Origin of the sequence: Piscinibacter defluvii, from assembly GCF_004011805.1 — a bacterium.
Taxonomy (GTDB): Bacteria; Pseudomonadota; Gammaproteobacteria; order Burkholderiales; family Burkholderiaceae_C; genus Piscinibacter; species Piscinibacter defluvii.
The window spans coordinates 1-111,412 of the sequence record NZ_ML137198.1 but is presented as its reverse complement, the minus strand read 5'-3'; the positions used below and the strand labels follow the sequence as shown (position 1 = coordinate 111,412).

General features: G+C 71.6%; 102 protein-coding genes, 2 tRNA genes and 1 pseudogene (1 of these 105 cut by a window edge). 77 read left to right on the top strand and 28 right to left on the bottom strand.

Going from position 1 to position 111,412, the window contains the following annotated elements; genetic code table 11:
* On the bottom strand, positions 1–944 hold the 5' portion of the coding sequence (locus D9C15_RS05990; RefSeq protein ID WP_127996531.1) for a LysR family transcriptional regulator. 34 nt of this gene lie to the left of the window's left edge; the window shows 944 of its 978 coding nt (coding positions 1–944); it begins with the start codon at positions 942–944; its stop codon lies beyond the left edge, outside the window.
* 111 nt (positions 945–1,055) lie between these two features.
* On the opposite strand from D9C15_RS05990, the gene D9C15_RS05985 reads away from it, so the two are divergent.
* From D9C15_RS05985 to fba, 10 genes are all read left to right on the top strand, one after another.
* On the top strand, positions 1,056–2,522 hold the full coding sequence (locus D9C15_RS05985; RefSeq protein WP_127996530.1) for a form I ribulose bisphosphate carboxylase large subunit: 1,467 nt from the start codon (positions 1,056–1,058) through the stop codon (positions 2,520–2,522).
* A gap of 11 nt (positions 2,523–2,533) precedes the next feature.
* Entirely contained in the window at positions 2,534–2,953 is a 420-nt protein-coding gene (locus D9C15_RS05980) for a ribulose bisphosphate carboxylase small subunit (protein ID WP_127996529.1), read from the top strand.
* 57 nt (positions 2,954–3,010) lie between these two features.
* Positions 3,011–3,889: a CbbX protein gene (gene cbbX / locus D9C15_RS05975; protein ID WP_127996528.1), complete on the top strand. Its 879-nt coding sequence runs from the start codon at positions 3,011–3,013 to the stop codon at positions 3,887–3,889.
* Between the two features lie 103 nt (positions 3,890–3,992).
* Positions 3,993–4,805 carry an HAD-IA family hydrolase gene (locus tag D9C15_RS05970; RefSeq protein ID WP_127996527.1) on the top strand — a complete coding sequence of 271 codons (813 nt, stop codon included), beginning with the start codon at positions 3,993–3,995 and terminating at the stop codon, positions 4,803–4,805.
* Positions 4,802–5,512 carry a ribulose-phosphate 3-epimerase gene (gene rpe / locus D9C15_RS05965; protein WP_127996526.1) on the top strand — a complete coding sequence of 237 codons (711 nt, stop codon included), beginning with the start codon at positions 4,802–4,804 and terminating at the stop codon, positions 5,510–5,512. Before D9C15_RS05970 ends, rpe begins: the two co-directional genes overlap by 4 nt.
* Positions 5,509–6,204, top strand: coding sequence for an HAD-IA family hydrolase (locus D9C15_RS05960; protein WP_127996525.1), 696 nt, complete (start codon positions 5,509–5,511; stop codon positions 6,202–6,204). The genes rpe and D9C15_RS05960 overlap by 4 nt, the downstream gene beginning before the upstream one ends.
* A 16-nt stretch (positions 6,205–6,220) precedes the next feature.
* On the top strand, positions 6,221–7,297 hold the full coding sequence (locus D9C15_RS05955; RefSeq protein ID WP_127996524.1) for a class 1 fructose-bisphosphatase: 1,077 nt from the start codon (positions 6,221–6,223) through the stop codon (positions 7,295–7,297).
* 29 nt (positions 7,298–7,326) lie between these two features.
* Positions 7,327–8,205, top strand: coding sequence for a phosphoribulokinase (locus tag D9C15_RS05950; RefSeq protein WP_127996523.1), 879 nt, complete (start codon positions 7,327–7,329; stop codon positions 8,203–8,205).
* Between the two features lie 12 nt (positions 8,206–8,217).
* Positions 8,218–10,275, top strand: a complete 2,058-nt coding sequence (gene tkt / locus D9C15_RS05945) for a transketolase (protein WP_127996522.1) — start codon at positions 8,218–8,220, stop codon at positions 10,273–10,275.
* Positions 10,276–10,294: 19 nt separating this feature from the next.
* Positions 10,295–11,332, top strand: a complete 1,038-nt coding sequence (gene fba / locus D9C15_RS05940; RefSeq protein ID WP_127996521.1) for a class II fructose-bisphosphate aldolase — start codon at positions 10,295–10,297, stop codon at positions 11,330–11,332.
* Positions 11,333–11,484: 152 nt separating this feature from the next.
* On the opposite strand, the gene D9C15_RS05935 is transcribed toward fba, so the two are convergent.
* Positions 11,485–11,829 (bottom strand): hypothetical protein, encoded by a 345-nt coding sequence (locus D9C15_RS05935; protein ID WP_127996520.1) that lies wholly within the window; start codon positions 11,827–11,829, stop codon positions 11,485–11,487.
* Between the two features lie 182 nt (positions 11,830–12,011).
* Here D9C15_RS05935 and D9C15_RS05930 point away from each other — a divergent pair, with 182 nt between their 5' ends.
* Entirely contained in the window at positions 12,012–12,302 is a 291-nt protein-coding gene (locus tag D9C15_RS05930) for a hypothetical protein (protein WP_164886660.1), read from the top strand.
* Between the two features lie 28 nt (positions 12,303–12,330).
* The gene (locus D9C15_RS05925; protein ID WP_127996518.1) at positions 12,331–12,594 is read left to right on the top strand and encodes a DUF4148 domain-containing protein; all 264 of its coding nucleotides are present in this window, start codon (positions 12,331–12,333) and stop codon (positions 12,592–12,594) included.
* Positions 12,595–12,688: 94 nt separating this feature from the next.
* On the opposite strand, the gene D9C15_RS05920 is transcribed toward D9C15_RS05925, so the two are convergent.
* A complete protein-coding gene (locus tag D9C15_RS05920) occupies positions 12,689–13,447 on the bottom strand; it encodes a GNAT family N-acetyltransferase (protein ID WP_127996517.1) in 759 nt (252 codons plus the stop codon).
* 121 nt (positions 13,448–13,568) lie between these two features.
* On the opposite strand from D9C15_RS05920, the gene D9C15_RS05915 reads away from it, so the two are divergent.
* The 9 genes from D9C15_RS05915 (at position 13,569) to D9C15_RS05875 (ending at position 20,552) form a co-directional block, all read left to right on the top strand.
* Positions 13,569–14,033 carry a YHS domain-containing (seleno)protein gene (locus D9C15_RS05915; protein ID WP_127996516.1) on the top strand — a complete coding sequence of 155 codons (465 nt, stop codon included), beginning with the start codon at positions 13,569–13,571 and terminating at the stop codon, positions 14,031–14,033.
* Between the two features lie 10 nt (positions 14,034–14,043).
* On the top strand, positions 14,044–14,538 hold the full coding sequence (locus D9C15_RS05910) for a hypothetical protein (protein ID WP_127996515.1): 495 nt from the start codon (positions 14,044–14,046) through the stop codon (positions 14,536–14,538).
* Between the two features lie 17 nt (positions 14,539–14,555).
* On the top strand, positions 14,556–15,767 hold the full coding sequence (locus D9C15_RS05905) for a tetratricopeptide repeat protein (protein WP_127996514.1): 1,212 nt from the start codon (positions 14,556–14,558) through the stop codon (positions 15,765–15,767).
* On the top strand, positions 15,764–16,576 hold the full coding sequence (locus D9C15_RS05900) for an alpha/beta fold hydrolase (RefSeq protein ID WP_127996513.1): 813 nt from the start codon (positions 15,764–15,766) through the stop codon (positions 16,574–16,576). Before D9C15_RS05905 ends, D9C15_RS05900 begins: the two co-directional genes overlap by 4 nt.
* The gene (locus D9C15_RS05895) at positions 16,570–17,166 is read left to right on the top strand and encodes a VTT domain-containing protein (RefSeq protein WP_127996512.1); all 597 of its coding nucleotides are present in this window, start codon (positions 16,570–16,572) and stop codon (positions 17,164–17,166) included. Before D9C15_RS05900 ends, D9C15_RS05895 begins: the two co-directional genes overlap by 7 nt.
* Entirely contained in the window at positions 17,163–18,338 is a 1,176-nt protein-coding gene (locus D9C15_RS05890) for a hypothetical protein (protein WP_205854733.1), read from the top strand. The genes D9C15_RS05895 and D9C15_RS05890 overlap by 4 nt, the downstream gene beginning before the upstream one ends.
* A 74-nt stretch (positions 18,339–18,412) precedes the next feature.
* A complete protein-coding gene (locus D9C15_RS05885) occupies positions 18,413–18,700 on the top strand; it encodes a hypothetical protein (protein ID WP_127996511.1) in 288 nt (95 codons plus the stop codon).
* A gap of 13 nt (positions 18,701–18,713) precedes the next feature.
* Positions 18,714–19,160 (top strand): DUF1810 domain-containing protein, encoded by a 447-nt coding sequence (locus D9C15_RS05880; RefSeq protein ID WP_310734460.1) that lies wholly within the window; start codon positions 18,714–18,716, stop codon positions 19,158–19,160.
* 84 nt (positions 19,161–19,244) lie between these two features.
* Positions 19,245–20,552 (top strand): DUF805 domain-containing protein, encoded by a 1,308-nt coding sequence (locus tag D9C15_RS05875; protein ID WP_127996510.1) that lies wholly within the window; start codon positions 19,245–19,247, stop codon positions 20,550–20,552.
* Here D9C15_RS05875 and D9C15_RS05870 read toward each other — a convergent pair.
* The 9 genes from D9C15_RS05870 to D9C15_RS05830 are packed head-to-tail and all read right to left on the bottom strand — an operon-like array spanning position 20,545 to position 28,781.
* Positions 20,545–21,627: a PAS domain-containing protein gene (locus tag D9C15_RS05870; RefSeq protein ID WP_127996509.1), complete on the bottom strand. Its 1,083-nt coding sequence runs from the start codon at positions 21,625–21,627 to the stop codon at positions 20,545–20,547. The genes D9C15_RS05875 and D9C15_RS05870 overlap by 8 nt on opposite strands.
* Complete coding sequence (locus tag D9C15_RS05865) at positions 21,624–22,529, bottom strand: sensor histidine kinase (RefSeq protein ID WP_127996508.1); 906 nt, start codon at positions 22,527–22,529, stop codon at positions 21,624–21,626. The genes D9C15_RS05870 and D9C15_RS05865 overlap by 4 nt, the downstream gene beginning before the upstream one ends.
* 1 nt (position 22,530) lies before the next feature.
* On the bottom strand, positions 22,531–23,241 hold the full coding sequence (locus tag D9C15_RS05860) for a response regulator transcription factor (RefSeq protein WP_127996507.1): 711 nt from the start codon (positions 23,239–23,241) through the stop codon (positions 22,531–22,533).
* A gap of 10 nt (positions 23,242–23,251) precedes the next feature.
* Positions 23,252–24,226, bottom strand: a complete 975-nt coding sequence (locus tag D9C15_RS05855) for a YeeE/YedE thiosulfate transporter family protein (protein WP_127996506.1) — start codon at positions 24,224–24,226, stop codon at positions 23,252–23,254.
* Positions 24,223–24,867 carry a carbonic anhydrase gene (locus D9C15_RS05850; protein ID WP_164886659.1) on the bottom strand — a complete coding sequence of 215 codons (645 nt, stop codon included), beginning with the start codon at positions 24,865–24,867 and terminating at the stop codon, positions 24,223–24,225. The genes D9C15_RS05855 and D9C15_RS05850 overlap by 4 nt, the downstream gene beginning before the upstream one ends.
* A gap of 22 nt (positions 24,868–24,889) precedes the next feature.
* On the bottom strand, positions 24,890–26,020 hold the full coding sequence (locus tag D9C15_RS05845) for a patatin-like phospholipase family protein (protein WP_205854732.1): 1,131 nt from the start codon (positions 26,018–26,020) through the stop codon (positions 24,890–24,892).
* 8 nt (positions 26,021–26,028) lie between these two features.
* The gene (locus D9C15_RS05840; protein WP_240668301.1) at positions 26,029–26,604 is read right to left on the bottom strand and encodes a sigma-70 family RNA polymerase sigma factor; all 576 of its coding nucleotides are present in this window, start codon (positions 26,602–26,604) and stop codon (positions 26,029–26,031) included.
* A 13-nt stretch (positions 26,605–26,617) separates the two neighbouring features.
* On the bottom strand, positions 26,618–27,400 hold the full coding sequence (locus tag D9C15_RS05835) for a 3-hydroxybutyrate dehydrogenase (protein ID WP_127996504.1): 783 nt from the start codon (positions 27,398–27,400) through the stop codon (positions 26,618–26,620).
* A gap of 10 nt (positions 27,401–27,410) precedes the next feature.
* Complete coding sequence (locus D9C15_RS05830) at positions 27,411–28,781, bottom strand: NAD(P)/FAD-dependent oxidoreductase (protein ID WP_127996503.1); 1,371 nt, start codon at positions 28,779–28,781, stop codon at positions 27,411–27,413.
* An 88-nt stretch (positions 28,782–28,869) separates the two neighbouring features.
* Here D9C15_RS05830 and D9C15_RS05825 point away from each other — a divergent pair, with 88 nt between their 5' ends.
* Positions 28,870–29,163 (top strand): acylphosphatase, encoded by a 294-nt coding sequence (locus tag D9C15_RS05825; protein ID WP_127996502.1) that lies wholly within the window; start codon positions 28,870–28,872, stop codon positions 29,161–29,163.
* Here D9C15_RS05825 and D9C15_RS05820 read toward each other — a convergent pair.
* The gene (locus D9C15_RS05820; RefSeq protein WP_127996501.1) at positions 29,160–31,814 is read right to left on the bottom strand and encodes a CHAT domain-containing tetratricopeptide repeat protein; all 2,655 of its coding nucleotides are present in this window, start codon (positions 31,812–31,814) and stop codon (positions 29,160–29,162) included. The genes D9C15_RS05825 and D9C15_RS05820 overlap by 4 nt on opposite strands.
* 16 nt (positions 31,815–31,830) lie before the next feature.
* Positions 31,831–31,922: transfer RNA gene (locus D9C15_RS05815), tRNA-Leu, on the bottom strand.
* A 55-nt stretch (positions 31,923–31,977) separates the two neighbouring features.
* On the opposite strand from D9C15_RS05815, the gene D9C15_RS05810 reads away from it, so the two are divergent.
* Positions 31,978–33,288, top strand: a complete 1,311-nt coding sequence (locus D9C15_RS05810; RefSeq protein ID WP_127996500.1) for an MFS transporter — start codon at positions 31,978–31,980, stop codon at positions 33,286–33,288.
* A gap of 3 nt (positions 33,289–33,291) precedes the next feature.
* Here D9C15_RS05810 and D9C15_RS05805 read toward each other — a convergent pair whose 3' ends face one another.
* Positions 33,292–37,020 (bottom strand): beta strand repeat-containing protein, encoded by a 3,729-nt coding sequence (locus D9C15_RS05805; protein ID WP_164886658.1) that lies wholly within the window; start codon positions 37,018–37,020, stop codon positions 33,292–33,294.
* Positions 37,021–37,097: 77 nt separating this feature from the next.
* Here D9C15_RS05805 and D9C15_RS05800 point away from each other — a divergent pair, with 77 nt between their 5' ends.
* Positions 37,098–38,348, top strand: a complete 1,251-nt coding sequence (locus D9C15_RS05800; protein WP_127996498.1) for a glycosyltransferase — start codon at positions 37,098–37,100, stop codon at positions 38,346–38,348.
* 2 nt (positions 38,349–38,350) lie between these two features.
* Here D9C15_RS05800 and murI read toward each other — a convergent pair whose 3' ends face one another.
* The gene (gene murI / locus D9C15_RS05795) at positions 38,351–39,142 is read right to left on the bottom strand and encodes a glutamate racemase (protein WP_164886657.1); all 792 of its coding nucleotides are present in this window, start codon (positions 39,140–39,142) and stop codon (positions 38,351–38,353) included.
* 130 nt (positions 39,143–39,272) lie between these two features.
* Between murI and D9C15_RS05790 the strand changes: the two genes are divergently transcribed.
* The 4 genes from D9C15_RS05790 to D9C15_RS05775 all read left to right on the top strand — a co-directional run bounded on the left by D9C15_RS05790 (position 39,273) and on the right by D9C15_RS05775 (position 43,805).
* Positions 39,273–40,022, top strand: a complete 750-nt coding sequence (locus D9C15_RS05790; RefSeq protein WP_127996496.1) for an electron transfer flavoprotein subunit beta/FixA family protein — start codon at positions 39,273–39,275, stop codon at positions 40,020–40,022.
* Positions 40,023–40,952 carry an electron transfer flavoprotein subunit alpha/FixB family protein gene (locus D9C15_RS05785; RefSeq protein WP_127996495.1) on the top strand — a complete coding sequence of 310 codons (930 nt, stop codon included), beginning with the start codon at positions 40,023–40,025 and terminating at the stop codon, positions 40,950–40,952.
* An 85-nt stretch (positions 40,953–41,037) separates the two neighbouring features.
* Positions 41,038–42,831 (top strand): acyl-CoA dehydrogenase, encoded by a 1,794-nt coding sequence (locus D9C15_RS05780; RefSeq protein ID WP_127996494.1) that lies wholly within the window; start codon positions 41,038–41,040, stop codon positions 42,829–42,831.
* A gap of 14 nt (positions 42,832–42,845) precedes the next feature.
* The gene (locus D9C15_RS05775; protein ID WP_127996493.1) at positions 42,846–43,805 is read left to right on the top strand and encodes an NAD(P)H-dependent flavin oxidoreductase; all 960 of its coding nucleotides are present in this window, start codon (positions 42,846–42,848) and stop codon (positions 43,803–43,805) included.
* Here D9C15_RS05775 and D9C15_RS05770 read toward each other — a convergent pair.
* Entirely contained in the window at positions 43,795–44,070 is a 276-nt protein-coding gene (locus tag D9C15_RS05770; RefSeq protein WP_127996492.1) for a hypothetical protein, read from the bottom strand. The genes D9C15_RS05775 and D9C15_RS05770 overlap by 11 nt on opposite strands.
* A gap of 236 nt (positions 44,071–44,306) precedes the next feature.
* Between D9C15_RS05770 and D9C15_RS05765 the strand changes: the two genes are divergently transcribed.
* The 5 genes from D9C15_RS05765 (at position 44,307) to D9C15_RS05745 (ending at position 51,663) form a co-directional block, all read left to right on the top strand.
* The gene (locus D9C15_RS05765) at positions 44,307–47,165 is read left to right on the top strand and encodes a 2-oxoglutarate dehydrogenase E1 component (protein ID WP_127996491.1); all 2,859 of its coding nucleotides are present in this window, start codon (positions 44,307–44,309) and stop codon (positions 47,163–47,165) included.
* A gap of 90 nt (positions 47,166–47,255) precedes the next feature.
* Complete coding sequence (gene odhB / locus D9C15_RS05760) at positions 47,256–48,515, top strand: 2-oxoglutarate dehydrogenase complex dihydrolipoyllysine-residue succinyltransferase (RefSeq protein ID WP_127996490.1); 1,260 nt, start codon at positions 47,256–47,258, stop codon at positions 48,513–48,515.
* A 10-nt stretch (positions 48,516–48,525) separates the two neighbouring features.
* The gene (gene lpdA / locus D9C15_RS05755; RefSeq protein WP_127996489.1) at positions 48,526–49,956 is read left to right on the top strand and encodes a dihydrolipoyl dehydrogenase; all 1,431 of its coding nucleotides are present in this window, start codon (positions 48,526–48,528) and stop codon (positions 49,954–49,956) included.
* Positions 49,957–49,972: 16 nt separating this feature from the next.
* Positions 49,973–51,070 (top strand): cell division protein ZapE, encoded by a 1,098-nt coding sequence (zapE, locus tag D9C15_RS05750; RefSeq protein WP_127996488.1) that lies wholly within the window; start codon positions 49,973–49,975, stop codon positions 51,068–51,070.
* The gene (locus D9C15_RS05745) at positions 51,067–51,663 is read left to right on the top strand and encodes a hypothetical protein (protein WP_127996487.1); all 597 of its coding nucleotides are present in this window, start codon (positions 51,067–51,069) and stop codon (positions 51,661–51,663) included. The genes zapE and D9C15_RS05745 overlap by 4 nt, the downstream gene beginning before the upstream one ends.
* Before the next feature lie 19 nt (positions 51,664–51,682).
* Here D9C15_RS05745 and D9C15_RS05740 read toward each other — a convergent pair whose 3' ends face one another.
* Positions 51,683–52,450, bottom strand: coding sequence for a PP2C family protein-serine/threonine phosphatase (locus tag D9C15_RS05740; protein ID WP_127996486.1), 768 nt, complete (start codon positions 52,448–52,450; stop codon positions 51,683–51,685).
* 67 nt (positions 52,451–52,517) lie between these two features.
* On the opposite strand from D9C15_RS05740, the gene D9C15_RS05735 reads away from it, so the two are divergent.
* Together D9C15_RS05735 and yoaA are read left to right on the top strand one after the other, a co-directional pair.
* A complete protein-coding gene (locus D9C15_RS05735; protein ID WP_112191416.1) occupies positions 52,518–52,721 on the top strand; it encodes a YdcH family protein in 204 nt (67 codons plus the stop codon).
* Entirely contained in the window at positions 52,718–54,694 is a 1,977-nt protein-coding gene (gene yoaA, locus D9C15_RS05730; protein WP_127996485.1) for a DNA repair helicase YoaA, read from the top strand. The genes D9C15_RS05735 and yoaA overlap by 4 nt, the downstream gene beginning before the upstream one ends.
* Before the next feature lie 4 nt (positions 54,695–54,698).
* On the opposite strand, the gene D9C15_RS05725 is transcribed toward yoaA, so the two are convergent.
* Entirely contained in the window at positions 54,699–55,490 is a 792-nt protein-coding gene (locus D9C15_RS05725) for an outer membrane protein assembly factor BamD (protein ID WP_127996706.1), read from the bottom strand.
* 69 nt (positions 55,491–55,559) lie between these two features.
* Between D9C15_RS05725 and D9C15_RS05720 the strand changes: the two genes are divergently transcribed.
* From D9C15_RS05720 to D9C15_RS05625, 20 genes are all read left to right on the top strand, one after another.
* Positions 55,560–56,528 (top strand): RluA family pseudouridine synthase, encoded by a 969-nt coding sequence (locus tag D9C15_RS05720; RefSeq protein WP_127996484.1) that lies wholly within the window; start codon positions 55,560–55,562, stop codon positions 56,526–56,528.
* 250 nt (positions 56,529–56,778) lie between these two features.
* Positions 56,779–57,573 (top strand): SMC-Scp complex subunit ScpB, encoded by a 795-nt coding sequence (gene scpB, locus D9C15_RS05715; RefSeq protein ID WP_127996483.1) that lies wholly within the window; start codon positions 56,779–56,781, stop codon positions 57,571–57,573.
* Positions 57,570–59,489 (top strand): pseudouridine synthase, encoded by a 1,920-nt coding sequence (locus tag D9C15_RS05710; protein WP_127996482.1) that lies wholly within the window; start codon positions 57,570–57,572, stop codon positions 59,487–59,489. The genes scpB and D9C15_RS05710 overlap by 4 nt, the downstream gene beginning before the upstream one ends.
* A 95-nt stretch (positions 59,490–59,584) precedes the next feature.
* Positions 59,585–60,010, top strand: coding sequence for a nucleoside-diphosphate kinase (gene ndk / locus D9C15_RS05705; protein WP_112183665.1), 426 nt, complete (start codon positions 59,585–59,587; stop codon positions 60,008–60,010).
* A 7-nt stretch (positions 60,011–60,017) separates the two neighbouring features.
* On the top strand, positions 60,018–61,163 hold the full coding sequence (gene rlmN, locus D9C15_RS05700; RefSeq protein WP_127996481.1) for a dual-specificity RNA methyltransferase RlmN: 1,146 nt from the start codon (positions 60,018–60,020) through the stop codon (positions 61,161–61,163).
* On the top strand, positions 61,160–61,972 hold the full coding sequence (pilW, locus tag D9C15_RS05695) for a type IV pilus biogenesis/stability protein PilW (protein WP_127996480.1): 813 nt from the start codon (positions 61,160–61,162) through the stop codon (positions 61,970–61,972). Before rlmN ends, pilW begins: the two co-directional genes overlap by 4 nt.
* Complete coding sequence (locus tag D9C15_RS05690) at positions 61,965–62,867, top strand: helix-turn-helix domain-containing protein (RefSeq protein ID WP_127996479.1); 903 nt, start codon at positions 61,965–61,967, stop codon at positions 62,865–62,867. Before pilW ends, D9C15_RS05690 begins: the two co-directional genes overlap by 8 nt.
* 10 nt (positions 62,868–62,877) lie before the next feature.
* Positions 62,878–64,137 (top strand): flavodoxin-dependent (E)-4-hydroxy-3-methylbut-2-enyl-diphosphate synthase, encoded by a 1,260-nt coding sequence (ispG, locus tag D9C15_RS05685; RefSeq protein ID WP_127996478.1) that lies wholly within the window; start codon positions 62,878–62,880, stop codon positions 64,135–64,137.
* 36 nt (positions 64,138–64,173) lie between these two features.
* Positions 64,174–65,484 carry a histidine--tRNA ligase gene (hisS, locus tag D9C15_RS05680; protein ID WP_127996477.1) on the top strand — a complete coding sequence of 437 codons (1,311 nt, stop codon included), beginning with the start codon at positions 64,174–64,176 and terminating at the stop codon, positions 65,482–65,484.
* Positions 65,485–65,519: 35 nt separating this feature from the next.
* Positions 65,520–66,197 carry a YfgM family protein gene (locus D9C15_RS05675; RefSeq protein WP_127996476.1) on the top strand — a complete coding sequence of 226 codons (678 nt, stop codon included), beginning with the start codon at positions 65,520–65,522 and terminating at the stop codon, positions 66,195–66,197.
* Positions 66,194–67,312 carry an outer membrane protein assembly factor BamB gene (gene bamB / locus D9C15_RS05670; RefSeq protein WP_127996475.1) on the top strand — a complete coding sequence of 373 codons (1,119 nt, stop codon included), beginning with the start codon at positions 66,194–66,196 and terminating at the stop codon, positions 67,310–67,312. Before D9C15_RS05675 ends, bamB begins: the two co-directional genes overlap by 4 nt.
* Positions 67,313–67,322: 10 nt before the next feature.
* The gene (gene der / locus D9C15_RS05665) at positions 67,323–68,654 is read left to right on the top strand and encodes a ribosome biogenesis GTPase Der (RefSeq protein ID WP_127996474.1); all 1,332 of its coding nucleotides are present in this window, start codon (positions 67,323–67,325) and stop codon (positions 68,652–68,654) included.
* Positions 68,655–68,729: 75 nt separating this feature from the next.
* Positions 68,730–68,972 carry an RNA chaperone Hfq gene (gene hfq / locus D9C15_RS05660; RefSeq protein ID WP_112183683.1) on the top strand — a complete coding sequence of 81 codons (243 nt, stop codon included), beginning with the start codon at positions 68,730–68,732 and terminating at the stop codon, positions 68,970–68,972.
* On the top strand, positions 68,969–70,171 hold the full coding sequence (hflX, locus tag D9C15_RS05655; protein WP_240668300.1) for a GTPase HflX: 1,203 nt from the start codon (positions 68,969–68,971) through the stop codon (positions 70,169–70,171). The genes hfq and hflX overlap by 4 nt, the downstream gene beginning before the upstream one ends.
* Entirely contained in the window at positions 70,168–71,412 is a 1,245-nt protein-coding gene (gene hflK / locus D9C15_RS05650) for an FtsH protease activity modulator HflK (protein WP_127996473.1), read from the top strand. Before hflX ends, hflK begins: the two co-directional genes overlap by 4 nt.
* A 24-nt stretch (positions 71,413–71,436) precedes the next feature.
* Entirely contained in the window at positions 71,437–72,321 is an 885-nt protein-coding gene (gene hflC / locus D9C15_RS05645) for a protease modulator HflC (protein WP_127996472.1), read from the top strand.
* A gap of 9 nt (positions 72,322–72,330) precedes the next feature.
* A complete protein-coding gene (locus D9C15_RS05640; protein WP_112183690.1) occupies positions 72,331–72,525 on the top strand; it encodes a DUF2065 domain-containing protein in 195 nt (64 codons plus the stop codon).
* 64 nt (positions 72,526–72,589) lie between these two features.
* A complete protein-coding gene (locus tag D9C15_RS05635; RefSeq protein ID WP_127996471.1) occupies positions 72,590–73,747 on the top strand; it encodes an ATP phosphoribosyltransferase regulatory subunit in 1,158 nt (385 codons plus the stop codon).
* A gap of 24 nt (positions 73,748–73,771) precedes the next feature.
* Positions 73,772–75,112, top strand: a complete 1,341-nt coding sequence (locus D9C15_RS05630) for an adenylosuccinate synthase (protein ID WP_127996470.1) — start codon at positions 73,772–73,774, stop codon at positions 75,110–75,112.
* Between the two features lie 30 nt (positions 75,113–75,142).
* Entirely contained in the window at positions 75,143–75,664 is a 522-nt protein-coding gene (locus D9C15_RS05625; protein WP_127996469.1) for a phosphoribosyltransferase, read from the top strand.
* 52 nt (positions 75,665–75,716) lie between these two features.
* Here the strand turns inward: D9C15_RS05625 and D9C15_RS05620 are convergent.
* Positions 75,717–75,801, bottom strand: a tRNA-Leu gene (locus D9C15_RS05620).
* 58 nt (positions 75,802–75,859) lie between these two features.
* Here D9C15_RS05620 and rnr point away from each other — a divergent pair.
* A complete protein-coding gene (gene rnr, locus D9C15_RS05615) occupies positions 75,860–78,073 on the top strand; it encodes a ribonuclease R (RefSeq protein ID WP_240668314.1) in 2,214 nt (737 codons plus the stop codon).
* Here the strand turns inward: rnr and D9C15_RS05610 are convergent.
* From D9C15_RS05610 to D9C15_RS05600, 3 genes are read right to left on the bottom strand one after another with little or no spacing between them, the layout of a single operon-like run.
* Positions 78,070–79,569: an NAD(P)H-hydrate dehydratase gene (locus tag D9C15_RS05610; protein WP_127996467.1), complete on the bottom strand. Its 1,500-nt coding sequence runs from the start codon at positions 79,567–79,569 to the stop codon at positions 78,070–78,072. The genes rnr and D9C15_RS05610 overlap by 4 nt on opposite strands.
* 17 nt (positions 79,570–79,586) lie before the next feature.
* Positions 79,587–80,918 (bottom strand): D-amino acid dehydrogenase, encoded by a 1,332-nt coding sequence (locus D9C15_RS05605; protein WP_127996466.1) that lies wholly within the window; start codon positions 80,916–80,918, stop codon positions 79,587–79,589.
* Positions 80,919–80,920: 2 nt separating this feature from the next.
* Entirely contained in the window at positions 80,921–82,279 is a 1,359-nt protein-coding gene (locus D9C15_RS05600) for an amidase (protein WP_127996465.1), read from the bottom strand.
* A gap of 160 nt (positions 82,280–82,439) precedes the next feature.
* On the opposite strand from D9C15_RS05600, the gene rpsB reads away from it, so the two are divergent.
* From rpsB to D9C15_RS05510, 18 genes are all read left to right on the top strand, one after another.
* A complete protein-coding gene (rpsB, locus tag D9C15_RS05595; protein ID WP_127996464.1) occupies positions 82,440–83,186 on the top strand; it encodes a 30S ribosomal protein S2 in 747 nt (248 codons plus the stop codon).
* A 133-nt stretch (positions 83,187–83,319) separates the two neighbouring features.
* Positions 83,320–84,216, top strand: a complete 897-nt coding sequence (gene tsf / locus D9C15_RS05590) for a translation elongation factor Ts (protein WP_127996463.1) — start codon at positions 83,320–83,322, stop codon at positions 84,214–84,216.
* A gap of 84 nt (positions 84,217–84,300) precedes the next feature.
* Positions 84,301–85,011 (top strand): UMP kinase, encoded by a 711-nt coding sequence (gene pyrH / locus D9C15_RS05585; protein ID WP_127996462.1) that lies wholly within the window; start codon positions 84,301–84,303, stop codon positions 85,009–85,011.
* Positions 85,012–85,035: 24 nt separating this feature from the next.
* Positions 85,036–85,596 carry a ribosome recycling factor gene (gene frr / locus D9C15_RS05580; RefSeq protein ID WP_127996461.1) on the top strand — a complete coding sequence of 187 codons (561 nt, stop codon included), beginning with the start codon at positions 85,036–85,038 and terminating at the stop codon, positions 85,594–85,596.
* A 36-nt stretch (positions 85,597–85,632) separates the two neighbouring features.
* A complete protein-coding gene (uppS, locus tag D9C15_RS05575) occupies positions 85,633–86,361 on the top strand; it encodes a polyprenyl diphosphate synthase (protein ID WP_127996460.1) in 729 nt (242 codons plus the stop codon).
* A 12-nt stretch (positions 86,362–86,373) separates the two neighbouring features.
* A complete protein-coding gene (locus D9C15_RS05570) occupies positions 86,374–87,207 on the top strand; it encodes a phosphatidate cytidylyltransferase (protein WP_127996459.1) in 834 nt (277 codons plus the stop codon).
* A 10-nt stretch (positions 87,208–87,217) separates the two neighbouring features.
* Positions 87,218–88,414 (top strand): 1-deoxy-D-xylulose-5-phosphate reductoisomerase, encoded by a 1,197-nt coding sequence (gene dxr, locus D9C15_RS05565; protein ID WP_127996458.1) that lies wholly within the window; start codon positions 87,218–87,220, stop codon positions 88,412–88,414.
* Positions 88,411–89,778 (top strand): RIP metalloprotease RseP, encoded by a 1,368-nt coding sequence (gene rseP / locus D9C15_RS05560; RefSeq protein ID WP_127996457.1) that lies wholly within the window; start codon positions 88,411–88,413, stop codon positions 89,776–89,778. Before dxr ends, rseP begins: the two co-directional genes overlap by 4 nt.
* Before the next feature lie 16 nt (positions 89,779–89,794).
* Positions 89,795–92,098, top strand: a complete 2,304-nt coding sequence (bamA, locus tag D9C15_RS05555; protein WP_127996456.1) for an outer membrane protein assembly factor BamA — start codon at positions 89,795–89,797, stop codon at positions 92,096–92,098.
* Positions 92,098–92,613, top strand: a complete 516-nt coding sequence (locus tag D9C15_RS05550; protein ID WP_127996455.1) for an OmpH/Skp family outer membrane protein — start codon at positions 92,098–92,100, stop codon at positions 92,611–92,613. Before bamA ends, D9C15_RS05550 begins: the two co-directional genes overlap by 1 nt.
* Before the next feature lie 12 nt (positions 92,614–92,625).
* Entirely contained in the window at positions 92,626–93,618 is a 993-nt protein-coding gene (locus D9C15_RS05545) for a UDP-3-O-(3-hydroxymyristoyl)glucosamine N-acyltransferase (protein WP_375138752.1), read from the top strand.
* On the top strand, positions 93,615–94,067 hold the full coding sequence (gene fabZ, locus D9C15_RS05540) for a 3-hydroxyacyl-ACP dehydratase FabZ (protein WP_127996453.1): 453 nt from the start codon (positions 93,615–93,617) through the stop codon (positions 94,065–94,067). Before D9C15_RS05545 ends, fabZ begins: the two co-directional genes overlap by 4 nt.
* 13 nt (positions 94,068–94,080) lie before the next feature.
* On the top strand, positions 94,081–94,869 hold the full coding sequence (gene lpxA, locus D9C15_RS05535; protein ID WP_127996452.1) for an acyl-ACP--UDP-N-acetylglucosamine O-acyltransferase: 789 nt from the start codon (positions 94,081–94,083) through the stop codon (positions 94,867–94,869).
* A gap of 10 nt (positions 94,870–94,879) precedes the next feature.
* Positions 94,880–96,016: a lipid-A-disaccharide synthase gene (lpxB, locus tag D9C15_RS05530; protein WP_240668299.1), complete on the top strand. Its 1,137-nt coding sequence runs from the start codon at positions 94,880–94,882 to the stop codon at positions 96,014–96,016.
* Positions 95,988–96,614, top strand: a complete 627-nt coding sequence (gene rnhB, locus D9C15_RS05525) for a ribonuclease HII (RefSeq protein ID WP_127996451.1) — start codon at positions 95,988–95,990, stop codon at positions 96,612–96,614. Before lpxB ends, rnhB begins: the two co-directional genes overlap by 29 nt.
* Positions 96,611–97,405 carry a TrmH family RNA methyltransferase gene (locus tag D9C15_RS05520; RefSeq protein WP_127996450.1) on the top strand — a complete coding sequence of 265 codons (795 nt, stop codon included), beginning with the start codon at positions 96,611–96,613 and terminating at the stop codon, positions 97,403–97,405. The genes rnhB and D9C15_RS05520 overlap by 4 nt, the downstream gene beginning before the upstream one ends.
* 76 nt (positions 97,406–97,481) lie before the next feature.
* A complete protein-coding gene (locus tag D9C15_RS05515; RefSeq protein WP_127996449.1) occupies positions 97,482–99,662 on the top strand; it encodes a calcium-binding protein in 2,181 nt (726 codons plus the stop codon).
* A 130-nt stretch (positions 99,663–99,792) separates the two neighbouring features.
* The gene (locus tag D9C15_RS05510; RefSeq protein ID WP_127996448.1) at positions 99,793–102,798 is read left to right on the top strand and encodes a beta strand repeat-containing protein; all 3,006 of its coding nucleotides are present in this window, start codon (positions 99,793–99,795) and stop codon (positions 102,796–102,798) included.
* 18 nt (positions 102,799–102,816) lie between these two features.
* On the opposite strand, the gene ppsR is transcribed toward D9C15_RS05510, so the two are convergent.
* A complete protein-coding gene (gene ppsR, locus D9C15_RS05505) occupies positions 102,817–103,638 on the bottom strand; it encodes a posphoenolpyruvate synthetase regulatory kinase/phosphorylase PpsR (protein ID WP_127996447.1) in 822 nt (273 codons plus the stop codon).
* Between the two features lie 222 nt (positions 103,639–103,860).
* On the opposite strand from ppsR, the gene ppsA reads away from it, so the two are divergent.
* The gene (ppsA, locus tag D9C15_RS05500; protein WP_127996446.1) at positions 103,861–106,263 is read left to right on the top strand and encodes a phosphoenolpyruvate synthase; all 2,403 of its coding nucleotides are present in this window, start codon (positions 103,861–103,863) and stop codon (positions 106,261–106,263) included.
* Between the two features lie 4 nt (positions 106,264–106,267).
* Here ppsA and moeA read toward each other — a convergent pair whose 3' ends face one another.
* From moeA to D9C15_RS05480, 4 genes are all read right to left on the bottom strand, one after another.
* Positions 106,268–107,554: a molybdopterin molybdotransferase MoeA gene (gene moeA, locus D9C15_RS05495; protein ID WP_127996445.1), complete on the bottom strand. Its 1,287-nt coding sequence runs from the start codon at positions 107,552–107,554 to the stop codon at positions 106,268–106,270.
* The gene (gene mobA, locus D9C15_RS05490) at positions 107,547–108,152 is read right to left on the bottom strand and encodes a molybdenum cofactor guanylyltransferase MobA (protein WP_127996444.1); all 606 of its coding nucleotides are present in this window, start codon (positions 108,150–108,152) and stop codon (positions 107,547–107,549) included. The genes moeA and mobA overlap by 8 nt, the downstream gene beginning before the upstream one ends.
* A complete protein-coding gene (moaA, locus tag D9C15_RS05485) occupies positions 108,149–109,273 on the bottom strand; it encodes a GTP 3',8-cyclase MoaA (RefSeq protein ID WP_127996443.1) in 1,125 nt (374 codons plus the stop codon). Before moaA ends, mobA begins: the two co-directional genes overlap by 4 nt.
* A 109-nt stretch (positions 109,274–109,382) precedes the next feature.
* Entirely contained in the window at positions 109,383–110,081 is a 699-nt protein-coding gene (locus tag D9C15_RS05480; RefSeq protein WP_127996442.1) for a C40 family peptidase, read from the bottom strand.
* A 132-nt stretch (positions 110,082–110,213) separates the two neighbouring features.
* Here D9C15_RS05480 and acuI point away from each other — a divergent pair, with 132 nt between their 5' ends.
* Positions 110,214–111,194, top strand: a complete 981-nt coding sequence (gene acuI / locus D9C15_RS05475) for an acrylyl-CoA reductase (NADPH) (protein ID WP_127996441.1) — start codon at positions 110,214–110,216, stop codon at positions 111,192–111,194.
* 70 nt (positions 111,195–111,264) lie between these two features.
* A pseudogene (locus tag D9C15_RS34315) lies at positions 111,265–111,354 on the top strand (acetyl-coenzyme A synthetase N-terminal domain-containing protein); the annotation flags it as partial.
* Positions 111,355–111,412 lie beyond the last annotated feature (58 nt).

Below are 111,412 nucleotides of genomic sequence, written 5' to 3'. Positions count from 1 at the left end.
ACGGGGGTGAGGGCGGTGGGAGCGGCCAGCTGCCGGGTGATCTCGTGCTGGCCGCGCTCGACCAGGAACTGCTCGAAGGCCGTGGCCACCTGGGGCAGCGGGCGCGAGGCGAGGTGCATCACGTACCAGTCGCGTTCGATCGGGTTGCCGGCCATCGGCAGCAGCGCCAGCACGCCGGCCTGCATCTCCAGCACGCAGGTGTGCAGCGAGAGGAAGGCCACGCCGAAGCCGGCCGCGCACATGTGCTTGATGGCCTCGTTGCTCGAGATCTCCGAGCCGATGCGCAGCGGCAGCCCGGCATCCTTGAACACACGTTCGATGGTCGCGCGGGTGCCCGAGCCGCGCTCGCGCACCAGGATGCGCTGCTCGGACAGCATCGCCAGGGTCGGCCGCGGGCCGTTCATCAGCGGGTGCGAGGGCGCGGCCAGGAAGGCCATCGGGTGCTTGGCGAACGCGGTCGACTCGGTCTTCAGCTCGGCCGGCGGCCGGCCCATGATGGCCAGGTCGATCTCCTGCGCGGCCAGCATGCGCACGATCTCGTCGCGGTTGCCCACCTGCAGCTTGACCTTCACCTGCGGGTGCTCGCCGGCGAAGGTGACGAGCATCGGCGGCAGCAGGTACTCGGCGGTGGTGATCGCACCCACGCGCAGGGTGCCGGAGAACACCCCCTGCAGCGTGGCCATCTCCTCGCCGGCCTCGCGCCACAGGTCGAGGATGCGGCGCGCGTAGTTGTCGAGCAGCTCGCCGGCCTCGGTCAGGCGCACGCCGCGGCCGGTGCGCTGCAGCAGCGGCGCGCGCGCCGATTCCTCCAGCGCGGCGATCTGGATCGAGACCGCCGGTTGCGTCAGGTGCAACTCGTCCGCAGCAGCCGAAACGCTGCCCAGCCGGGCCACGGCGTGGAAGGTGGCGAGCTGGCGGAAGGTGGCGTTGCGGGTCAGCGGCATGGTGGACTAGATATTAAGAAAGGCATATGTAAACGTCAAAAGGTTTAATTAGCACAAATTGATTGGGCTGCCTACATTCGAGCCCACCAGCCACCCCCCGAGGACGTTTCCATGGGCCACATGCAGGAAGTCAAGCAGATCACCGACGCGAAGAAGCGCTATTCGGCCGGCGTGCTGAAGTACGCCCAGATGGGCTACTGGCAGCCCGACTACCAGCCCAAGGACACCGACATCCTGGCGCTGTTCCGCATCACGCCGCAGGACGGTGTCGATCCGGTCGAGGCCGCTGCCGCCGTCGCCGGCGAGTCGAGCACCGCCACCTGGACGGTGGTCTGGACCGACCGGCTGACGGCCTGCGACATGTACCGCGCCAAGGCCTACCGCGTGGACCCGGTGCCGAACAACCCGGGGCAGTTCTTCGCGTACGTGGCCTACGACCTGAGCCTGTTCGAGGAAGGCTCGATCACCAACGTGGCGGCTTCCATCATCGGCAACGTGTTCTCGTTCAAGCCGCTGAAGGCGGCGCGGCTGGAGGACATGAAGTTCCCGGTCTCCTACGTGAAGACCTTCGCCGGCCCGCCCACCGGCATCATCGTCGAGCGCGAGCGGCTGGACAAGTTCGGCCGCCCGCTGCTGGGTGCCACCACCAAGCCCAAGCTCGGCCTGTCGGGCCGCAACTACGGCCGCGTCGTGTACGAGGGCCTGAAGGGCGGCCTGGACTTCATGAAGGACGACGAGAACATCAACTCGCAGCCCTTCATGCACTGGCGCGACCGCTTCCTGTTCGTGATGGACGCGGTCAACAAGGCCAGCGCCGCCACCGGCGAGGTCAAGGGCAGCTACCTGAACGTGACCGCCGGCTCGATGGAAGAGATGTACCGGCGCGCCGAGTTCGCCAAGTCGCTCGGCTCGGTGATCATCATGGTCGACCTGGTGGTCGGTTACACCGCCATCCAGTCCCTGTCGCACTGGTCGCGCCAGAACGACATGGTGCTGCACCTGCACCGCGCCGGCCACGGCACCTACACGCGGCAGAAGAACCACGGCGTCAGCTTCCGCGTGATCGCCAAGTGGATGCGCCTGACCGGCGTCGATCACATCCACGCCGGCACCGCGGTCGGCAAGCTCGAGGGCGACCCGCTGACGGTGCAGGGCTACTACAACATCTGCCGCGACGCGCACACGAAGGTGGACCTGCCGCGCGGCATCTACTTCGACCAGGACTGGGGCGCGCTGCGCAAGGTGATGCCGGTGGCTTCCGGCGGCATCCACGCCGGCCAGATGCACCAGCTGATCGATCTGTTCGGCGACGACGTGGTGCTGCAGTTCGGCGGCGGCACCATCGGCCACCCGATGGGCATCCAGGCCGGTGCCACGGCCAACCGCGTGGCGCTCGAGGCGATGGTGCTGGCGCGCAACGAGGGCCGCAACATCAAGGAAGAAGGGCCGCAGATCCTGCGCGACGCCGCCAAGTGGTGCAAGCCGCTGGCCGCCGCGCTCGACACCTGGGGCGACATCACCTTCAACTACACCTCGACCGACACGTCCGACTACGTGCCCACCCCGTCGGTGGCTTAAGGAGAATCGACATGCGAATCACCCAAGGCACCTTCTCCTTCCTGCCCGAGCTGAGCGACGCGCAGATCACCAGGCAGCTCGAGTACTGCCTCGACAAGGGCTGGGCCGTCGGCATCGAGTACACCGACGACCCGCACCCGCGCAACACGTACTGGGAGATGTTCGGCAACCCGATGTTCGACCTGCGCGATGCGGCCGGCATCCTGATGGAGATCAACAACTGCCGCAAGACCTTCCCGGACCAGTACATCCGCGTCACCGCGTTCGACTCGACGCACGGGGTGGAGTCGGTGGTGCTGTCCTTCATCGTCAACCGTCCCAAGGCCGAACCCGGCTTCCGCCTGGTGCGCACCGAGGAGCCGGGCCGCACCCTGCGCTACAGCATCGAGAGCTACGCGGTGGCCAAGAACCCGGAAGGCGCGAGATATTGACCACCCCCGGAGCGCCTGCGGCGCTCCCCCGGCCACTGTTGGAAACGAGGTCGCGACATGGACGCCAAGGTATCCCCGGCGACGATGTTCAAGGAGTCCGGCGTGAAGGACCTGCTCGACCAGCTCGACCGCGAGCTGGTCGGCCTCGCGCCGGTCAAGGGCCGCATTCGCGACATCGCGGCGCTGCTGCTGATCGACCGGCTGCGTGCCGAGCAGGGCCTGCAGTCGCAGCCGCCCACGCTGCACATGTGCTTCACCGGCAACCCCGGCACCGGCAAGACCACCGTCGCGCTGCGCATGGCCGAGGTGCTCAAGCAGCTCGGCTACGTGCGCAAGGGGCACCTGGTGGCGGTGACGCGCGACGATCTCGTGGGCCAGTTCATCGGCCACACCGCGCCCAAGACCAAGGAGATCATCAAGAAGGCGATGGGCGGCGTGCTGTTCATCGACGAGGCCTACTACCTGTACCGCCCCGAGAACGAGCGCGACTACGGGCAGGAGGCGATCGAGATCCTGCTGCAGGTGATGGAGAACCACCGCGACGACCTGGTGGTCATCCTGGCCGGCTACAAGGACCGGATGGACACCTTCTTCTCGAGCAACCCCGGCATGGCCTCGCGCATCGCGCACCACATCGACTTCCCGGACTACTCGGAAGGCGAGCTGATGCAGATCGCGCAGCTGATGCTCGAGCACATGAACTACCGCTTCGACGCCGAGGCGCAGGCCGCCTTCGCGACCTACGTGCACCTGCGCCGCCAGCAGCCGCACTTCGCCAACGGGCGCTCGATCCGCAACGCGCTGGACCGCATGCGCCTGCGCCAGGCGACGCGGCTGTTCTCGAGCAACGCGGCGCTCGGCCGCGACGAACTCGTCACCCTGCAGGCCGCCGACGTGCTGGCCAGCCGGGTGTTCCAGCAGGGAGCCGCGGCATGAAGCGGGTCGATCCTGGGCAGGCGGGCCGAGTGCCGGGCCGCCCCAAGCCGGCCCGCGCCCCCTCGGGGGGCCGGCCGATGTATTCATCGGACGGGGGGTTGTCATGAGCATCGAGGCATTCATCTTCGACGTCGATGGGACGCTGGCCGACACGGAAGAGGCGCACCGTGTCGCCTTCAACAATGCCTTCGAGCGCTACCGGCTGGGCTGGTGCTGGACGCCCGAGGCCTACCGCGAGCTGCTGCACACCACCGGCGGCAAGGAGCGCATCGCCGCCTACCTGGCCACCAAGACGCTCTCGACGTCCGACCGCCGCCGCCTGACCGAGCTGATCCCGGCCATCCACGCCGAGAAGACCAGGTTCTACAGCAGCTTCGTCGCCGACGGCGCGATCCCGCTGCGGCCGGGCGTGCGGCGGCTGATCGAGGAAACGCTGGCGGCCGGCTGCCGGCTCGCGATCGCCAGCACCACCACGGCCGCCAACGTCGACGCGCTGCTGCGCAGCAACTTCGGCGAGCAGGGCCTGGCGATGTTCAGCGTGATCGCCTGCGGCGACCAGGTGCGTGCCAAGAAGCCGGCGCCGGACATCTACCGCCTCGCGCTGCAGCACCTGGGCCTGCAGCCGGAACAGGCGGTCGCCTTCGAGGATTCGCGCAACGGCCTGCGCGCGGCCACCGAGGCCGGGCTGTGGACCGTGATCACGCCGACCTTCTGGACCGAGGACCACGACTTCGACGGCGCCGCGCTGGTGCTGCCGCACCTGGGCGAGCCCGGCCAGCCGCTGGATGGCGAGCCCGGCGGCAAGCTGCGCGACGCGGCCTGGCTCACCTTCGACGAGGTGGCCCGGCGCGCCGACCAACGTCCGCGCAGCGGGATCGACGCGGTCTATGCAGGAACCGCAGGAGTGCACGGATGAGCAACGGCTTGCGCATCGCCCCCAGCCTGCTCTCGGCCGACTTCGCGCGGCTCGGCGAGGAGGTGCGCGCCGTCATCGAGGCGGGGGCCGACCTGATCCACTTCGACGTGATGGACAACCATTACGTCCCCAACCTCACCGTCGGCCCGCTGGTGTGCCAGGCGATCAAGCCCCACGCCAGCGTGCCCATCGACGTGCACCTGATGGTCAAGCCGGTGGATGCGCTGGTGCCGATGTTCGCCCAGGCCGGTGCCGACATCATCAGCTTCCACCCCGAGGCGAGCGAGCATGTCGACCGGACGATCCAGCTGATCCGCTCGGCGGGTGTCAAGGCCGGCCTGGTGCTGAACCCGGCCACGCCCTTGTCGGTGCTCGACCACGTGATCGACCAGCTCGATCTCGTCTTGCTGATGACGGTCAACCCGGGTTTCGGCGGACAGAGTTTCATCGAGCGCATGCTGCCGAAGATCGAACGTGCGCGGGCGCTGGTCGATGCCGCGATCGCGCGCACCGGCCGGCCGATCTGGCTCGAGGTGGACGGTGGCGTCAAGCGCGACAACGCGCGCCGCATCGCCGCCGCCGGGGCCGACACGCTGGTGGCCGGCTCGGCGGTGTTCGGCGCCGGCCACTACGCGGACGCGATCGCCGGCATCCGCAGCGAGGCACGGGCCGGGCAGGCCGCGCCGGCGGAGGCCGTGGCGGCATGACGACCGACCTGCGCCGCGTCCGTGCGATTGCCTTCGATCTCGACGGCACGCTGATCGACAGCGCGCCGGACATCCAGCATGCACTGAACGCCGCGCTCAAGAAGGCCGGGCTGGAGCGCTTCGACCTCGACCTGGTGCGCAGCTGGATCGGCGACGGCCCGGACATGCTGATCGGCCGCGCGCTGGCCCACATCGGCCTCGAGGAGGCCGACCACGAGCTGCGTGTGCGCCTGCGGCGCTGGTTCGACGTGGCCACGCTGGCCGCGCCGCTGAGCCTCGGCAGCGTCTACCCGGGCATCGTGGCGCTGGTCGAGGCGCTGCGCGGCCGGCTGCCGATGGTGGTCGTGACCAACAAGCCGACGCCGCTGGCGCGCGCGGTGCTCGAGGCCGCCGGGCTGCTCGGCTTCGTCGAGGCGGTGCACGGCGGCGACATGCCGGCGCAGCGCAAGCCGGCGCCCGACCTGCTGCTCGCCGCGGCGCAGCGCCTCGGCCTGCACGCCCCCGAACTGCTGATGGTGGGCGACAGCCCGCTCGACCTGCGCGCCGCGCAGGCGGCGCATTGCCCCGCCGCGCTGGCGGCCTGGGGCTACGGCGCACACGCGGTCGACGCGTCGCTCGTGAGCTGGCGCCTGCACGCGCCGGACGAACTGCTCGCCCTGCTGTCGGCCGACCAGAAGATTACCCAGGACTAGAGACGAGGAGCTCATCATGCCCACCGGAGGAAGGCCCACCCTGACCCAGTTCCTGATCGAGGAACGCCGCCGCCACCCGGGCGCCACCGGGGACCTGAACGCACTGGTCACCGACGTGTCGCTCGCCTGCAAGGCGATCTCGCGCAAGGTCGCGCTCGGCGCGCTCTCGGGCGCGGTCGGCGGCACGGGCAGCGTCAACGTGCAGGGCGAGGAGCAGAAGCCGCTGGACGTGCTGAGCAACGACATGTTCCTGCGCGCCGCCGAATGGGACGGGCACGTCGCCGGCATGGTGTCGGAGGAGATGGACGAGCCCTACCAGCTGCCCGAGCAGTTCCCGCGCGGCAAGTACCTGCTGCTGTTCGACCCGCTCGACGGCTCGAGCAACATCGACGTCAACGTCGCGGTCGGCAGCATCTTCTCGATCCTGCGCGCCGCCACGCCCGGCGAGGACGCGAAGCCGGAGGACTTCCTGCAGCCCGGCACGAAGCAGATCTGCGCCGGCTACGCGATTTACGGCCCGTCGACCATGCTGGTGCTGACGCTGGGCAACGGCACGCACGCCTTCACGCTCGACCCGATCCTCGGCGAGTGGGTGCTCAGCCATCGGCATCTGAAGGTGCCGGCCAGGACGCGCGAGTTCGCCATCAACGCGTCGAACAGCCGCTTCTGGGAGCCGGCCGTCAAGCGCTACGTCGACGAATGCCTGGCCGGCCAGACCGGCCCGCGCGGCGCCGACTTCAACATGCGCTGGATCGCCTCGCTGGTGGCCGAGACGCACCGCATCCTGATGCGCGGCGGCGTGTTCATGTATCCGCGCGACACCAAGGACCCGTCCAAGCCCGGCCGGCTGCGCCTGCTGTACGAGGCCAACCCGATCGGGATGCTGATCGAGCAGGCCGGCGGCCTGGCCAGCACCGGTCGGCGCCGCGTGATGGAGGTGCAGCCCGAGTCGCTGCACCAGCGCATCGGCTTCATCTTCGGCTCGTCCGAGGAGGTTGCGCGCATCGAGAACTACCACCTCGAGGAGCCGCTGGACAGCTACCAGTCGCCGCTGTTCGGCCGGCGCGGTCTGTTCGCCTCCACGACGGTGTGACCCGGATTCCCAGGAACGACGAGGCCACCATGTCCGCCAAACATCCCATCATTGCCATCACCGGCTCGTCCGGCGCCGGCACCACCTCGGTGACGCGCACCTTCGAGGCCATCTTCCGGCGCGAGAAGGTCGACGCCGCCATCATCGAAGGCGATGCCTTCCACCGCTACGACCGCCAGGCGATGCGCGCCAAGCTCGCCGAGGCCGAGGCCGCGGGCAACCGCACCTTCAGCCACTTCGGCGAGGAGGGCAATCTGTTCCAGGAGCTCGAGGCGCTGTTCCGCGACTACGCCGAGAGCGGCACCGGCAAGACGCGCAAGTACCTGCACGACCCCAACGAGGCCGCCCCGTACAAGCAGGAGCCGGGCACCTTCACGCCCTGGGAGAACCTGGGCAAGAGCGAGCTGCTGTTCTACGAGGGCCTGCACGGCGGCGTCACCACCGACACGGTGGACATCGCGCGCTACCCCGACCTGCTGATCGGCGTGGTGCCGGTGATCAACCTGGAGTGGATCCAGAAGCTGCACCGCGACAAGAACATGCGCGGCTACTCCACCGAGGCGGTGACCGACGTGATCCTGCGCCGCATGCCCGACTACGTGCACTACATCTGCCCGCAGTTCACGCGCACGCACATCAACTTCCAGCGCGTGCCGGTGGTCGACACCTCGGATCCGTTCATCGCCCGCACCATCCCCACGGCCGACGAGAGCCTCGTCGTGATCCGCTTCGCCAACCCGGCGGGCATCGACTTCCCGTACCTGCTGTCGATGCTGCACGACTCCTGGATGTCGCGCGCCAACACGCTGGTGGTGCCGGGCGGGAAGATGGAGCTGGCGATGCAGCTGATCTTCACGCCGATGATCCTGCGCCTGGTCGAGCGGCGCCGGAAAGCACTGTCGAACTAGGGAGGGCTCGTAATGGGCAACCATGAACTCGCCGGGCTGGACGCCGCGGCGCTGAGGACGCTTTGTGCCAACGCCCTGCGCGTGCTGGCCATCGACGCGGTGCAGGCCGCGAACTCCGGCCACCCGGGCATGCCGATGGGCATGGCCGACATCGCCGAGGCGCTGTGGCGCCAGCACCTGAAGCACGACCCGGCCGACCCGGCCTGGATCGACCGTGACCGCTTCGTGCTCTCCAACGGCCACGGCTCGATGCTGCTGTACGCGCTGCTGCACCTCACCGGCTACGCGCTGCCGCTGACGGAGCTCAAGCGCTTCCGCCAGCTCCACTCGCTCACGCCCGGCCACCCGGAGAACCACCTCACGCCGGGTGTCGAGACCACGACCGGCCCGCTCGGCCAGGGCCTGGCGAATGCCGTCGGCATGGCGCTGGCCGAGAAGCTGCTCGCGGCCGAGTTCAACCGGCCCGGCCACACCGTGGTCGACCACCGCACCTGGGTCTTCCTCGGCGACGGCTGCCTGATGGAAGGCATCAGCCACGAGGCCTGCTCGCTGGCGGGTGTGTGGGGCCTGAACAAGCTCGTCGCCTTCTATGACGACAACGGCATCTCGATCGACGGCGACGTGCGCGGCTGGTTCCGCGACGACACGCCGGCGCGCTTCGAGGCCTACGGCTGGACCGTGATCCGCCAGGTCGACGGCCACGACCGTGCCGCGCTCGACGCCGCGATCGAAGCGGCGAAGGCGAGCGACAAGCCGGTGCTGGTGTGCTGCCGCACGCAGATCGGCCATGGTTCGCCGAACCGTGCCGGCAGCGCCGACGTGCACGGCGCGCCGCTCGGCGAGGCCGAGATCGCCGCCACCCGCGCCGCGCTCGGCTGGACCTGGCCGCCCTTCGAGCTGCCCGAGCCGGTGCGGCTCGCCTGGTCGGCGCGCGAGCGCGGCGCCGTGTTGCGCCGCCAGTGGCAGGAGGGCTTCGCGCGTTACGCGGCGACCCACCCCGAGCTGGCCCACGAGCTGCTGCGTCGCCATGCGCGCCACGGCAGCCCGACCCCGGGGGTGGAGGCCGCGCTCTCGGCCGCCATCGCCGCGGCCGAGGCCAAGGGCGCCAACCTCGCCACGCGCAAGGCCTCGCAGGAACTGCTCAACGCGGTGGCCCCGGCCATGCCGGAACTGCTCGGCGGTTCGGCCGACCTGACCGGCTCCAACCTGACCGACTGGAAGGGCCACAAGGCGCTCACCGGCACCAGCACCGGCAACCACGTGCACTACGGCGTGCGCGAGTTTGGCATGGCGGCGGTGATGAACGGCGTCGCGCTGCATGGCGGCTTCCGGCCCTACGGCGGCACCTTCCTGACCTTCAGCGACTACTCGCGCAACGCGGTGCGCATGTCGGCGCTGATGAAGCTGCCGGTGGTGCACGTGTTCACGCACGATTCCATCGGCCTGGGCGAGGACGGCCCGACGCACCAGCCGGTCGAACACGTCGCGAGCCTGCGCCTGATCCCGAACCTCGATGTCTGGCGCCCGGCCGACGCCGTGGAGACCGCGGTCGCGTGGCGCGAGGCGCTGCGCCGCACCGAGGGCCCCAGCGCGCTGGCGCTGTCGCGCCAGGTGCTGCCGCATGCCGGCGAGGGCGGCGACCGCAGCGAGTCGATCGCCCGCGGCGGCTACGTGCTGCGCCGCGCCGCCAGCGAGCAGGTGGTGCTGATCGCCACCGGCTCGGAGGTCGGCATCGCGCTGGCGGCCGCGAAGCTGCTGGCCGGCGAGGGCATCGCAGCGCGCGTGGTCTCGATGCCCTGCATGGACGCCTTCGAGCGCCAGCCCGGCGCCTGGCGCGACGAGGTGATCCCGCGCCGCCTGCCGCGCCTGGCGATCGAGGCCGGCAGCACGAGCGCCTGGTGGCGCTGGGTCGGCGAGGACGGCGACGTGATGGGCCTGGACCGCTTCGGCGAGTCCGCGCCCGCCGGCGACCTGTACCGCCACTTCGGCCTCACGGCCGAACTCGTCGCGGTGCGCGCGGCACAGCTCGTCAAGGCGCGCAGCGTCGCGCCGGCCCTTGTTTCGCAATGACCTTCAGGAGGCTTTCTCCATGGCGATGATCTCCCTGCGCCAGCTGCTCGACCATGCGGCCGAGCACGGCTACGGCGTGCCCGCGTTCAACATCAACAACCTGGAGCAGATCCAGGCCATCATGCAGGCGGCCCAGAAGTCCGATGCGCCGGTCATCCTGCAGGCCTCGGCCGGGGCGCGCAAGTACGCCGGCGAGCCCTTCCTGCGCAAGATGGTCGAGGCCGCGGCCGAGATGTACCCCGACATCCCGATCGTGCTGCACCAGGACCATGGCGCCAGCCCGGCGGTGTGCATGCAGTCGATCCGCTCCGGCTTCACCAGCGTGATGATGGACGGCTCGCTGATGGAGGACGCGAAGACCCCTTCCACCTACGAGTACAACGTGCTGGTCACGCGCCGCGTGGTCGAGATGGCCCACGCGGTGGGCGTGTCGGTGGAAGGCGAGCTCGGCTGCCTGGGCTCGCTCGAGTCCGGCCAGGCGGGCGAGGAGGACGGCGTCGGCGCCGAGGGCACGCTCAGCCACGACCAGCTGCTGACCGACCCCGACCAGGCGGCCGACTTCGTGAAGAAGACCGGCGTGGACGCGCTGGCCATCGCCATCGGCACCAGCCACGGCGCCTACAAGTTCACCCGCAAGCCGACCGGCGACATCCTCGCGATCGACCGCATCAAGGCGATCCACGCGAAGATCCCCGACACCCACCTCGTGATGCACGGCAGCTCGTCGGTGCCGCAGGACTGGCTCTCGGTGATCCGCGAGTACGGCGGCGACATCAAGGAGACCTACGGCGTGCCGATCGAGGAGATCCAGGAAGGCATCCGCCACGGCGTGCGCAAGGTCAACATCGACACCGACATCCGGCTCGCGATGACCGGCGCGATGCGCCGCGCGATGGCGAAGGACCCGAGCGAGTTCGACCCGCGCAGGTTCCTCAAGGACGCCACCGCCGCGGCGCGCGACGTCTGCATCGAGCGCTTCCAGGCCTTCGGCTGTGCCGGCATGGCCTCGCGCATCAAGCCGGTGTCGCTGGAGCTGGCCGCGAAGCGCTACGCCTGAGCCGCGCGGCGCCACCGGGAGCTTTTCCCTGGCCGGCGGGCGGGACGCCGCCTACAGTGGGTGCTGCATCGGTACCCGCGCGGCGTCATCTCCTGACCGCGCGGTCCTTGTGACCGGGATGGTCGTGCAAGCGGCCATCCCGTCTTTCTCGGCTATTGCGCGGTGGCGGGCGCATCGCTGCGTGCCATGCGCGCCGGGCCCTGGCGCAGGGCCAGCATGCGCGGCGACTCCTCCAGCGCCGGATGCGCCCAGTGGATCTCGGGCTGCTCGGCGGGCAGCAGCGCGGTCAGCGTGCTGGGGTGCAGGTTCTGCAGCTGCCGCTCGTCGAGCTGGCGCACGAACACCCAGCGCTGCGGCGTCTTCACGTAGGCGAAGCCGGTCGGCAGGTCGACATAGACGTCCCAGTCGCGCACCTGGATGAAGCTCTGTGCCTGCGCCGGCAGCGCGGCAGCGAACGAGGCGAGGGCCAGGGCGAGGGCGGCGAGGGTGCGGGTCATGCGCGTCTCCTTGAAGGCGTTCAACGGTGCGTGCATGGTCGGCAGGCGCCGTTTCATCGCCGCTTCGCCCGGCGTTTCATTCGTTGCGTGCGCCGTAATGGGCGGGCCGGGCGCTCGACCGACGGTCACGCAGGTCACGACCCGTGGCCGCGGCTGAAACCCCAACCGAACTGGAGATGCCCATGACCCCCCGCACCCTTCTTCGCCCGCTGGCGCTCGCGCTGGCCCTGGCCGCCGGCAGCGGCGCTGCGTTCGCCGACGGCGACATCTACTCGCGCCTGATGGAGATGCGCGAGATGGACCGCAACAAGGACGGCATGGTCTCGAAGGAGGAGTTCCTCGCGATGATCGCCAAGGCCTGGGACATGCACGCGCAGGAGAACAAGCTGCGCGACGGCAAGCTGAACGCCGAGCAGGTCAAGAGCCTCGAGAAGCTGCTCGGCCGCACGCTGAGCGCGCAGGCGTCGCTCTGACCCACCACCCCCGACCGAGGACAACACCATGAACCGCCTTTCCCTCATCGTGCTGGCCGGGTTGCTGCCGGCCGTGCTCGCCACCCAGTCGTTTGCCGCCGAGCCCAAGACACGCGCCCAGGTGCTCGCCGAGCTCGAGCAGGCCCGTGCCGACGGCAGCTTCTGGATCGACGCCGGCGACGGCACCCCGCGTGGCCTGGCGCGCGCCCGGCTGGTCGAGCGCGAACTGCGCGCCCAGCAGGAGGCGCGCGCGCTGGCGCAGCGCCGCGAGGCCTCGCGCCAGGGCTCCTGAAGCCCCGGCCCACAGGCCACACGGCCCCGCTCCCGGTTCCGGGGCGGGGCCGTTTGTCTGGCGTCTGTCTGGCGTTTGTCTGGCGGCGCGGGGCTCAGCCGAGCCCGAGCGGCGCGCGGCTCAGCCAGCGGTGCTTGAGCCCGTCGAGGTCGAGCAGGGTCAGGACGTCGATGGTGCCGAACTCGCGGTCCAGCGCCGGCGGGCCGGCCAGCGTGGCGCCGAGCGCGAGGTAGGCCGCGAGCAGCTTGGGGATCTTCGGGGCCGGGCCGGTGGTGTCGAGCGGGCAGGCAAAGGCCGGCGTCGGCAGCGTGCGCAGCGCCGGTTCGGCCTGGTGGCGCTGCAACTGCTGCCAGGCCGCGGCGCCGGCGGCGGGGTCCTGCGAGGTCAGCGAGCTGCAGCCGAGCAGCCAGCGCGCGCCGCGCGTGCGCGCGTAGTCGGCGATGCCGCCCCACAGCAGGTTGAGCACTGCGAAGTTCCGGTGCTGCGCGTGGATGCAGGCTCGGCCCAGCTCGACGATGCGCGCGCGCTGCGGCTCGTAGGGCGCGAACTCGAACTCGCGCTCGCTGTAGTAGCCGTGGTGGCGCGCCGCGCTGGTGCCGGTCTGCAGCCGGTAGGTGCCGACCACCTGGCCGCTGGTGCATTCCTCCACCAGCAGGTGGTCGCACACGGCGTCGAAGGCATCGGCATCCAGCCCGGTCGCCCAGGACTGCGCCAGGCCTTCGTGCAGCTCCAGGTTGAAGACCGCGAAGCGCAGCGCCTGGGCGGCGCGCCGGTCCGCGTCGTCGTGTGCCAGGCGCACACGGTAGGTCGCGGCGCGCGGGCGCGACGCGAGCGGCAGCGAGATGGTGTCCATGGCGACCTCCTGCGGCCGTGGTCGCGCGGCGCGGCCGCGTGCTTACAGCGCCCCGCCGTGTAAGGCCGGCGGCGCGGCACGCGACCGAGGCGCATTCCATCCGTTCGCAGAGGTTCCTACGATGGTTTCGCGACTCATCCGCCACGCCGGCGTGCTCACGCTGGCGGCAATCGGGCTGCAGGCCGCCCCCGCGCTGGCCAAGGACGCCCCGGTCTACACCGGCACCTTCAGCCGCACCGCGGTCGACGGCTACGACGCGGTGGCCTTCTTCACGCAGCAGCAGCCGGTCAAGGGCGACAAGCGCTACAGCCTGGAGTGGAACGGCGCCGAGTGGCGCTTCGCCAGCGCCGAGAACCGCGACCGTTTCGCCGCCGCGCCCGAGAGGTACGCGCCGCAGTACGGCGGCTACTGCGCCTGGGCCGTGTCGCAGGGCTACACCGCCTCGGGCGACCCGCGCCACTGGAAGCTGGTGGACGGCAAGCTCTACCTCAACTACGACGCCGAGGTGCAGAAGAAGTGGGAGCAGGACATCCCCGGCTTCATCGTCAAGGCCGACCGCAACTGGCCCGCCGTGCTCGGCAAGTGAGGTGACGACCATGGACCAGCCCACCCGCACCCGCCGCGTGATCGCCGCCGCGCTCGCGCTCTACATCGCCTTCGTGTTCGTGCAGTCGCTGTTCTTCAAGTTCAGCGACTCGCCCGAGACGCAATACATCTTCGGCACGCTCGACGCCTGGGGCGCGAGCCTCGGCGTCCCGGGGCTGTTCGCACGCAGCGGGCCGTTCAGCCAGTACGTGGTCGGCAGCGCCGAGCTGGTCGCCTCGGCGCTGCTGCTGGGCGGCCTGTTCGTCGGCCGCGCGCTGCTGTCGGCACTCGGCGCGCTGTTGTCGCTGGGCGTGATCAGCGGCGCGATCTTCTTCCACCTGTTCACGCCGCTGGGCGTGCAGGTGCGCAACACCGACGGCAGCCTGGACGGCGGCCAGCTGTTCGCGCTGGCCTGCGGCGTGTGGCTGGCGGCCGCGGGGCTGCTGTGGCTGCACCGTGGCGCGCTGACCGGCCTGCTCGCGGCCCGGCGCCGCGTGGCGGCCTGAGCGGCGGGGCCGGCACGATGCGCCACGACCGCTTCGGCCTCGCGCTGAGCGCCGACACGGAGGCGACGGCCGCGGCCGTGTCCGACTTCGCGTTCGAGGTGCTCAGCCACGGTCAGCGCGCGGCGGCGATCCTGCCGCTGGCCGAGGCCGAACCCGGCGCGCCGCTGCCGCAGGCGCTGTCCGCGGCGCTCTACCTGTTCCTGCAGACCGCCGAGGGCGTGCAGCGCGCGCGGCCCTGGCTGGTGCGTGCGCAGGCCGCGGCGCACCGCGCACTGCCGCGCGAGCGCCTGCTGCTGGCCGCGCTCGAGGCCTGGGCCGACGGCCGGCCCGCGCTCGCGCTGCAGCGCCATCTCGAGCTCGCGCGCCAGTGGCCGCGCGACCTGCTCAACGCCAAGCTGGCGCAGGTGCACCAGCTCAACCTGGGCGAGCGCGCCGGCATGCTGGCGCTCAGCAGCGCCACGCTGCGGGCCGCGCCCGAGGTCGGCCAGGCCTGGGGGCTGCACGCCTTCGCGCTGGAGCAGAACGGCGCGCTGGCCGACGCGCTGCTGATCGGCGAACGCGCCGTCGCGCTGGACCGGCACGACCCCTGGGCCCAGCATGCGGTGGCCCATGTGCACGAAGCCCGCGGCGATGCCGCCGCCGGCATCGCCTGGCTCGAGCCGCTCGCGCCCACCTGGGAACGCTGCTCCAGCTTCATGCTGACGCACCAGTGGTGGCACCTGGCGCTGTTCCACCTGGCGCGCGGCGACGCCGCGGCCGCGCTGGCGCTGTGGGATGCGCGTGTCTGGGGCGTGCGCAAGACCTACGTGCAGGACCAGGTCAATGCGGTCTCGCTGCTGGCGCGCATCGAGGCGCTCGGGCTGGACGGCGGCGCGCGCTGGCAGGACCTGGCCGCCCACGTGCGGCCGCGCATCCACGACCGGCAGAACGCCTTCCTCGACCTGCACTTTGCCTACGCGCTGGCACGCGCGGGCGACGAGGCCGCGCTGGCCGAGCTGCTGTCCGGCCTCGCGCAGCATGCGGCGCGCGCGGACACCCCGGCCTGGCGCGAGCTGGCCTGGCCCGCCGCGCGCGGCGTGGCGGCCTACGCCCAGCAGCGCTGGCAGGAGGCGCGCCGCGAGCTGCAGCCCTTGATGGCGCGGCTGCACCTGCTGGGCGGCAGCACCGCGCAGCAGCGCTGGTTCGGCCAGATGCTGAACGCGCCGCGGCCGCGCGCCGAGGCCGCATGAGTGTGGCCGTCGCCCGCCACGCCGGTGCGCTGGTGGTGCTGCTGGCGACACTCGGCTGCGCGCCGCAGCGACCGGCAGCGCCGGCGGCGGCGCTCGAGGCGCTGCGGCGCCCATTGCCCGGAGGCCTGAGCGCGCTGGTGGCCGGCGTGCCGGATGGCCCGCGGGTCATCCTCGTGCACGGCACGCCGGGTTCGGCGAGCGGCTGGTCGGAGCTGCTGCTCGATCCGCCGCCGGGCCTCGAGCTGGTGGCGCTCGACCGCCCCGGCTTCGGCCGCAGTGGCCCGGAGGCGGCCGTCACGCGCCTGGCAGACCAGGCCGAGGCGGTGGCCCGCCTGCTGCCGAACGACGGCCGCGGCGCGGTGCTGGTCGGCCATTCGCTCGGCGGCGCGATCGCCGCGCGGGTCGCGGCCGAGCACCCGGGCGAGGTGCTGGCGCTGGTGCTGGTGGCCGCCTCGCTCGACCCGGCGCTGGAGAAGGTCCATCCGCTGCAGCCGCTCGGTGCCTGGCCGCCGCTGCGCGCGCTGCTGCCGCGCGCGATCCGCAATGCCAACGCCGAACTGCTGGCGCTGCAGCCCGAGCTGGTCGAGCTCGGCGCGCTGCTGCCGCGCATCACGGCGCCGGTGCGCATCCTGCACGGCACGGCCGACGCGCTGGTGCCGGTGGCCAACGTCGACTACCTGCGCCGGCGGCTGACCGGCGCCCGCTGCATCGACACCCTGCTGCTGCCCGGGGCGAACCACTTCCTGCCCTGGAACGCGTCCGAACGGGTGCGTGCGACGATCGAAGCCGCGGTGAGGTCGGCATGCTGAGCGACTGGGCCGGCGCCTGGCAGGCCGCACTGGCCGGCATGGCCGAGCCCTGGGTGGTGATGCTCGCGCTCGCGCTGACCACCCTGCTGGTCGAGGACCTGGCGATCGCCGCCGGCGCAGCCGTGGCCGCGCAGGGGCTGCTGTCGTGGAGCGCCGCGTTCGCCGCGGTGGCCGGCGGCATCGCCGCGGGCGACCTGCTGCTCTATGCCGCCGGTGCCGCCGCGCTGCGCTGGCCGGCGTTGCAGCGCCGCTGGGGCGGCGCGCGGGCCCGGCCCTGGCGCGCGCGGCTGCAGCAGCGCCTGCCCTCGGCCGTGCTGCTGGCGCGCGTGATCCCGGGCCTGCGCCTCGTCACCTACACCGCCTGCGGCTGGCTGCGCATCCCGCTGCTGCCGTTCACGGCCTGGGTGCTGCTGGCGGTGGCGCTGTGGACGGCCGGGCTGCTGGCCTTCGGCGCCGCCGCCGGCGCCGCGCTGATGCGCTGGCTGCCGCTGCCCGCGCCGCTGGCGGTGGCGTTGCCGCTGGTCGTGCTCGCGCTGGCCGTGCCGGCCTGGCGCGCGCTGGCCGATCGTCGTCGAGGAGAAACGCCATGAACACCGTCGTCGCGCTGCGTGCCGCGCCCGCGCCCACCACCGCCGCTCCCGTGCCGCGCCCGCACCAGGGCATGCCGCCGCTGGACACCGACGGCGACCCGCTGAGCTTCTACGAGTTCTGGCCGATGTGGGCCTTCTATCCGCCGGTGGCGCTGTACGCGGCCTGGCTGATGCTGCGCCACCGCGGCGTGCTGCTGCCGACGGCGGCCAACCCGTCGTTCCCGGGCGGCGGCTTCGTCGGCGAATCGAAGGCGCAGATCCTCGCGCTGGCGCTGCGCCATGCGCCCGCCTGGACCGCCCCCTTCATCGCGCTGGACCGGCCCACGCTGGCCGAGCAGGCGGTCGCGGGATCGACGCTCGACGCCGAACTGGACGAGGCGCTCGCCCGCCTGCGCGACGCCGGGCTCGCGCTGCCGGTGGTCGGCAAGCCCGACCTCGGCTGCCGCGGTGCGGGCGTCAAGCTGCTGCGCGACGCGGCGGCGCTGCGCGCCTACCTGGCCGCCTTTCCGCGCGGCGCGCGGCTGCTGCTGCAGCGCTACGTGCCGCACGAAGGCGAGGCCGGCGTGTTCTACGTGCGCCGGCCGGGCGAGGCGCGCGGGCGCATCGTCTCGCTGACGCTGAAGTACTTTCCCTACGTGCACGGCGACGGCCGGCGCACGCTGCGCGAGCTGATCCTGGCCGACCCGCGCGCCGGGCGCGTGCCGCACCTGTACCTGGGGCGCCATGCGGCACGGCTCGACACGGTGCCGGCGGCGGGCGAGGCGATCCGGCTCGCGTTCGCCGGCAGCCACAGCCGCGGCGCGATCTTCCGCGACGGCACGGCCTTCGTGACACCGGCGATGGAGGCACGTTTCGAGGCCATCGCACGCAGCCTGCCGGAGTTCCACTTCGGCCGCTTCGACATCCGCTTCGCCGACTTCGAGGCCGTGCGGCGGGGCGAGGCCTTCACCATCGTCGAGGTCAACGGCGCAGGGGCCGAGAGCACCCACATCTGGGACCGGCGCACGCCGCTCCTGGCCGCCTGGCGCGACCTGATGCGCCAGTACCGCTGGCTGTTCGAGATCGGCGCGGCCAACCGCAGGCGTGGTTTCCGGCCGCTCGACTGGCGCTCGTTCTGGCGCGGCTGGCGGCGCGAGAAGGCGCTGGTGGGGGTGTATCCGGCGACGGATTGAGTGTCATCGCGGCGGTCCTTCCCCGACGGATGAACAGCAGCAGCCGCTGCCCATCCAACCCCAGGAGATTGCCGATGTTCACGAAGAAACTCGCTGCCGGCCTCGTCGCCGCTGCCGCCCTGATCAGCCTGAACGGCGCCGCCCGCGCCGGCGAGGGCGACTACCAGGACCCGTTCATGCTGTTCAAGATGTCCGTGCTGGACAAGAACAAGGACGGCATGGTGTCGAAGAAGGAGTTCATGGCGATGGTCGAGAAGGCCTACGACATGAAGCTGAAGCAGATGGGCGCCAAGGGCGGCCTGATGACCGAGGACCAGACCCAGGCGCTGCTGAAGTCGCTGTACTACGTCGGCGGCAACTGAGTACGATCGTCGCGTGCCCCGCAAGGAGGACGCGATGGACGATCCGCACGCGCTGCAGCGCTTCGTCGAGGCCCAGCAGGGCGTCTATGCGCAGGCGCTGTCCGAGTTGCGCGCCGGCGCGAAGGCGAGCCACTGGATGTGGTTCGTCTTCCCGCAGCTGCGCGGCCTCGGCCACAGCGCGATGGCGCAGCACTACGGCCTGGCCGGCCTGGCCGAGGCGCAGGCCTACTGGCGGCATCCGCTGCTCGGGCCGCGCCTGGCCGAGTGCACGGCGGCGATGCTCGCCGTGCCGGGGCGCAGCGCGCGCCAGATCCTCGGTACACCCGACGACCTGAAGTTCCGCTCCTGCATGACGCTGTTCATGCAGGCGGTGCCCGGCGAGGCGATGTTCCGGCAGTCGATCGAGCGCTGGTTCGACGGCACACCCGACCCCCTGACGCTGGCCCGGCTGGCGGGATGACCCCGCAGGCGCGGGTGCGCGCGCCGCCGGCCGGCCCGGGCGCCGGCCCGACAATGCCCGCTCCCGCAATCCCCGACCGTGTCGATGAGCGCGCCCGTCCAACTCGTGTTCCGTGGTGAAGTGCTGGCCGGTTTCCGGCTCGAGGATGTGCAGCGCGACCTGGGGCGCCTGCTCCGTGCCGACGAGGCCGGCCTGAAGCGCCTGTTCTCGGGCCAGCGCACGGTGCTCAAGCGTGGCCTGGCGGCCGCCGACGCGCAGCACTACGTCAGCCGCCTGGCCGCCGTGGGCGCGCGACTGCACGTCGAGCCCATGCCCGTGCCGCCGCCGGTGGCGCCAGCCGCCGGCGGCTGGCCGGCGATCGCGCCGCCGCCCGAGGAGGAGCGGCGCGCCGCTCCGCCCGTCGCCGCCCCACCGCCACCGGTGCCGGTGCCGGTGCCGGCGAAGCCGAAGGAGCTCGAGCTGGTGGCCACGGCGCCGGCCGACGAGGTGGTCTGCCCGACCTGCGGCGAGCGCCAGAGCCGGCGGCTGCTTTGCCGGTCCTGCGCGACCAACCTCGAGATGGCCCTGGCGGCCAAGGCGGAGGAAGAGGCGCTGCGCCGCGCCGAACGCCAGGCGGCGCTGGAGGCGCGCCGCAATCCGCGGCGGCGCGTGGAGGCGGACGGTGGCGAGCACAGCGCCTGGGCCATCGGCCTGAGCTTCTCGGGCCGCGTCGGGCGCCTGTCGAGTGCCACGGCCAACCTGTGGCTGATCGGCGCGCTGCTGCTGCTCACCGCCGGCTTCCTGCAGCGGCCGAGCCTGCCGCGGCTGCTGCTGGTCGGCGTCGGGGCGCTGGGGGTGTTCTTCTTCTCGATGCGCCTGACGGTGCTGCGCTGCCACGACTGCGACCGCCACGGCTGGTGGGCGCTGTTCGTGCTGGTGCCCTACGTGGGCAGCCTGGCCAGCCTGCTGATCGGCCTGCTGCCGGGCAATCCGGGGCCCAACGAGTACGGCCCGCCGCCGCCCCGGGGCCGCTGGCGCTGGTTCGGACTGTCGCTGGTGGTGCTGGCGCTGTGCAGTGCGCTGCTGGTGCGCGGCGGCCTCCGCTTTGCCGAGCGCTACGCGGCCGAGCAGGCGGACGACGGCGCCGACGAGATCGTCGAGCTGGGCGGCGACGGCCGCATCGGCGGCGGCAGCGGCGGCGGTGCCGCGCTGCAGGAGGCGCTGCGCGACTACGCCGGCGCGCCGGGCCACAAGGCCTTCGCCGCCTCCTCGCGCCAGACCTTTGCCTGGGCCGGCAACGCGAGCTCGCTGGACGAGGCGGTGCGCGAGGCGATGGCGCAGTGCGACGCGCGCCGCCAGCCCTACACGCCGGACTGCCGGGTCGTGAACGTGAACGGCCAGCCCGTCAGGTGAGCGCACGGGCCGGCGCGGCCGGCGACGACTCCCGTGCCAGCAGGCGCAGCCGCTCGATCTCCGCCGCCGCGCGGGCGAGGAAGATGCGGAACACGCGCTCGACGATCATCTCCTCGTCGCGTGCGCGCCGGTCCAGGAAGGCGAGGTGGCCGAGCACGCGGCCGTCGCTGCCGACGATCGGCAGGCCGAGGTAGGCCTCGAAGCCCTGCTCGATCGGGAACAGCCGCTCCAGGCCCTCGGGGTGGAAGCAGTCGCGTGCACCGTGGATCACCGCCTCGCAGGGGGTGCCGGCCAGCTCGTACTCGAAGTTGCTGCCGCTGCCGCCCGCCGCCGACCAGTAGGCCAGCGTGCGCACACGGGTCGGCGGGTCGTCGGCGCACTCGGTGATGAAGGCCGAGTCGACCTGCAGAGCCCGCGCGAAGTGCTGCACCATGGCCGCGAAGAAGCGCGTGCCTGCGGTGCCGGCGGTGCCGTCGGCCACCGCGTCGAGCACCGCCTGCACGCGGCGCAGCGCGGTGACGTCGGTGTCCAGCCCGACCAGCCGGTAGGCCCGGCCGGACTCGTCGCGGATCGCCGCCCCGCGCGACAGCACGATGCGCGTGCGGCCGTCGGCATGCAGCAGGCGCAGCTCGTGGTCCAGGCGCGGCGTGCGCCCGGCCAGGTGATCGGCCAACGCCTGCTCGAAGCCGGCGCGGTCGTCCTCGTGCACACGGCCGCGCCAGGCGGCCAGGTCGTCGGCCAGTTGGTGCGACTCGAAGCCCAGCATGCCCTTCCAGCGCGGCGACAGGTGCACCGCGCCGGAGGCGATGTCCCACTCCCACAGCCCGTCCTGGCTGCCGCGCAGCGCGATCAGGTAGCGCTGCTCGGTGGCGCGCAGGTCGGCCTCGGCGGCGGCGCGTGCGGCCTCGGCGCGCTCGAGCGCCTGCTGCTGCTCGCCCACGCGCTGCTCGAGCGCGGCCAGCCGCCCGGCCAGGCGGGCCTCGCCGGCGCGCGCGCGTGCCCAGGCGCCGAAGACGAACACGCCGGCGCCGAGCAGCGCCAGCAGCGGGACGAACAGGTTGGGCAGGGTGATCATGCGGCGATCCTCCTCGGGGTGATGTCTTCGGCCAGCGGCAGCGCGAACGAGACGCAGGTTCCCGCGCCCTCGGTGCTGCGCACTTCGAGCCGGCTGCCGTGCAGGCCGACGATGTGGCGCGCGATGGCCAGGCCGAGCCCGGCGTGCTCGCTGTGGTCCGCGTCGCGCACGCGGCTGGCGCGTTCGTAGCGTTCGAAGATGCCGGGCAGCTCGTCGGCGGCGATGCCGTGGCCGGTGTCGCGCACCGCCAGGCGCGCGCGGCCGTCGGCGTTGGCCAGCTCGACCGCGACGCGCCCGCCGGACGGCGTGTGGCGCAGCGCGTTCTCGAGCAGGCTGTCGAGCACACGCGCCACCAGCGCCAGGTCGGCATGCACGCGCGTGGCCGGGGTGCACGGCGGCTGGCAATCCAGCGCCAGCCGCAGCCCGCGCTGCTGCGCCTCGGGCTCGAACTTCTGCAGCAGGTCCTGCGCCAGTTCGGCGATCGAGAAGTCCTCCTTCTGCGCCTGCCACTGGCCGGCCTCGAGCCGGGTCAGGTCGAACAGGTCGGCCAGCAGGCGCGTGAGCTTCTCGCCCTGGCGCGCCGCGGTCTGGAGGTAGTTGCGCTCCTCGGCGGCACTGAGGCTGCCATGCCGCACCAGCAGCAGCTCGACGTAGCCCTGCATGGAGGCCAGCGGCGTGCGCAGGTCGTGCGACACCCGCGCCAGCAGCTCGTGGCGCTGGCGCTGCAGGGCCTGCAGCGCCTCGCGCGCTTCGGCGTGCGCCTGGCGCTCGCGCTCGAGCGCGTCCTCGCGCCCGAGCAGCAGGCGCTGCAGCTGCAGCACGCGCCACAGGGCCAGGCTCAGCAGCGCCACGGTCAGCCCCAGCAGCGCCAGCCACTCCGAGGGCACCGTGTCGAGGTCCATCTCAGCGGCGCTCGGCAAACTTGTAGCCGACGCCCCAGACGGTCTGGATGTAGCTCGGGTTGCCCGGGTCCGCCTCGATCTTGCCGCGCAGGCGGTTGATGTGCGAGTTGACGGTGTGCTCGTAGCCGCTGTGGCTGTAGCCCCAGACCTGGTCGAGCAGCTGCGCGCGCGTGAACACGCGGCCGGGCGCGCGTGCGAAGAAGGCAAGCAGCTCGAACTCCTTGGCCGTCAGCTCGACCGGCGCGCCGCGCACCTGCGCCTCGTGGCGCTGCAGGTCGATGCGCAGGTCGTCCACCTCGATCAGCTGGCCCTCGGGCGTGCTGCTGGCACGCGCCGCCTCGGCCTGCTCGGCGCGCCGGAACACGCCCTTGACGCGCGCCGCCAGCTCGAGCATCGAGAACGGCTTGGTCAGGTAGTCGTCCGCGCCGAGCTCGAGGCCGAGCACGCGGTCGAGCTCGGTGGACTTGGCGGTCAGCATCAGCACCGGCGTCTGGTGGTTGCGCTCGCGCAGCCGGCGGCAGATCTGCAGGCCGTCCAGGCGCGGCAGCATCACGTCGAGGATGACGAGGTCGTAGCGCCCCTCGAGCGCCTCGGCCAGCCCGGTGACGCCGTCGTCGACCAGCTGGCAGCTGCAGCCGATCTCCGCCAGCTGCAACGAGACCAGCCGCCCGATGTCCGGATCGTCCTCGATGACCAGCACGCGTCGGCTCATGCGGGAAATTTTAGGAAGCCGCGCGCTGCGTCCGCCCGCCGTGACGGAAATGTGAGAACCGCGCCGCCAGCCGCATCGCAAGCGCGATGCTGGCGCACATGGTCGCGAAGGCCACCCAGGCGTAGGGCCACAGCAGCGGCATGCCCACCAGGATCAGGCCGTCGTTGCTGCCGGGAATCAGCAGCGTGCCCCAGGCCATCAGCGCGCCGCCGGCCGTGCAGCGCAGCAGCTGCGCCACGCCGGGCCACCGCGCCTGCCAGCGCCCGGCGCGCAGGCCGCCCCAGGCGGCCCCGGCCAGCAGCGCCAGCGCCAGCAAGAGGCGCTCGCCGATGCGGGCGCCCATGCCGCGTGCCAGGTCGGCCAGCAGGTCGGTGTAGGCCCAGGCGCCGACGGCCAGCAGCATCACGACGAAGCTCACCCCGATCACCGAGGTGGCGGCATGCGGGGCCCAGAGGCGCTGCGCGAACATCTGCCGCCCGTGCCAGGCGAGGCCGACCACGCGCCAGGCGGCGAACGCGATGAACAGCGCCCCGGCGGCCGGCGGCAGCGCGAGCACCGGCGAGCCGGCCGCCAGCGGCTGCGGCGCCGGCGCGCCGAACAGCAGGCCCGCGCTCAGGCAGCCGAGGAAGAAGCCGAGCGGCGTCAGCGCATAGGCCCATTCGCCCGAGCCGAAGCGCGCGATCGCGCCGAACACGCAGGCGCCGTTGACCCAGGCGCCCAGGCCGAGCAGCGCCGCGCCCGCGACCGTCCACGCGCCGACCGCATGGCCGGCGGGCAGCACCGGCAGCTGCATCGCCAGGCGCGCCAGCAGCAGGCCGCCGGCCACCCACAACGAGGCTTCGGCCAGGCTGGCGAGGCGGCGCGCGCTGCGCTTGACGAGCAGCTCGTCGACCGCGGCGACGGTGCAGGTGGCGCCGCGCTGGATCGCCAAGCCCATCAGCAGGGCGCAGGGCAGCGCGAGCGCGAGGGCGAGCGTGCTGTTCATGGCGCCGCCTGCAGGTCGAACTTGCAGATCGTGCCCAGCGCCTCGAGGCTGGCGATCATCGGCGTCTGCGGGTGCAGGTGGCCGGTGTCGATGTCGAACACCCAGCCGTGGATCCAGGGCCGGCCGCGTTCGCGCCAGGCGCGCTGCACGGTGCTGGTGCGGCCCAGGTTGTGCACCTGCTCGACGACGCTGAGCTCGACCAGCCGGCGTGCACGGGCCGCGTCGTCCAGGCCGTCGAGCTCGGCGCGGAAGAACTGCCGCGTGTCGCGCACGCCGCACAGCCAGTGGTCGATCAGCCCGTGGCAGGGCTCGGCCAGCGCCGCCTGCACGCCGCCGCAGCCGTAGTGCCCGCAGACGATCACGTGCGGCACCTGCAGCACCTCGACCGCGTACTGCAGCACCGACAGCAGGTTGATGTCGGTGGGCACCACCAGGTTGGCCACGTTGCGGTGCACGAACATGTCGCCGGCCGCGGTGCCGGTGATCAGGTTCGGGCTGACGCGGCTGTCGGAGCAGCCGATCCACAGGAACTGCGGGTGCTGGCCGCTCGCCAGGCGGTGGAAGGCCTGCGGGTCCTGCGCCAGCTGCTCGGCCACGAAGCGGCGGTTGTTGGCGAGCAGCTGCTCGATGGTCTCGACCATGTCGGGGGTCTCTCGCGGCTTGTCAGAGGTGTTCGATCACGCCTTCGATCGGATCGGCCGCCGCATGCGCCCAGGGGGCGCGCTCGATCATGCGGCGCGTGTCGGCGTAACCGGCCTCGCGCCGCGAGCGCACGCCGTGCGGGGTGAAGTCGATGTCCTTGGTGTGGTCCTCGCCGTCCAGGCGCGGCGCGATCAGGTGCGCCACGTGCATCGTCGTGCCGCAGCCCCAGCCGGCCAGCTCCTGCACCTTCGGGTCCTGGCGCTTGTTCTCGGGCAGCGCCGCGCACAGCTCGCGGATCACGTGGCGCAGGCGGTGGATCTGCTTCTGGCGCGCGATGTGGCTGTCGGCCCGGCTGGCGTACTGGATGTCCTTCTGCCGGCCCATCACCTGCCAGATCGACTCCGGCTCCGGGCCCTGCTGGTGCCACACGTTGACGGCGAAGATCAGCGAGTCGCGCCGCGGCTTGTCGTCCAGCACCGCCTCGATCGGGGTGTTGGAGTAGATGCCGCCGTCCCAGTAGGGCTCGCCGTCGATGCGCACCGCGCCGAAGGCCGGCGGCAGTGCGCCCGAGGCCATCACGTGCTCGACGCCGAGCCGCTCGCGCCGGGTGTCGAAGTAGCGCATCGCGCCGCTGACCACGTTGACCGCGCCCACCGTCATGCGGGTGCGGCAGTCGCACAGGTACTCGAAGTCGACCAGCTCGAGCAGGGTCTCGCGCAGCGGCGCGGTGCTGTACCAGGCGGCCGACTCCACGCCCAGCGCCGCCGTCTGGCCGCGCCACGCGTGCAGGTTCGGGGTGAAGAAGTCCGGGATGCCGCGCCACACGGTGGCCAGGTTGGCGGCCAGGTTGGGCTGGCCGAGCCAGGCCAGCGGCGCGAGCGCAGGGCCGTCGGGCACGGCGCGCTGCATGTGCTGCCAGAAGGTGTGCAGCGCCTGCAGGCGGCGCTCCGGCGGGTTGCCGGCGATCAGCGCCGCGTTGATCGCGCCGATCGAGGTGCCGATCACCCAGTCCGGCTCGATGCCGGCCTCGTGCAGCGCCTGGTAGCAGCCGAGCTGGTAGGCGCCCAGCGCGCCGCCGCCCTGCAGCACCAGCACCACCTGGCCGGGCAGGGCGGGGCTCTTCTTGTCGTCGCGGGATCGGGTTCGGGGCATGGTGGTTCTCATCCGTGCGAGGGCAGGGCCGCGGGCGCGCCGAAGCCGGCCGGAGCCAGCGAGGCGCGCAGGCGGGCGCGGGCGCGGTGCAGCATCACCGCGAGGTGGTTGGCGCTGACGCCGAGTTCGCGGCAGATGTCCTCGGTCTCGGCCTCGCCGCCGTAGCGCATCATGAACGCACGCCATTGCGCGCGCGGCAGTTCCTTCAGGCTGCGTTGCAGGCAGGCCATGAACTCGCGCCGCGCGAGTCGCTCGTGCGGGTCGCCCCACTCGGCCGGCGCGTCGCTGAGCGCGACCGGCGCCTCGTCGGCCAGCGTGTCGAGCTCGGGCGCCTCGTCGGGCGCGTCGACCTGGCATTCGCGCGTGTGGCGGCGGATCTGGTCGACCAGCTTGTGCTTGAGGATGCCCACCGCCCAGGTGCGCAGGCTGGCGCGGCCGGCGAAGGCGGCCGGGTTCTCCAGGGCGGCCACCAGGGTCTCGGACACGGCGTCCTCGATCCAGGCCTCGTTCTGGGTGCGCCGGCGCGCCATGCGCACCAGCATCGGACGCAGCTCGACGAGCTGGGCGGCATAGGGCGACATCATCGGCTCCTCGTGCTCAGTGAAGCGTCCAGCCGCCGTCCATCGCGATCGCGGTGCCGGTCATGGAGGCGGCCGCGTCGGAGGCGAGGAACACGGCCAGCGCGGCCAGCTCGTCGACCTGGATGAACTCCTTGCGCGCCTGGTGCGAGAGCATCACCTCGCGCACCACGCGCTCGGGGCTGATGCCGTGCGCCTGGGCCTGGTCGGCGATCTGCTTCTCCACCAGCGGCGTCTTCACGTAGCCGGGGCAGATGGTGTTGGAGGTGATGCCGTGTTCGGCCAGCTCGACGGCGACCGTCTTCGACAGCCCGATCAGCCCGTGCTTGGCCGCCACGTAGGCCGACTTGAACGGCGAGGCCGTCAGCCCGTGCGCCGAGGCGACGTTGACGATGCGGCCGAAGCGCCGCGCCTTCATGCCCGGCACCAGCGCCTTGACGAGGTGGAAGGCCGAGCTGAGGTTGATCGCGAGCACCGCGTCCCACTTCGCGTCGTCGAAGTCCTCCACCGGCGACACATGCTGGATGCCGGCGTTGTTGACCACGATGTCGACCCGGCCGAACTCGGCCAGCGCCTGCTCGGCGAGCGCGCGGATCTGCTCGGGCCGGCCCATGTCTGCGGCGCTGTAGCGCACCTTCACGCCGGTCTCGCGCTCGAGCGCGGCGCGCAGCGCCTCGATGTCGCCGGCCGGGCCGAAGCCGTTGAGCATCACGTCGGCGCCGGCGCGCGCATAGGCGCGGGCGATGCCCAGCCCGATGCCGCTGGTCGAGCCGGTGACGATGGCGGATCTGTTCTTCAACACGGAAACACTCCTAGGGTTGCGAGGGGGTCAGGGGGGCGGCGGCGGGCGCGGGCGGGGCGTCCGCCTCCGCGGTGCGCGTGAAGCGCAGGTGCGTGATGTCGGCCGCGAAGAACATGCCCCAGGTCCACTCGAGCCAGATGCGGACCTTGCGGCCGAGGGTGGGCATGCGCAGCAGGTAGTAGGCGCGCCACAGCAGCCAGGCCGGCAGACCCGACAGGCGCAGCGCGCCGACCTGGGCCACGCCCTTCAGGTGGCCGGTGGTGGCCATCGCCCCGCGCGAGACATGGGCGAACGGCCGGGTCGGGCGCGCCTCGATGCGGGCGATCAGGTTGTCCGCCAGCGCCAGCGCCTGCGCCACCGCGAACTGCGCGGTCGGCGGCGCGAAGCTGGCCACACCCTCGGGCCCGGCGCCTTGGGCGTGGTTGCGCACCAGCGCGCAGTCGCCGATGGCCCAGAGTCCGTCGTGGCCCTCGTGGCCGTCCCGTCCGCCGTCGGCGCCGATCGAGAGGTCCGGCCGCGTCAGCAGCCGGCCGCGCTGCGTCGGCAGGCCGAGCCGCTCGGCCAGCGGGTTGGGCCGCGTTCCGATGGTGCAGACCACCGTGGCGCTGGCCAGGCGCTCGCCGCCGGCGAGCGCCACCGCCTCCGCCTCGACCCGCTCGGCCCGCGCGCCCAGGCGCACGTCCACGCCGCGCTGGCGCAGCGAACGGGCCGCGGCTTCGCCCAGCGAGGCCGGCAGTTCGAGCAGCAGGCGTGCCGCGTCCTGCAGCAGCGTGACGCGCAGCTCGTCGGGGGCCACGCGCGGGTAGTGGCGCCGCGCACTGGCCAGGAAGTCGGCCAGCTCGCCGGCCACCTCCACGCCCGAGAAGCCGCCGCCGATCACGACGAAGTGGCCGAGCGCGCGGCGCAGCGCCGGGTCGCTCTCCAGCTCGATGCGGGCCAGGCGCTGCAGCACGCGGTTGCGGATGTGCAGCGCGTCGCCCACCAGCTTGAGCGGCAGCGCATGCTCGGCCAGGCCGGGCACCAGGTCGAGGTTGGCGCGTGTGCCGAAGGCCAGCACCAGGTGCTCGTAGCCGATCTCCTGCACGCCGGCCAGGGTCTGGGCGTGCAGCGTGCGGCGCACCGGGTCGACCGCCGTCACGCGGCCCATCACGAAGCGGCTCGTGCGCGTGGCCAGCATCTGGCGGATCGGCGCGACCACGTGCTCCGGGAACACCGAGGCGCCCACCACCTCGGCCAGCATCGGGTTGAAGGTGGTGTAGCTCTCCTCGCTGACCAGCAGCACCTGCCAGGGCGGCGCGAGCCGGCGTTCGAGGGCACGGGCGAGCGTCGTGCCGGCGAAGCCGCCTCCGACGATCACGATGCGACGGGTCGATGAGTCCATGGCCGGCAGTCTCGGCAGGGGCGCTCACGGCAGCGTCCGGCACGGCTCACGTTTCGATCACGCCTTGGTTGCGCTACGCTCCGCGGCCATGGACGAGGACCGGCAGCAGACCTGGCAGATGCGCGTGCACGGGCGTGTGCAGGGCGTGGGCTTCCGCGACGGCTGCGAGCGCCACGCGCGCCAGCTCGGCCTGACCGGCTGGGTGCGCAACCGGCTCGACGGCAGCGTGGAACTGCTCGCACAGGGCGACGCCGACACCCTCGCGCGGCTGCGCGACTGGCTGCATCACGGCGTGGCGGCGGCGCGGGTCGACCGCGTCGAGGTCACGGCACGCGACGACGCACCGCGCCAGACCGGCTTCGAGCGGCGGCCGACGGCCTAGCGCCAGTCCCCCATCAGCACGAACGGCGCCCAGTGGAACGGGTGGCTCCAGGCGCCGCCCGCCTCGGGCCGCAGCCTGCCCTCGAGCAGCGCCAGCTGCGCCTGGCGCAGCGCCTCGGCCTTGCTCTGCGAGGTGTCGGTGCGCAGGCGGTAGAACTCGCGCATCAGGCCCCCGGTGCTGCGGTCGGAGACCTTCCACAGCGTGGCCAGCACCGCGCGCGCGCCCTGCGCCTGCGCCTTGGCGCCCAGGCTCTCGATCTCCTGGCCGTAGGCGTCGCGGCCGTCGGCCTGGGCGGTGTCGCAGGCCGACAGGGTGACCAGCTCGAAGCGGTCGAAGCGCAGGTCCAGCGCGGTGATGTCGGCCAGGCTCAGGCGGCTGCGGTCGCCCAGGTACAGGCGCGAGGCGGCCGGGTCGCCGGCCTGGAACACGAAGTGGCTGGCCAGGTGCAGCACGTTGTATTCGGCCGCCAGCGCGTCGAGCAGGGCCTGGCGCGTGAAGCGTGCATCGAGCCAGGACGAGCCGCCGAGCAGCGCCACCACCGAGTCCAGCTCCTCGGGCACCGCGGGCAGCGCGCGCAGGTTCTCCACCGGCTGGCTGAGCCCCATGCCGGCCACGCGCCAGCGCGGCGCCTCGCGGCTGTCGAAGGTCTGGCCGCCGGCCTCGTTGAACAGCGCCAGCGCATGGTCCTGCAGCAGCCAGCGCTGGCCGTCGTGCAGCGCCGCGAAGGGCAGGTAGCGCAGCACGTCGGTCAACGAGAGCATCAGCGTGCGCGCACCGGCGGCCTGCAGGTCGGCCCGCACCGGCGCGATCAGCAGCGCGTGCAGCGCCTGCGCCGCGGCACGCACGCGCGCCGGGTCGCTGGACGGGTTCTTCAGCAGCAGCGTGAAGGCTGCCACCTGGCGGCGCAGCGACGCGGCCTCGACGGCGATCTGGCGCGCCAGCGGCGGGCCGTCCGGCACGGTCAGCAGGATCGACAGCCGGTCTTCGCCCACCAGGTACTGCAGCGCGACCGCGCCGTCGCCCGGGCGCTGTGCCGCGGCGATCACGGCGCGGCGCAGCAGCGTCTCGGTGAGGCGCACGTCGCGCCGCTCGGCGCCGGGGCGCTGCGCCTGGTCGAGCTGCGGCTGCAGCGTGGCGAAGAAGCGCTGCAGCGCGGCGACGATCTGCGGCAGCGCCTGCCGCTCGATCTCGGCCAGGCGCGCCGCCCCGGAGGCGGTGAGGGCGCCGGCGCGGCGCTGCTGCTCGAGCGTGCGGCGCTCGCGGTAGAGCGCGAGCTGCTGCTCGCGCAGCGTGTAGAAGCTGCCGAAGCGCTCCTGCTCGAGCCCGGTCAGCGGCAGCGCCGCGCCGGGCGCCGGCCCGCCGCGCAGCGCGCCCTCGTCCAGCTCGTCCTCCTTGAGCAGCTGCAGCGCCTGCTGCGCCTCGGGCAGGCGGCCGGCGCCGATCAGCAGATCGGCCAGGCGCTGGTAGACCTGCCGCTTGGGGCTGTCGACGAACCGCGCCTGCGCCGCACGCCCGAGCGGCACCACGGCCGCGCGCAACCCCTGCAGCGCGACGAGCGCCTGCTTGCCCCAGACGATCGCCTCGTCGGGGCGGCCGGCGGCCTGGCTGGCGCGCATCAGGCCGCCATGCAGGCGCCACTGCAGCTCGGGATCGTCGGCTTCGGTCAGCAGCAGGCCCTGCTGCAGCAGGCGCAGCTCGAGCGGTGCGTCGCCGAGCCGGCCGGCCAGCAGCGCCAGGTCGTGCAGCAGGTCGGCGATGTCGGTGCGGCCGGCTGCCAGCAGCGTGTCGACGCCCGCCGCGGCGCGCTGCTTGTGCGCCTGCGCCGCCTCGAGCCGGCCCAGGCGCTGCAGCACGAAGCCGATGTCGACCACGGTGTCGAGCAGCGAGGGGTGCTGTGGCGCGAGGCGCTGCTCCTGCAGCGCCAGCGCGCGTTCCAGATAGGGCAGAGCCTGGCCCTCACGGCCGGCACGGCGGTGCGTGCTGCCGATCTGGCGCAGCACGATGGCCAGATCGGCGCTGTCCGGCCGGGGCTGCTTCTCGAGGATGGCCAGCGCCCGTTCGTAGAGCGGCAGCACCTGCTCGTGCCGGCCCAGCTCGCGCTGCAGCGAGGCCAGCAGCCGCAGCGGGCCGACCAGCAGCGGGCTGTCGGAGCCCAGGCGCGTCTCGGCCGTGCCGATGGCGCGGCCGTAGGCCTCCAGCGCCTCGGGGTAGCGGCCGAGCTGGCGCAGCAGCGCGGCCTGCATCGTGAACGCGTTCACCAGGCGGCCCGCGCTCGCGCCCGGCGCGGCCTGCAGGATCGCGACGCCACGCTCGGCCGCGGCGAGCGCCTCGCCATGCCGGCGCAGGCGACCGAGCGCACCGGCCACCGCGGTCAGGCTCGCGCCCACGTCGGGGTGCTCGGCACCGAGGGCCGCCTCGCGCAGCGCCAGCGCGCGCCGGTGCACGGCCAGCGCCTCCGCCTGCCGGTCCGCGCGCGCCAGCGCCTCCCCGGCGCGCGCCAGGCAGTTCGCCTGCGCCCGGTCCTGGCCGGCATGCTGCTGCTCGCAGTGCGCCGCGGCGGCCGCCGCGTCTGCGACGGACACCGGCTGGGCGCCCGCGGCACCTGCCAGCACGACCAGCAGGCCCGTGAGCAGACGGACGGCGAAGCGCATGGCGACCCTTCTCGGCTGGTGCGCGGGACGGGGATCGAACCCGTACACCCCCTTCCGGGAAGTGGCGGGTTTTAAGCCCGCTGCGTCTGCCAGTTCCGCCACCCGCGCGCGAGGGCGATCATAGGTCGCCTACCATGCGCGGCTTCGACCAACGAGCCCGACCATGGCCCTGTTCCCGCAGGAAGCGCTCAACGACGGCGTGCGCAAGCGCGAGGTGTTCGGCTGGGCGATGTACGACTTCGCCAACTCGGGCTACACCACGGTGGTGCTGACGGCGGTGTTCAACACCTACTTCGTCGGCGTCGCGGCGGGCGGGGCGGACTGGGCCACCTTCGCGTGGACGCTGGTGATCGCCGCGTCCAGCCTGATCGTGATGGTCACGATGCCCGGCCTGGGCGCACATGCCGACCTGCACGCCTGCAAGAAGCGCCTGCTGGCCTGGACCACCGCGGCCTGCGTGCTGGCCACGCTCGCGCTCGCGGGGGTCGGCCGCGGCGACCTGTGGCTGGCCGCGGCGGCGATGATCGTCTCCAACGTCGCCTACTCGTACGGCGAGACGCTGAGCGCGGCCTTCCTGCCCGAGCTGGCGCGGCCCGATGCGCTCGGGCGCGTCTCGGGCTGGGGCTGGAGCTTCGGCTACTGCGGCGGCATGCTGTCGCTCGGCCTGAGCCTGGCCTACGTGCTGTGGGCACAGGGGCAGGGCCAGACGGCGACGCAGTTCGTGCCGGTGACGATGGTCATCACCGCGGCGGTCTACGGCCTCGCCTCGCTGGCCACCTTCGTGCTGCTGCGCGAACGGGCCACGCCGCGCGCCGTGCCGCGTGCCGGCGCGCCGGGCGGCGGCCTGCGCGCGGCGCTGGGCCAGCTCGCCGACACCGCGCGCCACGCCCGCCAGCTGCGCGACTTCAGCTGGCTGCTCGCCTGCGGCGTGTGCTACCAGGCCGGCATCGCGGTGGTGGTGGCGCTGGCCGCGGTCTATGCCGAGCAGGTGCTCGGGTTCCGGCAGGCGCAGACCATGATGCTGATCTTCCTGGTCAACATCGCCGCCGCGCTGGGTGCCTTCGCCTTCGGCTACGGGCAGGACCGGCTCGGGCACAAGCCGGCGCTCGCCGTGACGCTGGCCGGCTGGGTGCTGATGACCGTGCTCGCCTGGCTCGCCACCGGGCCGGGGCTGTTCTGGGTCGCGGCGGTCGTGGCCGGGCTGTGCATGGGCTCGAGCCAGTCGGCCGGGCGCGCGATGGTCGGCGTGTTCGCGCCCGAGACGCAACGTGCCGAGTTCTACGGCCTGTGGACCTTCGCGACGCGGCTGGCCGCCATCGCCGGGCCGCTGACCTACGGCCTGGTCACCTGGCTCACCGGCGGCGACCACCGCCTGGCGATCCTCTCGACCGCGCTGTTCTTCGTGCTCGGCCTGGTGCTGCTCGCGCCGCTGGACATGGCGCGCGGCCGCGCCGCCGCGGCCGCGCTGCGCTGAGGCTCAGACGATGAAGATGTCCGCCGCGGTCAGCGTGCTGCCGGCTGCGACGGTGGCGAACAGCACCTGCGCCGCGGCGCCGCTGCCGTCGGCGTCGAAGAACAGCTGACCGGCGGCTGCGTCGTAGATCACGCGGTCGCTCGCGTCGCCGGCCGCCGCGCCGAGGCGGAAGTCGGCGGCGGCGAGCTGGCCGACCGGGCCGATGCCGGCGAACACCGCGTCGTCGAGCTGCAGGCGGTCGTCCACCGCGGCGAAGTCGGCCAGGCGGTCGATGTTGGTGTTGGGGTCGGGCGCGGTGTTGAACACGAACGTGTCGGCGCCGCTGCCGCCCAGCAGCGAGTCGTCGCCGAGCCCGCCGTTCAGCGTGTCGTTGCCCGCGCCGCCACGCAGCGTGTCGTTGCCCGCCAGGCCGGTCAGCCGGTTGGCCGAGGCATTGCCGGTCAGCGTGTTGGCCAGCGTGTTGCCGATGCCGTTGGCCGCGGTGCCGGTGAGCACCAGGCGCTCGAGCTCGGCGCCGAGCGTCCAGTTCACGCCGGCGCGCACGGTGTCGATGTCGCCGCTGAACGGGGCGATCTCGACGATCACGTCGCCGGCGGAATCGACGACGTAGGTGTCGAAGCCGAAGCCGCCGATCAGCGTGTCGTTGCCCGCGCCGCCGTCGAGCACGTTGTTCACGTTGTTGCCGGTGAGGGTGTTGGCGAGCGCGTTGCCGCTGCCGTCGATGCGGGCGCTGCCGGTGAGCACCAGGCGCTCGAGATGGGCGCCGAGGGTCCAGTCGACCGCGCTGCGCACGGTGTCGATCTCGCCGCTGTCCGTGCCGGCCTCCTCGATCACGTCGCCCGCGGTGTCGACGACATAGGTGTCGTTACCGGTGCCGCCGACCAGCGTGTCGTTGCCGGCCCGGCCGTCGAGCAGGTCGGCGCCGGCCTGCCCCTGCAGCCGGTTGCCCACGCCGTTGCCGACGAGGCTGTCGTTCCCGCTGCCGCCGATCACCCCCTCGATGCTCGTCAAGGTGTCGCTGCCGTGCGCGCCGCCGGCCGTTCCGGTCGCCAGGTCGACGTTCACCGCCTGGGTGGCGCTGGCATAGGAGACAAGGTCGTAGCCCAGGGCGAGCCCTTGCGAGTCGTCGCCGCTCAGCTGGTCGTCGCCCGCGCCGCCGGTGAGCGTGTCGTCGCCGGCGCCGCCGATCAGCGTGTCCGCGCCGGACGCGCCGGCCAGGCGGTCGGCGCCGTCCAGGCCCTCGAGCTGGTTGGCCTGGGCGTCGCCGCTCAGCCGGTCGTTGCGCGACGAGCCGATGGCATGTTCGATGCCGATCAAGGTGTCGATCCCGTGGCCGGCGCCGCTGGCGCGCTGCGCCGCGAGGTCGACGCTGATGCCCGCCGCCGGGCCGGGGGCGCGGTCGTAGCGCACCGTGTCCGCACCCGCGCCGCCGTCGATGCGGTCGTTGCCGCCCCCGCCACTGAACTGGTCCGCCCGCTCGCTGCCGGTGAGGGTGTCGTCGAAGGCCGAGCCCACGGCACCGGACACCAGGATCAGCGTGTCCGTGCCGCCCAGGCCGTCGCTGGCCGTGCCGGCGGCGAGGTCCACCTCCACCGCGTCGGGGGCCGTTTCGTACACCGCCAGGCTGCGCCCCCAGTTGCCGTCGAGCGTGTCGTCGCCCAGGCCACCGTCGAGCTCGTTGAGGTCCATCTCGAACGTGTTGCTGAGGCTGCCGGCCAGCGAGTCGTCGCCGGCACCGCCGATCAAGGTGTCGGCGCCCCGGTGGCCGCGGATCGTGTCGTCGGCGGCGCTGCCGATGCAGCGGTCGGCGCGGGCCGACAGCGTGATGTCCAGGCGCTCGACGCCGCTGAGCACGACGCTGCCCAGCCCGCCGCCGAGCACGATCGGGGCGGCCGAGCCGAAGCCGGCGAACGAGAGGTCCAGCGGCAGCCCATTGACGCCCCGGTGGTTCACCTCCAGCGTGTCGATGCCGATGCCGCCGCGCAGCGTGTCGTTGCCGGCGCTGGCCACGAACCAGTCGTTCCCGGCGCCGCCCACGATCGAGTCGTTGTCGTCCAGGCCGGAGGTGAGGTTCCCGAAGAACCTGTCGTCGCCCGAACCGCCGATCAGCGTGTCGCCGAACCGCGAACCCGTCAGCTGGAAACCCTCGACGTCGATCAGCGTGTCGATGCCCCCCAGGCCGTCGGCCACGGTCGTGGTGCCGGGGCCGCCGGCGGCCGACGCGTCGAACAGCACACCCGCGCTCAGCTCGGGGTCGTCGAAGAAGTAGCGCACGCGGTCGCTGCCGGCGCCGCCGTCGATCCGGTCGTTGCCGGTCTCGCCACCGAGCAGGTCGTCGCCCTCGCCACCCAGCAGCGTGTCGTCGCCCAGGTGGCCGCTCAGCGTGTCGTTGCCGCTGCCGCCGTCCAGGCTGTCGGCGCCGTCGCCGGTGCCGTCGGAGACGCTCTGGGCGAACAGGCCACCGTACAGGCGGTCGTTGCCGGCGCCGCCCAGCAGGGTGTCGGCGCCGCCGCCGCCGCGCAGGTCGTCCCAGCCGTCGCGGCCGTCGATCAGGTCGGCGGCCAGCGACCCGAAGACAAGGTCCCCGCCGGCCGTCAGGGCCAGCTCGAGCCGCTCCATGGCCGTCAGCGTGACGCTGCCGAACGGTGCGCCGAGCTCGAGCGTGGTGCCCGCGATCCGGATGTCCAGGGTGGCCAGTGCCAGTTCCACCGGGGTCGTGTTCTGCGCGCCGAAGTCGCAGGCCAGCGTGTCGGTGCCGACGCCACCGTTCACGCTGTCGCTGCCGTCGGAGGCAATGAACCGGTCGTTGCCGGCGCCGCCGGCGAGGCTGTCATTGCCTGTGCCGCCGTCCAGCGTGTCGTCGCCGACGACGCCGCCGAGGGTGTCGTTCCCGGCGCCGCCGCGCAGCCAGTCGTGACTGTTCGCGCCGGTGAACGCGTCGCCCGCCGCCGTCAGGCCGACGTCCAGGCGCTCGATGCCGCCGACCGTCAGGGTTCCGAACGGCCCGCCGATCGCGATCACCGTGCCGGGCCCCTGCAGGTCGAGCCCGGCCAGCGAGAGCGTGACGGGCCCGGGAAACTGCTCGAAGCCGTAGTCGAGCCCGAGCGTGTCGGTGCCGCTGCCGCCGACGATGGTGTCGTCGCCGCCCAGCGGCGTGAACCAGTCGTTGCCGGCGCCGCCGACCAGCGAGTCGTCGTCGTTGCCCGCGCCGGCGATGCCGTCCTGGATCTGGTCGTCGCCGGCGCTGCCGATCAGGGTGTCGCCGAAGGCCGAGCCGATGATCAGGAAGCGCTCCACGTCCACCAGCGTGTCGGTGCCGCCGCGCCCGTCGGAGACGGTCGTCGTGCCGGGGCCGCCGGCGCCGCTCAGGCTGAAGCTCACGCCGGCGGCGAGCGCCAGCTCGTCGAAGCGGTAGGAGACGAGGTCGCTGCCGTCGCCACCGTCGAGCAGGTCGTCGCCGGCGTCGCCGCGCAGGTTGTCGTTGCCGATGCCGCCCAGCAGCGTGTCGTTGCCGGCGTTGCCGCGCATCAGGTCGTTGCCGGCGCCGCCGAGCAGGCTGTCGGCGCCGTCGAGGCCCGACGGGTCCTCGCCGCTGCTAGTGAGGTGGCCGAACAGCCAGTCGTCGCCGTCGCCGCCGATCAGCGTGTCGCCGCCGCCCGCTCCGGCGAGCGTGTCGGCGAAGGGCGAGCCGAACAGCTGCTCGTCGGTATCGTCTCCCGTGACCTGGCTCATGTGCATCTCCCTGTTGTGCCCGGATGCTAACGGGCTCCGTGTGGTGCTATGGTCGCGCCCGACACAGGGGGGCCGTCTTGCGCATCTGCTTCATCCACCAGAACCTGCCGGGCCAGTACCGCCACCTGATCGACGCGCTGCTCAAGCGCGGCGACGAGGTGGTGGGCATCGGCGAGCAGGCGGCCGTGGCGCGTCTGACCTTCCGCCACCCGAAGCTGCACCTGCTGAGCTACCGCATGCCCGAGGAGCCGGCGGCCGACAACCCGGTGCCGGCCCACCTGCGCGAGCTCGACCGCCAGGTGCACCGCGGCCAGATGGTGGTGCGCGCGCTGCACCTGCTGAAGCAGAAGAACCTGGTGCCGGACCTGGTCGTGGTGCACCCAGGCTGGGGCGAGGCGATGTTCGTGCGCGCCGAGCTGCCGGCCGTGCCCATGCTCGGCTACTGCGAGTTCTTCTACAAGGCCAGCGGCTCCGACTTCGGCTTCGATCCCGAATTCCCGAGCGCGGCGGCCGCGCTGCACCGGCTGCAGCTGCGCCGCATGCCGCACCTGCAGGCGCTGTACGACATGGACGCCGGCGTCTGCCCGACGCAGTGGCAGCGCGCGCAGTTCCCGGCCGAGTTCCAGCCCAAGCTCTCGGTGGTGCACGAGGGCGTGGACACCGACGCGCTGGTGCCCGATGCATCGGCCGAGCTGGTGCTGGGCGACTGGACGCTGCGCGCCGGCGACCCGATCGTGACCTACGTGGCGCGCAACCTCGAGCCCTACCGCGGCTTCCACATCTTCATGCGCTGCCTGCCGGAACTGCTGGCCAAGGTGCCGGAAGCGCGCGTGGTGATCGTCGGCGGCGACGAGGTCAGCTACGGCGTGCGCCTGCCGCCGGGCGACAGCTACCGCGCGCGCCTCCTGAAGGAACTCGGCGACCGGCTCGACACCACGCGCGTGCGCTTCACCGGCAAGCTGCCCTACGACCAGTACGCCCGCGTGCTGCAGGTCTCGGCGGTGCACGCCTACCTGACCTACCCGTTCGTGCTCTCCTGGTCGCTGCTGGAGGCGATGTCCAGCGGCTGCGCGGTGGTGGCCTCGCGCACCGCCCCGGTGGAAGAGGTGATCGTCGACGGCGAGAACGGCTGGCTGACCGATTTCTTCGATGCGCCGGCACTGGCCGCGAAGCTGGCCGAGGTGCTGGCGCGGCGCGGCGAGGTCGGCGCGGTGCGCGCGGCGGCGCGCGAGACGGTAGTGCAGCGCTACGACCTGAAGCGTGTCTGCCTGCCTGCCGGTCTGGCGCTGCTGGATCGCGCCGCGGGTCTCACGCCGGTGCCGCGATAGCCTCAGAGACCGGCCGGCGCTGCCTCGACGCGCACCCGAAACGGCAGCCAGCGTGCCGCGAAGGTGGCCAGGTGCTGCGGGTTGCCGGTGGTCTGCAGCAGCACGTCGGCGGCCCCGGCGACATCGCTCTCGGGCAGCGCCGCGGCGACACGCACGACCTGCGCGGCCACCGCCGCCGAGGTGTCGACCACGGCCACGCCGGGGCCGAAGGCGCGTTCGATGGCGGTGCGCACGAACGGGTAGTGCGTGCAGCCGAGCGCCACGGCCTCGACCCCGGCCGCGCTCAGGGGTCGCACATGGGATTCGATCAGCGCCAGCAGTGCCGGATCGTCGAGCTCGCCGGCCTCGATCGCATCGGCCAGGCCGATGCAGGCCCGCAACTGGACCGCCCGGCCGGGCGCCTCGCGTTCGAGCAGCGCGCGGAAACGCTCGCTGGCCAGCGTCGAGCGCGTGGCCATCACGCCGACCCGGCCGTTGCGGCTGAGCGCCAGCGCCGGCCGCAGGCCCGGCTCGACCCCCACCACCGGGCGCGGCGCGAGCTGCTCGCGCAGCTCGGCCACGGCCGCGGCGGTGGCGGTGTTGCAGGCCACGACGATCAGCTGCGCTCCCGCGTCCGACAGGTGCCGCGCGATGCGCAGGGCGCGCCCGCGGATCGTCGGCGTGTCCAGTTCGCCGTAGGGGGCCCAGGCCGAATCGGCCACGTAGTGCAGGCTGGCCCCGGGCAGGGCGTGGCGCACCGCCGCGAGGATGGACAGTCCGCCGACGCCGGAATCGAACAGACCGATGCGCTTCACGGGGCGGCAGTCTAAAGCGAGGGGTATTGCGGCCAGGGCGGCGCCGGTCATGTCTAAAATAGAACGATCGTGCTATTTTGTCCGCCTAGAATCTCCGAGTTAACGTAAACGTCAATCCAGAGGAGCGCGCATGAAGATCCTGGTCCCGGTCAAGCGCGTCGTCGACTACAACGTCAAGGTACGTGTGAAGTCCGACGGCACCGGCGTCGATATCGCCAACGTCAAGATGTCGATGAACCCCTTCGACGAGATCGCCGTGGAAGAGGCGGTGCGGCTGAAGGAGAAGGGCGTGGCCACGGAGATCATCGCGGTCTCCTGCGGCGTCACCCAGTGCCAGGAGACCCTGCGCACCGCGATGGCCATCGGCGCCGACCGCGCCATCCTGGTCGAGACCAGCGAGGAACTGCAGCCCCTGGCCGTGGCCAAGCTGCTGCACGCGCTGGTGAAGAAGGAACAGCCCGGCCTCGTGATCCTGGGCAAGCAGGCCATCGACGACGACTGCAACCAGACCGGCCAGATGCTGGCCGCACTCGCCGAGCTGCCGCAGGCCACCTTCGCCAGCAAGGTCGAGGTGGCCGACGGCCAGGCCCAGGTCACCCGCGAGGTCGACGGCGGCCTCGAGACCCTCTCGATCACCCTGCCGGCGGTGATCACCACCGACCTGCGCCTGAACGAGCCGCGCTACGTGACCCTGCCCAACATCATGAAGGCCAAGAAGAAGCCGCTGGAGACGCTCAAGCCGGTCGACCTGGGTGTGGACGTCGCTCCCCGCGTGAAGGGGCGGAAGGGGAGCGAGGCGCGCAAGCGCGGCGCGGGCGTCAAGGTGCCGGACGTCGCCACCCTCGTGGCGAAGCTGAAGAACGAAGCCAAGGTGATCTGAATGAGCGTCCTCGTCATTGCCGAACACGACCACGGCACCCTCAAGGGCGCCACGCTGAACACCGTCACCGCCGCGGCGGCGATCGGCGGCGACATCCACGTGCTGGTGGCCGGCCAGAACGCCGCCGGCGCCGCGCAGGCCGCGAGCCAGATCGCCGGCGTGGCCAAGGTGCTGCATGCCGACGGCGCGAGCCTCGCGGAGCAGCTTGCCGAGAACGTCGCCGCGCAGGTGCTGCAGATCGCGAAGCACTACGGCCATATCCTCTTCCCCGCCACCGCGCACGGCAAGAACGTCGCGCCGCGCGTGGCCGCGAAGCTGGACGTCGCGCAGGTCAGCGAGATCTCCAAGGTGATCTCGCCCGACACCTTCGAGCGCCCGATCTACGCCGGCAACGCCATCGCCACCGTGCAGAGCCAGGACGCCGTCAAGGTGATCACCGTGCGGGCCACCGGCTTCGACCCTGCGGCCCCGGGCGGCAGCGCCACCATCGAGACGATCGCCGCGGTGGCTGACAGTGGCAAGAGCAAGTACCTCGGCAGCGAGATCGCCAAGAGCGACCGGCCTGAGCTGACCGCGGCCAAGATCATCGTTTCGGGCGGCCGTGCCATGGGCAGCAGCGAGAAGTTCAACGAGGTGCTCACGCCGCTGGCCGACAAGCTCGGTGCGGCGCTGGGCGCCAGCCGCGCTGCGGTGGACGCGGGTTATGCCCCGAACGACTGGCAGGTCGGCCAGACCGGCAAGATCGTCGCGCCGCAGCTGTACGTGGCCTGCGGCATCAGAGGGGCGATCCAGCACCTGGCGGGCATGAAGGACTCCAAGGTGATCGTGGCGATCAACAAGGACCCGGAGGCCCCGATCTTCAGCGTCGCGGACTACGGCCTGGAGGCCGATCTGTTCGAGGCGGTGCCCGAGCTGGTCGCCAAGCTCTGAGCGCGGCGCACCGACGACCCAGCCCGTTCGCCGCAGTCGTGGGCCGACGGGCTTTTTCTTGCCTGCAAACATCGAGGACACCATCGTGAGCTACGTCGCCCCCGTGAAGGACATGCTGTTCGGCATGCAGCATCTGGCCGGCCTGGAGCAGGTCGCGCAGATGCCCGGCTTCGAGGACGCCGGGCTCGACACGGCGCAGGCCGTGCTCGAGGAATGCGCCAAGCTCAACGAAGGCGTGATCGCGCCGCTGAACTGGGAGGGCGACAAGTACCCCTCGAGCTGGCACGACGGCAAGGTGACCACGACGCCGGGCTTCAAGGACGCCTTCCGCCAGTTCGTCGAGGGGGGCTGGCAGGGGCTGCAGCACCCGGTGGATTTCGGCGGCCAGGGCCTGCCCAAGACCATCGGCGCGGCCTGCGGCGAGATGCTCAACAGCGCCAACCTCAGCTTCGCGCTGTGCCCGCTGCTGACCGACGGCGCGATCGAGGCGCTGCTGACCGCCGGCACGCCCGAGCAGCAGCAGACCTACATCCCGAAGATGATCTCCGGCGAGTGGACCGGCACGATGAACCTGACCGAGCCGCAGGCCGGCAGCGACCTCGCGCTGGTGCGCACCCGTGCCGAGCCGCAGCCTGACGGCAGCTTCAAGCTCTTCGGCACCAAGATCTTCATCACCTACGGCGAGCACGACATGGCGGGCAACATCGTCCACCTGGTGCTCGCGCGCGTGACCGGCGCGCCCGAGGGCGTGAAGGGCATCAGCCTGTTCATCGTGCCGAAGTTCCTGTTCAACGCGGACGGCTCGCTCGGCGCGCGCAACGACGTGCACTGCGTCAGCATCGAGCACAAGCTCGGCATCAAGGCGAGCCCGACGGCCGTGCTGCAGTTCGGCGACCGGGGCGGAGCCACTGGCTGGCTGATCGGCCAGGAGAACCGCGGCCTCGAGTACATGTTCATCATGATGAACGCGGCGCGCTATGCGGTGGGCGTGCAGGGCATCGCGATCGCCGAGCGGGCCTACCAGAAGGCGGTGGCCTACGCGAAGGACCGGGTGCAGTCGCGTCCGGTCGACGGTTCGATGCCGGGCAGCGCGCCCATCGTGCACCACCCGGACGTGCGGCGCATGCTGATGACCATGCGTGCGCAGACCGAGGCCTGCCGCGCGATGGCGCTGGTGGCCGCGGCCGCGTACGACGCCGCGCACCACCACCCGGACAAGGACACGCGCGCGCAGAACCACGCCTTCTACGAGTTCCTCGTGCCGCTGGTGAAGGGCTACTCGACCGAGATGAGCCTGGAGGTCGCGAGCCTGGGCGTGCAGGTGCACGGCGGCATGGGCTTCATCGAGGAGACCGGCGCGGCGCAGTACTACCGCGACGCGCGCATCCTGACGATCTACGAGGGCACCACCGCGATCCAGGCCAACGACCTGGTCGGCCGCAAGACCGCGCGCGACGGCGGCCAGGTGGCCAAGGGCATCGCCGGGCGCATCGCGCAGACCGAAGAGGCGCTGGTCGCGCGCAAGGACCCGGCCGCGGCGGTGATGGCGAAGCGCCTGCGCGCCGCACGCGAGGCCTTCGTGCAGGTGGTCGACTTCGTCGCCGGCCAGACCAAGGCCAGCCCGAACGCGGTGTTCGCCGGCTCGGTGCCCTACCTGATGCTGGCCGGCAACCTGGTGGCCGGCTGGCAGATGGGGCGCGCGCTGCTCGTCGCGCAGGACCAGCTCGCCAGCGGCACAGGCGACACGGCGTTCCTGAGCGCCAAGATCGCCACGGCGCGTTTCTACGCCGAGCACATCCTGACGCGCGTGCCCGCCCTGCGCGACGCCGTGCTCGAGGGCGGCGAGAGCGTCACGGCGCTGCCGGTCGACGCGTTCTGAGCCGGGAGCCCGCCTTGTCCCTGCCCCCGGTGCTTTCCCGCCTGGCGCTGCCGGTGATCGGCTCGCCGCTGTTCATCATCAGCAACCCGAAGCTCGTGATCGCGCAGTGCACCGCCGGCATCGTCGGCGCGATGCCGGCGCTGAACGCGCGGCCCGCGTCGCAGCTCGACGAGTGGCTGGCCGAGATCACCGAGGCCCTGGCCGCGCACGACCGCGCCCACCCGGACCGGCCGGCGGCGCCGTTCGCGATCAACCAGATCGTGCACAGGAGCAACGACCGGCTCGAGCACGACATGCAGGTCTGCGCCAAGTACAAGGTGCCGGTGGTGATCACCTCGCTGGGCGCACGCACCGACGTCAACGACGCGGTGCACGGCTGGGGCGGCATCGTGCTGCACGACATCATCAACGACACCTTCGCGCGCAAGGCGGTCGAGAAGGGCGCCGACGGGCTGATCGCCGTGGCGGCCGGTGCCGGCGGCCATGCCGGGGTCAAGAGCCCGTTTGCGCTGGTGCAGGAGATCCGGCGCTGGTTCGACGGGCCGATCGCGCTCTCGGGCGCCATCGCCAACGGCGGCGCGATCCTCGCCGCGCAGGCGATGGGCGCGGACCTGGCCTACATCGGCTCGGCCTTCATCGCGACCGACGAGGCACGGGCGAGCGACGAGTACAAGCAGGCGATCGTCGAGGGCACGTCCGACGACATCGTCTACTCGAACCTGTTCACCGGCGTGCACGGCAACTACCTGAAGCGCTCGATCCGCGCCGCGGGGCTCGACCCCGACAAGCTGCCCGAGAGCGACCCGAGCAAGATGAACTTCGGCGGTGGCGAGAGCGCCAAGAAGGCCTGGAAGGACATCTGGGGCAGCGGGCAGGGCATCGGCGCCATCGACAAGGTGGTGCCGGCGCGCGAACTCGTCGCGCGGCTGGCGGCCGAGTACGAGGCGGCGCGCCAGCGGCTGCTCAGCCGCTGATCTCCAGGCTGCAGTCGCAGCCGCTGCCCGAGGCGATCCAGCGCTTCACCAGGCCGCGCCACCAGCCGGCGCGCGCCAGCACGCCGCAGACGTAGCGCTGCGCCGCGTCGTCCCAGCGCAACAGGCGGTAGGCGCCGCGCCGCTTCAGGCTGAGCACCATGCCCAGCGGGCAGGGCTCGGCCAGGCAGCACACGCCGCAGCCGTTGCAGGCCGCGCCCGGCGCCGGTTTCAGCGGCGCGTCAGGATGGACGTGAATGATGCGCATCGAGGTCCCTGAGAGGAGACAGGAACATTCTGCGGCGCGGCCGGTGCGGACCATGCACCGAATTGAAGGGCTGTCGGCGCGGTGTTAGAGTCGCGCCCGTGACTCAGGGTCCTTCCCGTCCCCTTGTGCTGGTAACAGTCAAGGCGGGTCGCTAGTCCGCCAGCCGGTGAAGCCGTGTCGCGGAAGGTTTTTCAACCCACTACAGCGCTGGAAACCGGCGCGAGAGGTGAGCGAAGATGATGCAGCAATACAGGTCGAACTCGTACCTGTTCGGAGGCAATGCGCCGTACGTCGAGGAGATGTACGAGGCCTACCTCGACAACCCCGGGTCGGTGCCCGAGAACTGGCGAGCTTATTTCGACGCCCTGCAGCATGTGCCTGCGGTCGACGGCAGCAATGCCCGCGACGTGGCCCACGCCCCGGTGGTCGAATCCTTCGCCCAGCGTGCCAAGGCCAACGCCTTCGCCCTCAAGGCCAGTTCGGCCGAGCTGGCCGTCGCGCGCAAGCAGGTCCACGTCCAGTCGCTGATCGCGGCCTACCGCTCGCTCGGTGCCCGCTGGGCCGACCTCGATCCGCTCAAGCGCCAGGAGCGTCCCAAGATCCCCGAGCTGGAGCCGGCGTTCTACGACCTGAGCGAGTCCGACATGGACATCACGTTCAGCGCGACGAACACCTACTTCACCACCGCCGAGCAGCAGACCCTGCGCGAGATCCTGCAGGCGCTGCGCGAGACCTACTGCGGCACCATCGGTGCCGAGTTCATGCACATCACCGAGCCGACCGAGAAGCGCTGGTGGCAGCAGAAGCTCGAGTCGATCCGCAGCAAGCCCAACTTCACGGCCGAGGAGAAGAAGCACATCCTCGACCGGCTCACGGCCGCCGAAGGCCTGGAGCGTTACCTGCACACCAAGTACGTCGGCCAGAAGCGCTTCTCGCTCGAAGGCGGCGAGAGCTTCATCGCGGCGATGGACGAGGTGGTCCAGCGCGCCGGCGAGCGCGGCGTGCAGGAGATCGTGATCGGCATGGCCCACCGCGGCCGCCTGAACGTGCTGGTTAACACCCTGGGCAAGATGCCCAAGGACCTGTTCGCCGAGTTCGACCACACCGCCAAGGAAGACCTGCCGGCCGGTGACGTCAAGTACCACCAGGGCTTCTCGTCGGACGTGACGACGCCCGGCGGCCCGGTGCACCTGAGCCTGGCGTTCAACCCCTCGCACCTGGAGATCGTCAACCCGGTCGTCGAAGGCTCGGTCAAGGCACGCCTCGACCGCCGCGGCGACAAGGAAGGCGACACCGTGCTGCCCGTGCTGGTGCACGGCGACGCGGCCTTCGCCGGCCAGGGCGTGGTGATGGAGACGCTCGCGCTGGCCCAGACGCGCGGCTACTACACCGGCGGCACGGTGCACCTGGTGATCAACAACCAGATCGGCTTCACCACCAGCGACCCGCGCGACACGCGCTCGACGCTGTACTGCACCGACGTGGTCAAGATGATCGAGGCGCCGGTGCTGCACGTGAACGGCGACGACCCCGAGGCGGTCGTGCTGTGCACGCAGCTCGCGCTCGACTACCGCCAGGAGTTCAACAAGGATGTCGTCGTCGACATCATCTGCTTCCGCAAGCTCGGCCACAACGAGCAGGACACGCCGGCGCTGACCCAGCCGCTGATGTACAAGAAGATCGGCGTGCACCCGGGCACCCGCAAGCTGTACGGCGAGAAGCTGGTGACGCAGGGCATCCTGGCGCCGGAAGGCCCGGACGAGATGGTCAAGAGCTTCCGCGCCGCGATGGATGCGGGCAAGCACACCGTCGACCCCGTGCTGACCAACTACAAGAGCAAGTACGCCGTCGACTGGGCGCCCTTCCTGGGCCGCAAGTGGACCGACGCGGCCGACACCGCGCTGCCGCTCACCGAGATCAAGCGCCTGGCCGAGCGCATCACCACGCTGCCGGAGAAGTTCAAGGCGCACCCGCTGGTCGAGAAGGTGCTGGCCGACCGCGCGGCGATGGGCCGCGGCGAGATCAACGTCGACTGGGGCATGGGCGAGCACCTCGCCTTTGCCTCGCTGGTGGCCAGCGGCTATGCGGTGCGCCTGTCGGGCGAGGACTGCGGCCGCGGCACCTTCACGCACCGCCACGCGGTGCTGCACGACCAGAACCGCGAGAAGTGGGACGAGGGCACCTACACGCCGCTGTGCAACGTGGCGGAGAACCAGGCGCCGTTCGTCGTGATCGACTCGCTGCTGTCGGAGGAGGCGGTGCTCGGCTTCGAGTACGGCTACGCCTCGGCCGAGCCGAACACGCTGGTGATCTGGGAGGCGCAGTTCGGCGACTTCGCCAACGGCGCGCAGGTGGTGATCGACCAGTTCATCGCCGCCGGCGAGGTGAAGTGGGGCCGCGCCAACGGCATCACGCTGATGCTGCCGCACGGCTACGAGGGCCAGGGCCCGGAGCACAGCTCGGCGCGCCTGGAGCGCTTCATGCAGCTCGCCGCCGACAACAACATGCAGGTGGTGCAGCCCACCAGCGCGAGCCAGATCTTCCACGTGCTGCGCCGCCAGATGGTGCGCATGTTCCGCAAGCCGCTGGTGCTGATGACGCCCAAGAGCCTGCTGCGCAACAAGGACGCGACCTCGCCGCTGTCCGAGTTCACGCGCGGCGAGTTCAAGACGGTGATCCCGGAGGTCAATCCGGACATCAACGCCGACAAGGTCAAGCGCGTCATCGCCTGCTCGGGCAAGGTCTACTACGACCTCGTCAAGGCGCGTGTCGAGAAGAAGCAGCCGGACGTGGCCATCATCCGCGTCGAGCAGCTCTACCCGTTCCCGCACAAGGCCTTCGCGGCGGAGATGAAGAAGTACCCGAACGCGACCGACGTCGTGTGGTGCCAGGACGAGCCGCAGAACCAGGGCGCCTGGTTCTTCGTGCAGCACTACATCCACGAGAACATGCTCGAAGGGCAGAAGCTCGGCTACGCCGGCCGTCCGGCCTCGGCCTCGCCGGCGGTGGGTTACGCCCACCTGCACCAGGAGCAGCAGAAGGCGCTGCTCGACCAGGCCTTCGGCAAGCTCAAGGGCTTCGTCCTGACCAAGTGACCCCGCGACCGGGGCGGCGCGCGCTGCGCGGCGCTGCCTCGGCGTGCGCACGCACGCCCCCGCGCGGCATGAATCTCCGAGAGAAAGAACATGGCTATCGTTGAAGTGAAGGTCCCGCAACTGTCCGAATCGGTGGCGGAAGCGACCCTGCTGCAGTGGAAGAAGAAGCCCGGCGAAGCCGTGGCGATGGACGAGATCCTGATCGAGATCGAGACCGACAAGGTCGTTCTCGAGGTGCCGGCGCCGACCTCCGGCGTGATGGCGCAGATCGTCAAGAACGACGGCGAGAGCTGCGTCAGCGACGAGGTGATCGCCCGGATCGACACCGAAGGCAAGGCCGCGGTCAGCCCGCTCGAGGTCAAGCCGGTGGCCGCGCCGGCGGCCGCTCCCGCCGCGGCCCCGGCCGCTGCCGGCAAGGCCGGCGTGGCGATGCCGGCCGCCGCCAAGCTGATGGCCGACAACAACCTCGCTGCCGGCTCGGTGCCGGGCACCGGCAAGGACGGCCGCGTGACCAAGGGCGACGTGCTGGGTGCGCTCGAAGGCGGCGCCAAGGCCGCGGCGGTCCCTGCACCGGTGGCCGTGCCCGCGACACCTGCCGTCGCCAAGCCGCTGCCGAGCGTTGCCGCGCCGGTGGCGATGAATCTGGGCGAGCGCCCCGAGCAGCGCGTGCCGATGTCGCGCCTGCGGGCACGCGTCGCCGAGCGGCTGCTGCAGTCGCAGGCCACCAACGCCATCCTGACCACCTTCAACGAGGTCAACATGGCCCCGGTGATGGAGATGCGCAAGCGCTTCCAGGACAAGTTCGAGAAGGAGCACGGCGTCAAGATCGGCTTCATGAGCTTCTTCGTGAAGGCCGCGGTCGCCGCGCTGAAGAAGTACCCGGTGCTCAACGCCTCGGTGGACGGCAACGACATCGTCTACCACGGCTACTTCGACATCGGCATCGCGGTCGGCTCGCCGCGCGGCCTGGTGGTGCCGATCCTGCGCAACGCCGACCAGATGAGCTTCGCCGACATCGAGAAGAAGATCGCCGAGTTCGGCCAGAAGGCCAAGGACGGCAAGCTCTCGCTCGACGACCTCTCCGGCGGCACCTTCTCGATCAGCAACGGCGGCGTGTTCGGCTCGATGCTCTCGACGCCGATCATCAACCCGCCGCAGAGCGCGATCCTCGGCGTGCACGCGACGAAGGATCGTGCCGTGGTCGAGAACGGCCAGGTCGTGGTGCGCCCGATCAACTACCTCGCGATGAGCTACGACCACCGCATCATCGACGGCCGCGAGGCGGTGCTCGGCCTGGTGGCGATGAAGGAAGCGCTGGAAGACCCGGCGCGCCTCCTCTTCGACATCTGAGGGCGCCACGATGAGCACGAAGCAATTCGACGTCGTCGTGATCGGCGGCGGCCCGGGCGGCTACATCGGCGCGATCCGCGCCGCGCAGCTCGGCCTGAACACGGCCTGCATCGACGAGTGGAAGAACGACAAGGGCGGCCCGGCGCCGGGCGGCACCTGCACCAACGTCGGCTGCATCCCGAGCAAGGCGCTGCTGCAGTCCAGCGAGCACTACGAGCACGCCGGCCAACACTTCGCCGACCACGGCATCGGCCTGAAGGACCTGAGCATCGACGTCGCGAAGATGCTCAAGCGCAAGGACACCGTCGTCAAGCAGAACAACGACGGCATCCTGTACCTGTTCAAGAAGAACAAGGTCACCTTCTTCCACGGTCGCGGCTCGTTCGTGAAGGCGGTGGACGGCGGCTACGAGATCGCGGTCGCGGGTGCTGCGAACGAGACGCTCGTCGCGAAACACGTGATCGTGGCCACCGGCTCGAACCCGCGCCAGCTGCCGGGAGCGCCGTTCGACGAGGAGAAGATCCTGTCGAACGACGGCGCGCTGCGCATCCCGGCGGTGCCGAAGAAGCTCGGCGTGGTCGGCTCCGGTGTGATCGGCCTGGAGATGGGTTCGGTGTGGCGCCGCCTCGGCGCCGAGGTCACCATCCTCGAGGCGCTGCCGGGCTTCCTCGGCGCGGCCGACGAGCAGGTGGCCAAGGAGGCGCAGAAGGCCTTCGTCAAGCAGGGCCTGAAGTTCGAGTTCGGCGTCAACATCTCCGCGGTGAAGAGCGACAAGGCCGGCGTCACGGTGGCCTACACCAACGCCAAGGGCGAAGCGGCCTCGCTGGCCGTGGACAAGCTGATCGTCTCGATCGGCCGCGTGCCCAACACCACGGGGCTGAACCCGGAAGGCGTCGGCCTGAAGCTCGACGAGCGCGGCGCCATCGTCGTCGACGGCGACTGCCGGACCAACCTGCCCGGCGTCTGGGCGGTGGGCGACGTGGTGCGCGGCCCGATGCTCGCGCACAAGGCCGAGGAGGAGGGCGTCGCGGTGGCCGAGCGCATCGCCGGCCAGCACGGGCACGTCAACTTCGACACCATTCCCTGGGTCATCTACACCAGCCCGGAGATCGCCTGGGTCGGCCAGACCGAGCAGCAGCTCAAGGCCAGCGGCCGCGCCTACAAGGCCGGCAGCTTCCCGTTCATGGCCAACGGCCGTGCACGGGCGCTGGGCGACACGACCGGCTTCGTCAAGTTCCTCGCCGACGCGAAGACCGACGAGATCCTCGGCGTGCACATCGTCGGGCCGTTCGCGTCGGAGCTGATCGCCGAGGCGGTGGTGGCGATGGAGTTCAAGGCCAGCGCCGAGGACATCGCGCGCATCTGCCACGCCCACCCGAGCCTGTCGGAAGCGACGAAGGAGGCCGCACTCGCGGTCGACAAGCGCACGCTGAACTTCTGACGGACGTCGACCGCGCATGGGCGTCCGGCAGCTGTACCAGCAGACGCTCGCCGAACGCGGCTACGCGGCCGACCCGGCGCAGCTGCGCGCGGTGGCCGCGCTCGAGCGCTGCGAGAACGAGTGGGCCGACTACAAGGCCCGGCGCAACAATGCGCTGACCAAGCTGATCCGCCACCCGCCGCTGCCGCGCGGCGTCTACATGCACGGCGGCGTGGGCCGGGGCAAGAGCTTCCTGATGGACTGCTTCTTCACCTCGGTGCCGCTGACGCGCAAGACGCGGCTGCACTTCCACGAGTTCATGCGCGAGGTGCACCGCGAGCTCGCCGAGCTCAAGGGCGTGGTGAACCCGCTCAACGAGCTCGGCGCGCGCATCTCGCGGCGCCACCGGCTGATCTGCTTCGACGAGTTCCACGTCGCCGACGTGACCGACGCGATGATCCTGCACCGCCTGCTCGCGGCGCTGTTCGAGCACCGTGTCAGCATCGTCACGACCTCCAACTTCCACCCCGACGAGCTGTACCCGAACGGCCTGCACCGCGACCGCATCCTGCCGGCCATCGCGCTGCTCAAGGACAAGCTCGAGGTCATCGACGTCGACAACGGCACGGACTACCGGCGCCGCGCGATGGAGCATGTGCGGCTGTACCACACGCCGCTCGGAGCGGCCGCCGATGCCGAGATGGCGCAGGCCTTCGAGCGCCTCGCCGAGGCGCGCGACGAGGACCCCGTGCTGCGCATCGAGCACCGCGAACTGCGCGCGCGCCGGCGCGCCGGCGGCGTGGTGTGGTTCGACTTCAAGGTGCTGTGCGGCGGGCCGCGCTCGCAGAACGACTACCTCGAGATCGCCTCGCAGTTCCACACCGTGCTGCTGTCCGACGTGCCGCAGATGCCGCCGCGCCTGGCCTCCGAGGCGCGCCGCTTCACCTGGCTGGTGGACGTGCTGTACGACCGGCGCTGCAAGCTGATCCTCTCGGCCGAGGTGAGCGCCGAGCAGCTCTACACGGAAGGCCCGCTGGCGCACGAGTTCCCGCGCACGGTGTCCCGGCTGGCCGAGATGCAGTCGGCCGAGTTCCTCGCACTCGACCGCCGGACGGTGGACACTGCGCTGACATGAGACCGCTCGTCGCGCTCGCCGTACTCGCCCTGGGCGCCTGGCTGCCGCTGCACGCGGCCCAGCCGCCCGGCAGCGATGCGCAGGAGCGCGCGCGCATCGCCGCCGAGCGCCGGGCCGCCGAATCGGCCTACGCCGAACAGGTGCGCGAATGCCAGGGCCGCTTCGCGGTCACGCCCTGCATCGAGGAGGCACGGGCCGCGCGGCGCGAGAAGCTGATCGTGCTGCGCCGCCAGCAGGCCCTGCTCGACGAGGCGCAGCGCAAGCAGCGTGCCGCCGAGCGCATGGCGACGATCCGCGACAAGGTGAGCGCCGAGGAGTCGCGCCAGCGCCAGCCGGCCGGCGAGGCGCGCGCGCGGGAGGCACCGATGCGCATCGTCGCGCCTCGCGCCGGCCGCGCGGCCGTGACGCCGGCCGCGCCGGCCAGTGCCGCGTCGGCCGCACGCTCGGCGGCCGAGGAACGCAAGCGCGCACGCTACGAGGCGCGCCAGCGCGAGGCCCAGGCCCACCGCGAGGATGCGCAGCGCCGCGCCGCCGAGCGGGCCGCTTCGGGCAAGAAGCCGTCGGCGCCGCTGCCGCCGGCATCGGCGCCCTGAACCGCGGACCTTCCGACCCTCAGGCCAGCGCTTCGACGCGCACCAGCGCCAGCGACAGGTTGTCGCCGCCGCCACGGGCGCGCTGGCGCGCCTTGCTGACCAGCATCTCGCCGGCCTCGCGCGGGGGAAGCGCGTGCACGATCGCCCCCAGCTCGCGCGGGGTGAAGTAGTGCCACAGCCCGTCGCTGCAGGCGAGGATGCTGTCGCCGATCTCCAGGCGCTCGACGTGCCCGGGCGTGATCGGCGGGTCCTGGTGCGTGCCCAGGCAGCCGGTCAGCAGGTTCGACTGCGGGTGGTTGTTCGCCTCCTCCTCGCTGATCGAGCCCTCGGCGACGAGGCGCTGCACGTAGGAGTGGTCGAGCGTGCGCGACACCATCTCGGCGCCGCGGAAGTGGTAGACGCGCGAATCGCCGGCGTGGATCACGTGGCAGTCGCGTGCCGGCCCGATGATGAATGCGGCCACCGTGCTGTGCGGCTCCTCCTCGGAGGTGATCGCGGTCAGCTTGATCATCAGGTGCGACTCGAGCACCAGCTGCTTGAGCGCCTCGGCCGTGTCGTCGCGGTTCGGGGCGTAGCGTTCGAAGATCTGCTGCGCCGTCATGATCACCTGGTCGGCGGCCTTGCGCCCGCCGCTCTTGCCGCCCATGCCGTCGGCCACCACGCCCATCACGCAGCCCGGCACGCGCAGGTGCGGGTAGATCTGCACCTGGTCCTGCTGGTAGGCGCGGTCCCCCTTGTGGATGCCGGTGGCGGCGGACAGGCGGAAGCCGACGGACGTGGTGCTCATGGTCGAAAACTATAATCCCTCCCCTGCCTGCGGACCGGCCGAATTCCGCGACCTTCGTCGCGCGCCGATGGACAACGACCTGCATTCCCTGCCGCGCCGGCTGATCGAACTGCGCATCGAACATGCAGACCTCGACAGCCTGATCGACCGCGCGGCCGAGGAACGGCCGCTCGACGAGCTCGCCCTGCGTCGCCTCAAGAAGCGCCGGCTGATGCTGCGCGACATGATCGCGCGCCTCGAGGCCGAGCTCGATCCGCCCGAGCCGGCATGACGCTGTCGCTGGTCCGGGCCAGCCACGACGCGCTGGCCGCCGGCGGCGCGCTGGCGCGTGCCGATGCGCGCCACGTCGAGCGCAGCGCGCAGCTGCAGATGGCACAGGCCGTGGCCGAGGCGATCGAGGCGCGCGAGAGCCTGGTGGCCGAGGCCGGCACCGGCGTCGGCAAGACCTACGCCTACCTGGTGCCGACGCTGCTGTCCGGGGCCCGCGCGCTGGTCAGCACGGCCACCAAGAGCCTGCAGGACCAGCTCTTCCTGCGCGACCTGCCGCGCCTGCGCGATGCGCTGCAGGTGCCGGTGACGATCGCGCTGCTCAAGGGCCGCGCCAGCTACCTGTGCCACCACCGCCTGGCGCAGGCGCGCCACTCGGCCACGCTGCCCGACCGCTTCGCGGTGCGCACGCTCGCCAAGGTCGAGCAATGGGCGCAGACCACCGCCACCGGCGACCTGGCCGAGATGGAAGGCCTGGACGAACGCAGCAGCGTGATCCCGCTGGTCACCTCGACGCGCGAGAACTGCCTCGGCAGCGAATGCCCGGAGTACAAGCGCTGCCACGTCGTGCGGGCGCGGCGCGAGGCGATGGCGGCGGACCTGGTGGTGGTCAACCACCACCTGTTCTTCGCCGACATGGCCCTGCGCGACAGCGGCGTGGCCGAGCTGCTGCCCAGCGTCGAGGTGGCGGTGTTCGACGAGGCGCACCAGCTTGCGGAGGCGGGTGTGCAGTTCCTCGGCACCACGCTCGGCAGCGCGCAGGCGATCGACTTCGCGCGCGACATGCTCGGCGCCGGGCTGCAGCAGGCGCGTGGCCTGGTGCCCTGGCCGGAGCTGTCGGCCGGCGTCGACCGCGCCGCGCGCGAGCTGCGCCTGGCGGTGGCCGGCCCGCTGCGCGAGTTGCGCGGCACGCTCAAGCTGCGCTGGGAGGAACGTGCCGGCCGCGCCGAGTTCGTCGACGCGCTCGCCGCGCTCGGGCGCGCCTGCCGGTCGGCGGCCGAGGGGCTGGCCACGGTCAGCGAGCTCGCGCCGGACTTCGTCAAGCTCGGGGAGCGGGCGCTCGGCCTGGCGGCGCTGGCCGATCGCTTCGCCGCCGAGGCGGCCACCGGCCAGGTGCGCTGGATCGACGTCTCGCCGCACCAGGCGCGGCTGGTCGAGTCGCCGCTGGACATCCGCGACGCGCTGCGCGAGCAGCGCAGCACCGGGCGCCGGGCCTGGATCTTCACCTCCGCGACGCTCGGCGACGACGAGCGCCTGAGCTGGTTCACCGAGGCCGCCGGCCTGGAGGATGCGCGCGCCCTGCGCGTGGGCAGCCCGTTCGACTACCCGGCGCATGCGCGGCTGTACATCCCGGCCGGCTTTCCCAAGCCCAACGAACCGCGCCATGCCGCGAGCGTGGCGCTGCTGGCCTCGCGCTGCGCGCGGGCGCTCGGTGGCCGCACCTTCGTGCTGACGACCACGCTGCGCGCGCTGCAGGCGATCGGCGACGCGCTGCGCGCCGAGTTCGAGGCCCACGGCGACGCGCTGCAGGTGCTGGTGCAGGGCCAGGCGCCCAAGCGCGCGCTGATGCAGCAGTTCCTGGCCGAGCCGCGCTCGGTGCTGGTGGGCTCGCAGAGCTTCTGGGAGGGCATCGACGTGGTCGGCGACGCGCTGCAGTGCGTGCTGATCGACAAGCTGCCGTTCCCGCCGCCCAACGACCCGCTGGTGGAGGCGCGCGTCAAGCGGCTCGAGGCACGGGGCCGCAACGCCTTCGCCGACTACTTCATCGCCGAGGCGGCGGTGTCGCTCAAGCAGGGGGCCGGGCGGCTGATCCGCAGCGAGACCGACCGCGGCCTGCTGGTGGTGTGCGACCCGCGCATGGCGGGCATGAACTACGGGCGCCGCCTGCGCGAGGCGCTGCCGCCGATGACACGCGTGCCCGACGAGGCGTCGGCCCTGGCCTGGCTGGAAACGCTGGCGGCGTGCGAGGCGGGCTGAGCGGCTACCAGAACTGCCACCAGGCGCGTGCGCGTTCCTTCGAGAGGCCCTGCGCGGCGAAGCGGCTGTCGGGGAAGTTCTTCTGCAGCACGCGCGCGGCATCGTCGCGCAGCTCGCTCAGGCCGAGCCGGTCGTAGCTCTGCACCATGATGTAGAGCGCCTCCTCGACCGAGGGGGTGGTCTGGAACTCCAGCAGCGTCTGCTGCGCGCGGTTCGCGGCGGCCACGTAGGCGCCGCGCCGGAAGTAGTAGCGCGCCACGTGCACCTCGTAGGCGGCCAGCGAGTTGACGATGTAGTTCATGCGCTGGCGCGCATCCTGGGCATACACCGAGTTCGGGAACTGGTCGACCAGCTGCTTGAAGGACTGGAAGGCGTCGCGCGCGGCCTGCTGGTCGCGCTCGGACAGGTCCTGGCGCGACAGGCTGCCCAGGATGCCGAGGTTGTCGTTGAAGTTGACCAGGCCCTGCAGGTACATCGCGTAGTCCAGGCCCGGGCTGCTGGGGTGCAGCTTGATGAAGCGCTCCAGCACCGACAGCGCCTGCGCCTTCTCGCCGGTCTTGTAGAGCACGTAGGCACGCTCGATCTGCGCCTGCTGCGCCAGCGGCGTGCCGGCGGCGCGGCCCTCGAGCCGCTCGAGCAGCTTGGCCGCGCGGTCGTAGCTGCCTGCGGCCAGCTCGTCCTTGGCCTCTGCATACAATTTCTCGGGGCTCCAGTTGGCCGTCTCGTCCGGCGGCGTCGAGCCGCAGGCGGCCAGCATCACGGTGGCAGCCAGCAGCAGGGCAGGGGAGCGGAGCAGTCGCATCGGGTCGTCGGTGCGGCGCGGCAGGAGGCGGCGCACGAGGCGTCAGGAGAAGCGAGCGATTATATGGTTGACCCCCTCGCCGACCCCTCGGCGGACGGCCCCGCGGAGCCCGGCAGCGAGGAGCCCGAGCGGCGCAGCGCGACGGTGGGCGCGCAGCAGCACGGCGAGCGGCTCGACAAGCTGCTGGTGGCGCTGGCCGGGGAGTTCTCGCGCAGCCACCTGCAGACGCTGATCGCGAAGGGGCATGTGCGGGTCGATGACCGCGTCGCGGACGCCGCGTCGCGCCGTGTCAAGGCGGGGCAGCGTGTCGAGGTGCTGCTCGTGCCCACCGAGGAGAGCCGCGCCTTCGTCCCGCAGGCCATTGCGCTGCAGATCGTGCACGAGGACGAGGCGCTGCTGGTGCTCGACAAGCCGGCCGGCCTGGTGGTGCACCCGGCGGCGGGCAACTGGTCCGGAACGCTGCTCAACGCGCTGCTGGCCCATCACCGCGGCGCGGCGGCCCTGCCGCGCGCCGGCATCGTGCACCGGCTCGACAAAGACACCTCCGGCCTGATGGTGGTGGCCAAGACGCTGCCGGCGATGACCGCGCTGGTGCGCGCCATCGCCGCGCGCGAGGTGCAGCGCCGCTACCACGCGATCGCCCACGGCGCGGTGGCCGAGGCGGCCTTCAGCATCGAGGCGCCGATCGGCCGCGACCCGCGCTCGCGGGTGCGCATGGCCGTGCTGGCGGGCGGCAAGCCGGCCCGCACCGATGTCGAGCGGGTCGCCGTCGGGCAGGGCTGCAGCGCGCTGCGCTGCACCCTGCACACCGGGCGCACGCACCAGATCCGCGTGCACCTCGCGCAGCGCGGCCACGCGCTGGTGGCCGATGCGCTTTACGGCGGCGCGCCGGCGCTCGGCATGGTGCGCCAGGCCCTGCATGCGCAGCACCTGGCGTTCGTGCATCCGGTGAGCGGCAGGGCGCTTGCGTTCGAGGCGCCGGCGCCGCCGGACTTCGAGGCGGCCTGGCAGGCGGTGTTGCGCGCGGCGTGAATTCCTGAACGGGGCCGCGGCGCCTTGGGTACAATGCCGCCATTCGCTCCGACCCGCCTCGCCGCCCATGGGGTGGTGCAACAGGGTCGAGAGCCGGTGAGCAAGCCGGGCCAGGAGGTCCGGCGGCCCGGGTCGCAGAGAGGTACGCGGCCCGATCGCCGAGGGTGATGCGCCATGCGCCGCCCCGGCTCCAAGCAACACCAGGCTACGAACCGGCCGGCTGCACCCGGCCCAGGATTTGACAGGATCCATGAACACACAGGATGCCAAGCGCGTCCTCGAGACCGCGCTCATCTGCGCGAGCCAGCCGCTGCACCTGCGCGACATGCGCAGCCTGTTCGCCGACGAGCTGGGCCCGGACACCCTGCGTGCGCTGCTCGACGAGCTCACGCGCGAGTGGGAGGGGCGCGGCGTCGAGCTGGTGGCACTGGCCAACGGGTGGCGCTTCCAGAGCCGGCCCGAGATGCGCGAATTCCTCGACCGGCTGAACCCCGAGAAGCCGCCCAAGTACTCGCGGGCGGTGATGGAGACGCTGGCGATCATCGCCTACCGCCAGCCGGTGACGCGCGGCGACATCGAGGAGATTCGCGGCGTCACCGTCGCCAGCCAGATCATCAAGCAGCTCGAGGACCGCGGCTGGGTCGAGGCGATCGGCTACCGCGAGGCTCCGGGCCGGCCGGCGCTGTTCGCGACCACGCGCCAGTTCCTCGACGACCTGGGCCTGGCCAGCCTCGAGCAACTGCCCACGCTCGAAGGCGCCCCCTCCGCCGGCGCAATGCTGGCCGAGGTGCTGCCGCAGCAGCCCGCACTGATCGAAGCCCAGGGCTCGCTGCCCCTGGACGAGGCGGCCCCCGCGGCCGAGGCCGCGGCCGCTGAAGGGCCCCTCGCCGAGCCTGCCCCCGTCGACGCCGCGCCCGTCGACGCCGCGCCCGCCGAACCGGTGTCTGCCGAAGCGCCGGTTGCCGACGCCTCCCCCGAATCCCCGCTCCCCGATGTCCCCGTCGAGCCCGCGGCCCCGTCCGCCCCGTTGGAACCCGAAGCATGAACGCCACGCCCGAATCCCTGCCTGATCCGACCGACGAAACGGTCGACAAGCCGGTGGAGTCGCCCGCACCCAAGCCCGCGCGCAAGCGCCGCGTGGCGGCGGCCACGGACGCGGCAGCTCCTGCTGCCGAACCGGCCGGCGAGAGCGAGACCCCGGCGCCCAAGCCGAAGCGGGCGCCGCGCAAGAAGGTGGCGGCGGCGTCGGCCGAGGCGGTGGATGCCGCGCCGGCGCCGGCAGTGGCTGTCGAGGCCCCGCCGGCGGCCGAGCGCATGCCGGCCGCCGAGCCGCCGCGCGAAGCCGCTGTGGTGGAGTCGGCCGTGGCACCCGCGGTGGCCCCCGAACCCGAGGCCGCGCCGGGCGAGGCGACCGCGGCAGACGATGCCGACGCGGCCCACGGCGACGCCGACGGCGACGACGAACGCCGCGGCCGGCGCCGCAACCGCCGCGATCGCCGTCGCGGCGAGCGGCCCGAAGGCAGCCCCGATCCGGCCGCTGCGGTCGCGGAGCGCAGCGGCGAGCTGTTCGCCGAGGTGCTGGCCGGAACCTTCGACAGCGAGGCCGAAGCGCCGGCCGAGGAAGCCGCCCCGGTGGTGGAGCCCCCCGCCGCCGAGCCGGATGCCGCCGCCGAGCCGCACAAGCGCGTGCTGGCCGCCGACCCGGACGCCCCCAAGCTGCAGAAGGTGCTGGCCCAGTCCGGCATCGGCTCGCGGCGCGACATGGAGGAGCTGATCACGGAAGGCCGCATCACGGTCAACGGCGAGCCGGCGCACGTGGGCCAGCGCATCTCGTTCGGCGACCGCATCGCGCTCGACGGCAAGCCGGTCAAGGTGCGCATCCAGCCGCCGCCGCCGCGCGTGATCGCGTATCACAAGCCGGTGGGCGAGGTCGTCACGCACGACGACCCGCAGCAGCGCCCGACCGTGTTCCGCCGCCTGCCGCGCCTGCAGCAGGGCAAGTGGCAGTCGGTCGGCCGGCTCGACATCAACACCGAGGGCCTGCTGCTGTTCACCACCTCCGGCGAACTGGCCAACCAGCTGATGCACCCGCGCTTCGGCGTCGAGCGCGAGTACGCCGTGCGCGTGCTGGGCACGCTGACCGAGGAGCAGCGCGAGCAGCTGCTCGAGGGCGTCGAGATCGAGGGCCAGCAGGCCTCGTTCCGCTCCATCGTCGACGGGGGCGGCGAGGGCGTGAACCACTGGTACCGCGTCGTCATCACCGAGGGCCGCAACCGCGAGGTGCGCAAGCTGTTCGACGCCGTCGGGCTGACGGTCAGCCGGCTGATCCGCATCCGCTACGGCAACGTGGTGCTGCCGCGCGGGCTCAAGCGCGGTGTGTGGGTCGACCTGCCCGAAGGCGACGTGCGCGCCATCCGGCGCCTGGCCCAGGGCCCGCGCGACGGCCAGGGGCAGAACCGCGGCAACGAGCCGCAGCGCCAGAAGCCGCGCAACGAACGGCAGGCCGGCCGGCCCGACCGGCCCGACCGGGGCGACCGCAACCGCAACGCGCCGCCGCCGCGCGACCAGCGCGAGCCGCGCGAGCCGCGCGAACCCGGCTTCGAGGACGAGGACGACTTCGACATCGATCCGGCCCGCATCCCGAACCCGCTCGAGCAGACCTTCGACAAGCGCTTCGTGCAGAACCCGCGCACCGGGGTCGGCGGTCGCGGTTTCTCGCGCGGCGGCGGCGGCTTCGGTCCGGGCGGCAGCAGTCCCGCGCAGGGCGGTGGCCAGAAGAAGGGCGGCCCGAAGCAGCCCGACCCGATGCAGACCTCGGTCGGCTACATCGGCGGCGATGCCTTCCATCGCAAGAACCGTGGCGGCCGGGGCGGCAACCGCGGCGGCGGCGGCGGGGGCGGCTTCGGGGGCTTCGGCGGTGGTGGTGGCGGCGGCGGCGGAGGCCGCCGTGGCGGGCGCTAATCCGCGCTGCGCCGCAAGGCCTTGACCGCAGCCGCGCAGGCCCGCCGGTCTACAATCCGAAACTTTGCCAAGTTATTGATTCAGGAGAAGAATTCATGGCGACCGAACGCACCCTCTCGATCATCAAGCCCGATGCCGTGGCCAAGAACGTGATCGGCCAGATCTATGCGCGCTTCGAAGGCGCCGGGCTGAAGATCGTGGCCGCGAAGATGGCGCACCTGTCGCGCGGCGAGGCCGAGGCGTTCTACGCCGTGCACAAGGCACGTCCGTTCTTCAAGGACCTGGTCGAGTTCATGATCTCCGGCCCGGTGATGATCCAGGTGCTCGAGGGCGAGGGCGCGATCGCCAAGAACCGCGAGCTGATGGGCGCCACCGATCCGAAGAAGGCCGCCAAGGGCACCATCCGTGCCGACTTCGCCGACAGCATCGACGCCAATGCGGTGCACGGCTCGGACGCGCCGGAGACCGCCGCCGTCGAGGTGGCGTTCTTCTTCCCCGGCATGAACGTCTACTCGCGCTGATCTCGACGTGGAACGGGTCAACCTGCTCGATCTCGACCGGGACGGGTTGACCGCGTACGTCGAGTCGCTCGGCGAGAAGCGCTTCCGCGCCACCCAGCTGTTCCGCTGGATCCACCAGAAGGGCGCGTCCGACTTCGACGCGATGACGGACCTGGCGCGTTCGCTGCGCGACAAGCTGCGCGAGCGCGCCGAGCTGCGCGGCCTGGCGGTGATCAGCGAGCAGTCCTCCGCCGACGGCACCGTCAAGTGGCTGTTCGACGTCGGCGCGGGCAACGCCGTCGAGGCGGTGTTCATCCCCGAGGACGACCGCGGCACGCTGTGCGTCTCCTCGCAGGCCGGTTGTGCGGTCGGCTGCCGCTTCTGCTCCACCGGCCACCAGGGTTTCAGCCGCAACCTGTCGACCGGCGAGATCCTGGCCCAGCTGTGGTTCGCCGAGCATGCGCTGCGCCGGCGACTCGGCCTGCGCGAGGGCGAACGTGCCATCACGAACGTCGTGATGATGGGCATGGGCGAGCCGCTGCAGAACTACGCCGCGCTGGTGCCGGCGCTGCGTGCGATGCTCGACGACCACGGCTACGGCCTGTCGCGTCGCCGCGTGACCGTCTCGACCTCCGGCGTCGTGCCGATGATCGACCGCCTGCGCGACGACTGCCCGGTGGCGCTGGCCGTCTCGCTGCACGCGCCCGACGACGCGCTGCGCGACGACCTCGTGCCGCTGAACCGCAAGTACCCGCTCGTCGAGTTGCTGGCGGCCTGCCGCCGCTACCTCGACGCGGCCCCGCGCGACTTCATCACCTTCGAGTACTGCATGCTGGACGGCGTCAACGACAGCGACGATCACGCCCGCGCCCTGGTGCGGCTGCTGCGGGACGACCCGGCCACCGCAGTGCCGTGCAAGCTCAACCTGATCCCGTTCAACCCGTTCCCGGAGTCCGGCCTGCGCCGCTCGGGCGCGGCGCGGGTGCAGGCCTTCGCCCGCATCCTGCAGGAGGCCGGCATCGTCACCACCGTGCGCAAGACCCGTGGCGACGACATCGCCGCCGCCTGCGGCCAGCTGGCCGGCGAGGTGCAGGACCGCACCAACGCACGCGAGCGTGTCACGCAGGCGCGCATCGCCGTGCTGCGGCGCGCCGGCAGCGGGGTGCAGGCATGAGGGCGCTCGCCGCGCTGCTGCTGGCCGGTGCGGCGCTGCTGTCCGCGTGCACCACCACGACCACCCAGACCACCTCGGTGCCGACCACCGACCCGCCGCGCCAGCCCGCCACCCCGGCCGACCCGGCGGCCGACCAGGCGCGCCGGGCGCGGGTGCGCATGGAACTGGCCACGGCCTATTTCGGGCGCGGGCAGATGGACGTGGCGCTCGAGGAGATCAACCGCGTGATCGTGATCGACCCGAACATGGTCGCGGCGCACAACCTGCGCGGCCTGATCCAGGCCAACCTGGGCGAGGCCGAAGCGGCCGAGGCGAGTTTCCGCCGCGCGCTGACCCTGGCGCCGCGCGACGTCGACACGATGCAGAACTACAGCTGGTTCCTGTGCCAGCAGAAGCGCTATGCCGAGGCCGACGCGCAGTTCGAGCAGACGCTCGCGCTGCCCGCCAACCGCGAGCCGGCGCGCACGCTGCTCGCGCAGGGCGTGTGCCGCGCCTTCGCCGGCCAGCTCGAGCCGGCCGAGCGGGCGCTGACCCGCTCCTACGAGCTCGACCCGAACAACCCGGCGACCGCGGTCAACCTGTCGGAGCTGCTGCTGCGCCGCGGCGAGGCCGAGCGCGCGCGCTTCTACATCCGGCGTGTCAACAGCCAGCCGTCGCTGGTGAGCGCGCAGACGCTGTGGCTGGCCGCGCGGATCGAGCACAAGCTCGGCAACGACACCGGCGCGCGCGAGATCGGCGCACAGTTGCGCAGCCGCTTCGGCGATTCACGCGAGGCGCTGGCGTTCGAGAGGGGACGCTTCGATGAGTGAGGACCGCGCCGACGCCGCCGCGCCGGCGGACAGTGCCGGCGCACTGCTGCGCCAGGCGCGCCAGGCGCAGGGCATGCACATCGCCGTGCTGGCGGCGGCCATCAAGGTGCCGCAGCGCAAGCTCGAGGCGCTCGAGGGCGACCGCTACGACGAACTGCCCGATGCCACCTTCACCCGCGCGCTGGCCCAGACCGTCTGCCGCACGCTGAAGATCGATGCCGCGCCGGTGCTGGCGCTGCTGCCCAAGGCCTTCACCGACTCGCGCCTGGAGCATGTGGCCGAAGGCATCAATGCGCCGTTCCGCGACCGCGGCGGGCCCGACACCGGCGGCGACTGGGGCATCGCGCTGTCGCCCGCCGTGTGGGCCGCGCTGGTGGTGCTGGTGCTGGCGGCCGGGGTCTACTTCATGCCCTCGGGGCTGCTCGGGCCGTCCGCCAGTTCGGGGGCGGCCTCGGCCCCGGTCGTGTCGGTGCTGCCGGCCTCGGCGGTGGCGCCCGCTGCCGCCCCCGCGCCGGTGCCCGAAGCGCCGGCCGCCTCGGCCGCCGCGCCCGCCGTGGCCGCGGTCGAGCCGCCCGCCTCCACCGCCGGCGAGACGGTGCATTCCGCACCGCTGGCCGCCAACGATTCGGCCGCCAGCGCACCGGCCGTGCCGCCGGCCTCCGGCGCGCTGCTGCTGCGCACCAGCGCGGAATCGTGGATCGAGGTGATCGATGCCCGCGGCCAGACGCTGCTGTCGCGTGTGCTGACGCCCGGCGAGGCGGTCGGCCTCGACGGCGCGATGCCGCTGCGGCTGACGATCGGCAACGCGGCCGCGACCACGGTCTCGTTGCGCGGCCAGCCGGTGGACCTGGCGCCGCGCACGCGCGACAACGTCGCGCGGCTCGAACTGAGGTGAGCGGGGCAGCATGAGCGACGACGACTTCATCATCCCTGCCGGGCCGGCCGCACGCCGCTCGCGGCAGGCCCGCGTGCGCTGGGGCAGCCACGTCGTGACGATCGGCGGCGACGCGCCGGTGCGCGTGCAGTCGATGACCAACACCGACACGGTGGACGTGATCGAGACCGCCATCCAGGTCAAGGAACTGGCGCGTGCCGGCTCGGAGCTGGTGCGCATCACCGTCAACACGCCCGAGGCGGCGCAGGCCGTGCCGCACATCCGCGAGCAGCTCGACCGCATGGGCGTGGACGTGCCGCTGGTGGGCGACTTCCACTACAACGGTCACCGCCTGCTGACCGAGTTCCCGGCCTGCGCCGAGGCGCTCTCGAAGTACCGCATCAACCCGGGCAACGTCGGCAAGGGCGACAAGCGCGACCGCCAGTTCGCCCAGATGGTCGAGGTGGCGGCGAAGCACGACAAGGTGGTGCGCATCGGCGTCAACTGGGGCAGCCTCGACCAGGAACTGCTGGCCCAGATGATGGACGACAACGGCAGGCTCGCCGAGCCGCACGAGCCGCAGCAGATCATGTACCGGGCCATCGTCACCTCGGCGCTCGCGTCCGCGAAGCGCGCCGAGGAGATCGGCCTGCGTGGCGAGCAGATCATCCTGTCGTGCAAGATGTCCGGCGTGCAGGACCTGGTGACCGTGTACCGCGCGCTGGCCAAGCGCTGCGACTACGCGCTGCACCTCGGCCTCACCGAGGCCGGCATGGGCACCAAGGGCACGGTGGCCTCCACGGCCGCGCTCGCGCTGCTGCTGCAGGAGGGCATCGGCGACACCATCCGCGTCAGCCTGACGCCGCAGCCCGGCGAGGCGCGCACGCAGGAGGTGGTGGTGGCCCTCGAGATCCTGCAGTCGCTCGGCCTGCGCTCGTTCAACCCGAGCGTTACCGCCTGCCCGGGCTGCGGCCGAACCACCAGCACCACCTTCCAGGAACTCGCCAAGCAGATCGACGACTACCTGCGCGCCCAGATGCCGGTGTGGAAGGCGAAGTACCCCGGCGTCGAGACCATGAAGGTCGCGGTGATGGGCTGCATCGTCAACGGCCCGGGCGAAAGCAAGCATGCCGACATCGGCATCAGCCTGCCGGGCACCGGCGAGGCGCCGGCCGCGCCGGTGTTCATCGACGGCGAGAAGGCCCTCACGCTGCGCGGCGAGGGCATCGCGCGCGAGTTCCAGACCCTGGTCGAGAACTACATCGAGAAGCGCTTCGGCGCCGCCGCCTGAAGTCCGCGGCCGCCGGCCGCCTCCATCCGAGTTGTCATGGCTGACATCCTGCGTGCCGTCAAGGGCATGAACGACATCCTGCCGGCCAGCGTGCCGCGCACCGAGAAGCTGCCCGATTCGGCGCTGTGGTCCTGGTTCGAGGCCACGGTGCGCGAGGTGCTGGCGCGCTACGGCTACCAGTACATCGTGACGCCGATCGTCGAGCCCACGGCCCTGTTCGTGCGCGGACTGGGCGAGGTGACCGACATCGTCGAGAAGGAGATGTACTCCTTCACCGATTCGATGAACGGCGACCAGCTGACGCTGCGCCCCGAGGCCACGGCGGGCATCGTGCGGGCGATGGTCGAGCACAACGCGCTCTACAACGGCCCGCTGCGGCTGTGGACCATCGGGCCGATGTTCCGCCACGAGCGGCCGCAGAAGGGCCGCTACCGGCAGTTCCACCAGCTCGACGTCGAGGCGCTCGGTTTCCCCGGGCCGGACGTGGACGCCGAAATGATCCTGATGGTGCGTGCGCTGTGGGCCGCGCTCGGGCTCGAGGTCGGGCGCGACGTGCGGCTCGAGCTGAACAGCCTGGGCCAGCCGGCCGAGCGCCTGGCGCACCGCACCGCGCTGATCGCGCACTTCGAGGCCCACGCGGCGCAGCTCGACGAGGACGCCCGGCGCCGCCTGCACAGCAACCCGCTGCGCATTCTCGACAGCAAGAACCCGGCGATGCAGGCGCTGATCGAGGCCGCGCCGAGGCTCGCGGACTTCCTCGGCGCCGAGTCGCTGGCCCACTTCGATGCGCTGCGTGCCGTGCTCGACGCCGCCGGGCTCGCCTACCGCATCAACCCGCGCCTGGTGCGCGGCATGGACTACTACAACCTGACCGTGTTCGAGTGGGTCACCGACCAGCTCGGCTCGCAGGGCACGGTGTGCGGCGGCGGCCGCTACGACGGGCTGTTCGAGCAGCTCGGCGGCAAGCCGGCGCCGGCGGTGGGCTTCGGCCTGGGCATCGAGCGACTGCTGCTGCTGCTGCAGGAGCTCAAGGTGGCGCGGCCCTCGGCGGCGCCGCAGGCCTATGCGGTGCTGCCGTCGGCCGCGGCGCTGCCGCGCGCCATGGCGCTGCTCGAGCAGCTGCGCGAGCGCGGCATCGCGGTGCAGATGCATGCCGGCGGCGGCGGCATGAAGGCCCAGTTCAAGCGCGCCGACGCGAGCGGGGCACGCTACGCGCTGATCTTCGGCGACGACGAGCTGGCGCGCGGCGAGGTGGCGCTGAAAGACCTGCGCGATGCCTCGGCCGCCCAGCTCGCCCTGCCGCTGGCCGGTGTGGCCGACTGGGCGGCGCGCCTGCGCACCGCATAATCCGCGCTTTGCCTCTCACGCAATCGGTTCCTTCCATGGCCACGCATCTCGACCTCGAAGAACAGGAACAGCTCGACCAGCTGAAGGCGTTCTGGAAACAGTACGGCAACGCCATCGTCTGGCTGCTGACCCTGGTGCTGGCCGGCTTCGCCGCCTGGAACGGCTGGAACTGGTGGCAGCGCGAGCAGGCCGTCAAGGCCGGCGCGATGTTCGACGAGCTCGACCGCGCCGTGCAGGCCGGCGAGGCGGCGCGCGCCGCCGGCGTGTTCAAGGACATGCAGGAGCGTTTTCCGCGCACCGCGTTCACGCAGCAGGGTGGGCTGGCCACGGCCAGGGTGCAGTTCGAGAAGGGCGAGCTCGATGCCGCCGCGGCCACGCTCGGCTGGGTGGCCGAACACGCCGTCGAGGACGAGTACAAGACCGTCGCCCGGCTGCGCCTGGCCGGCGTGCTGGCCGACCAGAAGAAGTACGACGAGGCGCTCAAGCAGCTCGATGGCGCCAGCGCGAAGGAGTTCGAGGCCCTGGTGGCCGACCGCCGCGGCGACGTGCTGATGGCGATGGGCCGCAAGGACGAGGCCAAGGCGGCCTGGCAGAAGGCCTGGTCGGCGATGGACGCCAAGGTGGAGTACCGTCGCCTGATCGATGCCAAGCTGACCGCGGTCGGCGCCGCCCCTGCCGCCTCGGCGCCGGCGGCCGGCGGAGCGGCTCGATGAGGCTGCGCGGCGCGCCGCTCGCGCTGCTGCTGGCGGCCGCCGTGCTGGCGGCCTGCAGTTCCACGGACAAGCCCAAGCCCAAGCCGCTCCCGGCCATCGAGAAGCCGATTGCCGGGCGGCAGGTCTGGTCGGCGCGCCTGGACAGCGTGCGCTTTCCGCTCGGCGTGTCCACCGCCGGCGGCGTGTTCACCGTCGCCTCGACCGACGGCACGGTGCTGGCCCTGCAGCCCGAGACCGGCCGCGAGGTCTGGCGCGGCAGCGCCGGCGAACGCCTGGCCGCCGGCGTGGGCAGCGACGGTCGCTGGGCCGCGGTGGTGACGCGCGACAACGAGCTGGTGGTGCTCGAGGCCGGCAAGAAGGCCTGGCACAAGCCGCTCGGCACGCGCGTGGTGACCGCGCCGCTGGTGGCCGGCGAACGGGTGTTCGTGCTCGCGGGCGACCGCAGCGTGCACGCCTTCGACGTGCGCGACGGCCGGCGCCTGTGGAGCGTGCAGCGCCCGGGCGATCCGCTGACCCTGGCCCGGCCGGGGCTGCTGATGCCGTTCAAGGACACGCTGCTGGTCGGGCAGGGCCCGCGCCTGGCCGGGCTCGACCCGCTGCGCGGCACACTGCGCTGGGAGGTGCCGATGGCCTCGCCGCGCGGCACCAACGAGGTCGAGCGCCTCGCCGAGCTGGTGTCGCCCGCGGCACGCATCGGCGACCTGGTCTGCGCACGCGCCTTCCAGTCGGCCGTGGCCTGTGCCAACGCCGACCGCGGCAACCTGGCCTGGAGCAAGAACGTCGGCGGCATCGAGGGCGTCGCGGGCGACGACCAGCTGATCGTCGCGGCCGATGCGTCCGACCGGCTGAGCGCCTGGCGCACCGCCAGCGGCGAGGTGGCCTGGAACAGCGAGGTCCTGATGCACCGCGAACTCGGCTCGCCGCTGATGGCCGGCGACACGGTGGTGTTCGGCGACGCCTCCGGCACGCTGCACTGGCTCTCGCGCGACAGCGGCGCGCCGCTGCTTCGCCTGGCGACCGACGGCTCGGGCCTGGCTGCCGCACCGGTGGCGATCGGCACCACGCTGCTCGCGGTCACTAAGAGCGGCGGCGTGTACGCCTTCCGGCCGAACTAGGACACCTGCGGTGAAGCCGGTCATCGCCATCGTCGGCCGGCCCAACGTCGGCAAGTCGACGCTGTTCAACCGGATGACCAAGAGCCGCGACGCCATCGTGGCCGACTTCGCCGGCCTGACGCGCGACCGCCACTACGGTGACGGCAAGCTCGGCAGCCGCGAGTTCATCGTCGTGGACACCGGCGGCTTCGAGCCGACCGCGGAGACCGGCATCGTGCGCGAGATGGCCAAGCAGACGCGCCAGGCCGTGGCCGAGGCGGACGCGGTGATCTTCGTCGTCGACGTGCGCGCCGGGCTGTCGGCGCAGGACCACGACATTGCCGACTACCTGCGCACCACCGGCAAGAAGGTGCTGCTGGCGGCCAACAAGGCCGAGGGCATGGTCGATTCGCCGCTGCTGGGCGAGTTCTGGGAGCTCGGCCTGGGCGAACCGCACCCGGTGTCCTCGGCGCACGGCCAGGGCATCCGCAGCCTGACCGAGGCGGCGCTGGCCGATTGCCCGGAAGACGAGCCTGCCGAGGGCGAGCCGGACGAAGCCGCGCCGATCCGCCTGGCGGTGGCCGGCCGGCCGAACGTCGGCAAGTCGACACTGATCAACACCTGGCTGGGCGAGGAGCGCCTGGTCGCCTTCGACCTGCCGGGCACCACGCGCGACGCGATCCACGTGCCGTTCGAGCGCCACGGCCAGAAGTTCGAGCTGATCGACACCGCCGGCCTGCGCCGCAAGGGCAAGGTGTTCGAGGCGATCGAGAAGTTCTCGGTGGTCAAGACGCTGCAGGCGATCGCCGACGCGAACGTGGTCGTGCTGCTGCTGGACGCGACCCAGGGCGTGACGGACCAGGACGCGCACATCGCCGGCTACATCCTCGACAGCGGACGCGCGGTGGTGCTGGCGGTGAACAAGTGGGATGCGGTCGACGACTACCAGAAGCAGACCCTGCAGCGTTCGATCGAGCAGCGCCTGGCCTTCTTGAAATACGCGCCGCTGCTCCACATCTCCGCCAAGCGCCGTCAGGGCCTGGGCCCGCTGTGGAAGGCGATCGCCGAGGCGCATGCCTCGGCGACGCGCAAGCTGCCGACCCCGGTCCTGACGCGCCTGCTGATCGAGGCGGTGCAGCACCAGGCGCCCAAGCGCGCCGGGATGTTCCGCCCCAAGCTGCGCTATGCCCACCAGGGCGGCATGAACCCGCCCATCATCGTCATCCACGGCACCTCGCTCGACCACGTGACCGACGCTTACAAACGCTTCCTCGAAGGCCGCTTCCGCGAGCACTTCAAGCTGGTCGGCACGCCGCTGCGCATCGAGATGCGCTCGGCGAGGAACCCTTTCGATCCCGAGTGAATCGGAGAAATCCCGCAGGCGCCGGACCGCTGTGATAACGTGGGCGGTCCAAGAACTTTCAACACGGAGAATATCGTGAGCAACAAAGGGCAGCTTCTACAAGACCCGTTCCTGAACCTGCTGCGCAAGGAGCATGTTCCGGTGTCGATCTACCTCGTCAACGGCATCAAGCTCCAGGGCCACATCGAGTCCTTCGACCAGTACGTGGTCCTGCTGCGCAACACCGTCACCCAGATGGTCTACAAGCACGCGATCTCGACCGTCGTGCCGGGCCGTGCCGTGAACTTCCACGCTGCCGAAGCGCAAGACCAAGCTTGATCCCCGCGCAAGCCCCCGGGGCACCCCGGGCGATCCTGGTCGGCGTCGACCTCGGCGGGTCGGCGCCGTTCGATGCCACGCTCGACGAACTCGCCCTGCTGGCCGAATCGGCCGGCGACGAGCCGGTCGCGCGTGTCATCGCACGCCGCAAGGCGCCCGATCCGGCCCTGTTCGTCGGCTCCGGAAAGGCCGACGAGATCAAGGCCCTGGTGCTCGGCCACCAGGCCGAGGCGGTGCTGTTCGACCAGGCGCTCTCGCCGGCGCAGCAGCGCAACCTCGAGCGCCACCTCGGCGTGGCGGTGGCCGACCGCACCATGCTCATCCTCGAGATCTTTGCCGCGCGCGCGCAGAGCCACGAGGGCAAACTGCAGGTCGAGCTGGCCCGGCTGCAGTACCTGGCCACGCGGCTGGTGCGGCGCTGGAGCCACCTGGAGCGCCAGCAGGGCGGCATCGGCACGCGCGGCGGCCCGGGCGAGGCGCAGATCGAACTCGACCGGCGCATGATCGACGAGCGCATCAAGCAGGTGAAGCAGCGCCTGGTGCGCGTCAAGAAGCAGCGCGCCACGCAGCGCCGCGCGCGCGAGCGCAACCAGACCTTCCGCGTCTCGCTGGTGGGCTACACCAACGCCGGCAAGTCGACGCTGTTCAATGCGCTGGTCAAGGCACGCAGCTACGCCGCCGACCAGCTGTTCGCCACGCTCGACACCACCACGCGCCAGCTCTGGCTCGAGGAGGCCGGACGCGGCGTGTCCCTGTCCGACACCGTCGGCTTCATCCGCGACCTGCCGCACAAGCTGGTCGAGGCCTTCGAGGCCACCTTGCAGGAGGCGGCCGAGGCCGACCTGCTGCTGCACGTGGTCGACTGCGCGAGCCCGGTGCTCGACGAGCAGATGGCCGAGGTCGAGCGCGTGCTCGAGGAGATCGGCGCCGGGCGCATTCCGCAGGTGCTGGTCTACAACAAGGTCGACCGGCTCGAGCCGAGCCAGCGCCCGCGCGTGCTGCGCGACGAGCTCGAGCGCCCCGGCGGCGTGCGCGTGCCGCGTGTGTTCGTCAGCGCGCTCGACGGCACGGGCCTGGACGAACTGCGCCGTGTGCTGACCGAGGCGGTGGCCGGCGCGTCGGCCGTCGCTGAAGCACCGGCCGAGGACCCCCGCTTCGACGAATCGCCGCTCACCGGCACCCACGACTCCCACGCATGACCATGAAACCGCTTCACGCCCTGCGCGCCGCCGCGGGCCGCCTGCTCAGCAGCGGCCGCAACGACGGCCCGCCCGACCTGGACGAACTCTGGCGCGATTTCAACCGCAAGCTCGGCGGCCTGTTCGGCGGCAAGGGCGGCACGCGCGGCGGCGGCACCGGCGGCGGCGACGACGGCGGCGGTTCGAACTTCCAGCCCGACATGAAGAGCGCCGGGATCGGCGCCGGGCTGATCGTCGGCGTGGTCGCGCTGATCTGGCTCGGCAGCGGCTTCTTCATCGTGCAGGAAGGGCAGCAGGCCGTCGTGACCTCGTTCGGCAAGTACAGCCACACCGCGGACGCCGGCTTCCAGTGGCGCATGCCGTATCCGTTCCAGGCGCACGAGACGGTCAGCGTCACGCAGCTGCGCTCGCGCGAGGTCGGCCGCAACTCGGTGGTGCAGGCCACCGGCCTGCGCGACTCGTCGATGCTCACGCAGGACGAGAACATCATCGACATCCGCTTCACCGTGCAGTACCGGCTGAAGGACGCACGCGCCTTCCTGTTCGAGAACCGCGACCCCGAGGAGGCGGTCACGATGGCGGCGGAGTCGGCGGTGCGCGAGATCGTCGGGCGCAGCAAGATCGACTCGGTGCTGTACGAGCAGCGCGACGCGATCGCCGCCGAGCTCGTCAAGTCGATCCAGGACCAGCTCGACCGGCTCAAGGCCGGCATCCTGGTGGTGAACGTGAACATGCAGAGCGTGCAGCCGCCCGAGCAGGTTCAGGCGGCGTTCGAGGACACGCTCAAGGCCGGACAGGACGGCGACCGCCTGATCAAGGAAGGCCAGGCCTACGCCAGCGACGTGATCCCGAAGGCGCAGGGCACCGCGGCTCGCCTGCGCGAAGAGGCCGAGGGCTACAAGTCCAGCATCATCGCCCAGGCCGAGGGTGATGCGCAGCGATTCAGCCGCGTGCTGACCGAGTACCAGAAGGCCCCCGGCGTCACGCGCGACCGGCTCTACGTCGACACGATGCGCGAGGTCTACTCGAACGTCAGCAAGGTGATGATCGACAGCCGCAACAACTCGAACCTGCTCTACCTGCCGCTGGACAAGCTGATCCAGCAGGCCGGCGGTGTGCCCGGTGCGGCGGCGGCGCAGGCCCTGCCGGGCCCGGCCACCGGCGACGCCACGGCGGCAGGCGGCAGCACGGACGCGCGTTCGCGCGACAACCAGCGCTCGCGCGACCGCGACGGGCGCTGAGCGGGCAGGGGAGCAGAACGCATCATGAATCGCATCGGAGTCCTCGTCGGTGGCGCGCTGGTCGCGCTGATGATCGCCGCATCGACGCTGTTCGTCGTCGACCAACGCCAGGTGGCCGTGATCTACGCGCTGGGCGAGATCAAGGAAGTCATCACCGAGCCGGGCCTGAAGGTCAAGCTGCCGCCGCCCTTCCAGAACGTCGTGTTCCTCGACCGCCGCATCCAGACGCTCGACAGCCCGGACACCCGGCCCATCTTCACGGCCGAGAAGAAGAGCCTGGTGATCGACTGGCTGGTCAAGTGGCGCGTGTCGGAGCCGCGCCAGTTCATCCGCAACAACGGCACCGACATCCGCAACCTCGAGACGCGCCTGGCGCCGGTGGTGCACGCCGCGTTCAACGAGGAGGTGACCAAGCGCACCGTCGGCGGCGTGCTCTCGCGCGAGCGCGACAAGGTCATGCAGGACGTGCGCAAGCGCCTGGACGACGACGCCAAGGCCTTCGGCATCGAGGTGCTGGACGTGCGCATCAAGCGGGTCGACTTCGTCGCCAACATCACCGAGTCGATCTACAGCCGCATGCGCTCGGAACGCCAGCAGGTCGCCAACCAGCTGCGCTCCACCGGTGCGGCCGAGGGCGAGAAGATCCGCGCCGACGCCGACCGGCAACGCCAGGTCATCATCGCCGAGGCCTACCGCGACGCGCAGAAGGTCAAGGGCGAGGGCGACGGGCAGGCCTCGGCGATCTTTGCCGAGGCGTTCGGCCGCGACCCGCAGTTCGCGCAGTTCTATCGCAGCCTCGAGGCCTACCGCGCGAGCTTCCGCAACAAGTCGGACGTGATGGTGGTCGATCCGGGCAGCGAGTTCTTCAAGGCCATGCGCGGCAGCGGCGGTGCGCCGTCGGGCAAGTAGCCGCGCCCCGTGGGTTTCTGGGACCTGCTGCTGCCGGCCTGCGCGCTGGTGCTGGTGATCGAGGGCGTGCTGCCGTTCCTCGGGCCGGCGCTGTGGCGCCGCCTGTTCGAGCAGGCCACGCGCCTTTCCGACGGGCAGATCCGCTTCCTCGGCCTGTCCAGCATGCTCAGCGGGCTGGTGCTGCTGGTCCTGTTCTGGAACTGAGCCCCGGCAGGTTCGCGTCAGGGCGCCCGGTACAATTTCGTTTTCAGTACCCCGGCGTTTGTCCATGTCTTCTGCTTGGCTGTTGCCCGAGCACCTTGCCGATGTCCTGCCCGCGCAGGCCCGCCACATCGAGGAACTGCGCCGCGGCCTGCTCGACGTGGCGCGTTCCTACGGTTGTGAACTGGTCATCCCGCCGCTGGCCGAGCACCTCGACTCGCTGCTCTCGGGCACCGGCGGCGACCTGGACCTGAAGACGTTCAAGCTGGTCGACCAGCTGTCCGGTCGCACGCTGGGCGTGCGCGCCGACAGCACGCCGCAGGTGGCGCGCATCGATGCGCATCTGCTGAACCGCCGCGGCGTGACGCGGCTGTGCTACTGCGGCCCGGTGCTGCATGCGCGGCCTTCGGGCATGCAGGCCTCGCGCGAGCCGCTGCAGTTCGGGGCGGAGATCTACGGCCATGCCGGCCTGGAGGCCGACCTGGAGGTGCTCGACCTGGCGCTCGATTGCCTGGGTGACGCCGGCCTGCCCGGCGTGGTGCTCGACCTGGCCGACACGCGCATCGTGCGCGCGCTGCTCGAGGGGCTGGACACGGCGGCGCGCGAGCGCGCCCTCGTCGCGCTGGCCGCCAAGGACCAGGCCACGCTGGAGTCGGCGGTGCAGCCGCTGGAGCCGGCGCGCCGGCGCGCGCTGCTCGCGCTGCCGACGCTCTACGGTGACGACGCCATCCTCGCCCGGGCGCGTGAGCTGCTCCCGTCGCTGCCGGCGCTGCGCCTCGCGCTCGACGAGCTGGCCACGCTCGGCCGGCACGTGCGCCAGGCGCATCCGAAGGCGCGCGTCGGCTACGACCTGGCCGACGTGGGCGGCTCGGCCTACTACAGCGGTGCGCGTTTCGCCGTCTACGCCGAAGGCTCGAGCGACGCGGTGGCGCGCGGTGGCCGCTACGACGAGGTCGGCGAGGTGTTCGGCCGCAAGCGCCCGGCGGTCGGCTTCAGCCTCGACCTGAAGGAGATCGCCGAACTGGTGCCTGCGGCGGGCGGGCGCGCCGCGATCCGCGCCCCCTGGGCCGAGGACAGCACGCTGCGCGGCGCGGTGCGCCGGCTGCGCGAGCAGGGCGAGACGGTCGTGTGCATGCTGCCCGGCCATGAGCACGAGGGCCAGGAGTTCGACTGCGACCGCGAGCTGGTCGCCGTCGGCGGCCAGTGGGTCGTGCGTGCGCTCTGACAACGGATTCGAATCGGCTTGAACATGCAGCAAACACATTCCGGGGCCCGCGGGCACAACGTCGTCGTCGTCGGCACGCAATGGGGCGACGAGGGCAAGGGCAAGGTCGTCGACTGGCTGACCGACCATGCCCAGGCGGTGGTGCGCTTCCAGGGCGGCCACAACGCCGGCCACACGCTGGTGATCAAGGGCGTGAAGACCGCGCTGCAGCTGATCCCCTCGGGCATCATGCGCGACGGCGTGGCCTGCTTCATCGGCAACGGCGTGGTGGTCGACCCGACGCACGTGCTGGCCGAGATCACGCGGCTCGAAGGCATCGGGCTGGACGTGCGCTCGCGGCTGCGCATCTCGGAATCCTGCCCGCTGATCCTGCCGTTCCACGTGGCGGTCGACCATGCGCGCGAGGCGCTGCGCGAGACCAGCGGGGCCGGCAAGATCGGCACCACCGGCAAGGGCATCGGCCCGGCCTACGAGGACAAGGTGGCGCGCCGCGCGCTGCGCGTGCAGGACCTCAAGCACCCGGAGCGCTTCGCCCGCAAGCTGCGCGAGCTGCTGGATCTGCACAACGTGGCGCTGGGCGGCTACCTGCGCGCCAAGCCGCTCGACTACCAGCCGATCTACGATGCGGCGATGGCGCTGGCCGAGCAGCTGCGCCCGATGATGGCCGACGTCGGCTACGAGCTCTACAAGATCAACCGGGCCGGCGGCAACATCCTGTTCGAAGGCGCGCAGGGCTCGCTGCTGGACATCGACCACGGCACCTACCCCTACGTCACCTCGAGCAACTGCGTGGCCGGCAACGCCGCGGCCGGCTCGGGCGTCGGGCCGGACCAGCTGCACTATGTGCTGGGCATCACCAAGGCCTACACCACGCGCGTGGGCAGCGGCCCGTTCCCGAGCGAGCTGCCGATGGACGAGCCGGGCAGCGTGGGTCACCACCTCTCGACGGTCGGCCAGGAGCGTGGCACCGTCACCGGGCGGCCGCGCCGCTGCGGCTGGCTCGATGCCGCGGCGCTCAAGCGTGCCACCGTCATCAACGGCGTCTCGGGCCTGTGCATCACCAAGCTGGACGTGCTCGACGGCCTGCCGGAGATCCAGGTCTGCGTCGGCTACGAGCTCGACGGCCGGCGGGTCGACATCCTGCCGCTGGACGCCGACGAGATCCTCGCCTGCCGGCCGGTGTACGACAGCTTCCCGGGCTGGAGCGAGAGCACCTTCGGCGCGACGCGCTGGGACGACCTGCCGCTGAACGCGCGCCGCTATCTGGAGCGCGTGCAGCAGTTCATCGGCGCGCCGATCGACATGGTGTCCACCGGACCGGACCGGGAACACACCATCCTGCTGCGCCACCCGTACCAGGCCTGATCCTCTCGCAACGCCCCACTGGAGTCCTTCATGCTCACCGACGACGGCAAGCACCTGTACGTGTCCTGGGACGAGTACCACATGCTGATCGAACGGCTGGCGCTGAAGGTGCATGCCTCAGGCTGGGAGTTCGACCAGATCCTGTGCCTGGCCCGCGGCGGCATGCGCCCGGGCGACGTGCTGTCGCGCGTGTTCGACAAGCCGCTGGGCATCATGTCCACCAGTTCGTACCGCGCAGAGGCCGGCACCATCCAGGGCCGGCTCGACATGGCCAAGTACATCACGCTGCCCAAGGGCGACCTGGCCGGCCGCGTGCTGCTGGTCGACGACCTGGCCGATTCCGGCGTGACGCTGCGTGCCGTGGTCGACCGGCTGCGCGGCATGCCTTCGATCAGCGAGCTGCGCTCGGCCGTGATCTGGGTGAAGGGCGTGTCGACCTACACGCCGGACTACTTCGTCGAGCTGCTGCCCACCAGCCCGTGGATCCACCAGCCCTTCGAGGAGTACGACAACCTCCGCCCCGAGGGCCTGTCGAAGAAGTACGCGATCTGACACGCGCCCCAAAGAAAAAGGCCAGTGCATCTGCACTGGCCTTCTTATCATCTGGTGCCCAGGAAGGGACTCGAACCCCCACGGTGTTACCCGCTAGTACCTGAAACTAGTGCGTCTACCAATTCCGCCACCTGGGCATTTCAGGAAGTCTTGGACTATATCATCAAAACGAACCAACACACCAGCCCCCCCGCGATCGGCGCCGAACTGATGGCCGAGATCGAGGGCACCGTGCAGGGCCACCGCGACGGTCACGGCTTCGTGATCCGCGAGGATCGCCAGCCCGACATCTATCTCTCCCAGCAGGAGATGCGCGCGGTGCTGCACCGCGACCGCGTGCGCGTGCGCATCGTCCGCTTCGACCGCAAGGGCCGCCCCGAAGGCCGCGTGCTCGAGATCCTCGAGCGCCGCAAGTCGCCCATCATCGGGCGCCTGCTGCACGAGAGCGGCATCTGGCTCGTGGCGCCGGAGGACAAGCGCTACGGCCAGGACATCATGGTCCCGAAGAACGCGATCGCCAACGCGACCGCGGGCCAGGTGGTCGCCATCGAGCTGACCGAACCGCCGTCGATGTACTCGCAGCCCGTCGGCCGCGTGACCGAGGTGCTCGGCGAGATCGACGACCCCGGCATGGAGATCGAGATCGCGGTGCGCAAGTACGAGGTGCCGCACCGCTTCTCGCCCGAGACGCTGGCGCAGGCGGCCGGGCTGCCGGAGAAGATCCGGCCGGCCGACCGCAGGCACCGCATCGACCTGACCGACGTGCCGCTGGTCACCATCGACGGCGAGGACGCGCGCGACTTCGACGATGCGGTGTACTGCGAGCCGGCGAAGATCGGCCGCGTCAAGGCGCCCAACGCGTGGCGCCTGGTGGTGGCCATCGCCGACGTGTCGCACTACGTCAAGCCCGGCGAGCCGCTCGACGAGGATGCCTACGAGCGCGCCACCTCGGTCTACTTCCCGCGCCGCGTGATCCCGATGCTGCCGGAGAAGCTCAGCAACGGGCTGTGCTCGCTGAACCCGAACGAGGACCGCCTTGCGATGGTGTGCGACATGATCGTCGACGCCCATGGCGAGGTGCACGCCTACCAGTTCTTCCCGGCGGTGATCTGCTCGCACGCGCGCTTCACCTACACCGAGGTGGCGGCCATCCTGGCGAACACGCGGGGCCCGGAAGCGGCGCGCCGCGCCGAGCTGGTGCCGCACCTGCTGCACCTGCACGAGGTCTACCGCGCGCTGCTGAAGCAGCGCACGCAGCGTGGCGCGATGGACTTCGAGACCACCGAGACGCAGATCGTCTGCGACGAGAACGGCCGGATCGAGAAGATCGTGCCGCGCACCCGCAACGACGCGCACCGGCTGATCGAGGAGGCGATGCTCGCGGCCAACGTCTGTTCGGCCGACTTCATCGCGCGCGCCAAGCACCCGGCGCTGTACCGCGTGCACGAGGGGCCGACGCCGGAGAAGCGCACGCTGCTGCAGAACTACCTGAAGGCGCTCGGGCTCGGCCTGTCGATCAGCGAGGACCCGCACCCGAAGGAGTACCAGGCCATCGCGGCGGCCACCAAGGACCGGCCCGACGCGCTGCAGATCCACACCATGCTGCTGCGCTCGATGCAGCAGGCCATCTACACCGGCACCAACGCCGGCCACTTCGGCCTGGCCTACGAGGCCTACACGCACTTCACCAGCCCGATCCGCCGCTACCCCGACCTGCTGGTGCACCGCGTGATCAAGGCGCTGCTGACCGGCCGGCGCTACCACCTGCTCGGCGGCACGGTCGAGGAGGCGCCGAAGCACCGCCAGGGCGGCAAGCCGGTGCCGCGCCACGCGAGCGACGAACTCGAGCAATGGGAGGCGGCCGGCGCGCACTGCAGCGCCAACGAGCGCCGCGCCGACGAGGCCTCGCGCGACGTCGAGGCCTGGCTCAAGTGCCGCTACATGCGCGAGCACCTGGGCGAAGAGTACGCCGGCACGGTCAGCGCGGTGACGGGGTTCGGCCTGTTCGTGACGCTCGATGCGCTCTACGTCGAGGGCCTGGTGCACATCACCGAGCTGGGTGGCGAGTACTACCGCTTCGACGAGGCGCGCCAGGAACTGCGCGGCGAGCGCAGCGGCATCCGCTACGCCGTCGGCGCGCGGGTGCGTGTGCAGGTCATGCGGGTCGACCTGGACGGCCGGAAGATCGACTTCCGCATGGTGCGCGACAACGAGGACGATGCCGCGCGACTGCGCGCGCGCCGCGAGCGCGGGCTCGACAAGAGCGAGGCCGAGGGCGGCGAACTGGCTGCCGTGCGGGGTGCCGACCGGGCGGCGAAGAAGGCCGCCAAGTCGAGCCGCGGCGGCAAGGGCGCGGCACACCCGGTGCGGGCCGCGAAGAACGCGGCGCGCAAGTCCGGCAAGCGCTAGCGCCCGCCCGCCCCGGCCAGCGCCTCGACCAGCTCGGCGGCTCGCAGCAGCGGCCGCGGCGTCGTCTCGGCGGCGCGGCCGTGCTGCCAGACCGCCTGGCAGGCGGCGCGCCAGGCGCGCTCGAACGGGTCGCCCTCGCCGCGCTGCGCCCAGTGGCCGCCGAGCCAGCCGGCCAGCACGTCACCCGTGCCGGCGGTCGCGAGCGCGGCGTTGCCGCTGGCGTTGATGGCCGGCGGACGACCGGGCGCGGCAATGACGCTGCCCGATCCCTTGAGCACGACGACCGCCTGCAGTCGATCGGCCAGCGCCTGCGCCGCGGCAAGGCGATCGGCCTGCACCGGCGCCGCGCCGTCAAGGCCGAGCAGGCGTGCCGCCTCGAGTGGATGCGGCGTCAGCACGCTGGCTGCGCCACGTCGCGCCCGCATGCGCAGCACGTCCTGCAGTGCCGTGTCCGCGGCGACGGCGTTCAGCGCATCGGCATCGAGCAGCAGCCGCGCGGCGTGGCTCAGCAGGGCCGGCAGCGCGGCACGGATCACATCGCCGCCGCCGCAGCCGGCCACCACGGTGGTCGAGGCCAGCGTCGCCGGTGTCTGGCGGGCAGACCAGTCGTGCCGCAGCATCAGCTCCGGCCGCAGCAGATCGAGCGGAGCCGCGTCGGGGTCGAGCAGTTCCACGAACACCCGCCCGGCACCGGCCGCATGCGCCGCCCGGCCGGCCAGCAGCGCCGCGCCGGCCATGCCCCGCGCACCGCCGACCACCGCCACGTCACCAAAGCTGCCCTTGTGCTGGGCGTGGCGGCGCGGCGCCGGGGCGTCGGCGCCGCCGATCAGCGTTGCGGTCGACTCGATGGCGGACCATCCGCCTCCGAGTTCGTCCAGCCACACCTGCCCCGCCAGGTCGCGGCCCTGGCCGGTGAACAGCCCGGGCTTGAGCGTCAGCAGCGTCAACGTGTGCGCGGCCCGCACGCAGTCGGCACCCAGCGGCTGGCCGGTGTCCGGGTGCAGGCCCGAGGGCAGGTCGACAGCCAGCACCCGGCAGGGCAGGCCGTTCAGCGCCCGGATGGCCTCGGCCACCGCGCCCGTCGGTGCGCGGCTCGCCCCGAGGCCGAGCAGCGCGTCGATGACGAGATCCGCGGCGCCCAGCAGCGTCGGCTGCGGCGGGTCGATCACCACGCCGCCGGCACGGGCGCGCGCGAGCGCGTCGCGTGCATCGTCGGTGGCCGGCGCTCCCGCGAGCAGCACCTCGGTCCGCTTGCCCAGGCGTTGCAGTTCGAGCGCGGCTTCCAGGCCGTCGCCGCCGTTGTTGCCGGCCCCGGCCCAGACGCGGATCACCCGGGCGTGCGGCGCGAGCGCCAGCGCGAGCTGCGCCACCGCCGCGCCGGCACGGCGCATCAGCGTGTGCGGCGGCACGCTGTGCAGCGCCTGCGCCTCGAGCGTGCGGGTCGCGGCGAGGCCGTGCAGCGGCCGCTGCGGGCCGCAGGTCGCGATGCGTTGCATGCGCGCGATTGTGCGCGTCAGCGCCAGCGCGCGAGGCTGAGCCGCGTCAGGTCGACCGCGGCCGGCCGCCCGGCGAGGCGGTCGGCCAGCACACGTGCCGAGCCGCAGGCCAGCGCCCAGCCGCTGCTGCCGTGGCCGAGGTTCAGCCAGACGCCGGGCAGGCCGCTCTCGCCCAGCAGCGGCGGGCCGTCAGGCAGCATCGGGCGAGCGCCCTTCCAGCGCTGCACCTGGCTCATGTGGGCCGCGCCCGGGTACCAGTCGTGCAGCACCTTGTAGAGCGTCTCCAGCGGCGCCGGGTTCATGTGTTCGGCCGCGCCGCCGACCTCGGCACTGCCGGCCACGCGGATGCGGTTGCCGATGCGGCTGATGGCCACCTTGTAGCGCTCGTCCATCAGCGCGGCGCGCGGGCCGTGGTCCGGGTGGCCGTGGTGCTGGCGCAGCGGCGCGGTGATCGAGTAGCCGTACACCGGCTGCAGCGGCAGCCGCAGCCCGGCGCGGCGCAGCAGCGGGGCGGCGCCGAGCGCGGCGCAGACCACCACGGCGTCGAAGTGGTCGTCGGTGTCGCCGGCGGACATCGGGCGCGTCGCGTCGAACAGGTCGTCGGCCTGCGACAGCCGGGTGCTCTCGCCGACCACGACGCTGTGCTGCACGACGCGCGGGCGCTCGCCGGGCTCGATGCGGTCGACATGGCTGTGGAACACGAAGTTCACGCCGGCGCGCTGCGCCTCGTTGCGCAGCAGGTGCGCGAACTGGCGGCAGTTGCCCACCTCGGCATCGGCCAGGTGCACGCCGGCCTGCAGCGGCGTCTCGGGGTTCAGGTCGGGTTCGATCTCGCGGCAGCGCGCCGCGTCGACCAGGTGGAAGCGCACGCCGGCCTCGGCCAGCGTCTTCAGCGCGGGGCGCGCCAGCTTCAGGTCCTGCGGCGTGCGCAGCAGCACCAGGTAGCCGTCGTGGCGCTCGTACTCCAGCTTGAGGCGGGCGACGAGCTCGTGCAGGCGCGCCCGGCTGTACTGCGCCAGCGCCTGCATCGCCAGGCGGTTGGCCTGCCAGGTGCCCGGTTCGCAGGCGCGCCACCAGCGCCACAGCCAGCGCAGCGTGGCCGGATCCAGCGTCGGATGCAGCCGCACCGGGCCGTGACGCGAGAACAGCGAGCGCAGTGCCTTGCCGCGCATGCCCGGCGCCGCCCAGGGCGCGACATACCCCGGTGCGACCACGCCGGCATTGGCGAAGCTGGCCTCGGCCGCGACGCTGCCGCGGCGTTCGAACACCGTCACCTGGTGTCCGTCGGCGGCCAGTTCGTACGCGGTGGTGACGCCGACGATGCCGGCGCCGATGACGGCGACGTGCATGCTCAATGCACCACGTGCGCCAGCGCGCGCTCGATCGCCAGCGCGCGCTCGATCGCCAGCGCGGCGTCGAGCACGGTGTCGTCGTGCAGCGCGCCATGCCAGACCATCAGGCCGACCGGCCACTCGCCCGGCGCGTGGCAGGGCAGCGAGACGGCGCAGCCGTCCAGCAGGTTGACCACCGACGGGTTGCGCAGCAGCCGGGCGTTGGTGGCGAAGAAGGCCTCGTCGCTGGCCACCAGCGGGGCGATCGGCGGCGCGACGATCGGCACCGTCGGGCTCAGCAGCGCGTCGACGTCGGCGATGGCGGCCTCGGTGCGGGCGATCCAGTCGCGCCGGGCGTGCAGCAGGTCGATGTAGTCGGCCGCGCTCATCGTCTCGCCGGCGCGGATGCGCTGCGCGACACGCGGGTCGTAGTCGGCGCCGCGGCGCGCGAGCAACGCGCGGTGCCAGGCCCAGCTCTCGGCCGCGGCGAGCGTGCCGCGCGCGTTCAGCGCGGGGATGTCGGCCAGCGAGGGCAGGGCGCGCTCGACGATCTGCGCCCCGGCATCGCGCAGCGCCCGAACGGCGCGCTCGAACGCGGTGGCCACGGCCGGCTCGAGCGCGTCGAGCATCACCGTCGTGGGCAGCGCGAAGCGCAGCGCCGCGATCGGCCGGCGGGCCAGTGCCACGCGGCGTTGCGCGAGGATCTCGTGCAGCAGCACCGCATCGCGCACCGACAGCGTGATGGCGCAGACGGTGTCCAGCGAGGTCGAGAGCGGAATCGCCCCTTCGGCGGGGGTGAGCCGCGCGGTGTTCTTGAAGCCGACCAGGCCCTGAAGCGCGGCCGGGATGCGGATCGAGCCGCCGGTGTCCGAGCCGAGCGCCGCCCAGGCGGCGCCAGCGGCCACCGAGACTGCTCCGCCGGAGGTCGAGCCGCCGGGGATGCGCGGCGTCGCGTCCAGCGCCCGCGTGGCGACGTTCGCCGGCGTGCCGTGGTGCGGGTTGATGCCCACGCCCGAGAAGGCGAACTCGGTCATGTTGGTGCGCCCGATGAAGGCCGCACCGGCCGCGCGCAGGCGCGCCACGGCGGGGCAGTCGGCGGCGGCCGGCGGCGCGTCGGCCAGTGCGCGGCTGGCCGCGGCGGTGGTCTCGTCGGCGATGTCGAACAAGTCCTTGATGCTGACGGCCAGGCCGCGCAGCGGCGAGTCGGGCGCGGCGGCAGCGCACTCGGCGCGGGCCTGGTCGAAGCGCGTCGCGACGAAGGCGTTGCGGCAGGCCTCGGAGCTTGCCGCGGCGATGCCGAGTTCGAGCCGCTGCGCCGCGCTGATGGGTGCTGCACGTGCCGCGCACAGGTCTTCACGCGGGGCCGGTGATATACTCATTCGGTTTACCTGGGCGGTGGTGCTCGTCACCGCGCAGCCTGGGTGGACGAAATCGCGAAGCCGGCCGCTGCAAGGTGTCGTGTGATCCGTGAGCCACGTCGACAGACGTGACGGGAATCACGATTCGGGCCGGATTCTAGAACCAACCTTCGGAGTCGACATGACGATCAGCATGCGTGAGATGCTGGAAGCCGGTGTGCATTTTGGCCACCAGACGCGCTTCTGGAACCCCAAGATGGCCCCCTACATCTACGGCCATCGCAACAAGATCCACATCATCAACCTCGAGAAGACGCAGCCGCTCTTCAACGAGGCGATGAAGTTCATCCGCCAGCTCTCGGCCAAGCGCGGCACCATCCTGATGATCGGCACCAAGCGCCAGGCGCGCGACGTGATCAACCAGGAAGCGCACCGCTGCGGCATGCCCTTCGTCGACCAGCGCTGGCTCGGCGGCATGCTGACCAACTTCAAGACGGTCAAGGGCTCGCTGAAGAAGCTCAAGGACATGCAGGCCCAGGTCGAGGCCGGCAACGAGAACCGCACCAAGAAGGAAGCGCTGCTGTTCCAGCGCGAGCTGGCCAAGCTCGAGAAGGACATCGGCGGCATCCAGGACATGAACGCGCTGCCCGACGCGCTGTTCGTCATCGACGTCGGTTACCACAAGATCGCCATCTCCGAGGCCAAGAAGCTCGGCATCCCGGTGGTCGGCGTGGTCGACACGAACCATTCACCCGAGGACATCGACTACGTGATCCCCGGCAACGACGACTCGTCCAAGGCCGTCGCGCTGTACGCGCGCGCCGTGGCCGACGCGGTGCTCGAGGGCAAGGCCAACGCGACGGCCGACGTCGTCACCGCCGCCGGCGGCGAGGGCGACGAGTTCGTCGAGGTCGAGGAATCGGCCTGAGGTCCCCGGCGCCCCTCCGACTCGCCGCGCGCGACACGGAGTCGACAAAGGGGCTGTGACAGCCCCTTTTTCCTTGCATGAATCCCGCGCCGCGGCCGCCGTGCCGCGGCGCCAGCCTCACGGAGAACACGAGATGCCCGCTATCACCGCCAGCATGGTCGCCGAACTGCGCGCCAAGACCGACGCCCCGATGATGGAGTGCAAGAAGGCGCTGACCGAGGCCGACGGCGACCTGGGCCGCGCCGAGGAGATCCTGCGCGTCAAGCTCGGCAACAAGGCCGGCAAGGCCGCTGCCCGCATCACCGCCGAGGGCGTGGTCGCCGCGGTGGTCGATGGCACGACCGGCGCGCTGGTCGAGATCAACTGCGAGACCGACTTCGTCTCGAAGAACGACTCGTTCCTGGCCTTCGCCAAGGCCGCGGCCGAACTGGTCGCCAAGAGCAACCCGGCCGACGTGGCCGCGCTGTCGGCGCTGCCCTACAGCCAGGACGGCTTCGGCCCGACGCTGGAAGACGTGCGCAAGGGCCTGATCGGCAAGATCGGCGAGAACATGTCGATCCGCCGCTTCAAGCGCTATGCCGGCGGCGGCGCGCTGGCGCACTACCTGCACGGCACGCGCATCGGCGTGATGGTCGAGTACGCCGGCGATGGCGTGGCAGCCAAGGACGTGGCGATGCACGTCGCGGCCATGAAGCCGGCCGCGCTGTCCTCGGCCGACGTGCCGGCCGAGCTGGTCGACAAGGAGCGCAAGATCGCCACCGAGAAGGCGGCCGAGAGCGGCAAGCCGGCCGAGATCGTCGCCAAGATGGTCGAGGGCTCGGTGCAGAAGTTCCTGAAGGAAGTCAGCCTGCTCGACCAGGTGTTCGTCAAGGCGGCCGACGGCAAGCAGACCGTCGGCGCGATGCTCAAGGGCGCCAAGACCGAGGTGAAGGGTTTCACCCTGTACGTGGTCGGCGAGGGCATCGAGAAGAAGGCCGACGACTTCGCGGCGGAAGTGGCGGCGCAGGTGGCCGCGGCCAAGGGCGCCTGAGGCCGCGCTGGCCGGGGTGACGAACGTCCCCCGGCCGTTAGACTTGCGAGCCACCCGACCCACGCCGTCCGAGGACCCCACCGCATGCCCGCTTACAAGCGCATCCTGCTGAAACTTTCCGGCGAAGCCCTGATGGGCGAGGATGCCTACGGCATCAACCGCGCCACCATCGTGCGCATGGTGCGCGAGGTGCAGGAGGTCACGCAGCTCGGATGCGAGGTGGCGGTGGTGATCGGCGGCGGCAACATCTTCCGCGGCGTGGCCGGCGGCTCGGTCGGCATGGACCGGGCGACCGCCGACTACATGGGCATGCTCGCCACCGTGATGAACGCGCTGGCGCTGGCCGACACGATGCGCCAGGAGGGCATGACGGCGCGCGTGATGAGCGCCATCGCCATCGAGCAGGTGGTCGAGCCCTACGTGCGCCCGAAGGCGCTGCAGTACCTCGAGGAAGGCAAGGTCGTCGTGTTCGCCGCCGGCACCGGCAACCCCTTCTTCACCACCGACACCGCGGCCGCGCTGCGCGGCGCGGAGATCGGCGCGCAGATCGTGCTCAAGGCGACCAAGGTCGACGGCGTCTACACCGCCGACCCGAAGAAGGACCCGAGCGCGACGCGCTACTCGCAGATCACCTTCGACGAGGCGATCGTGAAGAACCTGCAGGTGATGGACGCCACCGCGTTTGCGCTGTGCCGCGACCAGAAGCTGCCGATCAAGGTGTTCTCGATCAACAAGCCCGGTTCGCTCAAGCGCGTGGTGCAGGGCGAGGACGAGGGCACGCTGGTGCACGTCTGAGGGTGTAGACGAACGGAGCCTGACATGACTGTTGCCGACATCCGCAAGACCGCCGAGGCCAAGATGGCCAAGACGATCGAGTCGTTCAAGCACGAGCTGGTGAAGATCCGCACCGGTCGCGCCCACCCGGGCATCCTCGACCAGGTGCACGTCGACTACTACGGCTCGATGGTGCCGATCAGCCAGGTCGCCAACGTGACGCTGCTGGACGCGCGCACGATCAGCGTGCAGCCCTGGGAGAAGGGCATGGGCGCGAAGATCGAGAAGGCGATCCGCGAGTCGGACCTCGGGCTGAACCCCTCGGCGCAGGGCGACCTGCTGCGTGTGCCGATGCCCGCGCTGACCGAGGAGCGCCGCCGCGAGCTGACCAAGGTCGTGCGCCACGCCGGCGAGGAGGCGCGCATCGCGGCGCGCAACGTGCGGCGCGACGCCAACGAGCACCTGAAGAAGCTGCTCAAGGACAAGGAGATCGGCGAGGACGAGGAGCGCCGCTCGCTCGAGCAGCTGCAGCGCCTGACCGACGGGACGATCGCCGAGATCGACCGGCTGGTCACCTCCAAGGAAGGCGAGATCATGGCGGTCTGAGGCCGCCGAACTCCCGCGCCAACCGAATCTCCCGTCGTGTCCTCCCCGGCCGCCATTCCGCGCCACGTCGCCATCGTGATGGATGGCAATGGCCGCTGGGCCAAGCGGCGCTTCCTGCCGCGTGTGTTCGGCCACAAGGCCGGGGTCGACGCGCTGGTGCGCACCGTGCTCGCCTGTGCCGACCGCGGCATCGAGCACCTGACCGTGTTCGCCTTCTCTTCGGAGAACTGGAAGCGCCCGGCCGAGGAGGTCTCGTTCCTGATGGGCCTGGTGCTGGTGGCGGTCGAGAAGTACCTCGCCAAGCTCGCCTCGCACGGCGTGCGCATCCGCATGATCGGCGACCGCGAGCAGCTCACCGACAAGCTGCGCGAGGCCTGCGACCGCGCCGAGGCCTCCACCGCGAGCAACACGCGCATCACGCTGTGGGTGGCGTTCGCCTACGGCGGCCGCTGGGACGTGGTGCAGGCCTGCCGCCAGGCGATGCGCGACGGCATCGACCCGGACAAGCTCGACGAAGCCACGCTGAACCGCTACATGGCGCTCGGCCAGGCCCCCGACCCCGACCTGCTGATCCGCACCGGCGGCGAGCTGCGCATCAGCAACTTCCTGCTCTGGCAGGCGGCCTACTCGGAGCTCGTGTTCACCGAGTGCCTGTGGCCGGACTTCGGCGAGGCCGAGCTCGACGCCGCGATCGCCGATTTCGCCGGCCGCGACAGGCGCTTCGGACTCGTCAAGCACACGCCGCTGCCGGCCACCGGAACCTGAGCCGCTTCCCCGATGCTCAAGCAGCGCGTGATCACGGCCCTCGTGCTGCTGGCCTTCCTGCTGCCGGCGCTGTTCGCGTCGGTGGCCTGGCCGTTCGCGGTGCTGACGCTGCTCCTGATCGGCGCGGCGGGCTGGGAATGGGGCCGGCTGAACGGTGCCGGCGCGGGCGCGATCGCCCTCGGCGTGCTGCTCGCGCTGGCCGGTGCCGCGGCCCTGTGGGCCGGTTGGGAGCGCCAGCCGCCGGCCATCGTGTGGAGGCTGGCCATGCTGGTGTGGGTGCTGGGCGGTGCCTGGATGCTGCGCGCCGGCCCGGCCGGGTGGCCCGCGCTCGCGGCGCCGCTGCGCTGGGGGCTCGGCGTGCTGCTGCTGTGGACCGCCTGGCTGGCGCTGGCGCATGCGCGGGTGCTCGGCATCAACTTCATCCTGTCGGTGTTCTGCCTGGTCTGGATGGCCGACGTCGCGGCCTATTTCGGCGGGCGGGCCTTCGGCCGGCGCAAGCTCGCCCCGGCCATCAGCCCGGGCAAGAGCTGGGAGGGCGTCTGGAGCGGCATGCTCGGCGTGCTGGTGCTGGCGCATGTGTGGCACGGGCTGGACGGCCGCGGCGCCTTCGATTCGGCCAGCCTGTACACGCGCCTGTTCGAGCGCCTGGGGCTGCTGCCGACGCTGCTGGCCCTCGTGTTCCTGGCGGCGATGAGCGTGGTCGGGGACCTGTTCGAGTCGCTGGTCAAGCGCAGCGTCGGCGCCAAGGACAGCAGCCAGCTGCTGCCCGGCCACGGCGGCGTGCTCGACCGCGTCGACGCGCTGCTGCCGGTATTCCCGATCGCGCTCGCGCTGGTGTCCTTGTGAGGTGTCGCTGATGCTCACCCGCCGCCCCCTGCAGGTCTGCATCCTCGGTTCGACCGGCTCGATCGGCACGAACACGCTGGACGTGATCACGCGCCACCCGGGCCGCTTCGAGGTGTTCGCGCTGACCGGCGCGAGCCGCGTCGACGACCTCGCCGCGCAATGCCTGCGCTGGAAGCCGCGTTACGCCGCGCTGCCCGATGCGCCGCGCGCGCGTGCCCTGCGCGAGCGGCTCGGCGCCGAAGGCGTGCGCACCGAGGTGCTGTCGGGGCCGGCGGCGCTGGCCGAGCTGGCGGCGCACCCGGAGGTGGATGCGGTGATGGCCGCGATCGTCGGCGCGGCGGGCCTCGAGTCCTGCCTCGCCGCGGCGCGTGCCGGCAAGCGGCTGCTGCTGGCCAACAAGGAGGCCATCGTCGTCGGCGGCGCGCTCTTCATGGACGCGGTGCGCGAGGGCGGCGCCGCGCTGCTGCCGATCGACAGCGAGCACTCGGCGATCTTCCAGTGCCTGCCCGAGGACCGCAGCGCCTGGCCGCAGCGCATCGACCACATCCTGCTCACCTCCTCCGGCGGTCCGTTCCGCACCCGCGACCCGGCCACGCTCGCCGCGGTGACGCCGGAGATGGCCGTGGCCCACCCGAACTTCGTGATGGGCCGCAAGATCTCGGTCGACTCGGCCACGATGATGAACAAGGCGCTCGAGGTGATCGAGGCCAAGTGGCTGTTCGACCTGCAGCCCGAGCAGGTGCGCGTGCTGATCCACCCGCAGCAGATCATCCACTCGATGGTGGTGTGCCGCGACAACTCGGTGCTGGCGCAGCTCGGCACGCCGGACATGCGGGTGCCGATCGCCTACGGGCTCTCGTTCCCCGAGCGCATCGAGTCCGGCGCCGCGGCGCTCGACTTCACCGCGCTGGCCGGACTCGGCTTCGAGGCGCCGGACGAGGCGCGCTACCCCGGCCTGCCGCTGGCCTGGGCCGCGCTGCGCTCGCGCCCGGGCAGCACCGCGGTGCTGAACGCGGCCAACGAGGTGGCGGTGTCCGCCTTCCTGGCCGGAACCATCCGCTTCGACCAGATTCACACGGTGAACGCGCGCACGATGGAGGCGGTGGAGCCCGAGCCCGGGTCGGTCGCCTCGCTCGAGGGCCTGCTCGAGCTCGACGCACGCACCCGCGCGGACGCGCAGCAGTTCGTCAAGGAGCTCCGCCGATGATCACCGTCGCCGCGTTCATCCTCACCCTCGGGGTGCTGATCGTCATCCACGAGTACGGCCACTACCGCGTGGCGGTGGCCTGCGGCGTGAAGGTGTTGCGCTTCTCGGTCGGCTTCGGCCGCGTGCTGTGGCGCCGCCAGGCCACGCCCGACAGCACCGAGTTCGTGATCTCGATGCTGCCGCTGGGCGGCTACGTGCGCATGCTCGACGAGCGCGAGGCGCCGGTCGACCGCCACGAACTGGGCCGCGCCTTCAACCGCAAGCCGCTGTGGCAGCGCACCGCGATCGTCGCCGCGGGCCCGCTGGCCAACCTGCTGCTGGCGGTGCTGCTCTATGCGGCGGCCAACTGGATCGGCGTCGACGAGCCGAAGGCCCTGATGGGCCCGCCGGCCGCCGGCAGCCTGGCCGAGCGAGCCGGGCAGAGGAGCGGCGACCTGGCCGTCGCCTGGTCGGCCGACGGCCAGCACTGGAGCGACCTGGCGTCGCTGCACGACCTGCGCTGGCAGGTCACGCAGTCGGTGCTCGACGGCCGGCCGCTGCACCTGCTGCTGACCGACGCGCAGGGTCACGGGCAGCGTCGCATCATGCTCGAGCTCGACACGCTCGGCGCACGCGAGGTGGATGCCGCGCTGATGCGCCGCATCGGCCTGGGCGCGGCCTTCAGCGAGCCGGTGCTCGGCGAGGTCAAGCCGGGCGGCCCGGCGGCGCGGGCCGGGCTGCGCGCGGGTGACCGCGTGCTGTCCATCGACGGCGAGCCGATCTCCGACGCGACGCGCATCCGCGACCTGATCCGTGCCGCCGGTGCCGACGGCAAGGCCGACGAGATGAGCTGGCGCGTCGAGCGCGGCGGGCAGACGGTGAGCGTGACGCTGGTGCCGGCGGTGGTCGCCGAGGGCGCGCAGACGGTCGGCCGTGCCGAGCTCTACCCGGGCCAGCCGCCGCAGATGGTCAAGGTGCGCTACGGTCTGCTCGACGGTGTGTCACGGGCCGTGACACGCACCTGGGAGATGTCGACGCTGACGCTGACGATGCTGGGCAAGATGATCATCGGCGAAGCCTCGCTGAAGAACCTCAGCGGCCCGCTGACGATCGCCGACTACGCCGGGCAGTCTGTGCAGCTCGGTCTGGCCTACTACCTCGGCTTCCTGGCCGTGGTCAGCGTGAGCCTCGGGGTGCTGAACCTGCTGCCGCTGCCGATGCTCGACGGTGGGCACCTCATGTATTATCTCTTCGAGGGTGTGACGGGGCGGCCGGTGTCCGACTTGTGGCTCGAGCGGCTGCAGCGTGGCGGGGTGGCCATCATGTTGATGATGATGTCCCTGGCGCTCTACAACGACGTGGCCCGCCTGCTGGGCCTGCACTGATCCCCCGATTCACCGCATGCCGCCTTCGTCCCGCGCGACCGACTTCCGACCCACGCTCCTCTCCCTCGCGCTCGCGGCCGCGCTGCAGGCCGGGTCCGCGTGGGCCGTCGAGCCGTTCACGCTGAAGGACATCCGCGTCGAGGGCCTGCAGCGCACCGACGCGGGCACCGTGTTCGCGTCGCTGCCCTTCCGCATCGGCGACCTCTACAACGACGAGAAGGGCTCCGCCGCGCTGCGCGCGCTGTTCGCCACCGGCCTGTTCAAGGACGTGCGCATCGAGATCGACGACGGTGTCGTCATCGTGATCGTCGAGGAGCGCCCGGTCATCGCGGCGATCGACTTCGCCGGGCTGAAGGAGTTCGACAAGGACACGCTGGTCAAGTCGCTGAAGGATTTCGGCATCGGCGAGGGACTGCCCTTCGACAAGGCGCTGGCCGACCGCGCCGAGCAGGAACTCAAGCGCCAGTACCTGACGCGCAGCCTGTACGGCGCCGAGGTGGTGACCACCGTCACGCCGCTGGAGCGCAACCGCGTCAACGTGACCTTCACGATCACCGAGGGCGCGGCGGCCAAGATCAGCGAGATCCGCATCGTCGGCAACAAGGCCTTCTCCGAGGGCACGCTCAAGGGCCTGTTCGACCTGAACGACGGTGGCTGGCTGAACTGGTACACCAAGGCCGACCGCTACTCGCGCACCAAGCTCAATGCCGACCTGGAGACGCTGCGCGCCTACTACCTGAACCGCGGCTACCTCGAGTTCAATGTCGATTCGACCCAGGTCGCGATCTCGCCGGACAAGCAGGACATCACCGTCACCATCAACATCACCGAGGGCCAGCCCTACACGGTGACGGCGGTGCGGCTCGAGGGCGATTACCTCGGCAAGGAGGAGGACTTCAAGACCCTGGTCAAGATCAAGCCCGGCGAACCCTACCGCGCCGAGCAGGTCACCGAGACGACCAAGGCCTTCTCCGACCGCTTCGGCACCTTCGGCTACGCGTTCGCGCGCATCGACGCCCGGCCCGACATCGACCGCGCCACCGGGCGCGTGGCGCTGACCCTGTTCGCCGACCCGGCGCGGCGCGTCTACGTGCGCCGCATCGGCGTGGCCGGCAACACGCGCACGCGTGACGAGGTGGTGCGACGCGAGTTCCGCCAGTTCGAATCGTCCTGGTACGACGGCAGCAAGATCAAGCTCTCGCGTGACCGGGTCGACCGGCTCGGCTACTTCAGCGAGGTGAGCGTCGACACCACCGAGGTGCCGGGCACGCCCGACCAGGTCGACCTGACCGTCTCGATCAAGGAGAAGCCCACCGGCAACCTGCTGCTCGGTGCGGGCTTCTCGTCGGCCGACAAGCTCTCGCTGACCGCCTCGATCAAGCAGGAGAACGTGTTCGGCTCGGGCAACTACCTCGGCCTGGAGGTCAACACCAGCAAGAGCAGCCGCACCCTGGTGCTCAGCACGGTGGACCCGTACTTCACGATCGACGGCATCTCGCGCGCGATCGACCTCTACTACCGCACCACCAAGCCGATCAACAGCCAGGGCGAGCAGTACCAGCTGGTGACGCCGGGTGCCGCGATCCGCTTTGGCGTGCCGTTCTCCGAGTACGACACGGTGTTCTTCGGCATCGGCGCCGAGCGCACCGAGATCAAGGGCGGCAACGCGATGCCGAACAACCTGTACCTGTACAGGAAGAACTTCGGCGACGTCAGCCACACCTTCCCGCTCACCGTCGGCTGGACACGCGACCAGCGCGACTCGGCGCTGGTGCCCAACGACGGCAGCTACAAGCGCGTCAACGTCGACTGGGGCTTTGCCGGCGACACGCGCTACGTGCGCACCAACCTGCAGTACCAGCACTACTGGCCGTTCGCGCGCCAGTTCACCTTCGCGATCAACGGCGAGCTCGGCTACGGCCGAGGCCTGGGCGGCCGGCCGTACCCGGTGTTCAAGAACTTCTACGGCGGCGGCCTGGGCACGGTGCGTGCGTTCGACCAGGGCTCGCTCGGCCCGGCCGACGTCACCGGTGCTTACATCGGCGGCAACCGGCGACTCAACCTGAACAGCGAGTTGTACGTTCCCGTACCAGGGGCCGGCAACGACCGCACGTTGCGCATCTTCGGCTACGTGGACGCCGGCAACGTCTGGGGCGAGCAGGAGCGTTTGACGCTGGATTCGCTGCGCGCCTCGGCCGGCATCGGCCTGAGCTGGATCTCGCCGGTGGGCCCGCTGAAGCTCAGCTACGGCACGCCGATCCGCAAGGAGCCGAACGATAGAATCCAGCGACTTCAATTCCAGATCGGGACCGCGTTTTGATGAATACCTCCCTGAAGTCGGCGATGGCCGCCGTGCTGTTTGCCGCCGCACTGGGTGCGCAGGCCCAGGAACTGAAGATCGGTTACGTGAACGCCGACCGGGTGCTGCGCGATGCGGCGCCGGCCAAGGCGGCCCAGGCCAAGCTCGAGGCCGAGTTCGGCAAGCGCGAGAAGGAGATCGCCGAACTCGCCAACCGGCTCAAGGCCGCCGGCGAGAAGCTCGACAAGGACGCGCCGACACTCTCCGAGGCCGAGCGCACGCGCCGCCAGCGCGACCTGGTCGAGCAGGACCGCGAGTTCCAGCGCAAGCGCCGCGAGTTCCAGGAAGACCTGACGCAGCGCAAGAACGAGGAGCTGGCCTCCGTCGTCGAGCGCGCCAACAAGGTGATGAAGCAGATCTTCGACACCGAGAAGTACGACCTGATCATCCAGGAGGCCGTGTTCGCCGGCCCCCGGGTCGACATCACCGACAAGGTCATCAAGGCGCTGAACGGGCAGACCCCCGCGGCGAAGTGATGCATGCCGCCGCTGGACGTCGCTCTGCGTGACATCGCCGGGCAGCTCGGCGGCGAACTGGTCGGCGACGGCGCGCTGCGCATCCACCGCATCGGCCCGCTCGAAGGCGCCGACGCCCACACGCTCTCCTTCCTCGCCAATCCGCGCTACGCGCCGCAGCTGCAGGCCACGCAGGCCGGCTGCGTGATCGTCGGTCCGGCGATGCGCGACGCCGCCGTCGCGCGCGGCGCGGCGATCGTCACGCCCGACCCCTACCACTACTTCGCCCGGCTCACGCAGTGGTGGGCGGCACGCGCGCGTCCGCCGGTGGCGGCGGGCGTGCACCCGATGGCCTGGGTCGACCCGAGCGCGGTGATCGCGCCGGACGCCTCGATCGGCCCGTTCTGCTTCGTCGGCGCGGGCGCGCGGGTCGGCGCCGGCACGCGGCTCGCACCGCGCGTGACGCTGATGGACGGCTGCTCGATCGGCGCGCGCGGCATCGTGCACAGCGGCGCGGTGATCGGCGCCGACGGCTTCGGCTTCGCGCCGGTGCGCGAGGGCGACGGGCTGCGCTACGAGAAGATCGAGCAGCTCGGCGGCGTGCGCATCGGCGACGACGTCGAGATCGGCGCCAACGCCTGTGTCGACCGCGGCGCGCTCGAGGACACGGTGATCGAGGACGGCGTCAAGCTCGACAACATGGTGCAGATCGCCCACAACGTGCGCGTCGGCCGTCACACGGCGTTCGCCGGCAGCTCGGGCGCGGCCGGCAGCGCGGTGATCGGCGCCTACTGCACGATCGGCGGCGCGGCGGTCATCCTCGGCCACCTGACGCTGGCCGACCACGTTCACATCTCGGCGGCCTCGGTGGTGATGCGCTCGATCCGCCAGCCCGGCACCTACAGCGGCGTGTTTCCCATCGACGACAATGCGGCCTGGGAGAAGAATGCCGCCACGCTGCGGCAGCTCCATTCGCTGCGCGAGCGCATCCGCGCGCTCGAGAAGAACGTGAGACAACAACCATGAGCACCACCGGGCTGGACATCCACCAGATCTTCCACAAGCTGCCGCACCGCTACCCCTTCCTGATGGTCGACCGCGTGCTGCTGCTCGAGAAGGGCCAGCGCATCCGCGCGCTGAAGAACGTCAGCGTCAACGAACCCTTCTTCACTGGCCACTTCCCGCACCGGCCGGTGATGCCCGGCGTGATGATGCTCGAGGCGCTGGCGCAGGCCGCCGCCATCCTCGCGTTCGAGACGCTCGGCCAGGAACCCGACAAGAACACCGTCTACTACTTCGCCGGCGTCGACAACGCGCGCTTCAAGCGCCCGGTCGAGCCGGGCGACCAGCTCATCCTCGAGGCCACGCTCGGCCGCAACAAGGCCGGCATCTTCAAGTTCCAGGTGCGTGCGCTGGTCGACGAGGAGGTGGCCGTCGAGGCGGACATCACCTGCGCGATGCGCAACGTCGGCTGAGGTCCAGCGCACGATGGCCAGCATCCACCCCAGCGCGGTCGTCGACCCGGCCGCCGAGCTCGGCGAGAACGTCACCATCGGCCCCTACGCCGTCGTGAACGCCGGCGTGCGCATCGGCGAGGGCACGAGCATCGGCGCGCACGCCGTGATCGACGGCCGCACGACGATCGGACGCGACAACCGCATCTTCCCGTTCGCCGCCATCGGCGGCATGCCGCAGGACAAGAAGTACCGCGGCGAGCCCACCGAGCTGATCATCGGCGACGGCAACACGATCCGCGAGTACTGCACGCTGAACACCGGCACCGTGCAGGACGGCGGTGTCACCCGCATCGGCGACGACAACTGGATCATGGCCTACGTGCACATCGCGCACGATTGCCAGCTCGGCAGCCACATCATCATCGCCAACGCCACGCAGCTCGGCGGCCACGTGCACCTGGCCGACTGGGTGTTCCTCGGCGGGCTGTCGGGCGTGCACCAGTTCGTGCGCGTCGGCGCGCACGCGATGACCGGCTTCCAGACGCGCCTGTCGCAGGACCTGCCGCCCTTCGTCACCGCCGCCGGCAACCCGGCCGAGGCGCAGGGCATCAACGCCGAGGGCCTGAAGCGGCGCGGCTACACCGCCGAGCGCATCGCCCAGGTCAAGGCGATGCACAAGTCGCTCTACCGCAAGGGCCTGACGCTGGCCGCCGGCATCGCCGAGATCGCCGCGATGAAGGGCCAGTCGCCCGAGACGGATGCCGACGTCGACCTGATGCTCGGCTTCCTGGGCGACGCCAGCCGCGGCATCGTCCGCTAGGTCGCGGAGCATGGCGCCGCGTTTCGGCATGGTGGCCGGCGAGGCCTCCGGCGACCTGCTCGCCGGGCTGCTGCTGGGCGGCCTGCGCCAGCGCTGGCCCGAGCTGCAGGCCTTCGGCATCGGCGGGCCGGCGATGGCCCGGCACGGCTTCGAGGCCTGGTGGCCGCACGACAAGCTGGCGGTGCGCGGCTATGTCGAGGTGCTGAGCCACTACCGCGAGCTGCTGGGCATCCGCAACCAGCTCGGCGAGCGCCTGCTGAAGGAGCGGCCCGACGTCTTCATCGGCGTGGACGCGCCCGACTTCAACCTCGAGCTCGAGACGCGCCTGAAGGCCACCGGCGTGAAGACGGTGCACTTCGTCAGTCCGTCGATCTGGGCCTGGCGCGGCAAGCGCATCGAGAAGATCCGCAAGGCGGCCGACGAGGTGCTGTGCATCTTCCCGTTCGAGCCGCCGATCTACGCCAAGCAGGGCATCCCGGCCACCTACGTGGGGCACCCGCTGGCCGACACCATCCCGCTCGAGGTGCCGCGCGCCGCGGCGCGGGCGGCGCTCGGGCTGGCCGAGGGCGACACCGTGGTGGCCTTGCTGCCGGGCAGCCGGCGCTCGGAGATCCAGTACATCGCGCCGCGCCTGTTCGACGCCGCCGCACAAATGCAGGCGCTGCGGCCCGGGCTGCGCTACCTGCTGCCGGTGGTGCCGGGGCTGCGCCACCTGGTCGAGCCGCTGCGCAAGCTGCACGCCGAGCAGGTGGCCGTCGAGCTGCTGGACGGCCGCTCGCACGAACTGCTGGCCGCCTGCGACGTGACGCTCGTGGCCAGCGGCACCGCCACGCTCGAGGCCGCGCTGTTCAAGCGCCCGATGGTGATCTGCTACGCGATGCACGCGCTGTCGTGGCAGATGATGAAGCGCATGAAGTACCAGCCCTGGGTCGGCCTGCCCAACATCCTGCTGCGCGACTTCGCGGTGCCCGAGCTGATCCAGGGCGACGCCACGCCCGAGCGCCTGGCGCATGCCGCGCTCGCCTGGCTGGACGACGCACCGCGCTGCGCGGCGCTGCACTCGCGCTTCGAGGCGCTGCACCGGGAACTGCGCTGCGACACCGCGCGCACCGCCACCGATGCCATCGAGAAGCTCCTCGCGCGTTGAGCAGCTCGGCCTGCGCTTCGACGCGCCGGGCCTGCTGGCCGGCGTGGACGAGGCCGGCCGCGGGCCGCTGGCCGGGCCGGTGGTCGCCGCCGCGGTGATCCTCGACGAGCTGAACCCGATCAAGGGCCTGGCCGATTCCAAGCAGCTCACCGCCTTGCGCCGCGAGACGCTGTTCGACGAGATCCGCGCCCGGGCGCTGTGCTGCAGCATCGCCGAGGCGAGCGTGGACGAGATCGACCGGCTCAACATCCTGCAGGCCACGCTGCTGGCGATGCGCCGGGCGGTCGAGGGCCTGCGCCTGAAGCCGGGCAAGGTGCTGGTGGACGGCAACCGCATCCCGGTGCTGAAGGTGCCGGCCGAGGCGATCGTCAAGGGCGACGCCAAGGTGCCGGCGATCTCGGCCGCCTCCATCCTCGCCAAGGTGCACCGCGACCGCCTGTGCGCGGCGCTGCACGAGCAGCACCCGCAGTACGGCTTCGACGGCCACAAGGGTTATCCGACGCCCGAGCACCTGGCGGCACTGCGCACGCACGGCGCCTGCCCGCAGCACCGGCGCTCGTTCGCGCCGGTGCGCGAGGTGCTGGAATCGCGTTCATGAGCGTGGCGCCGAAGGCGATCAGTTCGCGCGACAACCCGCTGCTGGTGCGCCTGCGCAAGCTCGTTGCCGACCCGGGCGGCTACCGCAAGGCGGGTGTGCTGTGGATCGAGGGCGAGCACCTGTGCGAGGCCTTCGTCGCCAAGGGCGGCGTGCCGGCGCAGGCGATCCTCACCGAAGCCGGCTGGCAGCGCCCGGGGCTGCGCACGCTGGCCGAGTGCGCCTCTGCCGTGGCGCTGCTGCCGCCGGCGCTGATGGCGGGGCTGAGCACGCTCGAATCGCCGGCGCCGCTGGGCTTCGTCGTCGACTGGCCGGGCAGCCCGGCACCCGATCCGCAGGCGCCCAGCGTGGTGCTCGACCGGCTGCAGGACGCCGGCAACGTGGGCGCCATCCTGCGCAGCGCGGCGGCCTTCGGCTTCGCCCAGGTGCTGGCGCTCAAGGGCACCGCGGCGCTCTGGTCGTCCAAGGTGCTGCGCGCCGGCATGGGCGCGCACTTCGGGCTGCGCCTGGTCGAGGGCCTGGAGCCCGGCGCACTCGGGGCGCTGCAGTTGCCGCTGATGGCGACCAGCTCGCACGGCGCGACGGCGATCGACGCGACACGCCTGCCCTGGCCTTGCGCCTGGGTCTTCGGCCACGAGGGGCAGGGCGTGTCGGACGAGGTTCGTGGACATTGCGCGCTCGAACTGGGAATCCCGCAACCCGGGGGGGAGGAGTCGCTGAACGTCGCCGCCGCGGCGGCGGTGTGCCTGTACGAGTCGAGCCGGCAGCGCCGCGGGCGTCCGTCGACCGGATGAGGCCGCGCTATCGGGCGCAAGACCTTCCTGCTAGATTGCCGCGTACCCGGATCAACCCGGGACACCAGGAGGGACCATGGCCAACATCTTCGGCACGACCAGCAACGACACCCTGAGCGGCACCAATGTCGACGACGTCTTCGCGACCGGGCTCGGCAGCGATTTCGTCAACGCCAGCGCAGGCAGCGACAGCTACAACTTCGGGTTCAAGAGCAGCACGTCGTACTGGAGGAACACCTTCAACGACTACGACTCGCTCGACTACCGCAATGCCTGGCAGAGCTACGGCTTCGCCAGCGCCACCGACCTGAAGATCGTGGTCGACCTGCAGCTCGGCACGATCCAGAAGCTCAACGCCGCCGGAACGCTGCTGCACACCGACACCGTGGTCGGGGTCGACGCGGTCTACGGAACGGCCGGCAACGACGTCATGCGCGGCCGCAACGCCTGGGACTTCGACGAGTTCCGCCCCTTTGGCGGCAACGACACGATCGACGGGCGCGGCGGCAACGACGCCGTCGTCTACTCCAATCACGCCGGCAACGGCGTCATCGTCAACCTGGCCGCCGGCACCGTGAACGCCGGCGCCGAGGGCGGCACCGACACGCTGCGCCAGATCGAGTTCATCACCGGCACCAACTTCGCCGACACCTTCAACGCCACCGGCTTCGGCGGCAGCAGCGTCAACAAGAACTCGTTCGGCGAGACCTACAACAGCTTCACGCCGCTGGCCGGCAACGACACCATCATCGGCAACGGCGCGACGATCCTGAACTACGGCAACTCGCTCGGCGGCGCGATCCAGGTCGACCTGTCGCTGCTGACCGCCCCGGGCGTCAGCGCAAACATCGTCACCGGCTTCACTGACGACCCGAACAGCACGGCCGGCATCACGCCCGGCACGCTGAGCGCCCGCGGCATCGCGCAGGTGCGCGGCGGGGCCTACAACGACACCCTGCTCGGCGGCGGCAGCGTCAACACCGACGGCGCACAGAACACCATCTCGGGCAACCGCAGCTTCGAGGGCTTCCGCGGCTTCGGCGGCAACGACCTGATCAACGGCCGCAGCGGCCTCGACCGCGCCGAGTACAACATCGGCAACTCGACCGAGGGCATCGTCGTCAACCTGGCCGCCGGCACGGTGACCGGCGATCCGTTCTTCGTCGGCACCGATACCTTGCGCGGCATCGAGTCGATCAACAGCTCCTTCCTCGACGACGTCTACAACGCGGTCGGCTACACGCTGTCCAACGCCGGCACGCCGTCGGTCAACAGCGGCGACGTGGTCGTGACGCTGCCGGCCGGCGCGACGCTCGCGTCGACCGCCTACAACGAGTTCCGCGCCTATGCCGGCACCGACACCGTGACCGGCAACGGCGCCACGCGGGTGACCTTCGCGCCCATCCACGTCGAGAACTTCACCGGCACCTCGGTGACGGCCACCTTCACCTCGGCGAGCGCCGGCAGCGCAAGCTACGGCGACACCGACGGCCACTACGGCTCGGTGCGGTTCACCGGCACCTTCTCCATCGTCGGCGGCACCGGCAACGACTCGGTGACCGGCGCCAGCGGCTTCCAGGACCTGCGCGGCTACTACGGCAACGACACCCTGAAGGGCGGCGCCGGCAACGACCTGCTGTTCGGCCATCGGGGCGGCCTCGGCACCGACCTGAACCTCAGCACCACCTTCACCGACAACGACAGCCTGGACGGCGGCACCGGCAACGACCTGCTGCGCGGCGACTTCGGCAACGACATCCTGCTCGGCGGCGCCGGCATCGACACCCTGGACGGCGGCACCGGCAACGACACGCTGACCGGCGGCACCGAGGCCGACCTGTTCGTGTTCAACAACAAGTCGGGGCGCGACACGCTGACGGACTTCGTCTCCGGCACCGACGACCTGCAGTTCGTGCAGTCGACACTCAAGGTCGGCGACGGCGACGCGCTGGTGGAAGGGGCGTTGACGCGGGCCGCGCCCGGCGGCTTCAGCGCCACCGCCGAACTGGTGGTCTTCACGACCAATGCCGCCAGCCTGACGGCCGCCGCCGCTGCCGCGACCATCGGCTCGGCCACCGCAGCCTATGCCGCTGGGCGGACCGCGCTGTTCGCGATCGACAACGGCACCAGCAGCGCGGTCTACCTGTTCACCTCGTCGGGTGCGGACGCGCTGGTCTCGGCCGGCGAGCTGACCCTGCTGGCCACCTTGACCGGGACGCCGTCGACCGCCGTCGGCGACTACGTGTTCACGGCCTGAGTCCCGCGCCACGCCCTCCGACCCGGGGGTGGCCTCCCGGGTCCGGGGCGTTGGCCGGGTCCCGTCGAGCCGGTACATTGCGGGCCACCGTCCACCCTGAGGCCGGCACGGTCCGGCCCGCGATGTCCCCATGGCCACGATCTACGGAACCAGCGGCAACGATTCCCTGACCAGCGGCACGTCGGGGGGTGACACGTTCATCACGTCCACCGGCAGCGACAGCGTGCGCGCCACGGCCGGCGCGGACACCTACCGCTTCGGCTACGCCGCGCCCTGGGCCGCGTGGGTGCGTGGCGGCAGCGATTTCGACACGATCGACTACCGCTTCGCCTGGCAGAGCTACGGGCTGGCCGGCAACACGCAGGTGAAGATCGTGGCCGACCTCGAGCTCGGCACCGTCCAGAAACTGGATGCCTCCGGCAACCTTCTGCACACCGACACGCTCAGCGGCGTCGACGCGGTGTGGGGCACGGTGGCGGCCGACCGCATCGCCGGCCGCGACGCCTGGGACTACGAGGAGTTCCGCGGCTTCGGCGGCAACGACACGCTCGACGGGCGTGGCGGGCTGGACGGGGTGAGCTACCTCGGCAGCACCGCGGTGCAGGTGGACCTGGCCGCGGGCACGGTGGCCTGGACGGGCGGCGGCACCGACACGCTGCTGCAGATCGAGGCGGTGACCGGCAGTAACGCGGCCGACCGGTTCGACGCCACCGGCTACGGGGCCGACAGCACCAACCGCAACTCCTTCGGCACGGCCTGGAACCTCTACAACCCGGCCGGCGGCAACGACACCATCGTCGGCAACGGCGCCACGATCCTGAACTACGGCGCCAGCCTGGGCGGCGCGATCGCCGTCAACCTGGCCCTGCAGACCGGGCCGGCCGTCAGTGCCGACATCGTCGTCAACTACGTTGACGATGCCGCGTCGAGCAGCGGCACCGCGCCCGGCACCCTGGCTGCCTCGGGCGTCGCCGAGGTGCGCGGCGGCAACTACAACGACACGCTGACCGGCGGCGGCCGGGTCAACACCTTCTGGAGCGGCACGACCGTGTCGGGCGACCAGAGCGTCGAGGCCTTCCGCGGCAACGGCGGCAACGACCAGATCAACGGCCGGACCGGCTACGACCGCGCCGAGTACCAGGGCGGCGTGCCGGCCATCGGCATCGAGGTGGACCTGGCCGCCGGCGTGGTGCAGGGCGACGTGGGCACCGGGCGCGACGTGCTGCGCGGCATCGAGGCGGTGGCCGGCACGCTGGCCGACGACGTCTACGATGCCAGCGGCTTCACGCTCTCCAGCGCGACCACGCGCTCGGCCAATTCGGGCGACCTGGTCCACGCACCGCAGATCGCCGGCGCGACCCTGCCGTCCTCCGCCTTCAACGAGTTCCTCGCCCTCGGCGGCGGCGATCTCGTGATCGGCAACGGCGCCACCCGCATCGGCTTCGACCTGCTGCCGGTGCTCGGCACCGAGCCGGTGGTCGAACTCGTGTTCGAGGCCGAAGGCGCCGGCAGCGGCAGCTTCGGCGGTTACCCCGGCGCGTACGGCCAGATCGAGTTCACCGGCGTGTTCGCGGTGACCGGCAGCGTCGGACGCGACAGCATTGCCGGCGCCGCGGGCCACCAGTGGCTGCAGGGTGGATTCGGCAACGACACGCTGGCTGGCGGCGACGCCAACGACGTGCTGTATGGCCACCTGGGCGGCGACCCGGCAATGCCGAACCCCGTTCCGAGCTCGACCGATGACGACTCGTTGGCCGGCGGTGCCGGCAACGACCTGCTGCGCGGCGACTTCGGCAACGACTCGATGGACGGCGGGACGGGCGCGGACACGATGTACGGCGGCATGGGCAACGACACGTACACGGTCGACGCGTCCGGCGACCTGGTCGTCGAGCTCGCCGGCGGCGGCATCGACCTCGTCGTCAGCAGCCGCGACTACACACTCGCCGCGAATGTCGAACAGCTGACGCTGGCGGGTTCGGTGGTGTTCGGCTACGGCAACACGGCGGCCAACGTCCTGACCGGCAACAACGCAGCCAACGGCCTGTACGGGCAGGGCGGCAACGACAGCCTGTTCGGGCTGGCCGGCAATGACGTGCTGGACGGCGGCACCGGCGCGGACACGATGGCGGGCGGCATCGGGAACGACGGTTACTACAGCGACAGCGTGTCGGACGTGATCGTCGAGACCGACTTCGCGTCGGACATCGACACCCTGTACAGCAGCGTCAGTCGCAGCCTGAGCGCGGGCGGGGTGAACCATGTCGAGAACCTCACGCTGACGGGCACGGTGGCGCTGCAGGCGATCGGCAATGCCGGGAGGAACGTTCTCGTGGGCAACAGCATCGGGAACACCCTCAGCGGCCTGGGCGGCGACGACACGCTCGACGGTGCCAGCGGCAACGACACCATGACCGGCGGCGCCGGCGACGACGTGTACCGCGTCGGTTCGGCCGCGGACGTCGTGATCGAGGCCTCCGCGGCGGACGGGGCACGCGACATCGTAGAGAGCCATGTCGCGTGGACGCTGGGCGATCACCTGGAGGAGTTGTGGCTGCAGGGCAGCGGCAACATCGCCGGCACCGGCAACGCGCTGAACAACACCCTGATCGGCAACGCCGGCTCGAACACGCTGGTGGGCGAGGCCGGCAACGACCGCCTGTTCGGCGGCGACGGCCTGGACGTGCTGACCGGCGGGCTGGGCGCCGATGCCTTCTTCATCAACTCCAAGGTCGGCAGCGACATCATCACCGATTTCTCGACCGCCCAGACCGAGCGGATCCTGTTCCGCATGGCGTCGATGCCGGTGGGCGACGCGGACGCCGTGGTCGAGGGCGCGGTGACCATCGCCGGGCCGGGCGGGTTCGGTCCTGGGGCCGAACTGGTGATCGTCAACAAGGCGCTGACGAACCTCAGCAGCACTGCGGCCGCCACCGCGATCGGCTCGGCCAGCAGCGCCTACGCCACCGGGCAGACCGCGCTGTTCGTGATCGAGACCGCCAGCAACTCGGCGGTGTTCCAGTTCACCTCGTCCGGCAACGACGCGCTGGTGTCCGCCAGCGAACTCACCCTGCTGGCCACGCTGACCGGCCAGACCAACCTGGCGGCGATCAACGTCGGCTTCTACCTGAACTGAGCCTCGGCGCGCCGGGGCTCAGTACATCAGCCGGTCCGGCCGCAGGTCGCGCAGGATGGTGGTGGCGATCTCCTCGATCGACTTGTGCGTCGAGGAGAGCCAGGCGATGCCCTCGCGGCGCATCATCGCCTCGGCCTCGCGCACCTCGTAGCGGCAGTTCTCGAGCGAGGCGTACTTGCTGGCCGGGCGGCGCTCGTGGCGGATCTGGGACAGACGGTCCGGGTCGATGGTCAGCCCGAAGCACTTCTTCTTGAACGGCGCCAGCGTGGAGGGAATGCGGCCGCGGTCGAAGTCCTCCGGAATCAGCGGGTAGTTCGCCGCCTTGATGCCGTGCTGCATCGCCAGGTACAGCGAGGTCGGTGTCTTGCCGCTGCGGCTCACGCCCACCAGGATCACGTCGGCCTCGGCCAGGTTCTTGGCCGACTGGCCGTCGTCGTGGGCGAGCGAGAAGTTGATCGCCTCGATGCGGTCGCTGTACTCCTGGCTCTTGGCCACGTCCGAGAAGCGCCCGACGCGGTGGTTCGACTTCATGCCGAACTCGGCCTCGAGCGGCTCGACGAAGGTGCCGAACATGTCCAGCACCATGCCGCGCGACTCGTTCTTCAGGATCGTCAGCACCTCGGTGTTGACGAGCGTGATGAAGACGATCGGCCGGCGGCCTTCGGACTCAGCCGCGTGGTTGATCTCGCGCACCACCTGGAAGGCCTTGTCGGGCGTGTCGATGAACGGCCGCCGCACATGCCGCGTGCTGACGGCGAACTGGTTCATGATCGAGTTGCCGAAGGTCTCGGCGGTGATGCCGGTGCCGTCGGAGACGAAGAACACGGTGCGGTTGGGCATGGGGACGGTTCCTGCGCGAGCGGCCTTGGGGGGCGATGATAGGGAACATCCCCCGTAGAATCCCGCCCCAAGACTTCCGCACCGCCGCAAGATGCACGCCAACACCCGCTCGACGCTGCCCGACGATGGCCGCTCGCGGGTGCGCCCGACCCTCGAGCCGCGCTCGGGTCGCTGCGGTGGCGACGTGGGAGCACCGGTTTCTCAACATCACGGAGCTTTCCCATGTCCAACCCTCGCCTGGCGACCGCCCTGGTCGTCCCCTTCGATGAACTGAGGATGACCGACGTCGAGGCGGTCGGCGGCAAGAACGCCTCCCTCGGCGAAATGATCAGCCAGCTGGCTGCCTCGGGCGTGCGCGTGCCCGGGGGCTTCGCCACCACGGCGCATGCCTTCCGCGAGTTCCTGCGCCACGAGGGCCTGGCCGGGCGCATCGCCGACCGGCTGGCCACGCTGAACACCGACGATGTGCGCGCGCTGGCCGAGGCCGGCACGCAGATCCGCCACTGGATCGAATCGACGCCGTTCCCGCCGGCGCTCGAGGCCGCCATCCGCGGCGAGTTCGCGAAGCTGACCGAGGGCAACCCGGGCGCCTCGTTCGCGGTGCGCTCGTCGGCCACCGCCGAAGACCTGCCCGACGCGTCGTTCGCGGGCCAGCAGGAGACCTTCCTGAACGTGGTTGGCATCGACGAGGTGCTGGCCAAAATGAAGGAGGTGTTCGCCAGCCTCTACAACGACCGTGCGATCAGCTACCGCGTGCACAAGGGCTTCGCGCACGGCGACGTGGCGCTGTCGGCCGGCGTGCAGCGCATGGTGCGCTCGGACCTCGGCGCGGCCGGCGTGATGTTCACCATCGACACCGAAAGCGGCTTCCCCGACGTGGTGTTCGTCACCTCGAGCTACGGCCTCGGCGAGACGGTGGTGCAGGGCGCCGTGAATCCGGACGAGTTCTACGTGCACAAGCCGGCGCTGAAGGCCGGCAAGCTGCCCATCATCCGCCGCAACCTCGGCTCCAAGCTGATCAAGATGGAGTTCGCCTCGCCCGAGGAGAAGGCGAAGACCGGGCGCCTGGTGCGCACCGTCGACACCGCGCCCGAACTGCGGAATCGCTACTCGCTGACCGATGCCGACGTGGCCGAGCTGGCGCGCTACGCGCTGATCATCGAGCAGCACTACGGCCGCCCGATGGACATCGAGTGGGGCAAGGACGGCGGCGACGGCAAGCTCTACATCCTGCAGGCGCGGCCCGAGACGGTGAAGAGCCAGGCGGCCGGCCAGACCGAGCAGCGCTACAAGCTCAAGGGCGCCAAGAGCACCGTGCTGGCCGAGGGCCGCGCGATCGGCCAGAAGATCGGCACCGGCCGCGTGCGCATCGTGCACAGCCTGGCCGACATGGACCAGGTGCAGGCCGGCGACGTGCTCGTCACCGACATGACCGATCCGAACTGGGAGCCGGTGATGAAGCGTGCCAGCGCGATCGTCACCAACCGCGGCGGGCGCACCTGCCACGCGGCCATCATCGCGCGCGAGCTCGGCATCCCGGCGGTGGTCGGCTGCGGCGACGCCACCGAGACGCTGAAGGACGGCGCGCTCGTCACCGTGGCCTGCTCCGAGGGCGACACCGGCTACATCTACGACGGCCTGCTCGAGACCGAGGTCAGCGAGACGCAGCGCGGCGAGCTGCCGTACTGCCCGGTGAAGATCATGATGAACGTCGGCAACCCGCAGCTGGCGTTCGACTTCGCGCAGATGCCGAACTCGGGCGTGGGCCTCGCGCGGCTCGAGTTCATCATCAACAACAACATCGGCGTGCACCCGAAGGCGATCCTCGACTACCCGAACGTCGATGCCGACCTGAAGAAGGCCGTCGAGTCGGTGGCACGCGGGCACGCCTCGCCGCGCGCCTTCTACGTCGACAAGCTGGCCGAGGGCATCGCGACCATCGCCGCGGCCTTCTGGCCCAAGCCGGTGATCGTGCGGCTGTCGGACTTCAAGAGCAACGAGTACAAGAAGCTGATCGGCGGCTCGCGCTACGAGCCCGAGGAAGAGAACCCGATGCTCGGCTTCCGCGGCGCGTCGCGCTACGTCAGCGAGAGCTTCGGCGAGGCCTTCGCGATGGAGTGCGAGGCGCTGCTGCGCGTGCGGCGAGACATGGGGCTGACCAACGTCGAGGTGATGGTGCCGTTCGTGCGCACGCTGGGCCAGGCCGAGCGCGTCGTGGGCATGCTCGCCGAACGCGGCCTGAAGCGCGGCCAGGAAGGGCTGCGCGTCATCATGATGTGCGAGGTGCCGAGCAACGCCATCCTGGCCGAGCAGTTTCTCGAGCACTTCGACGGCATGTCGATCGGCTCGAACGACCTGACGCAACTCACGCTCGGTTTGGACCGCGACTCGGGCCTCGAGCTGCTGGCGCGCGACTTCGACGAGCGTGACCCGGCGGTGAAGGCGATGATCTCGCGCGCCATTGCCGCCTGCCGCGCGACCGGCAAGTACGTCGGCATCTGCGGCCAGGGGCCGAGCGACCACCCGGACTTCGCCGACTGGCTGGCCCAGGAAGGCATCGTCTCGATCTCGCTCAACCCCGACACGGTGGTCGAGACCTGGCAGCGCCTGGCCGCGGCGAAGTGATCGGCTAGACCAGGCCGTCGAAGGGCAGCACGTCGACCGCCTCGCCGGCGGCGACGTTGCCCTGGCCGTGGTGCAGCACGACGAGTCCGTTGGCCTCGCTCATGCTGCGCAGGATGCCCGAGCCCTGCGAGCCGGTGATCCTCACCTGCCAGGCGCCGTCCGGCCCGCGCGCGACGATGCCGCGCTGGTACTCGGTGCGGCCGGGCTTCTTGCGGATCGCCTCGGTGCTGGCGGCGCGCAGCATCGGCAGCGGCTCGACGGCGGCGCCGCTCATCGCCAGCAGCGCGTCGCGCACGAAGGCGTAGAAGGTCACCATCACCGCGACCGGGTTGCCGGGCAGGCCGAACAGGATCGCCGCCCGGTCTCCGGTGGCGATGCGCCCGATCGCCATCGGCCTCCCGGGCCGCATCGCGATCTTCCAGAACAGCACGTCGCCGAGCCGCTTCATCACCTGCTTGGTGTGGTCGGCCTCGCCGACACTCACGCCGCCGGAGGTGATCACCGCATCCGCGCTGGCCGCCGCGTCGCGGAAGGCCTGCTCGAGCGCGGCGGGTTCGTCGCGCACCACGCCCAGGTCGAGCAGCTCGACGCCCAGGCGCGTCAGCATCGCGTGGATCGTGTAGCGGTTGCTGTCGTAGGCGCAGCCCTCGGGCAGCGGCTCGCCGATCGAGCGCAGCTCGTCGCCGGTGGAGAAGAAGGCCACGCGCAGGCGGCGCCGCACCGGCACCTCGGCCAGGCCGAGCGAGGCGACCATACCGAGGTCGGCCGGGCGCAGCAGCCGGCCGGCCTTCAGTGCCGGCTCGCCGCGCGCCAGGTCCTCGCCGGCGAGGCGCCGGTTGTCGCCGGTGCGCACCACGCCCGCCGGCACGATCACGCGATCGCCCTCGAGGCGGCAGAACTCCTGCGGTACCACGGTGTCGAGCCCGGCCGGCATCACGGCGCCGGTCATGATGCGCAGGCACCGGCCCGCCGGCACCGCGCCGTCGAACTGCGCGCCGGCGAAGCCGGTACCGGCCACGCCGAACACCGAGTCGCCCGCGGCGGCCAGTTCGGCGCCGCGCAGCGCGTAGCCGTCCATCGCCGAGTTGTCGTGTGCCGGCACGTCGATGGGCGAGACGATGTCTTCGGCCAGCACGCGGCCGAGCGCACTGCGGATCGCCAGCTTCTCGACCGCCTGCACCCGCGGCACCAGCCGCGCGATGAACTCCTGTGCCTGCGCGACGGGCAGCGCGTTCGGGTCGTAGCCGCTGACGCAGGAGGCGATCTCGGCGAGGGACGGTTGGTCAGCCATGCGGGCGTTGCAGTTGCTGCAGGTCGTCGGGGGTGTTGGCGTTGAAGAAGGCCGCCTCGTCGTCGAACGGCACCTCGACGCAGCGGTGCTGGGCGGTCCAGCGGTCGATCTTGCGCTGGCCCGACTGCGTGAAGCGCACCAGGCTCTCGAGCAGGCCCGTGCTCAGCAGGCAGAACACCGGCTGCACCTGCGTCGAGCCGTCGCTGCCCCGCGTGGCGGCCATCGCGATCTCGGCGCCGGCGGCGTCGGCCGCCGCCGCGAGCCGCTCGACCAGGTCGAGCGGGAAGGCCGGCGTGTCGCAGGGCACGGTGACGAGCCAGGGCGTCTCGCAATGCTCCAGCCCGGCCAGGAAGCCGGCCAGCGGGCCGGGGTAGTCGGGCAGCGCGTCGGGCCACACCGGCACGCCGAAGGACTCGTAGGCCCCGAGGTTGCGGTTGGCATTGATCATCGCGTGGCCGACCTGCGGGGCGAGCCGCATCAGCGCGTGCAGCGCGAGCGGCAGGCCGAGGTGGTTCTGCAGGCCCTTGTCGACCCCGCCCATGCGGCTTCCGCGGCCGCCGGCGAGCACCAGGCCGGTGATGTCGTCCGTGGGAATCATCCGCCGATGTAGTGCATCTCGACGCGGCGCTGGCCCGAGCCGGACTCGGCCGCCTGCTGCCCGCGCAGTTCGGAGTAGCGATCGCCGCGGCCCTGCCAGATGTCGGCCATCGCGGTGGCGATCTGTGCATCGTCCCAGCCGCCGCGCAGCAGCGCGCGCAGGTCGTGGCCGCGCTCGGCGAACAGGCACAGGAACAGCTTGCCCTCGGTGGACAGGCGCGCCCGGTTGCAGTCGCGGCAGAAGGCCTGGGTGACGCTGGAGATCACGCCCACCTCGCCGGCACCGTCGGCATAACGCCAGCGTTGCGCGGTCTCGCCCACCGCGTTCGGCTCGAGCGGCTCGAGCGGGAAGGCGGCCTGCAGGCGCTGCACCACCTCGGCCGAGGGCAGCACCTCGTCCATGCGCCAGCCGTTGGTGGCGCCGACGTCCATGTACTCGATGAAGCGCAGCACCACCTGGCCGTCGAACTGCTCGCGAAAGAAGCGCGCCATCGGCACGATCTCGTGGTCGTTGGTGCCGCGCTTGACGACCATGTTGACCTTGATCGGCCCGAGGCCGACGCGGCGCGCCTCGTCGATGCCCTCGAGCACCTCGGCCACCGGGAAGTCGACGTCGTTCATGCGCCGGAAGATGGTGTCGTCCAGGGCGTCCAGGCTGACCGTGACGCGCTGCAGGCCGGCGGCCTTGAGCGCCGCCGCCTTGCGCGCCAGCAGCGAGCCGTTGGTCGTGAGCGTCAGGTCGAGCGCCCGGCCGTCGGGCGTGCGCAGCGCGGACAGCATGCCGATCAGCGTCTCGAGGTTCTTGCGCAACAGCGGCTCGCCGCCGGTCAGGCGCAGCTTCTCGACGCCGTGCGCCACGAACAGGCGCGCCAGCCGCGTGATCTCCTCGAAGCTCAGCAGCGAGGCATGCGGCAGGAAGGCGTAGTTCTTGTCGAACACCTCCTTGGGCATGCAGTAGCTGCAGCGGAAGTTGCAGCGGTCGGTGACCGAGATGCGCAGGTCGTGCAGCGGCCGCCCGAGGCGGTCCGCCAGCAGGCCGGTCGGCGCCGTGAGCCGGCTCGGCACGGCCGGCACCGCCGCGGCATAGCGGTGGTCGGCCAGCGGAATGATCTTCTCGCCCATGTCGGGATTGTGCCTGCGCCGCCCGGCCGCGGCCGCGACCCCGGCGCGCGTGCGGGCAAGCTCTCGGGGAAACGCCGGGCTGCCCCCGACTTCCTTGACCCCGCGGTGCTCAGAACGTGGTGCGGAAATGCTCCGCGTCGTTCACCGTGGGGCGCGGCGGGCTCTCGACGCCCGGCACGGGCACGGCTTGCGGCGTGGTCGGCAGCACGGCCGGGTTGGCGGCCGGTATCGCGGCCGAGCCGTTCAGCGGCTCGGCGCGGCGCGCACCGGTGAAGCGCTTGGTCCAGTAGGCGAGGCGCATGTCCTCGATGCGCACCTCGCCGCCGGCGCGCGGCGAGTGGATGAACTTGTGGTCCCCGATGTAGATGCCGACATGCGAGAACGTGCGCTTGAGCGTGTTGAAGAACACCAGGTCGCCGGGCCTGAGCTCGTCGCGCTTCACGCCGACCAGCCCCGGAGCCTTGGCCTGCTCGTCGACGCGGCGCGGCAGCACGAGGCCCAGGCTGCGCTCGAAGATGTGGCGCGTGAAGCCGCTGCAGTCGAAGCCGTCCTCGGCCGTGCTGCCGCCGCGGCGGTAGCGCACGCCGAGGAAGTTCATCGCCGCGAGCACCATGTCCGAGGCCTTGTCGCGCACCTGCTGCACGAGGCCACCGTCCGGCGAGCCGGACTGCGGTGCATCGAGCAGGCCCTTCTCGGCGAGCATCCGCGTGATGGCGTCGCCTTCCGGTGCGGCCCAGGCCGGCGCACCGGCCAGGCCCAGGGCCACGGCGAGCGGGGCGAGGCGGCGCAGGGTGGGGGCGGCAGGCATGGGCCGGCAGCTTACGCGCCGGCGGCGACCCGCGTCAACCCGAAAAGTCCTGTTCTGGCAGGCACTTGCATCGATTTGTCAAGGTTTCCCATGGCCTGCGCTATCGTCGCTCCATCGACCAGGAGACGAACCATGTTCAAGGCCTTGCTGCTGGAGAAAGGCGAGGGCGGCGTGCAGGCCGCGGTGCGCGCCGTCGACGACACCGGGCTGCCCGAGGGCGACGTGCTGCTTCGGATCGCGCACTCGACGCTCAACTACAAGGACGCGCTGGCCATCACCAACCGCGGCCCGGTGGTGCGCGCCTGGCCCATGGTGCCGGGGATCGACGGCGCCGGCACGGTGCTGGAGAGCACGCACCCGGCCTGGAAGCCGGGCGACGTGGCGGTGCTCAACGGCTGGGGCGTGGGCGAGACCCGCTGGGGCTGCCTCGCCGAGCGTGCGCGGGTCCGTGGCGACTGGCTGGTGCCGCTGCCGGCCGCCTTCACGACGCGGCAGGCGATGGCGATCGGCACGGCCGGCTACACCGCGATGCTGTGCGTGCTGGCGCTCGAGCGCCATGGCGTGGTGCCGGGCGATGGCGAGGTGCTGGTCACCGGCGCGACCGGCGGGGTGGGCAGCGTCGCGGTGGCCTTGCTGTCCAAGCTCGGCCACCGCGTCGTCGCCGCCACCGGCAAGACGGGCGAGGGCGACTACCTGCAGCGGCTCGGCGCGCAGGGCGTGATCGACCGCGCCGAACTCGCCGCGCCCGGCAAGCCGCTGCAGAAGGAGCGCTGGGCCGCGGTGGTGGATGCGGTGGGCAGCCACACGCTCGTCAACGCCTGCGCGCAGACGCGCTACGGCGGCGTCGTCGCGGCCTGCGGTCTGGCCGGCGGCGGCGACTTCCCCGGCACGGTGATGCCTTTCATCCTGCGCGGCGTGACGCTGGCCGGGGTCGACAGCGTCTACGCGCCGCCGCAGCGTCGCCGCGAGGCCTGGGGGCGCCTGGCGCGCGACCTGGAACCGGCGCTGCTCGAGACGATCGCCGCCGACATCGGCCTCGACGAGGTGGTGGCGCAGGCCGCGCATTTGATGGAGGGCAAGCTGCGCGGCCGCGTGGTGGTGACCATCGGCTGACGTCAGTGGCCCGTCAGCGCGGCCGCATGAAATCCGCGCCGGATCGATCACATCAGCAGGAGACAGCAGCATGGGCCGGTACGCCGACTTCCACCAGCGTTCGATCACCGACCGCGACGGCTTCTGGGCCGAACAGGCCCGCCTGATCGACTGGCAGCAACGGCGATGTCCCGCTCGCTGTTGAACCGTGACCGGTGACGGCTCCTCGGTGGACATGC

Excerpts from the sequence above, each read along its gene's own strand:
- odhB (WP_127996490.1), top strand. The coding sequence starts at position 47,256 with ATGGCTATCGTTGAAGTGAAGGTCCCGCAACTGTCCGAATCGGTGGCG.
- tkt (WP_127996522.1), top strand. The coding sequence starts at position 8,218 with ATGGGCAACCATGAACTCGCCGGGCTGGACGCCGCGGCGCTGAGGACG.
- D9C15_RS05805 (WP_164886658.1), bottom strand. The coding sequence starts at position 37,020 with ATGAGCCAGGTCACGGGAGACGATACCGACGAGCAGCTGTTCGGCTCG.
- yoaA (WP_127996485.1), top strand. The coding sequence starts at position 52,718 with ATGACGCTGTCGCTGGTCCGGGCCAGCCACGACGCGCTGGCCGCCGGC.
- frr (WP_127996461.1), top strand. The coding sequence starts at position 85,036 with ATGACTGTTGCCGACATCCGCAAGACCGCCGAGGCCAAGATGGCCAAG.
- D9C15_RS05810 (WP_127996500.1), top strand. The coding sequence starts at position 31,978 with ATGGCCCTGTTCCCGCAGGAAGCGCTCAACGACGGCGTGCGCAAGCGC.
- bamB (WP_127996475.1), top strand. The coding sequence starts at position 66,194 with ATGAGGCTGCGCGGCGCGCCGCTCGCGCTGCTGCTGGCGGCCGCCGTG.
- moeA (WP_127996445.1), bottom strand. The coding sequence starts at position 107,554 with ATGGCTGACCAACCGTCCCTCGCCGAGATCGCCTCCTGCGTCAGCGGC.
- ispG (WP_127996478.1), top strand. The coding sequence starts at position 62,878 with ATGAGCGACGACGACTTCATCATCCCTGCCGGGCCGGCCGCACGCCGC.
- D9C15_RS05625 (WP_127996469.1), top strand. The coding sequence starts at position 75,143 with ATGCTCACCGACGACGGCAAGCACCTGTACGTGTCCTGGGACGAGTAC.
- D9C15_RS05865 (WP_127996508.1), bottom strand. The coding sequence starts at position 22,529 with ATGGACCTCGACACGGTGCCCTCGGAGTGGCTGGCGCTGCTGGGGCTG.
- rpe (WP_127996526.1), top strand. The coding sequence starts at position 4,802 with ATGAGCAACGGCTTGCGCATCGCCCCCAGCCTGCTCTCGGCCGACTTC.
- tsf (WP_127996463.1), top strand. The coding sequence starts at position 83,320 with ATGCCCGCTATCACCGCCAGCATGGTCGCCGAACTGCGCGCCAAGACC.
- mobA (WP_127996444.1), bottom strand. The coding sequence starts at position 108,152 with ATGATTCCCACGGACGACATCACCGGCCTGGTGCTCGCCGGCGGCCGC.
- D9C15_RS05970 (WP_127996527.1), top strand. The coding sequence starts at position 3,993 with ATGAGCATCGAGGCATTCATCTTCGACGTCGATGGGACGCTGGCCGAC.
- D9C15_RS05520 (WP_127996450.1), top strand. The coding sequence starts at position 96,611 with ATGAGCGTGGCGCCGAAGGCGATCAGTTCGCGCGACAACCCGCTGCTG.
- D9C15_RS05635 (WP_127996471.1), top strand. The coding sequence starts at position 72,590 with ATGTCTTCTGCTTGGCTGTTGCCCGAGCACCTTGCCGATGTCCTGCCC.
- D9C15_RS05985 (WP_127996530.1), top strand. The coding sequence starts at position 1,056 with ATGGGCCACATGCAGGAAGTCAAGCAGATCACCGACGCGAAGAAGCGC.
- D9C15_RS05765 (WP_127996491.1), top strand. The coding sequence starts at position 44,307 with ATGATGCAGCAATACAGGTCGAACTCGTACCTGTTCGGAGGCAATGCG.
- D9C15_RS05770 (WP_127996492.1), bottom strand. The coding sequence starts at position 44,070 with ATGCGCATCATTCACGTCCATCCTGACGCGCCGCTGAAACCGGCGCCG.
- D9C15_RS05885 (WP_127996511.1), top strand. The coding sequence starts at position 18,413 with ATGTTCACGAAGAAACTCGCTGCCGGCCTCGTCGCCGCTGCCGCCCTG.
- D9C15_RS05910 (WP_127996515.1), top strand. The coding sequence starts at position 14,044 with ATGGACCAGCCCACCCGCACCCGCCGCGTGATCGCCGCCGCGCTCGCG.
- D9C15_RS05720 (WP_127996484.1), top strand. The coding sequence starts at position 55,560 with ATGGTTGACCCCCTCGCCGACCCCTCGGCGGACGGCCCCGCGGAGCCC.
- D9C15_RS05925 (WP_127996518.1), top strand. The coding sequence starts at position 12,331 with ATGAACCGCCTTTCCCTCATCGTGCTGGCCGGGTTGCTGCCGGCCGTG.
- ndk (WP_112183665.1), top strand. The coding sequence starts at position 59,585 with ATGGCGACCGAACGCACCCTCTCGATCATCAAGCCCGATGCCGTGGCC.
- acuI (WP_127996441.1), top strand. The coding sequence starts at position 110,214 with ATGTTCAAGGCCTTGCTGCTGGAGAAAGGCGAGGGCGGCGTGCAGGCC.
- fba (WP_127996521.1), top strand. The coding sequence starts at position 10,295 with ATGGCGATGATCTCCCTGCGCCAGCTGCTCGACCATGCGGCCGAGCAC.
- D9C15_RS05930 (WP_164886660.1), top strand. The coding sequence starts at position 12,012 with ATGACCCCCCGCACCCTTCTTCGCCCGCTGGCGCTCGCGCTGGCCCTG.
- D9C15_RS05960 (WP_127996525.1), top strand. The coding sequence starts at position 5,509 with ATGACGACCGACCTGCGCCGCGTCCGTGCGATTGCCTTCGATCTCGAC.
- D9C15_RS05550 (WP_127996455.1), top strand. The coding sequence starts at position 92,098 with ATGAATACCTCCCTGAAGTCGGCGATGGCCGCCGTGCTGTTTGCCGCC.
- fabZ (WP_127996453.1), top strand. The coding sequence starts at position 93,615 with ATGAGCACCACCGGGCTGGACATCCACCAGATCTTCCACAAGCTGCCG.
- D9C15_RS05955 (WP_127996524.1), top strand. The coding sequence starts at position 6,221 with ATGCCCACCGGAGGAAGGCCCACCCTGACCCAGTTCCTGATCGAGGAA.
- lpdA (WP_127996489.1), top strand. The coding sequence starts at position 48,526 with ATGAGCACGAAGCAATTCGACGTCGTCGTGATCGGCGGCGGCCCGGGC.
- rpsB (WP_127996464.1), top strand. The coding sequence starts at position 82,440 with ATGACGATCAGCATGCGTGAGATGCTGGAAGCCGGTGTGCATTTTGGC.
- D9C15_RS05950 (WP_127996523.1), top strand. The coding sequence starts at position 7,327 with ATGTCCGCCAAACATCCCATCATTGCCATCACCGGCTCGTCCGGCGCC.
- D9C15_RS05845 (WP_205854732.1), bottom strand. The coding sequence starts at position 26,020 with ATGCCCCGAACCCGATCCCGCGACGACAAGAAGAGCCCCGCCCTGCCC.
- lpxA (WP_127996452.1), top strand. The coding sequence starts at position 94,081 with ATGGCCAGCATCCACCCCAGCGCGGTCGTCGACCCGGCCGCCGAGCTC.
- D9C15_RS05855 (WP_127996506.1), bottom strand. The coding sequence starts at position 24,226 with ATGAACAGCACGCTCGCCCTCGCGCTCGCGCTGCCCTGCGCCCTGCTG.
- D9C15_RS05570 (WP_127996459.1), top strand. The coding sequence starts at position 86,374 with ATGCTCAAGCAGCGCGTGATCACGGCCCTCGTGCTGCTGGCCTTCCTG.
- D9C15_RS05515 (WP_127996449.1), top strand. The coding sequence starts at position 97,482 with ATGGCCAACATCTTCGGCACGACCAGCAACGACACCCTGAGCGGCACC.
- moaA (WP_127996443.1), bottom strand. The coding sequence starts at position 109,273 with ATGGGCGAGAAGATCATTCCGCTGGCCGACCACCGCTATGCCGCGGCG.
- D9C15_RS05905 (WP_127996514.1), top strand. The coding sequence starts at position 14,556 with ATGCGCCACGACCGCTTCGGCCTCGCGCTGAGCGCCGACACGGAGGCG.
- D9C15_RS05860 (WP_127996507.1), bottom strand. The coding sequence starts at position 23,241 with ATGAGCCGACGCGTGCTGGTCATCGAGGACGATCCGGACATCGGGCGG.
- D9C15_RS05820 (WP_127996501.1), bottom strand. The coding sequence starts at position 31,814 with ATGCGCTTCGCCGTCCGTCTGCTCACGGGCCTGCTGGTCGTGCTGGCA.
- scpB (WP_127996483.1), top strand. The coding sequence starts at position 56,779 with ATGAACACACAGGATGCCAAGCGCGTCCTCGAGACCGCGCTCATCTGC.
- D9C15_RS05675 (WP_127996476.1), top strand. The coding sequence starts at position 65,520 with ATGGCCACGCATCTCGACCTCGAAGAACAGGAACAGCTCGACCAGCTG.
- dxr (WP_127996458.1), top strand. The coding sequence starts at position 87,218 with ATGCTCACCCGCCGCCCCCTGCAGGTCTGCATCCTCGGTTCGACCGGC.
- D9C15_RS05850 (WP_164886659.1), bottom strand. The coding sequence starts at position 24,867 with ATGGTCGAGACCATCGAGCAGCTGCTCGCCAACAACCGCCGCTTCGTG.
- D9C15_RS05630 (WP_127996470.1), top strand. The coding sequence starts at position 73,772 with ATGCAGCAAACACATTCCGGGGCCCGCGGGCACAACGTCGTCGTCGTC.
- hflC (WP_127996472.1), top strand. The coding sequence starts at position 71,437 with ATGAATCGCATCGGAGTCCTCGTCGGTGGCGCGCTGGTCGCGCTGATG.
- zapE (WP_127996488.1), top strand. The coding sequence starts at position 49,973 with ATGGGCGTCCGGCAGCTGTACCAGCAGACGCTCGCCGAACGCGGCTAC.
- D9C15_RS05895 (WP_127996512.1), top strand. The coding sequence starts at position 16,570 with ATGCTGAGCGACTGGGCCGGCGCCTGGCAGGCCGCACTGGCCGGCATG.
- D9C15_RS05840 (WP_240668301.1), bottom strand. The coding sequence starts at position 26,604 with ATGATGTCGCCCTATGCCGCCCAGCTCGTCGAGCTGCGTCCGATGCTG.
- rseP (WP_127996457.1), top strand. The coding sequence starts at position 88,411 with ATGATCACCGTCGCCGCGTTCATCCTCACCCTCGGGGTGCTGATCGTC.
- hflK (WP_127996473.1), top strand. The coding sequence starts at position 70,168 with ATGACCATGAAACCGCTTCACGCCCTGCGCGCCGCCGCGGGCCGCCTG.
- D9C15_RS05920 (WP_127996517.1), bottom strand. The coding sequence starts at position 13,447 with ATGGACACCATCTCGCTGCCGCTCGCGTCGCGCCCGCGCGCCGCGACC.
- ppsA (WP_127996446.1), top strand. The coding sequence starts at position 103,861 with ATGTCCAACCCTCGCCTGGCGACCGCCCTGGTCGTCCCCTTCGATGAA.
- D9C15_RS05745 (WP_127996487.1), top strand. The coding sequence starts at position 51,067 with ATGAGACCGCTCGTCGCGCTCGCCGTACTCGCCCTGGGCGCCTGGCTG.
- lpxB (WP_240668299.1), top strand. The coding sequence starts at position 94,880 with ATGGCGCCGCGTTTCGGCATGGTGGCCGGCGAGGCCTCCGGCGACCTG.
- rnhB (WP_127996451.1), top strand. The coding sequence starts at position 95,988 with ATGCCATCGAGAAGCTCCTCGCGCGTTGAGCAGCTCGGCCTGCGCTTC.
- ppsR (WP_127996447.1), bottom strand. The coding sequence starts at position 103,638 with ATGCCCAACCGCACCGTGTTCTTCGTCTCCGACGGCACCGGCATCACC.
- D9C15_RS05690 (WP_127996479.1), top strand. The coding sequence starts at position 61,965 with ATGAGTGAGGACCGCGCCGACGCCGCCGCGCCGGCGGACAGTGCCGGC.
- D9C15_RS05900 (WP_127996513.1), top strand. The coding sequence starts at position 15,764 with ATGAGTGTGGCCGTCGCCCGCCACGCCGGTGCGCTGGTGGTGCTGCTG.
- D9C15_RS05890 (WP_205854733.1), top strand. The coding sequence starts at position 17,163 with ATGAACACCGTCGTCGCGCTGCGTGCCGCGCCCGCGCCCACCACCGCC.
- D9C15_RS05600 (WP_127996465.1), bottom strand. The coding sequence starts at position 82,279 with ATGAGTATATCACCGGCCCCGCGTGAAGACCTGTGCGCGGCACGTGCA.
- D9C15_RS05510 (WP_127996448.1), top strand. The coding sequence starts at position 99,793 with ATGGCCACGATCTACGGAACCAGCGGCAACGATTCCCTGACCAGCGGC.
- D9C15_RS05830 (WP_127996503.1), bottom strand. The coding sequence starts at position 28,781 with ATGGACTCATCGACCCGTCGCATCGTGATCGTCGGAGGCGGCTTCGCC.
- cbbX (WP_127996528.1), top strand. The coding sequence starts at position 3,011 with ATGGACGCCAAGGTATCCCCGGCGACGATGTTCAAGGAGTCCGGCGTG.
- D9C15_RS05935 (WP_127996520.1), bottom strand. The coding sequence starts at position 11,829 with ATGACCCGCACCCTCGCCGCCCTCGCCCTGGCCCTCGCCTCGTTCGCT.
- D9C15_RS05790 (WP_127996496.1), top strand. The coding sequence starts at position 39,273 with ATGAAGATCCTGGTCCCGGTCAAGCGCGTCGTCGACTACAACGTCAAG.
- D9C15_RS05740 (WP_127996486.1), bottom strand. The coding sequence starts at position 52,450 with ATGAGCACCACGTCCGTCGGCTTCCGCCTGTCCGCCGCCACCGGCATC.
- D9C15_RS05875 (WP_127996510.1), top strand. The coding sequence starts at position 19,245 with ATGAGCGCGCCCGTCCAACTCGTGTTCCGTGGTGAAGTGCTGGCCGGT.
- D9C15_RS05610 (WP_127996467.1), bottom strand. The coding sequence starts at position 79,569 with ATGCAACGCATCGCGACCTGCGGCCCGCAGCGGCCGCTGCACGGCCTC.
- D9C15_RS05735 (WP_112191416.1), top strand. The coding sequence starts at position 52,518 with ATGGACAACGACCTGCATTCCCTGCCGCGCCGGCTGATCGAACTGCGC.
- hisS (WP_127996477.1), top strand. The coding sequence starts at position 64,174 with ATGGCTGACATCCTGCGTGCCGTCAAGGGCATGAACGACATCCTGCCG.
- D9C15_RS05915 (WP_127996516.1), top strand. The coding sequence starts at position 13,569 with ATGGTTTCGCGACTCATCCGCCACGCCGGCGTGCTCACGCTGGCGGCA.
- D9C15_RS05785 (WP_127996495.1), top strand. The coding sequence starts at position 40,023 with ATGAGCGTCCTCGTCATTGCCGAACACGACCACGGCACCCTCAAGGGC.
- D9C15_RS05870 (WP_127996509.1), bottom strand. The coding sequence starts at position 21,627 with ATGATCACCCTGCCCAACCTGTTCGTCCCGCTGCTGGCGCTGCTCGGC.
- D9C15_RS05710 (WP_127996482.1), top strand. The coding sequence starts at position 57,570 with ATGAACGCCACGCCCGAATCCCTGCCTGATCCGACCGACGAAACGGTC.
- D9C15_RS05980 (WP_127996529.1), top strand. The coding sequence starts at position 2,534 with ATGCGAATCACCCAAGGCACCTTCTCCTTCCTGCCCGAGCTGAGCGAC.
- D9C15_RS05825 (WP_127996502.1), top strand. The coding sequence starts at position 28,870 with ATGGACGAGGACCGGCAGCAGACCTGGCAGATGCGCGTGCACGGGCGT.
- D9C15_RS05480 (WP_127996442.1), bottom strand. The coding sequence starts at position 110,081 with ATGCCTGCCGCCCCCACCCTGCGCCGCCTCGCCCCGCTCGCCGTGGCC.
- D9C15_RS05605 (WP_127996466.1), bottom strand. The coding sequence starts at position 80,918 with ATGCACGTCGCCGTCATCGGCGCCGGCATCGTCGGCGTCACCACCGCG.
- pyrH (WP_127996462.1), top strand. The coding sequence starts at position 84,301 with ATGCCCGCTTACAAGCGCATCCTGCTGAAACTTTCCGGCGAAGCCCTG.
- bamA (WP_127996456.1), top strand. The coding sequence starts at position 89,795 with ATGCCGCCTTCGTCCCGCGCGACCGACTTCCGACCCACGCTCCTCTCC.
- pilW (WP_127996480.1), top strand. The coding sequence starts at position 61,160 with ATGAGGGCGCTCGCCGCGCTGCTGCTGGCCGGTGCGGCGCTGCTGTCC.